Origin of the sequence: uncultured Sphingomonas sp., from assembly GCF_913062585.1 — a bacterium.
Taxonomy (GTDB): domain Bacteria; phylum Pseudomonadota; class Alphaproteobacteria; order Sphingomonadales; family Sphingomonadaceae; genus Sphingomonas.
Map to the genome: position 1 here is coordinate 227,877 of NZ_CAJXWX010000002.1, position 108,972 is coordinate 336,848.

At 67.0% G+C, this 108,972-nt stretch carries 101 protein-coding genes and 3 tRNA genes (1 of these 104 cut by a window edge); 55 read left to right on the top strand and 49 right to left on the bottom strand.

The genetic code is table 11. The features are described 5' to 3' along the window. The 5 genes from QZ546_RS02775 to QZ546_RS02795 form a co-directional block, all read right to left on the bottom strand. On the bottom strand, positions 1 to 525 hold the 5' portion of the coding sequence (locus tag QZ546_RS02775; RefSeq protein WP_294234341.1) for a glycoside hydrolase family 97 protein. It extends 1,575 nt beyond the left edge of the window; only the first 525 of its 2,100 coding nucleotides appear in the window; it begins with the start codon at positions 523 to 525; its stop codon lies off the left edge, out of view. A 17-nt stretch (positions 526 to 542) separates the two neighbouring features. Further along, positions 543 to 3,026: a TonB-dependent siderophore receptor gene (locus QZ546_RS02780; protein ID WP_294234343.1), complete on the bottom strand. Its 2,484-nt coding sequence runs from the start codon at positions 3,024 to 3,026 to the stop codon at positions 543 to 545. A gap of 197 nt (positions 3,027 to 3,223) precedes the next feature. Continuing rightward, a complete protein-coding gene (locus tag QZ546_RS02785) occupies positions 3,224 to 4,273 on the bottom strand; it encodes a LacI family DNA-binding transcriptional regulator (RefSeq protein ID WP_294234346.1) in 1,050 nt (349 codons plus the stop codon). Positions 4,274 to 4,302: 29 nt separating this feature from the next. Further along, the gene (locus QZ546_RS02790) at positions 4,303 to 5,583 is read right to left on the bottom strand and encodes an MFS transporter (RefSeq protein WP_294234348.1); all 1,281 of its coding nucleotides are present in this window, start codon (positions 5,581 to 5,583) and stop codon (positions 4,303 to 4,305) included. 230 nt (positions 5,584 to 5,813) lie between these two features. Continuing rightward, a tRNA-Arg gene (locus QZ546_RS02795) sits at positions 5,814 to 5,890 on the bottom strand. An 84-nt stretch (positions 5,891 to 5,974) separates the two neighbouring features. Here QZ546_RS02795 and QZ546_RS02800 point away from each other — a divergent pair. Beyond that, positions 5,975 to 6,709: a queuosine precursor transporter gene (locus tag QZ546_RS02800; protein ID WP_294234351.1), complete on the top strand. Its 735-nt coding sequence runs from the start codon at positions 5,975 to 5,977 to the stop codon at positions 6,707 to 6,709. Positions 6,710 to 7,016: 307 nt separating this feature from the next. On the opposite strand, the gene purQ is transcribed toward QZ546_RS02800, so the two are convergent. From purQ to purC, 3 genes are read right to left on the bottom strand one after another with little or no spacing between them, the layout of a single operon-like run. Further along, positions 7,017 to 7,685 carry a phosphoribosylformylglycinamidine synthase subunit PurQ gene (purQ, locus tag QZ546_RS02805; protein ID WP_294234354.1) on the bottom strand — a complete coding sequence of 223 codons (669 nt, stop codon included), beginning with the start codon at positions 7,683 to 7,685 and terminating at the stop codon, positions 7,017 to 7,019. Beyond that, a complete protein-coding gene (purS, locus tag QZ546_RS02810) occupies positions 7,685 to 7,915 on the bottom strand; it encodes a phosphoribosylformylglycinamidine synthase subunit PurS (RefSeq protein ID WP_042486357.1) in 231 nt (76 codons plus the stop codon). The genes purQ and purS overlap by 1 nt, the downstream gene beginning before the upstream one ends. Continuing rightward, on the bottom strand, positions 7,915 to 8,694 hold the full coding sequence (gene purC / locus QZ546_RS02815; RefSeq protein WP_007405170.1) for a phosphoribosylaminoimidazolesuccinocarboxamide synthase: 780 nt from the start codon (positions 8,692 to 8,694) through the stop codon (positions 7,915 to 7,917). Before purC ends, purS begins: the two co-directional genes overlap by 1 nt. A 278-nt stretch (positions 8,695 to 8,972) precedes the next feature. Between purC and QZ546_RS02820 the strand changes: the two genes are divergently transcribed. The 3 genes from QZ546_RS02820 (at position 8,973) to QZ546_RS02830 (ending at position 13,769) form a co-directional block, all read left to right on the top strand. Next, positions 8,973 to 9,362 carry a hypothetical protein gene (locus QZ546_RS02820; RefSeq protein WP_294234356.1) on the top strand — a complete coding sequence of 130 codons (390 nt, stop codon included), beginning with the start codon at positions 8,973 to 8,975 and terminating at the stop codon, positions 9,360 to 9,362. Between the two features lie 293 nt (positions 9,363 to 9,655). Beyond that, positions 9,656 to 11,908 carry a DNA topoisomerase IV subunit A gene (parC, locus tag QZ546_RS02825; protein ID WP_294234359.1) on the top strand — a complete coding sequence of 751 codons (2,253 nt, stop codon included), beginning with the start codon at positions 9,656 to 9,658 and terminating at the stop codon, positions 11,906 to 11,908. Between the two features lie 190 nt (positions 11,909 to 12,098). Continuing rightward, entirely contained in the window at positions 12,099 to 13,769 is a 1,671-nt protein-coding gene (locus QZ546_RS02830; RefSeq protein WP_294234362.1) for a bifunctional diguanylate cyclase/phosphodiesterase, read from the top strand. Here QZ546_RS02830 and QZ546_RS02835 read toward each other — a convergent pair. The 4 genes from QZ546_RS02835 to QZ546_RS02850 are packed head-to-tail and all read right to left on the bottom strand — an operon-like array spanning position 13,760 to position 16,637. Beyond that, positions 13,760 to 14,920: a CCA tRNA nucleotidyltransferase gene (locus QZ546_RS02835; protein ID WP_294234364.1), complete on the bottom strand. Its 1,161-nt coding sequence runs from the start codon at positions 14,918 to 14,920 to the stop codon at positions 13,760 to 13,762. The two genes, QZ546_RS02830 and QZ546_RS02835, sit on opposite strands and share 10 nt — an antisense overlap. Next, entirely contained in the window at positions 14,908 to 15,501 is a 594-nt protein-coding gene (locus QZ546_RS02840; RefSeq protein WP_294234367.1) for a CoA pyrophosphatase, read from the bottom strand. The genes QZ546_RS02835 and QZ546_RS02840 overlap by 13 nt, the downstream gene beginning before the upstream one ends. Further along, a complete protein-coding gene (locus QZ546_RS02845) occupies positions 15,498 to 16,070 on the bottom strand; it encodes a DUF1285 domain-containing protein (protein WP_294234371.1) in 573 nt (190 codons plus the stop codon). The genes QZ546_RS02840 and QZ546_RS02845 overlap by 4 nt, the downstream gene beginning before the upstream one ends. Before the next feature lie 48 nt (positions 16,071 to 16,118). After that, positions 16,119 to 16,637, bottom strand: coding sequence for a GNAT family N-acetyltransferase (locus tag QZ546_RS02850; protein WP_294234374.1), 519 nt, complete (start codon positions 16,635 to 16,637; stop codon positions 16,119 to 16,121). Positions 16,638 to 16,746: 109 nt separating this feature from the next. Between QZ546_RS02850 and QZ546_RS02855 the strand changes: the two genes are divergently transcribed. Together QZ546_RS02855 and QZ546_RS02860 are read left to right on the top strand one after the other, a co-directional pair. Next, a complete protein-coding gene (locus QZ546_RS02855) occupies positions 16,747 to 17,115 on the top strand; it encodes a dihydroneopterin aldolase (protein WP_294234377.1) in 369 nt (122 codons plus the stop codon). Beyond that, on the top strand, positions 17,115 to 17,408 hold the full coding sequence (locus QZ546_RS02860) for a Rossmann fold domain-containing protein (RefSeq protein ID WP_294234380.1): 294 nt from the start codon (positions 17,115 to 17,117) through the stop codon (positions 17,406 to 17,408). The genes QZ546_RS02855 and QZ546_RS02860 overlap by 1 nt, the downstream gene beginning before the upstream one ends. Here the strand turns inward: QZ546_RS02860 and QZ546_RS02865 are convergent. Then, positions 17,384 to 18,160, bottom strand: coding sequence for a hypothetical protein (locus QZ546_RS02865; protein WP_294234383.1), 777 nt, complete (start codon positions 18,158 to 18,160; stop codon positions 17,384 to 17,386). The genes QZ546_RS02860 and QZ546_RS02865 overlap by 25 nt on opposite strands. A 331-nt stretch (positions 18,161 to 18,491) precedes the next feature. Between QZ546_RS02865 and QZ546_RS02870 the strand changes: the two genes are divergently transcribed. The 5 genes from QZ546_RS02870 (at position 18,492) to QZ546_RS02890 (ending at position 21,840) form a co-directional block, all read left to right on the top strand. Continuing rightward, on the top strand, positions 18,492 to 19,106 hold the full coding sequence (locus tag QZ546_RS02870; RefSeq protein ID WP_294234385.1) for an energy transducer TonB: 615 nt from the start codon (positions 18,492 to 18,494) through the stop codon (positions 19,104 to 19,106). 51 nt (positions 19,107 to 19,157) lie between these two features. Next, positions 19,158 to 19,949: a MotA/TolQ/ExbB proton channel family protein gene (locus QZ546_RS02875; RefSeq protein ID WP_294234387.1), complete on the top strand. Its 792-nt coding sequence runs from the start codon at positions 19,158 to 19,160 to the stop codon at positions 19,947 to 19,949. 99 nt (positions 19,950 to 20,048) lie between these two features. Further along, positions 20,049 to 20,522: a biopolymer transporter ExbD gene (locus tag QZ546_RS02880; protein ID WP_294234390.1), complete on the top strand. Its 474-nt coding sequence runs from the start codon at positions 20,049 to 20,051 to the stop codon at positions 20,520 to 20,522. A gap of 34 nt (positions 20,523 to 20,556) precedes the next feature. Next, positions 20,557 to 20,982, top strand: a complete 426-nt coding sequence (locus QZ546_RS02885; RefSeq protein WP_294234393.1) for a biopolymer transporter ExbD — start codon at positions 20,557 to 20,559, stop codon at positions 20,980 to 20,982. Between the two features lie 498 nt (positions 20,983 to 21,480). Continuing rightward, positions 21,481 to 21,840: a tetratricopeptide repeat protein gene (locus QZ546_RS02890; protein ID WP_294234396.1), complete on the top strand. Its 360-nt coding sequence runs from the start codon at positions 21,481 to 21,483 to the stop codon at positions 21,838 to 21,840. A gap of 157 nt (positions 21,841 to 21,997) precedes the next feature. Here the strand turns inward: QZ546_RS02890 and dcd are convergent, their stop codons facing one another. Continuing rightward, positions 21,998 to 22,552 carry a dCTP deaminase gene (gene dcd, locus QZ546_RS02895; protein ID WP_175314009.1) on the bottom strand — a complete coding sequence of 185 codons (555 nt, stop codon included), beginning with the start codon at positions 22,550 to 22,552 and terminating at the stop codon, positions 21,998 to 22,000. A gap of 112 nt (positions 22,553 to 22,664) precedes the next feature. Here dcd and QZ546_RS02900 point away from each other — a divergent pair, with 112 nt between their 5' ends. Beyond that, positions 22,665 to 23,444, top strand: coding sequence for a MerR family transcriptional regulator (locus QZ546_RS02900; protein WP_294234399.1), 780 nt, complete (start codon positions 22,665 to 22,667; stop codon positions 23,442 to 23,444). Positions 23,445 to 23,644: 200 nt separating this feature from the next. On the opposite strand, the gene QZ546_RS02905 is transcribed toward QZ546_RS02900, so the two are convergent. From QZ546_RS02905 to QZ546_RS02915, 3 genes are read right to left on the bottom strand one after another with little or no spacing between them, the layout of a single operon-like run. Beyond that, positions 23,645 to 24,097, bottom strand: a complete 453-nt coding sequence (locus tag QZ546_RS02905; RefSeq protein ID WP_294234402.1) for a cytidine deaminase — start codon at positions 24,095 to 24,097, stop codon at positions 23,645 to 23,647. Continuing rightward, complete coding sequence (locus QZ546_RS02910; RefSeq protein WP_294234405.1) at positions 24,094 to 24,768, bottom strand: GH25 family lysozyme; 675 nt, start codon at positions 24,766 to 24,768, stop codon at positions 24,094 to 24,096. The genes QZ546_RS02905 and QZ546_RS02910 overlap by 4 nt, the downstream gene beginning before the upstream one ends. Beyond that, on the bottom strand, positions 24,768 to 25,250 hold the full coding sequence (locus QZ546_RS02915) for a UPF0262 family protein (RefSeq protein ID WP_294234408.1): 483 nt from the start codon (positions 25,248 to 25,250) through the stop codon (positions 24,768 to 24,770). The genes QZ546_RS02910 and QZ546_RS02915 overlap by 1 nt, the downstream gene beginning before the upstream one ends. A gap of 97 nt (positions 25,251 to 25,347) precedes the next feature. On the opposite strand from QZ546_RS02915, the gene QZ546_RS02920 reads away from it, so the two are divergent. Beyond that, positions 25,348 to 26,841, top strand: coding sequence for a replicative DNA helicase (locus tag QZ546_RS02920; protein ID WP_294234410.1), 1,494 nt, complete (start codon positions 25,348 to 25,350; stop codon positions 26,839 to 26,841). A 52-nt stretch (positions 26,842 to 26,893) separates the two neighbouring features. On the opposite strand, the gene QZ546_RS02925 is transcribed toward QZ546_RS02920, so the two are convergent. The 6 genes from QZ546_RS02925 to cobA are packed head-to-tail and all read right to left on the bottom strand — an operon-like array spanning position 26,894 to position 31,395. Beyond that, complete coding sequence (locus tag QZ546_RS02925; protein ID WP_294234413.1) at positions 26,894 to 27,472, bottom strand: dihydrofolate reductase family protein; 579 nt, start codon at positions 27,470 to 27,472, stop codon at positions 26,894 to 26,896. A 20-nt stretch (positions 27,473 to 27,492) separates the two neighbouring features. After that, positions 27,493 to 28,230: a phosphoadenylyl-sulfate reductase gene (locus QZ546_RS02930; RefSeq protein ID WP_294234417.1), complete on the bottom strand. Its 738-nt coding sequence runs from the start codon at positions 28,228 to 28,230 to the stop codon at positions 27,493 to 27,495. After that, a complete protein-coding gene (locus tag QZ546_RS02935; protein WP_294234419.1) occupies positions 28,223 to 28,681 on the bottom strand; it encodes a DUF934 domain-containing protein in 459 nt (152 codons plus the stop codon). Before QZ546_RS02935 ends, QZ546_RS02930 begins: the two co-directional genes overlap by 8 nt. Beyond that, positions 28,674 to 30,299 (bottom strand): nitrite/sulfite reductase, encoded by a 1,626-nt coding sequence (locus tag QZ546_RS02940; protein ID WP_294234422.1) that lies wholly within the window; start codon positions 30,297 to 30,299, stop codon positions 28,674 to 28,676. Before QZ546_RS02940 ends, QZ546_RS02935 begins: the two co-directional genes overlap by 8 nt. A gap of 11 nt (positions 30,300 to 30,310) precedes the next feature. Then, positions 30,311 to 30,607 (bottom strand): DUF2849 domain-containing protein, encoded by a 297-nt coding sequence (locus QZ546_RS02945; protein ID WP_294234424.1) that lies wholly within the window; start codon positions 30,605 to 30,607, stop codon positions 30,311 to 30,313. Beyond that, positions 30,604 to 31,395 (bottom strand): uroporphyrinogen-III C-methyltransferase, encoded by a 792-nt coding sequence (gene cobA, locus QZ546_RS02950; protein ID WP_294234426.1) that lies wholly within the window; start codon positions 31,393 to 31,395, stop codon positions 30,604 to 30,606. The genes QZ546_RS02945 and cobA overlap by 4 nt, the downstream gene beginning before the upstream one ends. A 186-nt stretch (positions 31,396 to 31,581) precedes the next feature. Between cobA and QZ546_RS02955 the strand changes: the two genes are divergently transcribed. Beyond that, a complete protein-coding gene (locus tag QZ546_RS02955; RefSeq protein ID WP_294234430.1) occupies positions 31,582 to 34,578 on the top strand; it encodes a TonB-dependent receptor in 2,997 nt (998 codons plus the stop codon). A gap of 41 nt (positions 34,579 to 34,619) precedes the next feature. On the opposite strand, the gene astD is transcribed toward QZ546_RS02955, so the two are convergent. Beyond that, positions 34,620 to 36,029, bottom strand: coding sequence for a succinylglutamate-semialdehyde dehydrogenase (gene astD / locus QZ546_RS02960; RefSeq protein WP_294234433.1), 1,410 nt, complete (start codon positions 36,027 to 36,029; stop codon positions 34,620 to 34,622). A gap of 11 nt (positions 36,030 to 36,040) precedes the next feature. Then, positions 36,041 to 37,417: a protein adenylyltransferase SelO family protein gene (locus QZ546_RS02965; RefSeq protein WP_294234664.1), complete on the bottom strand. Its 1,377-nt coding sequence runs from the start codon at positions 37,415 to 37,417 to the stop codon at positions 36,041 to 36,043. A 37-nt stretch (positions 37,418 to 37,454) separates the two neighbouring features. Here QZ546_RS02965 and QZ546_RS02970 point away from each other — a divergent pair, with 37 nt between their 5' ends. From QZ546_RS02970 to QZ546_RS02985, 4 genes are all read left to right on the top strand, one after another. After that, entirely contained in the window at positions 37,455 to 38,315 is an 861-nt protein-coding gene (locus QZ546_RS02970) for an alpha/beta hydrolase (protein ID WP_294234436.1), read from the top strand. Positions 38,316 to 38,512: 197 nt separating this feature from the next. Beyond that, entirely contained in the window at positions 38,513 to 39,649 is a 1,137-nt protein-coding gene (locus QZ546_RS02975) for a glycosyltransferase family 4 protein (protein WP_294234439.1), read from the top strand. A gap of 89 nt (positions 39,650 to 39,738) precedes the next feature. Further along, entirely contained in the window at positions 39,739 to 41,142 is a 1,404-nt protein-coding gene (locus tag QZ546_RS02980; RefSeq protein ID WP_294234443.1) for a nitronate monooxygenase, read from the top strand. Between the two features lie 6 nt (positions 41,143 to 41,148). Continuing rightward, positions 41,149 to 41,616 (top strand): hypothetical protein, encoded by a 468-nt coding sequence (locus tag QZ546_RS02985; protein ID WP_294234446.1) that lies wholly within the window; start codon positions 41,149 to 41,151, stop codon positions 41,614 to 41,616. A gap of 22 nt (positions 41,617 to 41,638) precedes the next feature. Here the strand turns inward: QZ546_RS02985 and QZ546_RS02990 are convergent, their stop codons facing one another. Beyond that, positions 41,639 to 41,830: a hypothetical protein gene (locus QZ546_RS02990; RefSeq protein ID WP_294234449.1), complete on the bottom strand. Its 192-nt coding sequence runs from the start codon at positions 41,828 to 41,830 to the stop codon at positions 41,639 to 41,641. 148 nt (positions 41,831 to 41,978) lie between these two features. Between QZ546_RS02990 and QZ546_RS02995 the strand changes: the two genes are divergently transcribed. After that, positions 41,979 to 42,341, top strand: a complete 363-nt coding sequence (locus QZ546_RS02995; protein WP_294234451.1) for a hypothetical protein — start codon at positions 41,979 to 41,981, stop codon at positions 42,339 to 42,341. Between the two features lie 255 nt (positions 42,342 to 42,596). Here QZ546_RS02995 and QZ546_RS03000 read toward each other — a convergent pair whose 3' ends face one another. After that, positions 42,597 to 43,595 carry a D-glycerate dehydrogenase gene (locus QZ546_RS03000; protein ID WP_294234454.1) on the bottom strand — a complete coding sequence of 333 codons (999 nt, stop codon included), beginning with the start codon at positions 43,593 to 43,595 and terminating at the stop codon, positions 42,597 to 42,599. Between the two features lie 146 nt (positions 43,596 to 43,741). On the opposite strand from QZ546_RS03000, the gene QZ546_RS03005 reads away from it, so the two are divergent. Further along, positions 43,742 to 44,242, top strand: a complete 501-nt coding sequence (locus QZ546_RS03005; protein WP_294234458.1) for an SH3 domain-containing protein — start codon at positions 43,742 to 43,744, stop codon at positions 44,240 to 44,242. 250 nt (positions 44,243 to 44,492) lie between these two features. On the opposite strand, the gene QZ546_RS03010 is transcribed toward QZ546_RS03005, so the two are convergent. After that, a complete protein-coding gene (locus QZ546_RS03010; RefSeq protein ID WP_294234461.1) occupies positions 44,493 to 45,674 on the bottom strand; it encodes an acetyl-CoA C-acyltransferase in 1,182 nt (393 codons plus the stop codon). Between the two features lie 83 nt (positions 45,675 to 45,757). Between QZ546_RS03010 and QZ546_RS03015 the strand changes: the two genes are divergently transcribed. The 8 genes from QZ546_RS03015 to QZ546_RS03050 all read left to right on the top strand — a co-directional run bounded on the left by QZ546_RS03015 (position 45,758) and on the right by QZ546_RS03050 (position 59,272). Further along, positions 45,758 to 46,519, top strand: coding sequence for an A24 family peptidase (locus QZ546_RS03015; protein ID WP_294234464.1), 762 nt, complete (start codon positions 45,758 to 45,760; stop codon positions 46,517 to 46,519). Next, positions 46,516 to 46,929 (top strand): hypothetical protein, encoded by a 414-nt coding sequence (locus QZ546_RS03020; RefSeq protein ID WP_294234466.1) that lies wholly within the window; start codon positions 46,516 to 46,518, stop codon positions 46,927 to 46,929. The genes QZ546_RS03015 and QZ546_RS03020 overlap by 4 nt, the downstream gene beginning before the upstream one ends. Before the next feature lie 100 nt (positions 46,930 to 47,029). Continuing rightward, the gene (locus QZ546_RS03025) at positions 47,030 to 49,243 is read left to right on the top strand and encodes an autotransporter assembly complex family protein (protein WP_294234468.1); all 2,214 of its coding nucleotides are present in this window, start codon (positions 47,030 to 47,032) and stop codon (positions 49,241 to 49,243) included. After that, positions 49,243 to 53,469: a translocation/assembly module TamB domain-containing protein gene (locus QZ546_RS03030; protein WP_294234471.1), complete on the top strand. Its 4,227-nt coding sequence runs from the start codon at positions 49,243 to 49,245 to the stop codon at positions 53,467 to 53,469. Before QZ546_RS03025 ends, QZ546_RS03030 begins: the two co-directional genes overlap by 1 nt. A 90-nt stretch (positions 53,470 to 53,559) precedes the next feature. Then, positions 53,560 to 54,729, top strand: coding sequence for an acetylornithine deacetylase (argE, locus tag QZ546_RS03035; RefSeq protein WP_294234474.1), 1,170 nt, complete (start codon positions 53,560 to 53,562; stop codon positions 54,727 to 54,729). A gap of 417 nt (positions 54,730 to 55,146) precedes the next feature. Continuing rightward, on the top strand, positions 55,147 to 56,409 hold the full coding sequence (locus QZ546_RS03040; protein ID WP_294234477.1) for an EAL domain-containing protein: 1,263 nt from the start codon (positions 55,147 to 55,149) through the stop codon (positions 56,407 to 56,409). After that, complete coding sequence (locus tag QZ546_RS03045) at positions 56,396 to 58,816, top strand: ATP-binding protein (protein WP_294234480.1); 2,421 nt, start codon at positions 56,396 to 56,398, stop codon at positions 58,814 to 58,816. Before QZ546_RS03040 ends, QZ546_RS03045 begins: the two co-directional genes overlap by 14 nt. A 66-nt stretch (positions 58,817 to 58,882) precedes the next feature. Next, positions 58,883 to 59,272: a response regulator gene (locus tag QZ546_RS03050; protein WP_294234483.1), complete on the top strand. Its 390-nt coding sequence runs from the start codon at positions 58,883 to 58,885 to the stop codon at positions 59,270 to 59,272. On the opposite strand, the gene QZ546_RS03055 is transcribed toward QZ546_RS03050, so the two are convergent. Then, a complete protein-coding gene (locus tag QZ546_RS03055; protein ID WP_294234486.1) occupies positions 59,273 to 60,121 on the bottom strand; it encodes a class I SAM-dependent methyltransferase in 849 nt (282 codons plus the stop codon). 124 nt (positions 60,122 to 60,245) lie between these two features. Here QZ546_RS03055 and QZ546_RS03060 point away from each other — a divergent pair, with 124 nt between their 5' ends. The 6 genes from QZ546_RS03060 (at position 60,246) to QZ546_RS03085 (ending at position 64,615) form a co-directional block, all read left to right on the top strand. Further along, positions 60,246 to 60,938, top strand: coding sequence for a double zinc ribbon domain-containing protein (locus QZ546_RS03060; protein ID WP_367113505.1), 693 nt, complete (start codon positions 60,246 to 60,248; stop codon positions 60,936 to 60,938). A 31-nt stretch (positions 60,939 to 60,969) separates the two neighbouring features. After that, entirely contained in the window at positions 60,970 to 61,227 is a 258-nt protein-coding gene (gene grxC, locus QZ546_RS03065) for a glutaredoxin 3 (RefSeq protein ID WP_294234493.1), read from the top strand. Then, positions 61,224 to 62,048 (top strand): carbon-nitrogen hydrolase family protein, encoded by an 825-nt coding sequence (locus QZ546_RS03070; protein ID WP_294234495.1) that lies wholly within the window; start codon positions 61,224 to 61,226, stop codon positions 62,046 to 62,048. Before grxC ends, QZ546_RS03070 begins: the two co-directional genes overlap by 4 nt. Then, positions 62,045 to 62,476: a DUF1178 family protein gene (locus QZ546_RS03075; protein WP_294234498.1), complete on the top strand. Its 432-nt coding sequence runs from the start codon at positions 62,045 to 62,047 to the stop codon at positions 62,474 to 62,476. Before QZ546_RS03070 ends, QZ546_RS03075 begins: the two co-directional genes overlap by 4 nt. A 56-nt stretch (positions 62,477 to 62,532) precedes the next feature. After that, positions 62,533 to 62,609: transfer RNA gene (locus QZ546_RS03080), tRNA-Arg, on the top strand. 146 nt (positions 62,610 to 62,755) lie between these two features. Continuing rightward, positions 62,756 to 64,615, top strand: a complete 1,860-nt coding sequence (locus tag QZ546_RS03085; RefSeq protein ID WP_294234502.1) for a methyl-accepting chemotaxis protein — start codon at positions 62,756 to 62,758, stop codon at positions 64,613 to 64,615. A gap of 13 nt (positions 64,616 to 64,628) precedes the next feature. Here the strand turns inward: QZ546_RS03085 and QZ546_RS03090 are convergent, their stop codons facing one another. Both QZ546_RS03090 and asd read right to left on the bottom strand, forming a co-directional pair. Beyond that, positions 64,629 to 65,075: an SRPBCC domain-containing protein gene (locus QZ546_RS03090; protein ID WP_294234504.1), complete on the bottom strand. Its 447-nt coding sequence runs from the start codon at positions 65,073 to 65,075 to the stop codon at positions 64,629 to 64,631. Between the two features lie 61 nt (positions 65,076 to 65,136). Continuing rightward, positions 65,137 to 65,997 carry an archaetidylserine decarboxylase gene (gene asd, locus QZ546_RS03095; RefSeq protein ID WP_294234506.1) on the bottom strand — a complete coding sequence of 287 codons (861 nt, stop codon included), beginning with the start codon at positions 65,995 to 65,997 and terminating at the stop codon, positions 65,137 to 65,139. Positions 65,998 to 66,035: 38 nt separating this feature from the next. On the opposite strand from asd, the gene QZ546_RS03100 reads away from it, so the two are divergent. After that, positions 66,036 to 67,712, top strand: a complete 1,677-nt coding sequence (locus QZ546_RS03100; protein WP_294234509.1) for an aminotransferase class III-fold pyridoxal phosphate-dependent enzyme — start codon at positions 66,036 to 66,038, stop codon at positions 67,710 to 67,712. A 206-nt stretch (positions 67,713 to 67,918) separates the two neighbouring features. On the opposite strand, the gene QZ546_RS03105 is transcribed toward QZ546_RS03100, so the two are convergent. Both QZ546_RS03105 and QZ546_RS03110 read right to left on the bottom strand, forming a co-directional pair. Then, complete coding sequence (locus tag QZ546_RS03105; protein ID WP_058746769.1) at positions 67,919 to 68,542, bottom strand: hypothetical protein; 624 nt, start codon at positions 68,540 to 68,542, stop codon at positions 67,919 to 67,921. After that, entirely contained in the window at positions 68,539 to 69,204 is a 666-nt protein-coding gene (locus QZ546_RS03110) for a methyltransferase domain-containing protein (protein ID WP_294234527.1), read from the bottom strand. Before QZ546_RS03110 ends, QZ546_RS03105 begins: the two co-directional genes overlap by 4 nt. 518 nt (positions 69,205 to 69,722) lie before the next feature. Here QZ546_RS03110 and QZ546_RS03115 point away from each other — a divergent pair. Beyond that, entirely contained in the window at positions 69,723 to 69,974 is a 252-nt protein-coding gene (locus tag QZ546_RS03115) for a hypothetical protein (protein WP_294234530.1), read from the top strand. 23 nt (positions 69,975 to 69,997) lie between these two features. Then, on the top strand, positions 69,998 to 70,237 hold the full coding sequence (locus tag QZ546_RS03120; protein ID WP_294234533.1) for a hypothetical protein: 240 nt from the start codon (positions 69,998 to 70,000) through the stop codon (positions 70,235 to 70,237). Between the two features lie 48 nt (positions 70,238 to 70,285). On the opposite strand, the gene QZ546_RS03125 is transcribed toward QZ546_RS03120, so the two are convergent. Continuing rightward, positions 70,286 to 71,437, bottom strand: coding sequence for an N-acetyltransferase (locus QZ546_RS03125; RefSeq protein WP_294234535.1), 1,152 nt, complete (start codon positions 71,435 to 71,437; stop codon positions 70,286 to 70,288). Between the two features lie 132 nt (positions 71,438 to 71,569). Between QZ546_RS03125 and QZ546_RS03130 the strand changes: the two genes are divergently transcribed. Next, positions 71,570 to 72,664 (top strand): fatty acid desaturase, encoded by a 1,095-nt coding sequence (locus tag QZ546_RS03130; RefSeq protein ID WP_294234539.1) that lies wholly within the window; start codon positions 71,570 to 71,572, stop codon positions 72,662 to 72,664. A 154-nt stretch (positions 72,665 to 72,818) separates the two neighbouring features. Here QZ546_RS03130 and lptG read toward each other — a convergent pair whose 3' ends face one another. The 14 genes from lptG to hspQ form a co-directional block, all read right to left on the bottom strand. After that, on the bottom strand, positions 72,819 to 73,916 hold the full coding sequence (gene lptG / locus QZ546_RS03135; protein ID WP_294234542.1) for an LPS export ABC transporter permease LptG: 1,098 nt from the start codon (positions 73,914 to 73,916) through the stop codon (positions 72,819 to 72,821). Next, on the bottom strand, positions 73,913 to 75,112 hold the full coding sequence (lptF, locus tag QZ546_RS03140; protein WP_294234545.1) for an LPS export ABC transporter permease LptF: 1,200 nt from the start codon (positions 75,110 to 75,112) through the stop codon (positions 73,913 to 73,915). The genes lptG and lptF overlap by 4 nt, the downstream gene beginning before the upstream one ends. 185 nt (positions 75,113 to 75,297) lie before the next feature. Further along, a complete protein-coding gene (locus tag QZ546_RS03145) occupies positions 75,298 to 77,229 on the bottom strand; it encodes an ATP-binding protein (protein WP_367113503.1) in 1,932 nt (643 codons plus the stop codon). 43 nt (positions 77,230 to 77,272) lie between these two features. After that, entirely contained in the window at positions 77,273 to 78,535 is a 1,263-nt protein-coding gene (locus QZ546_RS03150) for an aminotransferase class I/II-fold pyridoxal phosphate-dependent enzyme (protein ID WP_294234548.1), read from the bottom strand. Positions 78,536 to 78,564: 29 nt separating this feature from the next. Continuing rightward, positions 78,565 to 78,810, bottom strand: a complete 246-nt coding sequence (locus QZ546_RS03155) for an acyl carrier protein (protein WP_058718202.1) — start codon at positions 78,808 to 78,810, stop codon at positions 78,565 to 78,567. Between the two features lie 67 nt (positions 78,811 to 78,877). Continuing rightward, a complete protein-coding gene (locus QZ546_RS03160) occupies positions 78,878 to 79,774 on the bottom strand; it encodes an SDR family oxidoreductase (protein ID WP_294234551.1) in 897 nt (298 codons plus the stop codon). After that, complete coding sequence (gene proB / locus QZ546_RS03165) at positions 79,771 to 80,871, bottom strand: glutamate 5-kinase (protein ID WP_294234554.1); 1,101 nt, start codon at positions 80,869 to 80,871, stop codon at positions 79,771 to 79,773. Before proB ends, QZ546_RS03160 begins: the two co-directional genes overlap by 4 nt. A 178-nt stretch (positions 80,872 to 81,049) precedes the next feature. Next, the gene (gene obgE / locus QZ546_RS03170) at positions 81,050 to 82,099 is read right to left on the bottom strand and encodes a GTPase ObgE (RefSeq protein ID WP_294234558.1); all 1,050 of its coding nucleotides are present in this window, start codon (positions 82,097 to 82,099) and stop codon (positions 81,050 to 81,052) included. Positions 82,100 to 82,139: 40 nt separating this feature from the next. Next, positions 82,140 to 83,759 (bottom strand): TadG family pilus assembly protein, encoded by a 1,620-nt coding sequence (locus QZ546_RS03175; RefSeq protein WP_294234563.1) that lies wholly within the window; start codon positions 83,757 to 83,759, stop codon positions 82,140 to 82,142. Further along, positions 83,756 to 84,226 carry a TadE/TadG family type IV pilus assembly protein gene (locus tag QZ546_RS03180; RefSeq protein ID WP_294234566.1) on the bottom strand — a complete coding sequence of 157 codons (471 nt, stop codon included), beginning with the start codon at positions 84,224 to 84,226 and terminating at the stop codon, positions 83,756 to 83,758. The genes QZ546_RS03175 and QZ546_RS03180 overlap by 4 nt, the downstream gene beginning before the upstream one ends. Before the next feature lie 303 nt (positions 84,227 to 84,529). Further along, complete coding sequence (locus tag QZ546_RS03185; RefSeq protein ID WP_294234569.1) at positions 84,530 to 85,078, bottom strand: GNAT family N-acetyltransferase; 549 nt, start codon at positions 85,076 to 85,078, stop codon at positions 84,530 to 84,532. A 186-nt stretch (positions 85,079 to 85,264) separates the two neighbouring features. Next, entirely contained in the window at positions 85,265 to 85,531 is a 267-nt protein-coding gene (gene rpmA, locus QZ546_RS03190) for a 50S ribosomal protein L27 (protein ID WP_230482215.1), read from the bottom strand. 42 nt (positions 85,532 to 85,573) lie between these two features. Continuing rightward, positions 85,574 to 85,873: a 50S ribosomal protein L21 gene (rplU, locus tag QZ546_RS03195; RefSeq protein WP_007405484.1), complete on the bottom strand. Its 300-nt coding sequence runs from the start codon at positions 85,871 to 85,873 to the stop codon at positions 85,574 to 85,576. 125 nt (positions 85,874 to 85,998) lie between these two features. Continuing rightward, positions 85,999 to 86,379: a heat shock protein HspQ gene (hspQ, locus tag QZ546_RS03200; protein WP_294234583.1), complete on the bottom strand. Its 381-nt coding sequence runs from the start codon at positions 86,377 to 86,379 to the stop codon at positions 85,999 to 86,001. A gap of 129 nt (positions 86,380 to 86,508) precedes the next feature. Here hspQ and QZ546_RS03205 point away from each other — a divergent pair. After that, positions 86,509 to 86,598: transfer RNA gene (locus tag QZ546_RS03205), tRNA-Ser, on the top strand. A 54-nt stretch (positions 86,599 to 86,652) separates the two neighbouring features. Here the strand turns inward: QZ546_RS03205 and QZ546_RS03210 are convergent. After that, complete coding sequence (locus tag QZ546_RS03210) at positions 86,653 to 88,227, bottom strand: alkaline phosphatase D family protein (RefSeq protein WP_294234586.1); 1,575 nt, start codon at positions 88,225 to 88,227, stop codon at positions 86,653 to 86,655. Between the two features lie 216 nt (positions 88,228 to 88,443). Here QZ546_RS03210 and QZ546_RS03215 point away from each other — a divergent pair, with 216 nt between their 5' ends. The 16 genes from QZ546_RS03215 to gspN form a co-directional block, all read left to right on the top strand. Beyond that, complete coding sequence (locus QZ546_RS03215) at positions 88,444 to 90,897, top strand: TonB-dependent receptor (RefSeq protein ID WP_294234589.1); 2,454 nt, start codon at positions 88,444 to 88,446, stop codon at positions 90,895 to 90,897. 108 nt (positions 90,898 to 91,005) lie between these two features. After that, the gene (locus tag QZ546_RS03220) at positions 91,006 to 91,878 is read left to right on the top strand and encodes a DMT family transporter (protein WP_294234592.1); all 873 of its coding nucleotides are present in this window, start codon (positions 91,006 to 91,008) and stop codon (positions 91,876 to 91,878) included. 578 nt (positions 91,879 to 92,456) lie between these two features. Next, a complete protein-coding gene (locus tag QZ546_RS03225) occupies positions 92,457 to 94,088 on the top strand; it encodes a hypothetical protein (RefSeq protein ID WP_294234595.1) in 1,632 nt (543 codons plus the stop codon). A gap of 112 nt (positions 94,089 to 94,200) precedes the next feature. After that, positions 94,201 to 97,029, top strand: a complete 2,829-nt coding sequence (locus tag QZ546_RS03230; RefSeq protein ID WP_294234670.1) for a TonB-dependent receptor — start codon at positions 94,201 to 94,203, stop codon at positions 97,027 to 97,029. A 333-nt stretch (positions 97,030 to 97,362) separates the two neighbouring features. Beyond that, on the top strand, positions 97,363 to 98,199 hold the full coding sequence (locus QZ546_RS03235) for a type II secretion system protein N (protein ID WP_294234597.1): 837 nt from the start codon (positions 97,363 to 97,365) through the stop codon (positions 98,197 to 98,199). After that, the gene (gene gspD / locus QZ546_RS03240) at positions 98,196 to 100,415 is read left to right on the top strand and encodes a type II secretion system secretin GspD (RefSeq protein ID WP_294234600.1); all 2,220 of its coding nucleotides are present in this window, start codon (positions 98,196 to 98,198) and stop codon (positions 100,413 to 100,415) included. The genes QZ546_RS03235 and gspD overlap by 4 nt, the downstream gene beginning before the upstream one ends. A 121-nt stretch (positions 100,416 to 100,536) precedes the next feature. Next, positions 100,537 to 102,006: a type II secretion system ATPase GspE gene (gene gspE / locus QZ546_RS03245; RefSeq protein WP_294234672.1), complete on the top strand. Its 1,470-nt coding sequence runs from the start codon at positions 100,537 to 100,539 to the stop codon at positions 102,004 to 102,006. 384 nt (positions 102,007 to 102,390) lie between these two features. Beyond that, positions 102,391 to 103,614, top strand: coding sequence for a type II secretion system inner membrane protein GspF (gspF, locus tag QZ546_RS03250; protein ID WP_294234602.1), 1,224 nt, complete (start codon positions 102,391 to 102,393; stop codon positions 103,612 to 103,614). A 12-nt stretch (positions 103,615 to 103,626) separates the two neighbouring features. Then, positions 103,627 to 104,082, top strand: a complete 456-nt coding sequence (gene gspG, locus QZ546_RS03255) for a type II secretion system major pseudopilin GspG (protein ID WP_294234604.1) — start codon at positions 103,627 to 103,629, stop codon at positions 104,080 to 104,082. Next, a complete protein-coding gene (locus QZ546_RS03260) occupies positions 104,079 to 104,669 on the top strand; it encodes a GspH/FimT family pseudopilin (RefSeq protein WP_367113504.1) in 591 nt (196 codons plus the stop codon). Before gspG ends, QZ546_RS03260 begins: the two co-directional genes overlap by 4 nt. 82 nt (positions 104,670 to 104,751) lie before the next feature. Continuing rightward, positions 104,752 to 105,183 carry a type II secretion system minor pseudopilin GspI gene (gene gspI / locus QZ546_RS03265; protein WP_294234605.1) on the top strand — a complete coding sequence of 144 codons (432 nt, stop codon included), beginning with the start codon at positions 104,752 to 104,754 and terminating at the stop codon, positions 105,181 to 105,183. Between the two features lie 107 nt (positions 105,184 to 105,290). Then, complete coding sequence (gene gspJ / locus QZ546_RS03270) at positions 105,291 to 105,938, top strand: type II secretion system minor pseudopilin GspJ (RefSeq protein ID WP_294234675.1); 648 nt, start codon at positions 105,291 to 105,293, stop codon at positions 105,936 to 105,938. After that, a complete protein-coding gene (gspK, locus tag QZ546_RS03275; protein ID WP_294234609.1) occupies positions 105,931 to 106,917 on the top strand; it encodes a type II secretion system minor pseudopilin GspK in 987 nt (328 codons plus the stop codon). The genes gspJ and gspK overlap by 8 nt, the downstream gene beginning before the upstream one ends. Next, positions 106,917 to 107,999: a type II secretion system protein GspL gene (gene gspL, locus QZ546_RS03280; RefSeq protein ID WP_294234612.1), complete on the top strand. Its 1,083-nt coding sequence runs from the start codon at positions 106,917 to 106,919 to the stop codon at positions 107,997 to 107,999. Before gspK ends, gspL begins: the two co-directional genes overlap by 1 nt. After that, positions 107,996 to 108,469: a type II secretion system protein GspM gene (gspM, locus tag QZ546_RS03285; protein WP_294234617.1), complete on the top strand. Its 474-nt coding sequence runs from the start codon at positions 107,996 to 107,998 to the stop codon at positions 108,467 to 108,469. The genes gspL and gspM overlap by 4 nt, the downstream gene beginning before the upstream one ends. Beyond that, a partial coding sequence (gene gspN / locus QZ546_RS03290) for a type II secretion system protein N (protein WP_294234620.1) occupies positions 108,469 to 108,972 on the top strand: 504 nt, incomplete at its 3' end. The genes gspM and gspN, both read left to right, overlap by 1 nt.

Genomic DNA, 108,972 nt, shown 5'->3' on the forward strand with positions numbered 1-108,972 from the left:
CGCCGAGCGGCTATATTCATATTCGCTGTACTTCTCGCGATACGCCGGGATCGACCAGGCGCGGTAGTTCTGCGCGAAGTGGAACTCGGTTTCCTCGTCGGTCACGACCAGCGCCTGCTCCGCCGCGCCGGGCAGCGTGTAGCGAAAGCCGAAGCCGTCATCGAACACGCGGAACTCGACGCCCAGCTCGCGGCCATCGGTGGCGGCCAGTGTCGCGACCAGCCCGCGATAGTGCTCACGCATCCACCGCCGCTCGCCCCAGGGCTGAGTCCAGGGGCGGTCGAGCGCGGTCCGCTGACTGGCCACCAGCGTCAGGTCGTGATCGATCGGCGCGGCATCCTTGAACCGGAACCCCAGCCGCGACCGATCGAGGATCGGCTTGCCGTCATAGCGGGCGCGATACACCGCCTCGCCCTTGTCCACCGCCACATCGACCGCGATCCGCCCGTCGGGCGAGGTGATGGTCTGCCACGCCTGTCCCAAAGCGGGGGTCGCCGCGATCACCGCCGCGAGCCCGACGATCATGCCCAGCCCGTTGTGCATCAGAAGCTGTAGGTCAGGCTGGCACGGACACGGCGGCCGAAGATCGGGCGGCCCTGGAACGCGGTTTCCTGCACCCCGATGATCGAGCCCGCCCGCGGATTGCCTTCGGTCAGGCCCACCTCGTTGAACAGGTTGGTCGCGACCACCTGCGCCTGAAGTGCGTCGGTGACCTTCCAGTTGGCACCCAGCCGCACCTCGGTATAGCTTGGCAGGACGATGGTATTCGCCACATCGACATAGCGTTTGCCGGTATAGGCGGCCTCACCGAAGATGTTCACCCGGTCGCCGAGCAGATGCAGCGTCGGGCGGACCGACACCTGCACCTGCGGCTGGCGGACGATCTGGTTGCCACTGAAATTGAACGGCCCGCTCGCATCCTGCCCGGCGAAGCTGGTATAGTTGATCTTCTGATAGTTCCCACTTGCCGCCAGCTCGAAGAAATCGACCGGGCGCAACGACAGTTCGACCTCCACGCCCTTGGACTCGGCGGCCGCCGTCTGGTTGATCGTCTGCGCCTGGCCGTTCGGGCCCGCGACGATCGTCTGGAAGGCGATGTTGGGGAATTTATTGTAGAACAAGGTGACGAAAGCCGAGAAGGGCCGGGTGGCATATTTCAGCCCGCCCTCGACCAGGTCGATCTGGTTCTCGACCGGCACGCCGCCGAACCACTGGACGAACTCCGGCGTCACGCGGAAGCTGCGGCTATAGCGGGCGAAGGCCGCGACCCGCTTGTCGAACTCGTAATTCGCGCCCGCCGAAAAGGCCCATTGCCCGGTCTTGAACCGATAGGGCGTCGTCGCGCCGGTAAAGACCAGCACATTGTCGTCGGCAATGGTCGTCGCATCGCCCAGATTGGTGCGTGTGGTCTGCGCGATCGTGCCTTCCTTCGATACATGGTGATAGCGTGCGCCCAGATCGATGCGCAGCGCCTCGGTCACCTGCCACGCATCGGTCAGGTAGAAGGCGTTGATCGTCACCTCATCGTGGAAACGCTGCAAATTGCTGTGCAGGTTGAGCAGACCGTTCTTGGTCAAGGCCACCGTCTGCTGACCGGCCGCGTTCAGACCGACCACGTCGAAATAGCGGGGGCGATTGATCGCCTCGACCAGAATGTCGTTCCAGTTCCAATTCTGGGTCTGGTTGAAATGGCTGAAATAATAGCCTGCGGTCAGCGTGTGGCGACCGATGCCGGTGTCGAGCTTCTTGGTGACGCTCAGGTCGTTGATCACATTCTCGACATTGACGACCGTGTTGAAGATGCTCTGGGTCAGCGCCAGCTGATTGCCGAGCGCGGCGGCAGCGACGGTCTGGCCGTTGCTGGCGTCGCGATAGACGGCGGACACGGTGTCCGGACGGGCGGCCTGCAACCGGGTCAGCGCATTGGCCAGAAACCCTTGCGACGTGGCGATACCCGAGCTGAACAGCCCGTTGAAGTCCACCGTGCCGGTCGTATAGCGGGCACGGTCGTTGACCTCCCACCCATCGCCCAACGGCTTGTTGAAGATCGCGGTAAAGGTGTCGGTATCGGTGTGGATGCCCTGGGTCAGGTCCACCCGCTTGTCGAACGCGCCGCGGCCGTCGGGCACGGTCAGCCGGGCAAAGGCCGTGTTGACCAGCGTGCCGGTGCCGGCATCCAACCCCGGCAGGCCCTGAGACGGGCTGGCGAGCGGGATGGCGGTGTAGAAGATGTTCTTGTCGTCCAGCTTGCGATAGCTGACGAAAAGCGAGCCACTGTCGGCGAAGTCATATTGCAGGCCGACCCGGAACTGCCCCCCCTGATTGCCGGTAAAGCCGGGGTTCCGCAGGCCGTTATCCTCGCGATAGAAGCCGCCGATCGCAAAAGACAGCCGGTCGGTCAGTGGCCCGGACACATTGGCGTCCATCCGGTAATGATCCCAGTCGCCGACCTCGCCCTTCACCATGCCCTGGAGCGTACGGGTCGGACGCTTGGTCAGGACGTTGACGACGCCGCCCGGCGCATTGGACGCGGTGATCGAGGCCGAGCCGCCGCGCACGATCTGGAGCGAGTCGACAGTCGCATCGACGCGGAAGAACTCGTCGGCATTCGTAAAGGCGCCTGCGCCTTCTTCCCATACAGGCAGGCCATCCTCCAGCAGCGGGAGATAGCGATAATTGTCCGCCGGAAGGCCGCGCGAATAAACGTTGTTGCCGACCTCGCCGCCCGAGCTTTCGACATAGATGCCCGGCGTCGAGGCGATCAGGTCGGCAATGCCCAAGGGGGCCTTTTGCGCGATCGCCTGCGGGTCGATGGTGGTGATGGCGTAGGACGTCTCGAACTTGCGCGTGCCGGTGCGGGTGCCGGTGACGATGATCTCGTTGAGACCCAGGTCATCGGCCTGCGCCGCTTCGGGCGCGGGATCGGCCTTTGCTTCGGCGGCCGGTGGGGCGGATTGCGCCAGCAGGGGGGCGACGGGCACCATCCCTGCAACCGAAGCCATCAACGCCAAGCGACATCCACCCATGATAATCCCCTCCAAGACGCCTCTGACGGGCGGTCCACCTGATGAGGGAAAAATGAGGTCGCGCGCAAAATTATGCAACGAGTATTTGCAAACGATTGCAATTTACATGAAATTGCTTGGCTTCATGCGATTAAGTTGCCTGTTTTCTGTGCTTTGCTGATCCAGTTGGACATTATTTTGCACGACATCCGCGCCTCTTAACGGCCGCAGGACTCGCGAATCACAAGGTTGGTCGGCAACCGCTCCGACTTGGCGCGATGGCCGTCGATGATGCGCAGCAGCTTGGAGACCAAGAGATTGCCCGCCTTGATGACATCCTGCCGGATGGTCGTCAGCCCCGGCGTCGACAGCGCCGCCGCGTCGATATCGTCATAGCCGATCACCGCCACATCCTCGGGCACGCGCAGGCCGCGCTGGCGCAGCGTCTGGATCGCGCCGAGCCCCACCAGGTCGGAGGCCGCGACGATCGCGTCGAACGCGATGCCCCGCTCCAGCAGATTGTCGACCGCCTCCGCCCCCTCGAACCGCCCGGCGGTCGGCGTCTGAACCATAGCGGGATCGAACGCCACGCCATGTGCCGCCAGCGCCGCGCGATAGCCGTCCAGCCGGATCGCGATCTGCGAAAAGGGCGTGCGGGCCGCCGCAATCGGCGGCATCGCGCCGATAAAGGCAATGCGCCGCCGGCCCTTGCGCAGCAGATGCGCGGTCGCCTGGAATCCGCCCTCATGATTGTCACTGCCGATCGAGCAATAGCCTTGCCCCGCCACCTCGACCCCCCAGGCGACAAGAGGCTTGCCCATATCGGCATAATGGTTGAGCGCATCATGGAACTGCGATTGGCCCAGGAAAATCGTACCCGCATAGGCACTTTGGTCGAGGAACTGTGCCAGCGTCGCATCGTCATAGGGCGTCTGCCACACGATCGACACGTCGCGCCGCCGCTCGCGCAGGGCGGTGCCGACACCGCCGATCAACGCCAGCTCGAACGGATTGGCCAGCTGGCTGCCATGCGCAGTCGCGACCGGCACGACCAGGCAGATTTGCTCGGACAGCGACGGCTCGGCGCGGCGCATCTTTTGCGGGACATGGACATAGCCCAGCCGGTCCGCGGTGCTCAGCACCCGCTCGCGCGTCTCCTCGCTGATGGCGCTATGCCCGGTCAGCACCCGCGACACGGTCGCGACCGACACCCCGGTTTCCGCTGCGATCCCGCCCAGGGTCGGCCCGCCCCGTTTCACCCGCGCCATAGTCGACTCGATATTTGCATTAGATTGCACTAGATCAGGGGCGCGTCCTCGTCCATGGTCGACAGGCACAGGCTCAGCACCGCCCCCATCGCCATCAGCCCGCCCGCCAGGGGCAGTACCGGCCAAGCCATGCCGCTCAGTCCATGCGCGATGATCCAGCCCATGCTCATCCCCGCGACCAGCTGCGGAACGACGATGAAGATGTTCATGACGCCGATGAACATGCCTGCCGTCGCGCTGGAGACCGCCCGCCCGGCCAAAACGAAGGGTGCACTCAGGATCGAAGCGTAAGCGATGCCGATCAGCACAGCGCAGACGACCAGTCCGGCTGGATGAGAGACCAGCGCGATGCCCGCCAGTCCTAGCGCGCCCGCCACCAGCGCCGCCGCATGGACCCGCGTCACCCCGAACCACCGGAACAGCCCCGGCAGCAGAAAGGCGAACAGCCCAGCTACCCCGTTATAGGTCCCGAACAGGATCCCGACAAAGTCCGCCCCGCGTGCATAGGCCGCATCGAAGGGCGAGGTCGCGCCGTAAAGCTGTGCCGCGACGACCGGCGTCGCATAGACCCACAGGAGATAAAGACCGAACCAGCTGAGAAACTGGATGGCCGCCACCGGACGCAGCGTCCGCCAGAGAGCGGCAAAGCCGGTCCGGTGGCCGGGCCTCACCGACGGATCATGCTGTACTACGTGAGCTGCGACCGGTTCGCGCACCCGTGCTACCGTCCAGCCGACTGCCAGCGCCACCGCGAGCGCCGCCGCGAGGAACGCCACCCGGATCGACGGCGCGGTCTGGCCCGGCTGCGCGACGTTCGACCAGCCGCCCCAGGCGAGCAGGATCGGCGCACAGGCCCCGGCCAGCGCCCCCAGCCCGATAAAGACGGTCTGCATGGCATAGCCGCTTGCCTGATCCTCGGGCGGCAGCGTGTCGGCGACCAGCGCGCGATAGGGTGCATGGAGCGCATTCATGGCCGCCTCCAGCCCCCAGACAATTACCACCGCCACCATAAGCGACGTTGCCATCGGCAAGGCGGCCAGCGCGGCGATCACCAGCAGGGCCGATATCAGGATATAGGGCCGCCGCCGCCCGAACCGGCCGCCATGCCGATCGCTGATCGCGCCGACGACCGGCTGCACCAGCAACCCCGTCACCGGCCCCGCCAGCCACAGGATCGCAAGCTGGTCGACCGAGGCCCCCAACCCCTGGAACACGCGGCTCAGGCTGGCGCTCTGGATACCAAATGCGATCTGCAACCCGAGATAACCGACGCTAAGGTCCAGTCCCTTGATACGCTTCGATAGTCCCATGGCTCACGCCATCCACAATTTCGCCTGCACGCTCAAGCCGCTCGGCGGCCGCACCTTCTATCCACACATAGCCGAGATCAGACCAGGAGGCTCAGACCGATCCATCGGCAGCTCTATCCATCGTATTCTGGAATTGAAAACCTGACGTCCGAGGTCTTCCAGACGTCGCGTGCCCATTGCTATCCAATGCGCTACTACGGAATGCACGTAAATCTGGCGATTTTGCAAAGTGGCGCGCCCGGAGGGATTCGAACCCCCGACCGAGGAGGTAGAAGCTCCTTGCTCTATCCAACTGAGCTACGGACGCGCGGATGGCGGTGTCCCTAGCGTGGTTTGCTTGGGTTGGGAATGGCGATAAACATCGCGTCGAACGGTGCGGAGGGGCAAGGGCATGGGTGTGGAACGGGTCGTGGCGGACCGGGACATGGGGCGGGGTGCGTTCCGCTGGTTCGACTTCGTGATGGCGGCGTTCGTCACCGTCCTGCTGCTGTCCAACGTCATCGGCGCGGGCAAGGTGGCGGTGATCACCCTGCCGTTCGTCGGGCAGTGGCCGTTCGGCGCGGGCATCCTGTTCTTTCCGCTCAGCTATGTCATCGGCGACGTGCTGACCGAAGTGTACGGCTATGCCCGCGCGCGGCGCGTGATCTGGGCGGGGACGGCGGCGGTGCTGTTCATGGCGTTCATGAGCTATGTCGTGGTCGAACTGCCACCCGCGCCGACCTGGACCAACCAGGCGGCCTATGAGGTGATCTTCGGCCAGGTGCCGCGCATCGTGCTGGCCAGCGTATGCGCCTTTTGGGCTGGGGAGTTCGTCAATGCCTATGTCATGGCGCGGATGAAGCTGTGGACCGGCGGGCGGCATCTCTGGTCGCGCACGATCGGCTCGACGGTGGTGGGGCAGGGGGTGGACAGCCTGATCTTCTATCCACTCGCCTTTCTATATGCGGAGGGCTGGACCCCGCATCTGGTCGTCGTGGTGCTGTTCACGCAATGGGTGCTGAAGGTGGGTTGGGAGGTGCTGCTGACCCCGGTGACTTATCTGGTCGTCGGTTGGCTGAAGCGGACCGAAGGGGTGGATGTGTTCGACGAGGGGACCGACTTCACGCCGTTCCGGGCGCGGGTTTGAATAGGGTTTACGCGAAGACGCGAAGGGTTTGATAAGAGATTTTGTTCGCGCGGAGGCGCGGAGGCGCGTAGAACGCAGAGGTGTCGCACCCTGCGGCAGCCGTCTATCTCCGCCACCGACATGCGATAGAAGGGATGAGGTCTCCACAAGACCAGACACCTCCGCGCTCTCCGCGCCTCCGCGCGAACAAATATCTTCTTCGCGTCTTCGCGCGAACAAAAAAGGGGAAGCGAGTCGCCTCGCTCCCCCTTTTCGGATGTCATCCCGTGGCCTTCGACTTCGCTCAGGCTGAACGGATGGGCGGGGGTTAGGCGCCGACCATTTCCAGCAGGCCCTCGAACAGCCGGCGGCCATGGTCGCCGCCATGCGCGGCTTCGATGCGGCGCTCGGGGTGGGGCATCATGCCCAGCACGTTGCGCTTCTCGTTCAGCACGCCCGCGATGTCCCGGGCCGAGCCGTTGACGTCCTCGGCATAGCGGAACGCCACGCGGCCTTCGCCTTCCAGGCGGTCGAGTGTGTCGGCATCTGCGAAATAATTGCCGTCATGATGCGCGACGGGGATGCGGATCGTCTCGCCCTGTTCGTACAGGCGCGTGAAGGCGCTGTCGGTGTTCGCCACCTCCAGATTCACGTCGCGGCAGACGAAGTTGAGCGAGCGGTTGCGCATCAGCGCGCCCGGCAGCAGCCCGGTTTCGGCCAGCACCTGGAAGCCATTGCAGACGCCGAACACCGGCGTGCCCTTGTTCGCCTGCTCGATGACCGCGCGCATGATCGGCGAGCGGGCCGCGATCGCGCCGCAGCGGAGGTAATCGCCGTAGGAGAAGCCGCCCGGCACGCCGATCAGCCCCAGCCCCTCAGGGAGTTCGCTGTCGCCGTGCCAGACCATGGCGGGCTTGACGCCCGTCACCGCCTCCAGCGCGACGGCGAGGTCGCGGTCGCAGTTCGAGCCGGGAAAGACGATGACGGCGGTCTTCATCAGGCGCGCTCCACCCGGTAATTCTCGATCACGGTGTTGGCGAGCAGCTGGCGGCACATCTCGTCGATCTGCGCGTCGGTGGTCGCGTCGGCGACTTCCAGCTCGATCAGCTTGCCCGCGCGGACGTCGTTCACGCCCGCAAAGCCCAGGCTTTCCAGCGCGTGGTGGATCGCCTTGCCCTGCGGGTCGAGCACCCCGGGCTTCAGGGTGACGAAAATCTTCAGCTTCATTACTTGCCCCGGCTCTTGCGGTGTTCTTCCAGATCGAGGACGGCGGTGTCGCCCCCCTCGGGCAGCAGGCCCAGACGGCGCGCCACTTCCTGATAGGCCTCGACCTCGCCGCCGAGATCCCGGCGGAAGCGGTCCTTGTCCAGTTTCTCGTTGGTGGTCATGTCCCACAGGCGGCAGCCATCGGGGCTGATCTCGTCGGCCAGAATGATACGACCGAAGTCATTGTCCCAGATACGGCCGAATTCCAGCTTGAAGTCGACCAGGCGGATGCCGATCGCGGCGAACATGCCCGACAGGAAGTCGTTCACGCGGATCGCCAGATCGGCGATGTCGTGCATCTCTTCCTGGCTGGCCCAGCCGAAGCAAGCGATATGCTCGTCGGTGACCATCGGGTCGCCGAGCGCATCGTCCTTATAATAATATTCGATGATCGTGCGGGGCAGCTTCACGCCCTCTTCGATGCCCAGACGCTTGGACAGCGAGCCCGCCGCGACGTTGCGCACCACGACCTCGATCGGAACGATCTCGACCTGGCGGATCAGCTGCTCGCGCATGTTCAGGCGGCGGATGAAGTGGGTCGGCACGCCGATATGGTCGAGCATGGTGAAGACATGCTCGGAGATACGGTTGTTCAGCACGCCCTTGCCGTTGATCGTGCCCTTCTTCTGGGCATTGAACGCGGTGGCGTCGTCCTTGAAATACTGGATCAGCGTGCCGGGCTCGGGGCCCTCGTACAGGATCTTGGCCTTGCCTTCGTAGATTTGGCGGCGGCGAGCCATGCGGCGGTCCCCTGAAATGAGTACAGCCCCGGCGCCCCCATGCTGGAGCCCGAGGCGGGATGGCGCGGCCTATAATGGATGGGACGCGGCGGCGCAATGGAGCCGGGGCCGCAAACATGATTCCGTCGGGTCGTGGAGGGGTAAAGATTACGACGCCGTCATCATCGCGCCATGATGAACAGATTTTTGTGATGGGGTGAAAAGAATGTAAGGTGGGAAGTATAGGAAACCAATCGACCAAGTTGCTGGTTCTGTCGATGCTTGCAAAGGAGGTAGTCATGAACAAGCTGGTGATCGGTGTTGTTGGTGGGACCCTGATGTTGACGGCGGGTGCTGCCGTGGCGCGGCCGATGCACATGGCGCATCAACCGCAGATTTGGGAACAGGCACGTGTTCCGCTCGCCAATGGCATGGAGGCCATTGCGGTGGTGAAGAATGGCAACACGGAACGCACGGTCGCCTGCCGCGACACGGCGGATGTCCTCGCCACCTTCCGTCCCGAAATTGTCGCCTTCCAGCCCGTGCGCGGCCTGCATGGCAAGGTGAAGACCGACGAGGATGTCGCCGGGGTCGAGACCTTCACCCCCGTCGCCTTCCAGAACTGCACGGTGGCGGCCGGCGATCACTTCCAGCAGGATGTGACCCAGGCCCAGGCGAACCAGTCCTAAGCCGACCGGCCTCGCCGAAAACGAAGCGGGCGCGACTCCCAACGCGCCCGCTTTGTCGTTGGTTCTAGCTTTCCTCCCCTGCAAGGGGAGGGGGACCAGCGAAGCTGGTGGAGGGGTGTCGCCGGTCGCGAGACTGGTCGCGCCTTACGGCCCGGGACACCTCTCCGTCAGGGCTTTGCCCTGCCACCTCCCCTTGCAGGGGAGGAATTGGGTGGGCGCTGAACCCACCGCCGTTCCCGATTTGATCCTGCCGATTGCCCCGACCCCACGGGCTTGCTAATAGCCTGTCCTCCATGGCGATCGATCTCCGCGATAATCCTCCCGTCGGCATTCTGGACGCACCCTTCGACAGCGCGCTGTCGGAGCGGTATCTGGTCTATGCGCTGTCGACGATCACGGCACGTTCGCTGCCCGATGTGCGCGACGGCCTGAAGCCCGTGCACCGGCGGCTGCTCTGGGCGATGCGGCTGCTCAAGCTCGACCCGGCGGCGGGGTATAAGAAGTGCGCGCGCGTCGTCGGCGACGTCATCGGTAAATACCACCCGCATGGCGACCAGTCGGTCTATGACGCGATGGTCCGCCTGGCCCAGGATTTCGCGCTGCGTTACCCGCTGGTCGACGGGCAGGGGAATTTCGGCAATATCGACGGCGATAACGCCGCCGCCTATCGTTACACCGAGGCACGGCTGACCCAGGTCGCGATCGACCTGATGGACGGGCTGGACGAGGATGCCGTCGCCTATCGTCCGACCTATAATGGCGAGGAGCAGGAGCCCGAGCTGTTCCCCGGCCTGTTCCCCAATTTGCTGGCGAACGGCGCGAGCGGCATCGCGGTCGGCATGGCGACCAGCATCCCGCCGCACAATGCCGCCGAATTGCTGGAAGCCGCGATCCTGCTGGTCGACCGGCCGGACGCGGATGACGATGCGATCCTGAGCATCGTCAAGGGGCCGGACTTCCCGACCGGCGGCATGGTCGTCGATGCGCCCGCCATCCTGCGCGAAAGCTACACCACCGGGCGGGGCGGTTTCCGCGTTCGCGCCCGCTGGGAGATCGAGCGCGAGAAGGGCGGCGGCTGGCAGATCGTCATCAGCGAAATCCCGTACGGCGTCGCCAAGGGCAAGCTGATCGAACAGATCGCCACGCTGATCAACGACAAGAAGCTGCCGATCCTGGCGGACGTCCGCGATGAATCGGATGCGCAGGTCCGCATCGTGCTGGAGCCGCGCGCCCGCACCGTCGATCCGCAGGTGCTGATGGATGGGCTGTTCCGCTTCTCCGACCTGGAGACGCGGATCAGCCTGAACCTCAACGTGCTCGACAAGGACCGTACCCCGCGCGTCATGAGCTTGCGCGAGGCGCTGGCGGCCTGGGTCGAGCATCAGTTCGTGGTGCTGCGCCGCCGCTCCGAGCATCGCCTGGGCAAGATCGCCGACAGGATCGAGCTGCTCGACGGTTATCTGGTCGCCTATCTCAACCTCGACCGGGTGATCGAGATCATCCGGACCGAGGACGAGCCCAAGGCGGTGATGATGGCGGAATTCGACCTGACCGACCGGCAGGCCGAGGCGATCCTCAACATGCGCCTGCGTTCGCTCCGCCGGCTGGAGGAGTTCGAGATTCGCGGCGAGCGCGACAAGCTCGACAAGGAGCGCGAGCAGCTGACGCTGTTGCTGGGTTCCGAACAGCGCCAGCGGACGCGGATGAAGAAGGATCTGGGCAAGATCCGCGACCGCTACGGCCTCGAAACCGCGCTGGGCGCGCGCCGCACGCTGATCGAGGAAGCCGCGCCGACCCGCGACATCCCCCTGGAGGCGATGATCGAGCGCGAGCCGATCACCGTCATCCTGTCGCAGCGCGGCTGGATCCGCGCGATGAAGGGGCATGTCGACCTCGCCTCGGCCGATACCGCCAAGTTCAAGGAAGGCGATGGCCCGGCCTTCGCCTTCCATGCGCAGACGACCGACAAGCTGCTGCTGGCGGCGGCCAATGGGCGATTCTTCACGCTGGCGGCCGACAAGCTGCCCGGCGGGCGCGGTTTCGGCGAGCCGGTGCGTGCGATGATCGACCTGGACGGCTCCATCGGCATCGTCGGCTTCCTGCCCGCGAGCCGCAGCCCCAAGCTGCTGGTCGCCGCCTCGGACGGGCGCGGCTTCATCGTGCCGACCGCCGACACCATCGCCGAGACTCGCAAGGGCAAGACCGTGCTGACCCCGCGTACGGGCGCGACGCTGAAGGTCGTGCGGCCGGTCGGGGCGGAGGATGACTATGTCGCGGCGATCGGCGACAATCGCAAATTGCTGGTCTTCCCGCTGACCGAGTTCGTCGAGCTGTCGCGCGGCACCGGCGTGCAGCTCCAGCGCTACCGCGACGGCGGGCTGTCGGATGCGACCACCTTCGTCTTCAAGGACGGGCTGAGCTGGCCGATGGGCGGCGAGACCGGGCGGGTGCGGACCGAAACCGATCTGTCGGCCTGGCGGACCGCACGCGGGGCGGCGGGGCGGATGCCGCCGACCGGCTTCCCGCGCGACAACCGCTTCGGCTGAGCCGGATAGCGCTGTCCTCCCTGTCGCACGATAGGGGAGGGGCGGGGATCGCCGTCATCGGACCTCGTCCGACATGGTAGAAATCCACCCATCGCAGCGGCTGGGGCGGCTGGTCTCACAACCGTTTACGGATCAGATTTTCCGAGGAATTTTAGGCGGTCTTAACGATCGACCGCTAGACCACCGAAAGATGGCTTCGACCGCGTATCCGGCGCAACGCTCTTCGACACGGCCTGTCGGGTCGGTGACGTCGCGCGCCATCGCCATCATGGCGATCCCGGCGGCCGAGATTGTGATCCTCCAGGGCAAGCTGGAAATCACGGCGGCCAACGACGCGTTTCGACGCGCCTGCCTGAACGACAGCGGCAGCCGGGCGATGCTGCTGGCCGATCTGGCGGACCGGATCGAACCGTTCCTGGCGACCGATCGCAAGTCCATCGAGTTTTCGTTGCAGCTGGGCGACTCGATCGACGCGCGCTATTTCCAGGCGACCCTGACCCGATCGAGCGAGGACGGTGCGGAGACCTGCGTCCTGATGCTGGTCGACCAGACCGCCCAGCGCCATACCGAACGCAGCCTGCGCCGGGAGATGACGACCGACAGCCTGACCGGCCTGCCCAATCGCCAGGGGTTCGGCGACCTGATCGAGGCGGTGATGGCGACCGGGCAGCGCCATGCCGTGCTGGTCGTCGACATCCACCGTTTCGGCCGGTTGAACGCCTGTATGGGTTCGCTGGTCGGGGACGAACTGCTGATCACGGTGGCGCGGCGGTTGAAGGGCGCGCTGCGGTCGCGCGACTCGATCGGGCGAACCGGCGGCAATGAATTCGGCATCCTGATGATGATCGACGGCGGCGAGGACGAGGCGCATCTGCTCGCCGAGCGGATCGACCGCGCCTTGCGCGAGCCGTTCCGGCTGACCGATTATGAGGTGAATGTCGAAGCGTCGGTGGGCATCGCCTTCAGCGAGGGGCCGAATGGCGAGGCCGAGGAAATGATCCGCCACGCCCAGTTTGCGGTCAAGCTGGCCAAGACGGCAGGCCATGCCGAGGTCTATCATCCCCAGGCCTTCATCATCGCGCGCACGCAATTCGCCATGGAGACGGCGCTGCGTCGCGCGATCGAGCAGGACGAACTGCATCTCGCCTATCAGCCGATCTGCGACCTGTCGTCGGGCAAGACGGTCGCCTTCGAGGCGCTGGCCCGCTGGCGCGATCTCAGCGGGGTGGATCATTCCCCGGTCGATTTCATTCCCGTCGCCGAGGAATCCGGGCTGATCGTGCCGCTCGGCCGCTGGGCGGTGAACAAGGCGTTGAAGCGGCTGGCCGAATGGGACCGGGCCGCCGGTGGCGATTGCGGGGTGCGCCTGTCGGTCAACGTTTCGGCGATCCAGCTTCAGCGCGACGATATTCCGGCGATGATCGCGCAGGCGCTGGCCGGGACCGGCATGACGGGCGACCGCTTGACGCTGGAGCTGACCGAAAGCGCGATCGCGGGCGATGCCGAACGCGTGACCGCGATCATGCAGGCGATGAAGACGCTGGGCACGACCATCGCGATGGACGATTTCGGCACCGGCTATTCCAGCCTCGCCTATCTGCAGAAGCTGCCCATCGACGTGTTGAAGATCGACCGCAGCTTCGTCTCGGGCATGTTGGCCGATCGCGACAAGATCGCGATCGTCCGCGCTATCCTGGGCCTGGCGCAAGCGCTGGGCATGAAGACCACCGCCGAGGGGATCGAGACGGTCGAACTGGGCCAGACGCTGGCCGCGCTCGGCTGCACCTATGGCCAGGGTTTCTATTATTCCCGTCCGCTCGAACCCGATGCCGCCTGGGCGAAGATCGCCGCTCAGGCCTGAGCCACCGCCGCGTCGGCCAGTTCGCCGACCCGGCCCGCATCCGGAAAGCCCTCGGCGATCCACTGCGTCTCGACCTGTCGCAGCAGGCGCGCCACCTCGGGGCCCTTGCCGACCCCGCGCTCGACCAGCGCGCCGCCGGTCAGCGGCAGGGCAGGGGGCGTCCAGTCGCGAATGACGTCGATCGGCTCGCCCGCCAGCAACAGCCGGTCGATCGCGCCGCTCGTGCCGACGCGATAGGCAAGCGCACGCGGCCCCTCGTCCCCCGGACCCGCCGTCGCGGCGATCAGGCGCTTGCGATCCGTGTTGGACAGCTTCAGCCGCGCGCCGACCGGCTCGGCGGCCTCGGGCGGCAACAGCGCGGCGAGCCGCCGGATCGCATCGGGCGCGACGCCGACCGCCGTCTCGCGCTCGGCCAGCGCGGTCAGCCGTGCGACCCCGGCAGCGTCGATCTCTGGGATCACCGCGCGGAAAATGCCCTGTTCGACCATCAGCGCGACGACCGGCACCGCACGGGCCGCGACCAGCAGCTTGAGCAGTTCGGCGGCGATTCGTTCGCGCGACAAGGCCATCAGATCGTTGGCGCGCGCGGCACAGGCGGCCAGCCCCGCTTCGTCCACTGCATCGCCGAACCGGGCGTGGAAGCGGAAGAAGCGCAGGATGCGCAGGTGATCTTCCGCGATCCGCTGCAACGGATCGCCGATGAAGCGGACCCGGCCCGCCTTCAGATCGTCCAGCCCGCCGAAATAGTCGAACAGCGCGCCCGAAACGGGATCGGCATAGAGCGCGTTCATCGTGAAATCGCGCCGTGCCGCATCCTCGCGCCAGTCGTCGGTAAAGGCGACGACCGCGTGACGGCCGTCGGTCGACACGTCGCGGCGCAGCGTCGTCACCTCGACCGGCCCGTCGGGCAGGACGGCGGTGATCGTGCCGTGCGCGATACCGGTGGGGACGGGCTTGAACCCCGCCTCGCGCACCCGTCCGATCACCGTTTCGGGCGACAGGGGCGTGGCCAGGTCGATATCGGCGACCGCGATGCCGAGCAGCATGTCGCGCACCGCGCCGCCGACGAATCGCGCCTCCAGCCGCTCGGCCAGCGCGATCAGCTGGGGTCGGTTCGCCCAGGGGGGCGTGCCGGGAATCACGCCGTCCATTGCAGCCGCCGCGACAGGTTGACGATCATCGCCGCGGTCGCGCCCCAGATGCGCCGGTCGTTCCATAAAATCTCGTAGAAATGGCGGGTCGTTCCGCGCCACGGCGCGCTGACCCGGTGGTGATGGGCAGGATCGAGCAGGAAGGACAGCGGCACCTCGAACAGCGCGGCAACCTCCGCCTCGGCGGGTTTCAGGGCCAGGTCGGGAGGGATGACGCCCAGTACCGGCGTCACCTCGAATCCCGTGACGGTGCGATAGCGGTCGGCCAGGCCCACGACGTTCACGGACTGCGGTGGCAGGCCGATCTCCTCCTCCGCCTCGCGCAATGCGGTCGCCACCAGATCGGCATCGCCCGGATCGGCTCGGCCGCCGGGAAAGGCGACCTGGCCCGCATGGTTGCGTAACGTCTCGGTCCGCTGGGTCAGGACGACGCCCGGCTCGGCGCGGTCGGTCACGGGAATCAGCACGGCGGCAGAGGTGGGCGTGGCCGCGACCTCATGCGGCTCGACCCCGTCCCCGGTCAGAAGATCCTGGGTCGGGATACGCGCCATCGCCTGAGCCAGCCTTTCGGCCAGGGTCATGCGGTGGCGACCGGGGTCAGGGGAAAGAAGGTGCCGTCGCTCCACACGCCCGGAACGTCGCCATCGCCCGCCATCGCCCGCTCGGCCAGTTCATAATAGACCGGGCGCGCGATCAGCGCCTCCAGCCCGTCGCGGACGTGAAGATAGGGGCGCGGCCCGTCCTCGCCCTCGAGGAAGCGCAGGCCATGGGCGGCACCGGCCGCGACCAGCTCGCCGGTGTTGAGCTGAAACACCAGGCGCCCGTTCCGCCCTTCGCCTTCGGCCTTCAGGGCGGTGGCGACGAAGGGGGCGTCCTCCACCGCGATGTCGAGCTTTTCGACCGGCGTCACCAGAACGTGGCGGCCGTCGGGCTCGCGGCGCAGGATCGTCGCGAACAGGCGGACCATGGCGGGACGCGTGATCGGGCTGCCCTGATGAAACCAGGTGCCGTCGCGCGCGATCCGCATCTCGCTGTCGCCGCAATGGGTAGGGTGCCATTGCGAGACGGGCGGCAGCTTCTGCGCCTCCATCGCCTGGACGATTTCGGCCAGGCTGAGCGCGGACAGGTCGGGGGGCGGTGCCATCGGCATGATCGCCCCGAGTTAGGGATGCGGGAGGGTCAGGTAAAGAGCGCGCGATCAGCTCCGCGCCGGATCGGGCCCCAATATCCCGGGCATCGCGGGCACGTCGGGCCCGCGCGCCAGCAGGCGATGCCGCTCGACCGGGCCGGGCAGCCGCCAGTCGGCGGTGCGCTCGGCGGTGAAGCCGAAGAAGCGGCCATAATATTCCGGATCGCCGATCAGCATCATCGCGCGGTCCAGCCCCTGGGCGGCGGCGGCGTCCAGCATATGGCCGAGCAGGTCGCGGCCGATGCCACCCTGCTGATGCGCGGGCTCCACCGCGACCGGGCCGACCATCACCATCGAATGCCGGACGCCGTCATCGTCGGTCAGCGCGACCGGCCAGCACTGGATCGAGCCGATCAGCGTTTCGCCCTCCATCGCGGCGAAGCACAACGAATCGATCGGGCTGACGCTGCCCCGCACCTTATAAGCGGTCCGTGCGTGGCGGCCCGGCGGGAAGGCGCGGTCCAGCAGCGCCTCGACCCTGTCGGGAGCGACCGCGTCGAGCGGGGCGAGAACGGTCGTGACGGTCACGGGGCAGGGGTCCGGTGGTGGGGGAGGGGACGCGCGCCCTTAGCGCGACCGGGCCGCGATGCAAGCCCCGACCCTTTCCTTGCGCGTGGGCTCTGCTAGAGGCGCTGGCATGGAAGACCGTCTCCAGCTCGAAGTCCACGACCTCGAAGTCCAGGTGCTGACCGGCATCTATTCCGAGGAAACCCATCTGCCGCAGCCGCTGCGCATCTCGCTGACGGTCGATCTCGACTGTCCGGCGCGCTACACGCCCGACAGCCCGCTGACCGAGTCGAAAAACTATCTCGACCTGAAACATGCGGCGACCCGGCTGCCCGAAGGCGTGCATTTCACCCTGATCGAGGGGGTGGCCGATCATATCTGCGACACGCTGTTCCTTCAGGATCAGCGGGTGCGCCGGGTGCAGGTGAAGATCGTGAAGCTGGCCATCGCCGAGGACGGCGAGGCGATCGGCATCACGCTGGTGCGTCACCGCCGCTGATGCGGGTCGGCGCGCGGCGAATCAATCTGGCGCCGGATGCCGATATCGTCCGTGTCGTCGCGGATCATCCCGGCGTCGATCTGGTCCTGGTCGTCTGGCCGGGCCGTGACCCGGTGGCGCAGGCCATGACCGAGGCGGCGATCGGTCCCCTTGCCGTCGCGGCGGCGCCAGCTGCGCGAATCAATGCGGTGATCCCGGCCGCGGGAGCCGGCGAGGACAGGGTGGCGGCGGCGGTCGCCTATCTCGCCGCCGCCCATGCCGTCACCGGTCAGTTGCTGGGCGTCGGCACCTGACGCTCGCGCCCGCACGGGCCCAGCTTCTGCAGCACGAAACGATAATCCTCGCGCGCGGCCTGGGCATTTTCCGGCGATAGCGAGGCGGTGCTGTGGTCGGGCAGCGAGGCGGGCAGGGCGCAGGCCAGGCGATACCAGAGCAGCGTGTCGCGCGCCGGAGGCGCGGCCGATTCGTCGACGATCTCGCTGAGCGCGACGGCATAACGCCGCTCCTCGCCCGGACGGCGCAGCACCGATAGCGAGACGGGGCGGTTGTTCGCGGTCGTCAGGAAGATCTGGGTCTCGCCTTCGCCCGGCAGACTGCCCGGCACGTAAAAGGCGTTGCCGACGCCGGTGATGACCGGCGGGGCGTCCGGCGACAGGGCGTCGCGGGCGATCGCCCGGCTGCGCTGCTCGGTATCGGGCGTCCAGTCGAGCTGCGCATCGGGGGCGACGAGTTGCAACTGGTCGGCGGCGCCGGGGACCCGGCGGGCATAGATCAGCACACGCATCTTCTTCAGGCGCGGCGCGCGGCCGCGCGCATCGGTCGCGGCGTCGAACAGATAGCCGACCCGCGTCGGCAGGCCGCCCGCGCCACGGATCAACGCGCCGACATCCGCCTCGACATAGGAACGCTGATGCCCCGGCGCGACTCCGGCGGCCTCGGCGCCCTTGATCGCGGTCGCCGATCGAATCGTCACATCGGCGATGACCGGGGCGGACAGGGCCAGATCGGCCAGATCGGCATAGGCCGGCCCTGTTTGCGCTACCATCGAATCACCCGGGCGCGTCGACGGCGCGGTCGGGACCTGGGCGGAAACGGGATGGGTAAGGGCGGGAATCGCCAGCGTCAAAACGCAAGCGCGAATGGCGTGGGACAGCAGATTCATCGCTTCGCGCTACTCCTTTGGCCATTAACGGTACAGAAATAATTTCGTCATGGCTCGGTTGTACGTTTATTACGTCCGACAAACTGTTGCACCGCGCCACCCGTGACGATAGGGTCCAAGGCTCTGCCGCATGCCGAAAGAGCATGGCAGGAGTTTCCCACGTCCCCACGCTACGGCGAGGCGAAACTGGCAGACTGAGGAGTTTCGTTGCTGAATGGCCTATACTGACCAGAAGATGTCCGGGGGCAAGGTGGTCGCGATCGTTATCGTCGTGCTCATCCATGCTGCCTTGGGCTATGCCTTCGTCACGGGGCTGGCTTACCAGTACGTGAAGAAGGCGACCGAGAAGCTCAACACGTTCGACGTGCAAGAGCCGCCGCCGACCACGGTGGTGACGCCGCCGCCCATCGTTCCGTTGCCCAGCCAGGCACCGACGATGGCGACGACGAACGTCATCCCGCTGAGCCAGCCGACCGCACCGCCGGCTCCGCCTGCGCCGCCGGCTCCGCCTGCGCCGCCGGCACCCGTGGTGTCGAAGGCCGCCGGTCTGAAGGGTAATCCGGGTCAGTTCTTCGGTCCCGACGCCTATCCGCCCTCGGCCCAGCGCGAAGGCGCGGAAGGTCGCGTGTCGGCCAAGCTGTCGATCGGCACCGACGGGCGTGTCACCGACTGTTCGATCCTGTCGAGCAGCGGCAATCGGGCCCTGGACGACGCGACGTGCCGCATTTCGAAGGCGCGCGTTCGCTTCTCCCCGGCGCTCGATCAGGGTGGCAACCCGATCGCATCGACCTACACGCTTAACATCCGTTGGCAGCTGCCACAGGAATAACGGCTAAAAGCCGAAACAACCCAACGCTTTAGTCAGAGGACCTAACCAACCATGCTCACCACCATCCTCGCCGCGGGCGGCGCCGCGGCCGGTGCCGAAAACCCCTACGGTCTCGGCCAGGCCCTGAAGGAAGGCGGCCTCATCTCGCAGTCGGTGTTCACCATCCTCTGCTTGATGTCGATCGTGTCCTTCTACATCCTGTTCTCGAAGCTGTTCGAGCAGCAGAAGATCATCAACCAGGCGAAGCGCGTTCGTCAGGGCTTCTGGTCGTCGAACTCGCTGCGCGAAGGTTCGGCCAAGCTCGAGAAGAACTCGGCCTATAAGCAGATCGTCGACGACGGTCTGGCCGCGCAGGACCAGCATTCGAAGCTGACCGATCCGGTCGAAGCGCATGACTGGCTGCACGGTTCGCTGGCGCGGTCGGAAGCCGCGATCAACTCGAAGCTGGGTGGCGGTCTCGCCTTCCTCGCGACCGTCGGTGCGACCGCGCCGTTCATCGGTCTGTTCGGTACGGTTATCGGCATCTACCGCGCGCTCATCAAGATCGGCTCGTCGGGCCAGGCGTCGATCGACGCGGTCGCCGGTCCGGTCGGTGAAGCGCTCATCATGACCGCGCTGGGTCTCGTCGTCGCGGTTCCGGCCGTGCTCGCCTTCAACTGGCTGCAGCGTCGCAACAAGGGCATCGCCGAAGACCTGTCGTCGTTCTCGAACGACGTGCTGGGCTTCCTGGCCTCGAACGGTGCGGTCCGTCCGGCCATCGGTGCTGCCAAGCCGGCCGCCGTCAAGGCGCCTGCCGCGACCACCACGGCCGGTCAGGCCGGTGGCGTTCAGACCCGCGCCTGAGCCTAAGGGGGCGGGGACCGGTCCTTCGGGATACGGCCCCGCCATCCCCGCCGCCCCATTCAGGGCGGCGATAGAATGCATGGATAGGATAGCTCTCTCATGGCGATGAGCGTTGGCGGGGACTCCGCCGAGAAACCGATGTCGGAGATCAACACGACGCCCCTCGTGGACGTCATGCTGGTTCTCCTCATCATCTTCCTGATCGCGGTTCCGGTCGTGATTCAGACCGTTCCGCTCAAGCTGCCGAACGTCCGCTTCGATCCGACGACGACGAAGCCGGAAAACGTGTCGCTCTCGGTCACCAGCGAGAACGGCCAGTGCAAGGTCTATTGGGGCCTGAGCCCCGTGACCTCGACCGAGCTGCGCGACAAGGCGGTTCAGAAGCTGAAGGCGGAAGTCGAGCGTCTTGGCCCGAACATCACGCCCGACCAGCTTCCCGAGGCGCATATTCGCGGTGACGTGAATACGCCTTACCGGTGCATCGGCGGCACCATCTATACGATGCAGTCGGCGGGTTTCTCCCGCGTCGGCTTCATCTCCGAGCCGCCCCCCGGCGGCAACCCCCGCGCCTAATCGGCCGGGCGGACACAATAGGAGTTAGCACGCCATGGCAATGAGCGCCGGATCCGATGATGGCGAGCCGATGATGGACATGAACACGACGCCGTTGATCGACGTCATGCTCGTGCTCCTCATCATGTTCATCATCACCATCCCGATCCAGACTCACGCGGTGAAGGTCGACCTGCCGGTCAACTCGCCCAATCCTGCGCCGATTGTGAACACCGAGAAGAACAAGATCGGTATCGACGCCGCCGGTATCGTGACCTGGAACGGTGCACCGGTCGACGAGGTCACGCTGCGCCAGTATCTGGACAAGACCGCCGCGATGAACCCGGAACCGGAACTGCACTTCCAGCCGGCTCCCGACGCCAAATACGCCAAGGTCGACGAGACCCTGGCGCTTATCAAGCGCTCGGCGGTCAAGAAGCTGGGCTTCATCGGCAACGAGCAGTATCGCAACGACTTCTGATCCCAGCGATCAGGTCGATGACGACATGAGGCGGCCTCTTCGGAGGTCGCCTTTTTTTGTGCTGGCGGGATCGGGGGAGAGGGCGGCTATGTCTTCGGGCTGCGCCTGTTACGCGCGGCTATTGGGGTGTGACATAGGGATACCCGTGGCCTTCGACTTCGCTCAGGCTGAACGGCGGTTTGTCTACGATGCTCGGCCGCGCCTTCACGGCTTTGATGGGCCTATCTCCCACACCCGTTCAGCCTGAGCGAAGTCGAAGGCCACGGTGAAACACTTGCACAGCGGTCCTTCCCGGCCACTCCCGTTATATGAGCCGACTAATGATCCCGCCCCGCCCCGCCCCGCCGCGCTGACGGCGGTCGGAATCCCCTTAATCGCCCCCGCCGCCGATACACCGCCCCACTAAAAGCGGCCCGAAATCGCGCGACTTCCTGACTTGCGCCCGTTTCACAAAAGTGACACCATAAAGTCACAAAACTGAAACAAAGGAGACGGGTTATGCGTGGAGTCGTTTCGGTTATTCTTGTGGCGGCGGCGGGCATGGCGACCCCGGCCATGGCCCAGGACTCGTGGCCGCAGCGCACGGGGTTTCAGCAAATCCTGGCGGGCGATTTCGCCACCGCCGAACGAACATTGCTCGACGAGCGCCGCGCCGATCCGCGCAGTCCCGAGCTGATGCTGAATCTGGCCGCCGTCTACGCAAAGACCGGCCGCGCGGCAGATGCCCGCGCGCTCTATGATGCGGTGCTCGAGGAAAAGGCCGTCGCTCTGGACATGCCGTCGGGCGCGATCCTGTCGTCGCACACCGTCGCCCGCACCGGGCTGCGTCATCTGCCTCAGGCGATCGCCGCCCGCTGATTCGGACCGGTAGTTAGACCAGGGCAGGTCCAGGCGAATCGACGTCTGGACTTGCCCAATGGGTCCGGCGCGGCTCCCTATCGCCGCGCCAACCCATGGATTGGGATGTGCCTTCGACGCCGGGCGAACTGGCCAGGTCGACAGGTGATGTCGCGGATCAGAGCCGCGGCAAAGTGACCCCGCGCTGCCCCATATATTTGCCCGCCCGGTCGGCATAGCTGGTCTCGCAGGGCTCGTTGCCCTTCAGGAACAGGAACTGGCAGGCGCCTTCATTGGCATAGATCTTGGCGGGCAGCGGCGTGGTATTGGAAAACTCCAGCGTCACATGCCCCTCCCAGCCGGGCTCGAGCGGCGTGACGTTCACGATGATCCCGCACCGCGCGTAGGTCGACTTGCCCAGGCAGATGACCAGCACGTCGCGCGGCACCCGGAAATATTCGACCGTGCGCGCCAGCGCGAAGCTGTTGGGGGGGATGATGCAGACATCGGTCTTGCGGTCGACGAAGCTGTTCGACGCGAAATCCTTCGGGTCGACGACCGCGCTGTCGACATTGGTGAAGATCTTGAACTCGTCCGCCACCCGCGCGTCATAGCCATAGGACGACAGGCCATAGCTGATGCAGCCGTCGCGGCGCTGGCTCTCGACAAAGGGTTCGATCATCCCTTGGGTCTGCGCGGCTTCGCGAATCCAGCGGTCGGACAGGATCGACATCTTCATTCCCCTTCAGCGTGGCCGCTCATTGCCGGATCGCGGGGTCAGGGCAAGCAGGATCGTCATTTTTGGGGCTTGCGGTTGACGTTGCGTCAAGCGGTACGGAGCTCCCATGACGACCATGCTCGACATTGCGGAGATCGCCCGGGCCACGGGTCTGAGCAGCCGGGTGCTGCGCTTTTACGAGGCGCGCGGGCTGATCCGGCCGCTGCGCAGCGAGGGCGGGCGGCGCATCTTCGGCGCGGGCGAGCTGGAGCGGCTGCACGCCATCGTCGCGCTCAAGCGCGCAGGGTTCACGCTGGCGGCGATCGGGCGGATGCTCGACCGGCCGGACGCGCGGCTGGGGCCGATGGTCGCGGCACAGCTGGCGGTGGTCGAGGCGCAAGCCGTCGCGCTCGCCGATACGGCGCGCCTGCTGCATTCGATCCAGTCCCGCATCGATGCCGGCGAGCGCATCGACGTCGCGACGCTTTGCTCGCTGATTCGAAAGGGAAACACCATGACGACGACACAATGGAAGGCGGTGGTGGAGCAGCACTTCACCCCGGAGGAGCAGACGCATTGGGCCGAACGGCTGGGCGCGCTGCCCGCCGATTTCGATCAGGACGCCTATCAGGCGCAATGGGCCGATCTGGGCCAACGGATCGCGGCGGCGCTGCCGATGGACCCGGATTCGGACGGCGCGCGCGGGTTCGTGCGGGAATGGTTCGCGCTGCTGGCGCCGTTCCAGGCGGTTGCGACGCCGGAGATGTGGACGGGGGCGATGCGGTTGCACGAGAAACGGGCGGCGTGGGACGGGCAGGCCGATCCCGGCTTTTCCGCCGATGTGTGGCAGTTCATCCAGGCGGCCGGCGCGGCCATGCGGGCGCGGGGTGAAGAGCCGGGCGCGTGAGGCGGTTTGTTCACGCGAAGACGCGAAGCCGCGAAGAAGAATGATGTTCGCGCGGAGGCGCGGAGAACGCAGAGGGGGGCCTGTCCGATCGTCAGCGTCGGCCGGTCATCGTCGGGGACGGAAGACTTAAACTTCTTCTCCGCGCCTCCGCGTCTCCGCGCGAAAAACTCTTCGTGTCTTCGCGGCTTCGCGCGAAAAAATCAGCCGATCCCCAAATCCGCCGGTCCAAACGCGTCCGGCAGCAATTCCGACAGCCTATAGGTCCGCATCCCATCGCCTTGCGCCGCGCCGCAGTGCACGGGCAGGTCGCGGCCGCCCATCTGTGCGGCTTCGTTGATGACTTGGCGACAGCGGCCGCAGGGGCTGACCGGGGTCTCGCCGGTGGGCACGCCGTCCGCATCCATGGCGCCGCCGATCACGCCGATCGCGACGATCTCCCGCAGGCGACCGGCGGCCGAGGCGGTGGCGATCGCCACGGTCTCGGCGCAGAGCGACAGGCCATAGCTGGCATTTTCGAAATTGGCGCCGGTGATGATCGAGCCGTCCTCCATCAACAGCGCCGCGCCCACGGCGAAGCGGCTATAGGGCGCATGGGCGTGGCGTGCGGCCTGGCGGGCGGCCGCGATAAGGTCCTGTGGATCGGTGATATTCATGGCGTGACGACATCCCAGTTCACGGGGCCTTCCACCCCATCGACCCGGCGGAAATCGCTGGCACGCCACATGCGCCACGGGCGCGCGGCATAATCGGGCTTGAAGAGAGTGCTCAGTTCCCAGACGGGGCGATCCAGCGCGCGCGTGACCTCGTATTGGGCCTCAAACGCTTTCGACACGCGCAGCATCACCGGCTTGGCCGTATGGGTCTCGACCATCGATACGAAGCGGGTCAGATCGGCGACCAGCTGCGCCCGGTCGGGGCGCGCGGTGCAGTCGTCGTGGAAGGACAGGTCGATCGCGGCGGGCAGGGCATCGCCTGCGCGCGGCACGAAGATGTTGAAGGCATCGGCCTGGGCGGCGGCGGGCTGGCACAGCGAATAGATATGGATCGCCCCGCGCCGCATCCCCGCCTCGGGCAGGGCGTTCCAATGCCCCTCGAACGACGCATCGCGCCGATCCGCGCCGGAGGTCGCGACGATATAGGCGAAGTCCGCGCCGTTCGCGCGCAGCGTCCGCCATTCCACGGCGGGCGGATTTTCGGGCAGGTCGATGCCCTGCAGCGGATAATGATCGGTCGAGGGCTGCCAATGCGTCACCCAGTGCCGCCCACCCGCGCTGATCGCGCCCAGCGCCAGCAGCCCGGCCCCGATTTTCCAGAGAATCGCCATCAGTTGCGGATATGCAGGACGCAGAGCAGTGTGAAGAGGCGGCGTGCGGTATCGAAATCGACTTCGATCTTGCCGGTGAGCCGTTCCTTCAACATCTGCGCCGCGTCGTTGTGGATGCCCCGCCGGGCCATGTCGATCGTTTCGATCTGTTGCGGCGTCGCGGCGCGGATCGCCTGGTAATAGCTGTCGCAGATCGCGAAATAATCCCGGATCGGCCGCCGGAACCGGCCGAGTGCCAGCACCAGCGTCTCGATATGCGTGCCGTCCTCACGGTGCATATGGATGCCCAGCCGCCCTTCCTCGGACTCCAGCTTGATGCGGTAGGGCCCGGCATAGCCGTCGGGCTGGGGCCGTTGGGGCGCGAAATAATTTTCCTCGATCAGGTCGAAGATCGCGATCCGCCGTTCCTGCTCGACATCGGCCGAGCGCCAGCCCAGGCTGCGTTCGTCCAGGTCGATAGAGATGATCCGCGGATCGGCCATCCGGCAGGGATAGTCGCGAAGCGCGTGCGCCGCAAATCCCCCGCTGATCGACGCAATGCGTTTTCCTCCTGCGTCACTCCGCGCTAACGCCGGAGAAATGGCCACCCTCGCATTTCCCAATAACGCTGCCGCCGCCGAGCCGCAGCAGCTTCCCCGCAATATCGAGGCGGAGGCCGCGCTGCTGGGCGCGATGATGATCGACAACCGGCTGGCCGACGACCTGGTCGACCGGCTGGACCCCGACCATTTCTTCGAGCCCGTGCACGGCCGCGTATTCTCTGCGATCAAGAATCTGCGCGCCACCGACATGCTGGCGACCCCCGTCACCCTGCGCCCGATGTTCGAGGCGGACGAGGGGATGAAGGCGCTGGGCGGCCCGTCCTACCTCGCCCAGCTGACCGGCTCGGGCGCGGGCCTGATCGGTGCGCGGCAATTCGCCACGCAGATCTATGACCTGGCGATGCTACGCGCGCTGGTGACGGTGGGCCGGACCCTGGTCGATCGGGCGATGGACACGTCCGAGGAGGTGAATCCGCGCGCCCAGATCGAGCTGGCCGAGAATGAGCTGTTCAAGGTCGCGGCCGATGGCGGCTCCGAAAATGCGGTGAAGAGCTTCGCCCAGGCGACCACCATGGCGGTGAAGAATGCCGAGCGCGCGCTGAACTCCGGCGGCCATGTCTCGGGCATCACCACGGGTCTGGACTCGGTCAATGCCAAGATCGGCGGTATGCACCGCTCCGACTTGATGATCCTGGCGGGCCGTCCGGGCATGGGCAAGACCTCGCTCGCCACCAACATCGCGTTCAACGCGGCGCGGCGCTGGATGCGCGATATGCAGGACGGCATTCCGCCCTCCGAGTCGGTCGGCGCCAAGGTCGCCTTTTTCAGCCTGGAAATGTCCGCCGACCAGCTGGCGACGCGTATCCTGGCCGAGCAGTCGGGGATCAGCTCCGAAGCGCTGCGCATGGGCAAGATCAGCCGCAACGAATTCGCGCAGCTGGCCGCCGCCGCCGCCGAGCTGGAGCAGTTGCCGCTGTTCATCGACGATACCGGCGGCCTGACCATCTCCGCGCTGCACACGCGCGTCCGGCGGCTCCAGCGGCGGCTGAACAACGAGCTGGGGTTGGTCGTGGTCGACTATCTCCAGCTGCTTACCGGCTCGGGCAAGTCGTCGGAGGGCAACCGCGTGCAGGAAATTTCCGAGATTTCGCGCGGGCTGAAGACGCTGGCGAAGGACATGAACGTGCCGGTGCTGGCGCTGTCGCAGCTGTCCCGCGCGGTCGAGCAGCGCGAGGACAAGAGGCCGATGCTGTCCGACCTTCGCGAATCGGGCTCGATCGAGCAGGACGCCGACATGGTCTGGTTCGTGTTCCGCGAAGACTATTACATGATGCAGCGCGAGCCCAAGCGCCCGATGGAAGGCGATGACGGCAAGGTCTTCGAGGACCACGCGAAATGGGCGACCGAGGTCGAGCGGGTCTACGGCCTGGCCGAGCTGATCGTCGCCAAGCAGCGTCACGGTGCGACCGGCAAGGTGGTGATGAAGTTCGACCCGACGATCACGCGGTTTACGGATTTTGCGGGGTATTGATTGCCGGCCCCATTTGGCCCTCACGAAATCGAGGGCCAAATGGGGCGGATCGTCATGCGGGCCTGTATATCTTTGCTACGGCCCCGCCGGGAAAGGCCGTCGCCTCTATCAGCCGCAACGCTAGCGGTTGTTCCAGTTCGGAGAAGAGCGGCTCGCCGCGTCCCAGCGCCACCGGCGCGACGAGCAGTGCGAAGCGATCCACCAGCCCATGCACGATCAGGCTGCGGGCGAAGCGGACCCCGCCATGTGCGATGATCGGTCCGCCCTGCTCGGCCTTGAGTGCAGCGACCTCTTCGTCCAAGTCGCCGCTTGCGACATAGGCGTCGGCCCAGCTTTCCCCGCCCGGCGGCAGGGTTGCCGCGTCCGGTGCAATCTCATCGCCTTCACGCGAGAATACCGCCTTGGGGATCGCGTTCAGCGGTGCCGCGAAGGGATCGGTCGAGCCCGGCCAATGATCCGCCATCGCGTGGAACGTCTCGCGTCCCATGATGTGCAGCCCGGCCTGGCCGAGATAGTCGATGCTCCAGGCCCGCGCCACCGGGTCCTGTCCGAACATCCAGCGATTGTCGCCATCGCTCGCGCTGACGAAGCCGTCGAGCGACATCGTCATCTTCAGGATCAATTCGCGCATGGGACCCTCCTTGTCGGAGGTTAAACGGCGGAGACCGGCCGGTGTATCCCGCATTCGACCTTGTCGAACCCACGCCAGCGGCCCGCGCGCGGGTCTTCTCCGGGTTTGACCGCGCTGGTGCAGGGGGCACAGCCGATCGACAGATAGCCTTGTGCCTCCAGGGGATGACGCGGCAGCTCGTGCGCGGCGAAATAGCCGTCCAGCGCCGCCTTGTCCCAATCCGCCAGCGGGTTGAGCTTCAATCGGCCATCCTCGACCTCGAACCGGGGCAGGGCGCGGCGGGTGCCCGCCTGGAAACCCTTGCGGCCCGAAATCCAGGCCTCGAAGGGGGCGAGGCCGCGCACCAGCGGCTCGACCTTGCGCAGGTCGCAGCAGCCATCGGGGTCATAGCCGTGACGGATGCCCTCCGGGTCCTTGGCCGCCAGCAGCGTGGGGTCGGGCTGGATCACCCGCACGTCGAGCAGGCCCAGCCGCGCGACCAAAGTATCGCGATAGGCGAGCGTCTCGGGAAACATCTTCAGCGTGTCGGTGAAGACTACCGGCGTCGCGGGATCGGCCTGCGCGACCATATGCAGCAGCACGGCGGACTCGGTGCCGAAGGACGACACCGCCGCGATCTGCCCGTGCAATTCGCCGGCCAGCAGCGCGCGCAGCATCTCGGGCGCCGATACGCCTGCGAACCGCGCTTCATAGGCCCCAGCGTCCTCCGCCGTATAAGCGGGCCGAACGTCGATCCGGTCGAGCGCCCGCTCAGCCATGGCGCAGCTTCCACACCGGCACGCGGGTATCCGCCGCCTTCTGATAGGGTTGCGGATAGAGGTTCAGCAGCTTGGTCAGCGTGGCCGCATCGACCGGCTTTTCCGGCGCGAAGCTGTCGAATCCGCAGCGGCGCATATGCGGGATCTGGTCGACCAACACATCGCCCGCCGCGCGCAACTCGCCCTCGAATCCTGCCTCGCGCAGGATCCGTGCCGCCGAATAGCCGCGCCCGTCGCGAAAGGTCGGGAAACTGATCTCGACCAAAGCGATCTGCCCCAGATGCGGTAGCAGCGCCCGGGCATCGTCGCCCGCCTCCAGCCGGACGGCGGTGGCGTTGGTCTGGCCCAGAAATGCGTCCAGCGTCACCGCCGGTTCGTCATGCACGACATCGTCGCGAAAGCGCAGCAGCGTCTCGCCCGCATTGGTGTTCACGGTGATCGGCTCAACCATAAATGGCTTCCTTGAACGGCTGCATGCCGACGCGGCGATAGGTGTCGAGGAAGCGTTCGCCGCCCTCGCGCAGTTCGACATAACGATCGGTTACGCGCTCGATGGCATCGACCACGCCGTCCTCGTCGAAGCCAGGGCCGGTGATCTTGCCCAGCGACACATCCTCCGCGCCCGATCCGCCGAGCAGCAGCTGGTAATTTTCGGTGCCTTTCTTATCGACGCCCAAGATGCCGATATGCCCGGCATGGTGGTGGCCACAGGCGTTGATGCAGCCCGAGATCTTCAGCTTCAGCTCGCCCAGCTCGCGCTGCCGCCCGGCGAAACGCTCACCGATCTTTTGCGCCAGTGGGATGGAGCGGGCATTGGCCAGGCTGCAATAATCCAGGCCCGGACAGGCGATGATGTCCGAGATCAGGTCGAGATTCGCCTCGGCCAGCCCGGCGTCGCGAAGCGCGGTCCAGATGGCGTAGAGATCGGCCTTGCGGACATGCGGCAGGACGATGTTCTGGGCATGCGTCACGCGCAGTTCGTCATGGCCGTAACGCTCGGCGAGGTCGGCCATCAGGTCGATCTGGTCGGCCGAGGCGTCGCCGGGGATGCCGCCGATCGGCTTCAGGCTGATCGTGACGATGGCATGGCCGGGCTGCTTGTGCGCGGCGACATTCTGGTCGAGCCAGACCGCGAAATCGGGGTCGGAGCGGTCGATCGTATCGGGCGCATCGCTCGCAAAATCGGGCCCGGCAAACATCGCGGTGATCCGCGCCAGCTCGGCGACCGGCGGGTCTATGCCGAGATCGCGGATCGCGGCGAACTCCGCCTCCACCTGTTCGCGATAGGCATCCACGCCGATCTCGTGCAGCAGGATCTTGATCCGCGCCTTGTAGATATTATCGCGCCGGCCATAGCGGTTATAGACCCGCAGGCACGCCTCCAGATAGCTCATCAGATGGTCGGCGGTGATGAAGTCCTTCACCTCATGCGCGATCATCGGGGTGCGCCCCATGCCGCCGCCGACGAAGATCTTCGCGCCGAGCACGCCGTCCCGCTCCAGCAGCTGGATGCCGATATCGTGCAGCCGCATCGCCGCGCGATCCTCGTCCGCCGCGATCACCGCGATCTTGAACTTGCGCGGCAGATAGGTGAATTCCGGGTGGAAGGTCGACCATTGCCGCAGCAGCTCGGCCCAGGGGCGCGGATCGGCGACCTCGTCGGCGGCGGCACCGGCGAACTGGTCGGACGAGATGTTGCGGATGCAGTTGCCCGAGGTCTGGATGGCGTGCATCTGCACGGTCGCCAGCTCCGCCAGGATGTCGGGCGCATCGGCCAGCTTGATCCAGTTATACTGGATATTCTGGCGCGTGGTGAAATGGCCGTAGCCGCGATCGTACTTGCGCGCGATATGGCCCAACATCCGCATCTGGCGGCTGTCCAGCGTGCCATAGGGCACCGCGACGCGCAGCATATAGGCGTGCAGCTGAAGATAGAGGCCGTTCATCAGCCGGAGCGGCTTGAACTGATCCTCGGTCAGCGCGCCCGACAGGCGGCGTTCCACCTGGTCGCGAAATTCCTCGACACGGGCATCGACGATGCTCTGGTCATATTCGTCGTAGCGGTACATCGGTTACTCTCTCAGATGACCCAGGCGCCGGCATCCGCATCGGCGGGCTTCAGCGTCAGGTCGGGGCGCACCGTGGGGCCGAGTGCGCGGATACGGTCCTTGATATGGGCGGGGCGGGGGCCCTGTTCGGTCGCCTCGGCGTCGATCAGATAGGGCACGTTGACCCGGCGCGCGCCTTCCTCGGCCCGCAGGATCGCCTCGCCTTGTCCGCCGACATCGACCGCATCCTCGATATGGCGCGACCAGTCGCCACCGGTCCACCAGACGACATCGCCGGTCGCCAGATCATTGCCCGTCAACAGCTTCATGCGCTCATCCCTTCCGCCACACGGGCCCAACGCGCGAGCTTGTCCTCGGCATCCGACAGCGTCACGACTTCGCCGACGACGATGATCGCCGGGCTCTGAACCTTCTCGCGCTCGACCATCGGGCCGAGATCGGCGAGCAGGGTGCGGATCGCGCGGTGCCCCTCCAGCGTGCCGCGCTCCAGCACCGCGACCGGCATGTCGGGCGCGACGCCATCGGCCATCAGCTTGTCGGCGATGCCGTTGGCGGTCGCCACGCCCATATAGATGACGAGCGTGCGGCCCTGGCCCGCCAGCCCCGACCAGTCCTGATCGGTCAGGCCCTTGCACTGGCCCGCGACGAAGGACACGGCCGAGCTATGGTCGCGGTGGGTCAGCGGTAGCATCGCCTCCGCCGCGCAGCCGAGTGCGGCCGAGACGCCGGGGATCACCTCGACCGGCAGCCCGGCGGCGCGCACCGCCTCCACCTCTTCGCCGCCGCGGCCGAAGATGAACGGGTCGCCGCCCTTCAGCCGCACGACGATCGCGCCGGTCTTCACATGTGCGACGATCAGTGCGTTGATCGCATCCTGCGACAGCGTATGCCGCGCGCGCCGCTTGGCGACCGAGATGCGCTGTGCGTCAGGCGGGGCGAGGTCGAGCACGCGCAAGTCGATCAGCCCGTCATGCACGACGACATCGGCGGTCTTCAGCGCCTCGACCGCGCGAACGGTCAACAGCCCCGGATCGCCGGGCCCGGCACCGACAAGGATCACGCGCCCGCGCGCCGTAGGATCGAGAAGACTAGCCATGATGCTCCATGTGCGCCTGCGCTGCGGGTCCGGCAACCGAGCGATGCTTGGGGCGCGGGTAGGTTAGCTTCAAACCATGCTGCACCGCATATAGTATATAATATTTGCCTATTGCTCCGAGTTATGCTCTTCTGACCCCAGGGACATAAATCTCGGGGGGAATCGAGAATGGGGACATTTAAGTGCGTGCGGGCCGGTATCGGTGCGTCGTTGATTGCCATGGCTTGGTGCGGTGTCGCATCGGCTCAGACTGTCGAGCAGCCCGTCAAGGACGATGCCACCATTTCGGGCGTCGCTGCCTCGGCCGACAAGATCGACGCCAAGCAGGAGGCCACCGACCCGAGCGACGTCGTCGTCACCGGCACGCGCATCGTTCGCCCCAATATGGAAAGCAATGCGCCGATCACCACGATCGACGCCACCTATCTGAAGGAACGCGGCCTCGCCCGGATCGAGGACGCGCTGGCACAATTGCCGCAGGTTACGCCGATGCTGGGTCTCCAGGGGTCGACCTGGACATCGGGCGCCGCGCCGGTCGGCCTGCGCAACCTGGGTTCGGGCCGGACCCTGACGCTGCTCAACGGCCAGCGGATGGACAATGACGTCAACATCATTCCCGGCGCGCTGATCGACCGGATCGACATCATGACCGGCGGTGCGTCGGCGGTGTACGGATCGGATGCGATCGCAGGCGTCGTCAACTTCATCGTGAAGCGCAAGTTCAACGGCATCGCCTTTGACGGGGAAGTCAGTGGTTTCAATCACAACAACAACAGCGCGCTACTGGCTCAGACCGCCAAGGACGCGGGCTATACCTATCCGCGCGGTTCCTATCTGGGCGGCGGCAATTATTTCGCATCGGTTGCGGCGGGTCAGAACCTGCTGGGTGATCGACTGAACATCAGCGCCTTCGCAACGTATAAAAAAGCCGACCCGATCCAGTTCCGAAACCTGGATACGACCAATTGTCCGCTGCAGATGTTCGACCCCAACAATATCGACGCGGGCAACACGAAATGGACATGCTACGGCACGACCTACAACCCGTATAATTATTTCGGCATCAACAATCAGGACCTGAGCAACGCCCGCGACGGCTCGCGCAGCTTCCGCCCCTATGACACGGCGGACGAGGTGCGTGTTCAGCGTGTCGACAATGTTCAGCGACGGAGCGAGACGGTCAATGCGGGCGGCTTCCTGACGGCGGACTTGCCCGTCGGCATGCGGCTGACCGGCAGCTTCCTCTACAGCAAGATCGTCGAGCGCGGGTTCAACTCGGTCGACGGGGGCATGTGGACCCCGGCGGCGCCGGTCAATTGCGACAATCCGTTCCTGGGTCGGGCGCAGGCGCAGGCGATTTGCGGTGCGGCGGCCGGAACGACCGCGCTCAGCGATCCCATCTCGCTGTCGCTGTTCCGCCCCGGCATGATCCAGAATTTCCGCAATACGACGGACGATTGGCGCGGCTCGCTTGGCCTGTCGGGCAAGATCGTGGACAAGATCCGGTTCGAGCTGAGCTATCAGCAGACCCGGAACATCCAGAATGGTTCGGGCGACCATATGGGGCTGTCCGATCAGGCCGATCGCCTGGCGCGCGGGCTTCAGGTGCGCAACGTGAACGGCGTGCCGACCTGTCTGTCCAAGATCAACGGCACCGACCCGAACTGCCAGCCCGTCGATGCCTTTTCGTCCAACACGTCGGTCAGCGACGCAGTCTATAACTGGCTGACCGGCGTCGGCAGTCGCCGTCAGCAGAATGATCTTCAGGTCATTAACGGCATCGTGTCGGGGACGCTGGAGGATTATGGGCTGAAGAGCCCCTGGGCGGAGAGCGGCATCGGCTTCGCGATCACCGGCGAGTATCGCAAGTATCGGAACCAGTCGACCGGCTATGGGGCGTGGTCGAACTTCACCACCTTCGATGGCCGCACCAGCGTGAAGGAACTGGGCGGCGAAATCGACATTCCGCTGATCGAGAACAAGCCGTTCTTCAAGGAACTCAGCGTCAATGGCGGCTATCGGATTTCCGATTACGACATCTATGACAAACTGATCCACAGCTGGAAGGCGGAGGCGAGCTGGTCGCCGTTCGCTGGCATCCGGTTCCGCGGCAGCTACAACCGCGCGGTGCGCGTCGGCGTGCAACAGCGGTTGGAGGGCGAGAATCGCTATCCCAACACCCCGATGCTCGATCTGTGCGCGCCGCCGCGCGCCGCGTCGAACGGCAAGGGGGTCCAGCGCTATACGTTCGACCAATGCTCGATCGGCATGACGCGGGCGCAATATGATGCGCTGACCAGTTATACCGGCTGCGACTCGCAGGGCTTCTGTCCGACCACTCTGGTCAATGGCGGCAACTCGAATCTGCAGCCGGAGCGGTCGCGCAGCAAGACGCTGGGCGTCGTGTTGCAGCCGCGCTTCATCCCCGGACTGACGGCATCGGTCGACTGGTACGACATCAACATCCAGGGCGCGTTCGAATGGACCCGCATCGGCATGGCGTTCAACCAATGCTATGACAACAAGGTGCAGTTCTTCTGCCAGTTCTATCAGCGCGATCCGCAGACGGGGCGTTTGCTGGTGGCGGATGCGCGCTATAACAATTCGGGCTATACCGCGACGCGCGGTATCGACTTCGCCACCAACTATGCGCTCGATCCCAAGCGTCTGGGCATCGCGAGCGACATCGGTACCTTCGGCCTGAACTTCAACGGAACGCTGACGACCAAGTTCGAGCGGCAGTTCGCGCCGGGCAACACGCCCTGGTCCTGCCTGGGCTATTTCGGATTCGCCTGCGGCGATCCGATGCCGCGCTGGCGCCATGTCGCGGGCGTGAATTGGCAACTGCCCTGGATCAAGGGTGGCCTGGGCTTCACTTGGCGCTACACCGGCCCGAGCAACCTGTCGAAGCTGTCGAGCAACACGGTGCTGGCCGCCGCGCCGGGCCAGACCTATCCGCTGGTCAACCGTATCCCGGGTTACAGCTATTTCGACTTCAACACCAACGTCACGCTGGTGAAGGGGATCGATGTGCGGTTCAACGTTCAGAACCTGTTCGACAAGGACCCGCCGCTGATCGGGTACGACACCCAATATGCCATTGGTGGAGGCTTCAACACCTTCCCGACCTATTACACGGTCCGGGGACGCACGCTGCGGGTCGGCATCTCCGCCCGCTTCTGATGCAACGGGACGGTCCGGGACTTCGGTTCCGGGCCGTTTCCTTATCCGCGCAGGCCGATCGGGATGGTCGCGGCGACGCCGTCTGCCTCCGCGCTGGCGACCGGATAGGCGCAGTAATCGGCCGCATAATAGGCGCTGGGCCGGTGGTTGCCCGACCAGCCGATGCCGCCGAACGGCGCGCTCGACGCCGCGCCGTTGGTCGGGCGGTTCCAGTTGACGATCCCGGCGCGGATGCCGGTCCAGAAATTGTCGTAGCGTTCGCGCGAGGGGCTGATCAGCGAGGCCGACAGGCCGTAGCGGGTGGCATTGGCCTGTCGTAGCGCATCGGCGAAATCGGTTGCGCGGGCGACTTGCAGGACCGGGCCGAACAGCTCGTCATCGGGTCGGTCGGCGACGTCGCTCACGTCCAGGATCGCCGGGGTCAGCAGCGGTAGACCGGCTTTCAGGCGTTCAAGCGGCCGGATGATCTTTGCCCCCTTGGCGACCAGATCGCCGACTGCGGTCAGCAGATGCTCGGCCGCGTTATCGTCGATCACCGGCCCCATGAACGGCACGGGGTCGTCATGCGGCGCGCCGATGACGATCCGATCGACCAAGCCGGTCAGCGCCGCCATCAGCGGATCATAGATCCGATCCTCGACGATCAGCCGCCGCCCCGCCGTGCAGCGCTGCCCGGCGGTCGTATAGGCCGATTGTACGATCAGCGCGGCGGCGGCGTCCAGGTCGGGATCGTCCCACACGATCAGCGGGTTGTTGCCACCCATTTCCAGCGCCAGGATCTTCTCCGGCCGTTCGGCGAACTGGCGGTTGAGCGCCAGGCCGGTGCGCGCCGAGCCGGTGAAGAGCAGGCCGTCAATATCCTCATGCCCGGCCAGCGCCCGGCCCTGGTCGGGACCACCGATCAATAGCTGGACGACGCCCTCGGGCACGCCCGCCGCAAGATAGCATTCGACCAGGAAGGCGCCGCTCGCGGGCGTTTTTTCGGAGGGTTTGAACACCACCGCGTTTCCCGCCAGCAAAGCGGGCACGATATGACCGTTGGGCAGGTGCGCCGGGAAATTATACGGCCCCAGCACCGCCAGCACGCCATGGGGCCGGTGGCGCAGCGCCATGCGTCCGCCGCCCGGCTGGTCGGTGACACGGGTTCCGGCGCGCTCTTCCTGCGCCGTGATCGAAATGGCGACCTTGGCAATGACCGTGTCGACCTCGGTCTTCGCCTCCCAGAGCGGCTTGCCGGTTTCGCGTGCGATCAGGTCGGCAAAGCCGTCCGCCCGGTCGCGCACGATCTCGGCGAAACGGCGGAGCGTCGCGATCCGATCGGCCAGCGGCGTAGCGGCCCAATCGGGCCAGGCCTCACGGGCGACCGCGACCGCCCGGAAGGCGTCGCCGATCGGCAGCTCGGCAAGCAGCGCCCCGGTGGCGGGTTCGAATGTCGATAGAAATTCGGTCATGGCGCGAAAGGCTAGTCCGCCGCACCGGGGTCGGCAAGCGCGGCGCCCATGGCCCGCACCCGCGCGACCTTGTCGTACAGCGCGGTCCAGTCGTCCCGCTCGGCGATCGGCGCCCAGATCGCCTCGACCTCGTCGATCAGCATGGATTCGGGCGCGCCCTGCCAATAGGTATGGTCGCGGGCACGGCGCGGCGCATAGGGCTCGATCAGGTCGCGAAGCTCGTTCCAGACCTCGTCATACTGGTCGGGGATCTTGCCGCCAAACAGGTCAAAATAGACTCGGTCCAGGCTCGCCTGCGAGGTGCGTAGCGCCCGTTCGAAGCTCTGCACCAGTGCGCGGTCCTCGGTCCCGCCACGCGGGATCAGCCCCAGTCGCCAGAGGATCGCGGTTACGATCTCCGCCTGATAGGTGGTGGCGAACCCCTCCAGCGCGGCGATCAGCGGATCGCTCTCGGCAATCAGGCGCAGGCTGGAGGCCAGTTGCATCACGTCCCACTGGATCGCCTCGGGCTGGCGGGCCAGCGCATAAAGGCCCATCTGGTCGAAATAGGCGGCGGTGAATTCTGGGTCCCAGCTCGGCGCGAACCGCCACGGGCCATAGTCGAAGCTCTCGCCGGTCACGTTGATATTGTCGGAATTGAGCACGCCGTGGACGAACCCGGCGGCCATGTAACGCGCCGCTAGCCTCGCGGTGCGCTGTGCCACCAGGGTCAGCAGCCGGACGGGATCGTCGGAATCCTCGCCGTAAAAGTGGCGCAGGACGTAAGCGACCAGCCGCTTCATGCCCGCCTCGTCGCGCTCGAAGGCCAGGCGCTGGAAACTGCCGATGCGGATATGGCCATGGCTCATCCGCACCATCACGGCCGAGCGCGTAGGGGAGGGCTCGTCGCCCCGGTGCAGCGCCTCGCCCGTCTCGATGATCGACAGGGTGCGCGAGGTTGGGACGTTCAGCGCCTCCAGCATCTCGGTCGCCAGGATCTCGCGGACCCCGCCTTTCAGGGTCAGGCGACCGTCGCCGAACCGGCTGTATGGCGTCTGCCCCGATCCCTTGGTGCCGAGTTCGAGCAACCGGCCATCGCGCGCCACCATCTGCGCAAAGGTAAAGCCGCGCCCGTCGCCCAGGTCGGAATTATACTGGCGGAACTGGTGGCCATGATAGCGCATCGCCATCGGGCCGGGCAGCGTGCCGGGTAAAGGCGCGAAGCGGCCAAGATGCTGGGCCCATTCGTCATCGCTCAGCGTCTCCAGCCCGATCTCGGCGGCGGCGCGGTCGTTGCGGTAGCGAATGAGCGTCTGCGGAAAATCGGCTGCCTCGACCGGGTCGGTCAGGAAATCGGCGACCTCGGTCAGGGCGGCGGACGGGCGATAGGCTTGCGGGGATACGGGCATACCGCGATATGGAGGCGGCACCGGAGGACCTTCAAGCATGATCCCTCATGAGAATCGGTATTGGTGGTCGAAAGACGGCCTGCGGCTCCACGCGCGCGACTATCCGGGTGACGATGCGCTGCCGCCGATCCTCTGCCTGCCGGGGCTCACCCGCAATGCCCGCGATTTCGAGGGGATGGCCGAGGCGCTGGCGGGACGCGCGCGCATCATTGCGGTCAGCTTCCGGGGGCGGGGCGAGAGCGCCTATGCCAAGGACCCGATGAGCTATGTGCCGCTCACCTATGTCCAGGATGTCGAGGCGATGCTGGACGAGCTGGGCATCACCCGTTTCGTCGCGGTCGGCACGTCGCTGGGCGGGATCGTGACCATGATCCTGGCGGCGACCGCGCGCGGGCGGCTGGCGGGTGCGGTGCTCAACGATATTGGGCCGGAGATCGAGGCGGCGGGCCTGGCGCGCATCCGCGGCTATGTGGGCAAGGGACAGAGCTTCCCAACCTGGCTTCACGCCGCGCGCTGCGTGCAGGAGAATAACGAGGACGTCTATCCCGATTGGGGGATCGAGGACTGGCTGGCCATGGCAAAGCGCACCCACCGCCTGACCAGCGCGGGGCGGATCGTGCTCGACTATGACCTGAAGATCGCCGAGCCGTTCCGCGTGCCCAATACCGAGGCGGGGCCGGACATGTGGGCGGCGCTCGATGCGCTGAACGGCGTGCCGACGCTGGTCGTGCGCGGCGAGCGGTCGGATATCCTGAGCGCAGGCGTCGCCGAGCGGATGGTCGAGCGGCTGTCGCCGTCCGAACTGGTGACGGTGCCGGGTGTCGGCCACACGCCGCTCCTCACCGAGCCGGAGGCGCTGGCCGGGATCGGTCGTTTGCTCGACCGGGTCGCGGGATAGGACCGGCACATTCCTCCCCTGTAAGGGGAGGGGGACCAGCGAAGCTGGTGGAGGGGTGTTCCCGGTGGCGAGTATGGCCCACCCTCTCCGACCGTGACACCCCTCCGTCAGGCCTTCGGCCTGCCACCTCCCCTTGCAGGGGAGGAAGGTGGCGTTAGCGGTTTCCAACCCCGCTGCCGCTCGCTAATCCGGCGACCATGGCCCGTCCGCTGAACATCCTGCATCTCCATTCCTCCTTCTCGCTCGGCGGCAAGGAGGCGCGCGCGGTCGCGTTGATGAACGCGTTCGGCGACGCGGCGAAACATACCATCGTCTCGGGGCTTCCCGATGAACTGGGCGCGCGTGATGCGATCGCCAAGGGCATTCGCTACGAGATCGCGCAGGACGCGCCGCCGCTGACCGGCAAGCCCTCGGTCAAGCGGTATGAGGCGATCGCGGCCTATATGCGTCGCTTCGACCTGGTGCTGACCTATAATTGGGGCGCGATCGACGGGGTGATGGCGCGGCGCGTCTATCCCAGGGGCGCGCCGCCGCTGGTCCATCACGAGGACGGATTCAACGCCGACGAGGCGCGCGGCCTGAAGATCGAGCGCAACATCTATCGCCGTATCGCTTTGTCGGCGGCGAATGCGCTGGCGGTGCCCAGCCATATCCTGGAGGGCATCGCGCGCCAGACCTGGAAACAGCCCGCCGAGCGGGTGCACCGCATCCCCAACGGCATCGCCACCGAACTCTATGCGCGCGACCCCGATCCCAAGGGCATTCCCGGCTTTGTCCGCCAGCCCAAGGAGATCGTCATCGGCGTGCTGGCGGGCCTGCGTCCGGTCAAGAACCTGCCCATGCTGGTCCGCGCGATGGGCGGCATCCCGAACCGTTTCCGCCTGGTGATCGTCGGCGAGGGGCCCGAGCGCGCCAATATCCAGCAGGCCGCCGCCGCCATGGGCATCGCCGACCGGCTGGTGATGCCTGGCTTTCTGGAGCGGCCCTATAACTATATCCGTCATTTCGACATCGTCGCCTTGTCGTCGCTGTCGGAACAGGCGCCGATTTCGGTGCTGGAGGGCATGGCCGCGGGCTTGCCCATCGCCTCGCTGTCGGTCGGCGACGTGCCGATGATGGTGTCGGAGCCCAATCGCCAGTTCATCGCCGACGCCCCCAACGAGGTGCGGCTGCGCGACGTGATCCAGGCGCTGATCTCGCATCCCGAACTGCGGGCCGAGGCAGGCGCGGCCAACCAGGCCAAGGTCCGGGCCGAGTTCGACCAGGCGCAGATGGTCGCCCGTTACAAGGCGCTCTACGAACAGGTTCTGGGACGGCCGGGCGCGCTGGGCTGAGTCCGGCACGCGGCTGTGCTTTTAATTCCCCCTCGCTTAGCGTTCCTAACACGCTATATGAGGCCCTTTCGGACAGACAAGGTAAAGACGTGTTCAAAGGCTTGAGCCCCATCCTGTACAACGGCCGCGAGGTTTGGCCGCTGATCGAAGGCGGGAAGGGCGTCGCCGCCACCAACCACGCGTCGGCCGGTGCCTGGGCGGCGGCGGGCGGTGTCGGCACCGTCTCGGCGGTGAACGCGGACAGCTATGATGCCGAAGGCAAGATCATTCCCCAGATCTACCGCGCGCTGACCCGGCGCGAGCGGCATGAGGAACTGATCGAATATGCCATCGAGGGCGCGGTCCAGCAGGTGAAGCGCGCCTGGGACATTGCCGGTGGCAAGGGTGCGATCAACATCAACGTGCTGTGGGAAATGGGCGGCGCGCAGCGGGTGCTGGAAGGCGTGCTGGCGCGCACCAAGGGCCTGGTCGCGGGTGTCACCTGCGGCGCGGGCATGCCCTACAAGCTGTCCGAGATCGCTGCGCATCACCAGGTCAGCTATCTGCCGATCGTCTCCTCGGGCCGCGCCTTCCGCGCGCTGTGGAAGCGGGCCTATTCCAAGGCATCGGAATGGCTGGCGGCGGTGGTCTATGAGGATCCCTGGCTCGCCGGTGGCCATAACGGCCTGTCCAACGCCGAAGACCCGTTGCAGCCGCAGGACCCCTATCCGCGCGTGAAGGCGCTGCGCGATACGATGCGCGAGGGCGGGATTTCGGACGAGGTGCCGATCGTGATGGCGGGCGGCGTCTGGTATCTGCGCGACTGGAACGACTGGATCGACAATCCCGAGCTGGGCAAGATCGCCTTTCAGTTCGGCACGCGGCCCTTGCTGACGCAGGAAAGCCCTATCCCGGAGGAGTGGAAGCAGCGTCTGATGACGATCGAGGAGGGCGACGTCCTCCTCCATCGCTTCTCACCGACCGGTTTCTATTCCAGCGCGGTGCGCAACCCCTTCCTGCGCGGCCTGGAAGCGCGTTCGGAACGCCAGATCGCCTTCTCGACCCAGGAAGCGGGCGACCATGTCTTCCAGCTCGACGTGGGCGTGAAGGGCAAGAATTTCTGGGTGACGAAGGGCGATCTGCTCCGCGCGCGCGAGTGGTTCGGCGCGGGCTTCACCATGGCGCTGAAGACGCCGGACAACACGCTCGTCTTCGTGAGCCCCGAAGAGGCCAAGGAAATCCGCAAGGACCAGGCCGACTGCATGGGCTGCCTGTCGCAGTGCCTGTTCTCCAGCTGGGCGGACAGCGAGACCAATTCGACCGGCCGCCTGGCCGATCCGCGCAGCTTCTGCATCCAGAAGACGCTGCAGGAGATCGCCCATGGCGGCGATGTCGAGCAGAATCTGATGTTCGCGGGCCACGCGGCCTATAACTTCAAGCGCGACCCCTTCTACTCGAACGGGTTCGTGCCGAGCGTGAAGCAGCTAGTCGACCGGATCCTGACCGGCGACTGATCCGGGATGATGACGCCGGGCCTCACCGTAACGCTCCACGGCGTCGCAGAGGTGATGGCGTCATTTCCGCGTGGCTGGTGGATCATCGGCAGTGCGGCGCTGGCGCTGCACGGCGTTGACGCCGGTGCGATCCATGATGTCGACTTGCTGATCGAGCCGCATTTGGCCGATGCGGTGTTCGACCGGTTCGGCATCGCGCCGGTCGCGATGCCGCCCGATCCCCTGTTCCGCTCCTTGGCGTTTGCGCGCTGGACGGTTTCGCCCGTTCCGGTCGAAGTGATGGCGGGTTTCGCTGTCGCGGTTGCCGGGCAGTGGCAGCAGGTCGAGCCGCGCACGCGTCAGCGGATCGAGATCGCGGACGGCGCGCTGTTCGTGCCCGACCGTCAGGAATTGCTCGATCTGTTGCGTCTGTTCGGGCGGCCGAAGGATGCACCGCGTATCCAGGCTTTGGTGGCGGCGGGAGCAGGGGTCTAGCCCGCCGCTCCCGCGCGATCCCTCAATCCGCGACGGTGCCGACCACCGCGCCCGCCGTGCCGCCGACTGCCGCGCCGCGCTCGACACTGCCACCGGTCGCCGCCGCCACGCCTGCGCCGCCCGCACCACCGATGGCGGCACCCTTCAGCGTCGAACAGGCCGAGATCGACAGGGCAGCGGCGGCCAGGGTAAAGGTAATGGCCAGCTTTTTCATGATGGTAACTCCCGTTGAATGACAGGGGAGGGAATGCAGCCGTGTCGCGACGGTTCCGCGTCGCAACATTTTGAAAGAGTTCGGTGAGACTGTGCGGCACGGGGCGTCGAAGGTTGATCCGCAGCATGGGCTGTGTCAGTCGGGCGCCATGCAACCAGATATCCGCGCGATCATCGCCGCCTCGTCCCATGCGCTCGTGACCGGCAAGACGGTGGCGGGGCTCTATGACCAGACGGCGGATCGCCATCGCCGCATCGCAGCGGAGGCGCGCGGCGAGCATCTGCAGGGGCTGGATGGCGACCGGAACGTGAAGTTCGGCGGCACGCTGCCCGAATTGACCGAAACCGGAACCGGGGCCGCGATCTACATGGAAATCGCCGAGGAGGCGACCCAGGGCTTCGACCGGAGCACCTCTGGCCATTTCACCTGCCGGATCGAGGATCAGGTCGTTCAGCTATATGACCATGCAGACGGCGCGTGGTTCACATTTGTCGCTCAGGCGGCAGATTAAATACGGTCAGAAATCCTCCCTGCCCCTCGCCCCTCTATGAGGGGAGAGGGTTGCGCAGACTTGGTCTTTGCGAGAGCAAAGGCTTAGTCGGAGCTGGGTGAGGGGAGCGCGCTCGCATGTGCGAGCGCGCGAGCCTTCGGGCTCGCTCGACCCCTCACCCAAGCTGCGCTAGCCAGCAAAGCTGGCAAGCTCCGCTAACCCTCTCCTCTGTCCAGGGGAGAGGGGAGTAAGGTGGCTATCAGGCTGCCGACGCCCCTACAGCCACCCCTCCAGCACCTGATCCGGCGGGCGGTGGCCGTCGGCCCAGCTGCGGATATTGGCGATGACCTTTTCGCCCGAGGCGACGCGGCCCTCCAGCGTGGCGGAGCCCATATGCGGGGTCAGCACGACATTGGGCAGCGCGAGCAGGCGCGGGTCGATCTCGGGTTCGTGCCGCCACACGTCGAGCCCCGCGCCCGCCAGTCGTCCCGCCTCCAATGCGTCGACCAGCGCGTCCTCGTCGACGATGCCGCCCCGGCTGGCGTTGATGAGATAGACATGGGGGCGCATCAGGGCGATGCGGCGGCGGTCGATCAGGTCATGGCTGTCGGCATTCAGCGGCGTATGGATCGACACGATGTCGACCGCGCCCAGCATGGCGTCGAGATCGGCATGCCAGGTCGCGCCCAGCTCCGCCTCGATGCTGGCGGGCAGGCGGCGGCGGTTGTGGTAATGGATCGACAGGCCGAACGCCCGCGCCCGGCGCGCCACAGCCTGCCCGATACGGCCCATGCCGACCACGCCCAGCGCCTTGCCGCCGATCCGGTGGCCGAGCATCCCGCCGGGGCTCCAGCCCTTCCACGCGCCGGAGCGCACCAGCTTCTCTCCCTCGGCCAGGCGGCGCGGCACCGACAGGATCAGCGCCATCGTCATGTCGGCGGTATCCTCGGTCAGGACGCCGGGGGTGTTGGTGACGATGATCCCGCGCGCTCGCGCCGCCTTCAGGTCGATATGGTTCACGCCTGCGCCGAAATTGGCGATCAGCTTCAGCCGGGGGCCGGCGCCCGCGATCAGCGCGGCGTCGATCGTGTCGGTCACGGTCGGGACCAGCACGTCGCAGGTCGCCATGGCGGCGGCGAGATCCTTGCGGCTCAGTTTCTGGTCGGAGCGATTGAGCACCGTGTCGAACAGCGCGGCCATCCGGTCCATGATCGGATCGGGCAACTCGCGGGTGACGACCACCCTGGGGTTCAGGCAGCGGCGAGGATCGGCCATGGCCCACGGATTGGGGCATGGCCGCCGGTCCGTCAACCGGGGATCGCCGCCCCATGCGCGAACATGATTCGAGCGCGAACATGGTTGAAGCGCCGCCCCGGCTCGGCGTAGAGGCGACTTTGGGCGGGCAAATAAAAGGATAGACGATGCGCAAGTCCATCGCCGGACTGGCACTGATCGTGATGACGCCGTCGACGGGGCTGGTCGCCCCCGCCGCCATCGCCGCGCCCGACAAGCGGGCCATGCCCTATTACGGCTCGATCGGGGCCTCGCTCGCCCGGATGCGCACCGGCCCTGCGCGCGCCTATCCCGCCAGCTGGACCTATCGCCGCCCCGACCTGCCGGTGAAGGTGGTCGCGGCGTTCAAGGAATGGCGCAAGGTACAGGACCCCGACGGCACCGAGGGCTGGATGCTGGCCGTCCTGCTGCGCAACACCCGCACCGCCTTCGTCCGCAGCGCCGATCCGCTGCCGATGCGGGCCGCGCCGGACGAGAACGCCAAGACCTTGTGGCGCGCGGCGCCGGGTGTCGTCGGGCGGATCAGCCAGTGCAACGGGGCGTGGTGCCGGTTGGACGTGAAAGGGCAGGCGGGATTCGTGCCGGTGGCGGGAATCTGGGGCGTCGATTCGGGTGAGGTGTTGCCGTAAGCTGAGCTGTTGGGCGCTCGGCACGTCCAGAGGAGTGTGCATCGGGGCAAGGATCAGACCTTCTTCTCCCCTCCCGCAGGCGGGAGGGGCCGGGGGAGGGTAGGCCGCGGGCGATGGTCTCGGTGAGACTCCTTGCCCTCCCCCAACCCCTCCCGCCTGCGGGAGGGGAGCAAGAAGAGGAGCTTGTCCCGCAGGCGGGAAGGAGGCAAGAAGGACAGACCGCCGAGGATCGAAGGACCGGGAAGGCCCCTTACATCAGCTCCACCGCCATCGCCGTCGCTTCGCCGCCGCCGATGCACAGCGACGCCACGCCACGCCGTGCGCCCTTGGTTTCCAGCGCCGACAACAGGGTCGCCAGCACCCGCGCGCCGCTCGCGCCGATCGGGTGGCCCAGTGCGCAGGCACCGCCATGGACGTTCAGCCGGTCGTGCGACAGGTCCAGATCGCGCATGGCGATCATCGCCACGGCCGCGAATGCCTCGTTCACCTCGTAGAGATCCGCATCGCCGGTCGACCAGCCTGCGCGCTCCAGCACCTTGCGCATCGCGAAGACCGGCGCGGTGGTGAAGCGGGCCGGGGCATGGGCGTGCGTACCCTGCGCCACGATGCGGGCGATCGGGGTCAGGCCCAGCCGCTCGGCGACGCTGGCCCGTGTCATCACCAGCGCCGCCGCGCCGTCCGAGATGGACGAGGCATTGGCCGCCGTGATCGTCCCGTCCTTGGAAAAGGCGGGCTTCAGCGTCGGGATCTTGGTGGCATCGCCCCTGGCGGGCTGTTCGTCGAGCGTCACCTGTTCCTCGCCCTTGCGGGTCTTGACCGTGACGGGCACGATTTCCCGGTCGAACGCGCCCGAGCTTTGCGCCGCCTTGGCGCGCTCCAGCGAGGCGATGGCGAAATCGTCCTGGGCGCCCCGCGTGAACTGATATTCCTGCGCCGCTTCCTCGGCGAAATGGCCCATCAGGCGGCCGCGCTCATAGGCATCCTCCAGCCCGTCGAGGAACATATGGTCGTAGAGCGTGTCATGGCCGATGCGCGCGCCGCCGCGATGCTTGTGGCTGAGATAGGGGGTGTTCGTCATGCTCTCCATGCCGCCCGCCACGATCAGGTCGGCGGCGCCCGCCGCCAGCGCCTCGGCGGCCATGATCGCGGCCTGCATCCCCGATCCGCACATCTTGTTGACGGTCGTCGCCTCGACATGCTCGCCCAGCCCGGCAAAGATCGCCGCCTGGCGCGCGGGCGCCTGGCCGAGCCCGGCGGGCAGGACGCAGCCCATATGGATGCGCTCGATCACGGACGGATCGACACCGGCCCGCTCGACCGCGCCCTTGACGGCGGCGGCGCCCAGCTGGGTGGCGGTCAGGCCGGAAAGGCTGCCCTGGAACGACCCCATGGGGGTACGGGCATAGGACAGGATGACGACGGGGTCCGTCATGGCGGCACGCTCTCCAATCTTTTGATTTTGAAGCGGCCTTACGCCTTTTGCCTGCCCTTCGCAAAGGGGCTAGAGGCCCGGTCATGGCGTTCGGGGCGGCATCGGCGGTATGGGCCGCGATCTATGGGCTGGCGGGGGCGATCGTCGGGTCGTTCGTCGCCGCGCTGGTGCTGCGCTGGCTTGGCGACCGGTCCGTGCTGGCGGGACGGTCGGAGTGCGACCATTGCGGCAAGACGCTGCGGGCGTGGGAGCTGGTGCCGATCCTCAGCTTCGTCGCGCTGCGCGGTCGCTGCGCGCGGTGCCGCCAGCCGATCGACCCGGTGCATGTGCGGATCGAAGCGCTGGCGGTGGCGATCGGCGCTTCGGCCGGTTGGATCGACGGGCCGGACGGCTGGACCGGCGCGCTGTTCGGTTGGTCGCTGCTGGCGCTGGGGGCCTTGGACGCGCTCGCCCTGTGGTTGCCCGATCGGCTGACGGCCTGGCTCGCGGGGGCGGGGCTGCTGACCGGCTTGATGGGCCATGCGCCGCTGCTGGACGAGCGGATCGTTGGTGGACTGGTCGGTTTCGGCGGGCTCTGGGGGATCGCTGCGGGCTATCGCTGGTGGCGTGGACGCGACGGCATGGGTGCCGGCGATCCCAAGCTGATGGGGGCGATCGGCCTGTGGCTGGGTTGGCGGATGCTGCCGGGTGTGCTGCTGGCGGCCTGTATGATCGGGCTGGGCTTCGTCGTGATCCGACACCTGCTAGGCCGCCGGGCGAGCGGGCAGGACATGGTCCCGCTCGGCCTGCTCCTGGCGCTGGCGGCTTATCCGGCCTGGGTGTTGATGATAGGATGGGCGGCATGATGATCGTGTCCATCGTCGCGCTGGTGCAGGCCGCCGCAGCGCCCGTGCCGGGAACCTTGCCCAAGCAGACTTTGCCGGAGCGGGGCTGCGCCGCCTATCTGTGGGCGGTGCAGGACCAGCGGTTCGTCGCGATGGTCGAACCCGGCCGGTTGCGCGTGATGCTGGACGGCAAGCCGACCGACCTGCCCGCCGCCGAGGCCGGGGGCGTGGGGCCGCTGGGGCTGGCGAGCACGACCCGCTATGCCGGGGACGGCGTCATCGCGACGCTGGACATGACGATCACCCAGCGCGAAACGCTGCAGGACGGGGCGATCGTATCGGACGCCACACTTCGCCTAGCACGCGGAAATCAGGACGAAATCGTCGTGCCGGTCGGGGGGCTCGTCGGGTGCGCTCCGGCATCGCGTTGATCCGAAAAGGGAACCTACTCTGGCCTTGCGGCGTTGGCGGATCGTTGGGGGGTCGTTCCGAATAGCGGAAGAGCCCTGTCGGAAAGGGGCTTTTGACGGCGTGGCGGAACGGATCGGCAGACATACTTGGCTTGCGTTCGCGCTGATCGCCCCCACCCTGTTCTCGTCGCCCGTCTCGGCGCAATTGTCGAAGCCGGGCACCGCGCCCGCGCAGGGGCCCAGCGTGCCCGAGGGACAGCGCGACGGCACCACCGATCCGCAGGGCAACGCGCCCATCGTCCCCGATGCGGAGTTCAACGCCGCACTGCCGCCCTTGAGCGGCGACATCAACGCGCCGCTGGAGCCCATGTCGTCGATGGAGAAGGGGCAGCCCGCTGCCCAGACCATCCCGACCCCGCAAACGGCGCCGCCGCTGCCGGGTGCGCAGACCGCCCAGCCGCTGGCGACCGGCGACGCGATCGGTGCCATCGCGCCCGAGGACCCGCAGCTCGCCCAGCCGCTGACACCGCTCGCCGGTTTCGATTCCGCACCGCTCGACACCGCCGCCGATACGCAGGGCCAGCGCGCGCCGGAAATCCGGTACGACATGGAGGTGCGCGGCCTGGCGGAGCTGAACCTGGACGACGAGTTCAAGGGGTTGTCGGCGCTGCGCGAAGGCAAAGGCAAGGCGGCCAATGCGACCCAGGTCTCGGCCCGTGCCCATGAGGACGAGCAGTTGGCGATCCGGCTGATGAAGTCGCTCGGCTATTACGACGCCACCGCGATCTCGGCGCTTCAGCGCGAAGGGGCGGGCGAGGGCGAGGCCGGCCGTTTGAAGGTCGTGCTGACCGCGACGCCGGGGCGGCTCTATCGCCTGTCGTCGATCACCATCCAGTCCCAGCCGACCGTGCCGACCGACCTTATCCGCAAGAACCTGCCGCTCAAGGTCGGCGACCCGATCGAGGCGGCGCGGGTCGAGGGGGCCGAGGCGAATGTCAGCCTGGTCCTGCCGCAGCGCGGCTATCCCTTCGTCAAGGTCGGGCAGCGCGACATCCTGCTGGAGGATCAAGGGCCTGATCCGGTGGGCGCCTATACGCTGCCGGTCGATACGGGGCCGCGCTCGTCCTTCGGCAAGCTGACCACGACCGGAGACCAGGTGTTCGATCTCGATCACCTGAATGTCTTCCCGCGCTTCCAGGAGGGCCAGCTCTACGACTCGCGGCTGACCGACGATCTGCGCAACGCGCTGGTCGCGACGGGTCTGTTCAACGGCATCGCGGTCGAGCCGAAGCAGACCGGTCGGATGAACCCCGACGGCACCGAGCAGATCGACCTGCAGGTGACGCAGACCAAGGGGCCCAGCCGTACCCTGTCGGGCGAGGGCGGCTATTCGACCGGGCAGGGCGTGCGGCTGCAGGGCAGCTTCACCAACCGCAACGCCTTCAAGCCCGAGGGGGCGATCATCGCCTCGGTCATCGCGGGCACGCAGGAACAGGGGCTCAGCGGCACCTTCCGCCGCTCGAACGCCGGGCGGCGCGACCGGACCTTCCAGGTCATCGCCTCGGCCAGCCACCAGAATTACGACGCGTTCGACGCGTTCATCGGCATGGTCGCCTTCCGCTGGAGCTATGACTCGACGCCGATCTGGCAGAAGAAATTCACCTATGCCTTTGGCGGCGAGCTGACCGGCACCAACGAGAGCGTCTATGATTTCGCGCGCGGTGAGCGGGTGCGGCGGACCTATGGTATCGCCGCCATTCCGGGGCAGGTGGTGTTCGACCAGTCGAACGATCTGCTCAACCCGACGCGTGGTTATCGCCTGAAACTGAATCTCAGCCCCGAGACGTCGGTGGAGGGCGCGGTGCAGCCCTATGTCCGTACGATGATCGAGGGGACTTTCTATTATCCCTTCAACGACAGCCTGGTGATCGCGGGACGCGCGCGGGCGGGATCGATCTTCGGTGTCGACCGCGACGATCTGGCCCCGTCCCGGCGCTATTATGGCGGCGGCGGCGGATCGGTGCGCGGCTATGGCTATCAGCGGCTGGGGCCGTTCGATCCGCAGGGCAATCCGGTCGGCGGGCGAAGCCTGAACGAATTTTCGATCGAGGCGCGCTACCGCTTCGGCAATTTCGGCATCGTGCCGTTCGTCGATGCGGGCAACAGCTATGCCAGCACCCTGCCGACCGGCCAGGATCTGCGCTTCGGCGCCGGCATCGGCGGGCGCTTCTACACCAATTTCGGGCCGCTGCGCGTGGACGTCGCGACCCCGCTGAACCGGCGTCCGGGCGACGGCAAGATCGCCCTCTATATCTCGATCGGGCAGGCCTTCTGATGGCGGACGAACAGACCATGACGCCCGAGCCCGAGATCGTCACTGTGCGCCGCCCGCTGTGGCAGCGCGTGTTGAAGTGGATCGGGGTCACGATCCTGGGCCTGATCCTGCTGGTCGGGGCGATCCTGCTGGGCATCAACACCGATCCCGGCCGCCGTTTTGTCGCGGACGAGCTGGGCGGCTATACCACCGCCTCGGGCCTGAACATCAAGGTCGGGCGGATCGAGGGTTCGCTCTATGGCCGGATGCGCCTGGTGGACCTGCGGGTCAGCGATCCCAAGGGCGTGTTCCTGTCGAGCCCGCGCCTGGACGTCGACTGGCGCCCCTTTGCCTATACGCGCAACCATATCGACGTGCGCTCGCTGAACGCCGACCTCGTCACCCTGGCGCGGCGGCCCGAGTTGAAGCCGACGCCCAGCGACCCCAATGCGCCGCTGCTCCCCGATCTCGACATCGACGTCAACCGGCTGACCCTGAAGCGTTTCGTCATCGGCGCGCCGGTGACGGGGCAGCGCCATGTGCTGGCGATCGACGGCAAGGTGCATATCGCCGACCGCCGCGCGCAGGTGACGGCCAGCGCCGATGCACTGCGTGGACCCGGTATCGCTGGCGGCGATCGCCTGCGCCTCGTCCTCGACGCGGTGCCCGATGCCGACCGGCTGGCGGTGGACGTGAAGCTGACCGCGCCGACCGGCGGCGTGGTGGCGACCATGGCGGGGCTGAAGGCGCCGCTGACCCTGTCGGTCGACGGGCGTGGCGGATGGAAGGCCTGGAACGGGCGTGCCGTCGCGACGCTGGGCGGCGGCGAACTCGCCAATCTGACCGGCACCGCGCGCGACGGGCATATCGAGATTCGCGGCCTCACCCGGCCGGGCCTGTATCTGGAAGGCCCGGTCGAGCGGCTGACCGTGCCCGCTTTGCAGGTGGCGATCGACACGACGCTGAACGAGCGTCAGGCCGATACGCGGATGAAACTGCGCTCCTCGGCGCTGATGGTGGATGCGGGTGGTCTGCTCGATCTGGCGAACAGCCGGTTCGGCAATTTTGCGGTCGATGCCAAGCTGCTGACGCCCGGCGCCATCGCGCCGAACCTGCGCGGTCGCGACGTGCTGGCGCGTGTGGTGCTGAACGGCGCCTTCGCCACGCCGACCGTCGACTACAAGCTGCGTGCGGCGGCGCTGGGCTTTGGCGAGACCTCGGTCGAGAATCTCTATGCCGAGGGTCTGGCCAAGGTGAATGCCGACCGTATCCTGGTGCCGGTCAAGGCGCGGGCGAGGCGGATCGCCGGGCTGAACGCCGCCGTGGGTGGGCTGACCAACAATGTCGCGATCCAGGGTGATTTCGCGATCGCCATGCCCAACATCCTGTCGGACAATCTGCGTATCCGGTCGGACAATATCGACGCGACAGCCGTGGTCGTCGCGAACCTGAAGACCGGGCGCTACACCGGCGCGCTGAAGGGCCGGGTGAACAATTACCGGGTCGAAAGCATCGGCATCATCAACCTGACCACCGACGCCAATCTGGTCGCGACGCCGACCGGCTTCGGGATGAAGGGCCGGGTGGTCGCGCGGACGCAGCAGATATTCAACAGCGGCGCGCGCAATTTCCTGGGCGGCAATGCGATCGTGCGCGCCGATGTGGAATATAGCCCCGAAGGCATCGTGACCTTCAGCGGCCTGCGCCTCGCCGCGCCGCAATTCCGCGTGACGCGCGGGCGGGGGCGCTACAATCCCGCCAATGGCGCGCTGGCGGTCGAGGCGGATGCCTATTCTAACCAATATGGCCCGATCACCGCGCGGGTGAGGGGGTCGCAGACCAATCCGGTCGTCGTGTTGCGCGCGGCAAAGCCTGGCGTCGGCGTCGGCCTGAGCAACCTTCAGGCAAAGGTCGTCGGGCGGAACGGCGCCTATGCCGTCAACGCCAGCGGCGATACGAATTACGGTCCCTTCACCGCCAATGTGCTGGTCAGCACCGGGCGGCAGCTGGCGGTCGATCTGCGCAGCCTGGTGTTCGCGGGCATCAACGCGACCGGCCGTGTCGTGCAGACGGCGGCGGGACCGTTCGCGGGCGCGCTGCAGTTCGCGGGGCAGGGGATTAACGGCCGCGTCCAGCTGGCCGACCAGGGCGGCAACCAGCGGGCGGATGTCGCCGCGCGTGCCTATAATGCGCGGGTGCCGGGTTCGGTCGACTTCACCATCGGCCGCGCGATCGTCAACGCCAGCATCGTCATGCTGCCCAACGCGCCGCAGATCGTGGCCGACGCGCAGCTGGCCGACACGCGCTATGGCGAGGTCGTCATCCAGTCGTCGCGCGCCAAGGTGAATTATATGGGCGGTCGCGGCACGGCGCAGGCGGTGCTGACGGGTTCGTCGAGCATCCCGTTCAATATCGCGCTCAACGCCCAGCTGGCGCCCAATGCCTATCTTGTCGCGGCCAAGGGACAGGCCAACGGCATCCCCTTCCGCACCGCCAATCCGGCGCGAATCCAGAATGCCAAGGGCGAGTGGCAATTGTCGCCAACCCGGATCGACTTCGGTCGCGGATCGGTGCTGATGGCGGGCAGCTATGGCAATGGCCTGAAGGTGCAGACGCGGCTCGACAAGCTGCAGCTGTCGATCCTCGACGCCTTCGTCCCCAATCTGGGCATTTCGGGCCAGGCGAGCGGCGCGCTCGACTTCTCGCAGGCGCGTGATGCCAGCTTCCCGGCGGCCGAGGCGCGGCTGACCATCGCCAATTTCCGGCGGACCGGCGTGGCGGCGGTGTCGGAGACGGTGGACATCGTCTTTGCCGGGCGGCTGGTCCCCGATGGCGGCGAGGCGCGCGCACTGATCCGGCGTGGGCAGATGGTGGTCGGCCGGATGGTCGCGTCCTTGCGCCCGCTGCCGCCGGGCAATGGCGGCTGGGTCAACCGGCTGATGCAGGCGCCGCTGTCCGGTGGCCTCCGCTATAACGGCCCGTCGGCGGTGCTGTTCTCCTTCGCCGCGCTTCCCAACCAGCAGTTGAGCGGGCCGATCGCGGTCGCCGCCGATTTCGGCGGGCGGGTATCCGCACCGCAGCTGAACGGGCTGCTCCGCGCCGACAATCTGACCTATGACAATGAAAGCTATGGCACCCGCCTGAGCAACATGCAGATCGCGGGCCGGTTCAACAACGACCGGCTGGAGATCACGCGGCTTCAGGCCAAGGCGGGCGAGGGGACCGTCCAGGCGCAGGGCACGATCGGGCTGGCGGCGGACAGCGGCTATCCGATCGACATCCGCGCGCAGCTCAACAATGCGCGACTGGCCGATAGCGATGCGCTGGCCGCGACGACAAGCGGCACGATCCGCCTGACGCATAACCGCGACGGCGGGCTCATCCAGGGCGACCTGACCGTGCCCAACGCCCGCTACCAGATCATCCGTCAGGGCCAGGCGGAGGTGCCCGAGCTGACCGGCGTGCGCCGTCGCAGCGAGATCCGCACCCCGCGTCCGACCGACCGGCCCGCGCCCACGCCGCCGCCGGGGCTGTTCCGCCTGGATATGCGGGTGCGGGCACCCAATCAGCTGTTCGTCTCCGGCATGGGGCTGGAGTCCGAATGGTCGATGGACCTGCGCATCGGCGGCACCAGTGCGGCGCCGACGATCAATGGCGGGCTCGACCTGGTGCGCGGGACCTACAGCTTTGCGGGCAAGCGTTTCGACGTGAACCGCGGCACGATCCGCTTCCGGGGCGGCGCGTTGACCGATCCGGACATCAACATCCAGGCGACGACCACGACGGACGGCATCACCGCGGTCATCAACGTCACCGGGACCGGCCAGCGTCCGCAGATCAGCTTCACGTCCACGCCCACCCTGCCGCAGGACGAGGTGCTCAGCCGCCTGCTGTTCGGCACCAATCCGGAGAATCTGTCGGCGACCGAGGCGATCCAGCTGGCCGCCGCGCTCAATTCGCTACGCGGAACGGGCGGTGGCGGGCTCAACCCGCTGGGCAAGCTGCGTTCGGCGACCGGTTTCGACCGGCTGCGCGTGCTGGGCGCCGACGAGGCGACCGGCCGGGGCACCAGCCTGGCGGCGGGCAAGTACATCACCGACAATATCTATGTGGAGATCGTCACCGACGCGCGCGGCTTTACCGCCACCCAGTTGCAGATCGCACTGACCAGGACGCTCAGCCTGCTGACCCAGACGGGTTCGTTCGGCGGATCGGCGGCGTCCTTGCGCTACTCGCGGGATTTCTGATGCCTTGTCATTCCTCCCCCTTGCCGGGGAGGAATGTCTCGCCGCCGCTTCAGGGTTTCATCAAAGTGCAACATCCGGCAGGATGGCGGCATGACCCCCGACCATCTCGCCGCCGATGCGACCGCCATCCTGGCCGATCTGATCGCGATCGATACCACGTCGCGCGAATCGAACCTGGCCTTGATCGCCTATGTCGAGCGGCATCTGGGCGAGATCGGCGTGACCGGGCGGCGGGTGTTCAATGCGGAGGGGACCAAGGCCAATCTCTATGCGACGATCGGCCCCATGGCGCCGGGCGGTGTCGTCTTGTCGGGGCATAGCGATGTGGTGCCGGTCGATGGCCAGCCCTGGACGAGCGATCCGTGGCGGCTGACCCGGCGCGGCGACCGGCTGCTGGGGCGGGGCACCTGCGACATGAAGGGATTTCTGGCGCTGTCGCTGGCGCTTGCCCCGCATGTCGCGCGGACCGGCGCCGTCCGGCCGCTGCACCTCGCCTTTTCCTATGACGAGGAAGTGGGGTGCCTGGGCGCGCCGTCGATGATTGCGGAGATCGCGCGGGAATTGCCCAGCCCGGCCGCCGTCGTGGTGGGCGAGCCGACCGAGATGGTGGTGGTCAGCGGGCATAAGGGCATCGCGACCTGGATCGTGACCGTCACCGGCCATGAGGCGCATTCCAGCCTGATCCATCTGGGCGCTTCGGCCAATATGGTGGCGGTGCGGTTGATGCAGAAACTGGCCGACCTGGCGGATCGCCTGGCGGGGGAGGGCGATCCGCATGGTCCCTTCTGTCCGCATCATGCCACGTTGACGATCGGCCAGATGAACGGGGGCACCGCGGTCAACATCCTGGCGCGCGAATGTCGCTTCGCCTTTGATCTGCGCACGCTGCCAGGGCAAGAGCCGGAAGAGATTCTCGCCCCCTTCTTCGCGGCTTGTGCGGCGGCCGATGCCGATTTGCGCGCGCGTTTTCCCAATGCCGGCGTGGCAGTCGAACGGCGATCGCGCACCCCGTCCTTCGCGCCCGAGGCGGACGGCGTGGCGGAGCGGATGGCAAGGACCTGGGCGGGGGATAACGGCCCGGCGCGGGCGGTGCCCTATGCCGCAGAGGCAGGGCAGTTCCAGGGGGCGGGCTTTTCGACCGTCATTTGCGGTCCGGGATCCATCGCCCAGGCGCACCAGCCGGACGAATATATCGAGATCGCGCAGATGGAGCGCGGCGCCGCCTTCATGCTGCGGCTGGCGGACGACCTGTATCGCTAAAGGCCGTCGGGGTTCGAGCCGACTAAATCATGGGGCGATCCGGCAGGTCAGGCCTGGCCAGCCGCCCCATGATCCGACTTGGATTACCAGGGGCGGATCGACTCGCCGTAGATCAGCGCCAGAATGAACTTCAGCATGGGTTTTCTCCCTCATAAGCGCCGGTTTCGACGCGATAATATGGTTAATAGGCTATTAACCAACGTGCAATGGGCAGGTATTTCGCATACGTTAGGCCCGTTCCGATGACGGCTTCGATGCGGCCACTATCCGCACATGCTGCCCTGGCTCCTCGCTCCGACCCCGGCAAACCACTGCAACGGGACGGAAAAGGGGGTTAACACCTTGTTTAAGGCTGCCCCCTAAATTGGCAGGGTGACGAACGGCCATTCTCGAATCGCGTCCGATAGCCGGACGGCTATGGTCGCTGCGGCCGAGGTCGAGGCGCAGTGGCAGTTGCTCGTCCTGGTGGGGCTGGGCAATTTCACCGTCTTGCGGCGCCATCTGGGCCATGCGGTCTGCGCGACATTGATCAACGCGGTCGCGGGGCGGGTGGCGGTATGTATCCCCGATGCGGTCGCGCGCCCGACCACGCCGTCGCAGGTCGAGGTGATGATTCGCGCGCCCTCTCGCGAGGTGCTGGACGCGCACCTCGTCACGCTGGGCGAGGCACTGCGTTACCCCTTTCTGCTGCCCGATGGCGAATACCGGATCGAGCCGATCCTGGGCGCGGCGCTCGCCGCCGTGCCGCATGACGACGATATGCGCCTGCTCGAAGAGGCCGAACACGCCCTGGCCGACGCACAGGTCGAGGCGCGGGTGGTCGTGCGCGAACTGGCGGCGCGGTCCGACCGGCTCGACCGTATCGCGCTGTCGCACGAACTGACCCGCGCGATCGAGCGCGAGGGCCTGTTCGTCGAATATCAGCCCAAGATCCATGTCCGGCAGCAGCGGATCGCCAGTGTCGAGGCGCTGCTGCGCTGGCGGCATCCCGTGCACGGGATGATCAGCCCGATCGAGTTCATTCCCGTGGCCGAAGAATCGCGGATCATCGGTCCGCTGACGCTCTGGGTCCTGCGCCGGGTCATCGCCGACCAGCGGCAGCTGAGCGCCGCCGGCCATGACGTGCGCATCTTCATCAATATCTCCGGCATGTTGCTGGGCGACCTGAATTTCGTCCGCGACGCCTGCGCGATCGTGCGCGACAGCGGGGCCAAGATCGGCTTCGAGATCACCGAAACCTCGGTCATCCACGATCCGGAAAGCGCGATTTCGAACCTGCAGCTATTCGTCGACATGGGGATCGCGGTGGCGATCGACGATTATGGCGCCGGGCTGTCGTCGCTTTCCTATCTGAAGCAGCTGCCCGCCTGCGAGTTGAAGATCGACAAGCTGTTCATCACCCAGTTGACCAGCTCCAACCGTGATCCGCTGATCGTTCGCTCGACCATCGACCTGGCCCATGCGCTGGAGATGGAGGTCGTGGCCGAGGGGGTGGAGACGCCGGCGACCCTGGCGCTGCTCACTGTCATGGGGTGTGACATGATCCAGGGCTATCTGATCAGCCGTCCGATCGGCCTGGAGGCGCTGATCGCCTTCCTGACCGAGCAGGAGCATCAGGGTATCGCGGCGCTGGCCAAGCCGTTGCCCTTCGCCCGGCTGGTGGCACATGCGCGCGGTTAGATATGGGCTGATCGCCCTGGCCCTGGTCCTGGCCGGCGCCGAGTCCCGGGCGGCGGCGGCCGTTCCGCCTCTCGCCTATTCGCGGGCGATCGACGCGGCCAAGACGGACATGTTGCGCGATCCCGCGCTGGCGCTGCAAAGCGCACAGGCCGCCCGCGAGGCCGCAAGAGGCATTGTCGACGAACGCGAGCGGGCGCTGGCCTTCGCGACCGCCGACTGGCTGCACGGCGAGAGCGCGGTCCGGATCGGTCGTAGCGACGAAGCCAAGGGGGCGATCGCGGCGGCGCTGGCCACCGCCCGGACGCTGGCCCCACGGTCCGACCTGGTGGCCAATATCCTGTTGTCCAAGGGCGGGCTGGACCGGGCCGATGGCAGGATCGCCGATGCGCTCAACGCCTATCAGTCGGCGCACCGCGTCTTTCAGCAGCTGAACGATCCGCGCGGGCAGGCCAAGGCGCTGGTCCAGATCGCCGACCTGTATAACGACGCCAAGGACTTCGCCTCGGCCCTGCGCTATCTGGAGCAGGCGAGCGGCACCTATCGCGGGGACGACAGTTTTCGCCTGGCGATCCTGAACAACCGCGCGCTGACGCTGACCGAAATGGCGCGCACCGCCGATGCGCTGGTACAGTTTCGCGCGGCACTGCGTCTGGCCCGGACGATGGACAGCCCCGCGCTCCAGGCGGTGATCGGGCGCAACATCGCCCGCGCCCAGCTGAGCATGGGCCGGTTGAACGAGGCGGAGGCGACGATCGCCGAAGTGCGGCGCGTCGATCCCCAGGCCGGCCTTGAGGATATTCGGGCCCTGCGCAGCATCGCGGCACAGGCCATGTTCCAGCGCGGACGGCCGGCGGAGGCGGCGCGGCTGATCGACGCGAGTTTTGCCGGGGTCGATCTCGCGACGACCACCGTGTTGCAACGCGACGCGCATCGCAGCGCCTATCAGATCTACAAGGCGGTCGGCCGGGACGGCGATGCGCTGCGCCATCTGGAGGCACTGAAGCGCATCGACGACGAATCGACGCGGCTGGCGACCTCGACCGGCCTCGCGCTGATGGCTGCACGGTTCGACTTCGCCAATCAGGAACTGCGTATCGCGCGGATGAAGGCGGCCGACCTGCAGCGCAATATCGCGTTCGAGCGCGCGCAGTTGCGGACCGAGCGAATCATCCTGATCGGGTCGGTCGCCGCGATCGTCGTGGTGCTCGCGTTGCTGGGTATCTGGCTGGTCACTTTGGGGCGCAGCCGCAACCGTATCCGCGCCGCGCATGGCGAACTGGCCGTGACCAATGACCAGCTGGAAAAGGCGCTGGCGGTCAAGACCGAGTTCCTGGCGACGACCAGCCATGAAATCCGCACGCCCCTGAACGGCATTCTGGGGATGACCCAGATCATGCTGGCCGACGCGGACCTGCCCGGCGACCAGCGCGAGCGGGTCGAGGTCATGCACGGCGCGGGACTGACGATGCGCGCGCTGGTCGACGATCTGCTCGACGTCGCCAAGATCGAAAACGGTCGCCTGACGCTGGAACACGAACCCTTCGACCTGGCGGCGACCGTGCGCGACGCCTCCCGCCTGTTCGAGGATCAGGCGGCGGCCAAGGGAATCGTCTTTGCCCGCGATCTGGCCGATTGCCCGGCGATGGTCGTCGGCGATTCGGCACGCATCCGCCAGATCGTCTTCAACCTGCTGTCCAACGCGTTGAAATTCACCAGCGCGGGCGAGGTGCGGCTGGTCGCCGAGCGCCGGGCCGATGGCGTGTCGCTTAGCGTGACCGACAGCGGCATCGGCATCGCACCCGAAAAGCTGGAGGAGATTTTCGAGGCTTTCCGCCAGGCCGATACCAGCACCACCCGGCAGTTCGGCGGCACCGGCCTGGGTCTCGCCATCTGTCGGCGTCTGGCGCGGGCGATGGGCGGCGACGTGACGGTCGAGAGCGAGGCGGGACGCGGCTCGTGCTTCACGCTGAGCCTGCCGCTGGTCGAGCAGAAGGCGCCCGCGATGCCCGAACGCCCCACGGTGCTGATCCTGGAGCGCAATCCGATCCGGCGTGCCATGTGGGCCAAATTGTGTGTGGACCATGCCGCCATCCTCTTTGCGGCCGATGCAGACGAAGCCGTTGCCCGGTTGCAGGAGGGCGGTGTCGCGCAGCTGTTGATCGACGACGGCGCGATCCGGGACGCGGGCGTCGGCGCTGCCCTGCGCGCCATCACGGCGGCGGCGGGCGCTTCGGTGCCCGTCCATCTGTTGTGGCCGGAAACGGAGTCGTTGGACGGGAACGAATTACCCGCCGGCGGATTGGTTCGAATCTTCGCCAAGCCGATCTCAGGGACCGAGGTGATCCGAGAGATGTTCGACGCCTCGTCGCAAAGCGCCGCATCGTCGCTTGTAACGCAAGCGGCATGATCGTTAGGGCGGAATGATGATTCGCGCCACAGACGCCGACGCACCAGGGATGTCAGAGGGATGTTCATGAACGTCCTTTTCATCGAGGACGACCGCATGAACCGGCGGGTCGTGCGCGACATGCTGGATGTCGCGGGCGCGGCCATGGCCGAGGCGGAAACGGCGGAGATCGGTCTGGAGATGATCGACCGCGACGATTACCACATGATCCTGATCGACCTGCGGATGCCCGGCATGGACGGCATCACCGCCATCCGGCACATTCGCGCCCGCGGCGATGCCAAGGCGGAGGTGCCGATCATCGTGGTCACCGCCGACAGCGGCGTCGACCTGCGCGAACGCTGCCTGAGCGCTGGGGCCGACGACGTGATCGTCAAGCCGGTCGCCATGGATCAGCTGTTCGAATCGATGGGCCGCATCCTGGCGGGCGATCGCGGCGGCGCGATCATCAGTTGATCAGCCGCCCGTATCGGGGTTCGGACGCAGTGCCTCGGCCAGCGACGCGGTGGCGCTGCCGCGCTTGGCGGGCAACGGCTGCGACGGATCGGGCGCCCATCCGGTCAGGAAGACCAGGTTGAACTGCTCGGCCACGCGCCCGTCCGGATCGGCCATGTCGGCAAAGGCCGAGGCCGCCATCGCCAGTGCTTCGCGCGTGATCGGCCGCCGCTCGGCCAGCAGGTTGTTCGCCGCCATGCCGCGCAGATCGCCCAGCAGCCGCCCGAAGTCGCGATAGCGCACGTCCAGCGTTTCGATGTCCGCGACCGGCAGGGTGAAGCCCGCGCGCATCAGCAGGTCGCCCGCCGAGCGGACATCGACCTGCGGATGCAGGCGCGCGACCGGGCGCTCGGCCTCCGCCACGCGCAAGGCGGCGCGCAGCCGGGGCAGCGAGCCGCCGCCGACAAAGGCGCCCAGGAACAGGCCGTCGGGGCGCAGCACACGCCGGATCAGGGCCAGCGCGCCGGGCAGATCGTCGACCTGGTCCAGCACGCCGGCGCTGACCACCAGGTCGAAGCTGCGATCGGCGAAGGGCAGGCGGTCCTCGTCGCCCTGAACGCCGCCCGACGCGCGTGCGAAGGCGAAGCCGGGATCCAGCCGCGCGACCCGCGCACCGGGCGGGGGCAGGAATGCGCCATCGAAACAGCCCAGGTCGAGAATGTCGCGAAAGGGCCGCGTCACCGCATCCAGCCGCTCGGCCAGGCCATCGAGCATCGCCGCGCGCAGGAAATCATGCTCGGCATAATCGGGCTGGGCCCGGTCGCGACGCAGGCGACGGGCATGACGGTCGAAGATGGTGGGGCTGCTCACGCCCGCGCTTGTGCGCGCTCGCACGATCGGGGACAAGACAAAGCCGATGGGGGCCCGCATGAAATGGCCGGGATTTGCGGTGGGGCGGGCGAGGGCCGTTCTCGCCTGGGCGGTCCGCTGGGCCTTGCCCCCGCGCTGTCCGGGCTGTGCCGAGCCGGTCGAGGCGGATCACCGTTTTTGCGCCGCATGTTGGGGGCAGTTGCGGTTTCTGGACGATGCGGGATGCGCGAGGTGCGGGATGCCTTTGGGCGGGGACCACGTCGGACAGACATGCTGCGGCCCCTGTCTTGCCGAGCCGCCGCGTCATGCGGGTATCCATGCGGCGGTCGCTTACGGCCCGATCGCGCGGCAATTGCCGATCCGGTTGAAGCATGGCGGGCGGATCGGCGTGGCGGAGACCATGGCCGGGCCGATGACGCGCCGCCTGCCGCCGGATGCGGAGTTGCTCGTCCCGGTTCCGCTCCATCGCTGGCGCTTGTGGCGGCGTGGGTTCAACCAGTCGGTGCTGATCGGTGAGGGCATCGCCCGGCGGACCGGCGTGACGCTGGCGCGCGATGCCTTGCAACGGGTGCGCGCCACGCCGCTATTGCGTGGCCTGTCCCCGCGCCAGCGCCGCGCCGCGGTGACGCGCGCCTTTCGCGTGGCCGATCCGGCGGCGGTGAAGGGGCGGCGGGTGGTGCTGGTCGACGATGTCTATACGACCGGTGCGACGGCGGGTGCCTGTGTCCGTGCGCTGCTCGCTGCAGGGGCTATGTCGGTCGCGATCCTGTGTTGGGCGCGGGTGATCGACCATGACGGCGGCGGCCCAGACGATTGACAAGCGGCCTCACGCGCCACACCTGAGGGGCATGGCAAAGGTCGAAATCTACACCAAGGCGTTCTGCCCCTATTGCACTCGGGCCAAGGCGCTGCTCGCCTCCAAGGGCGTCGAGCCCGTGGAATATGACATCACCATGGGGGGTCCCCAGCGCGCCGAGATGATCGAGCGGGCGAGCGGGCGCACCACCGTGCCGCAGGTCTTTATCGACGGCCAGCATATCGGCGGCTCAGACGACCTGGCCGCGCTCGACAAGCGGGGAGGGCTCGACCCGCTCCTCTCGGCATGACAGCCATCGCGGTGCTGCAGATGACGGCGGGGATCGACCCCGCCGCCAATGCGGACGTGTTGGAGCAGGCCGTGGCCGACGCGGCGGCGCGGGGGGCGACGATGCTCTTCACGCCGGAGATGTCGGGCCTGATCGATCGCGACCGGACGCGCGCCGCACCGCATCTGGTGGCCGAGGACCAAGACCCCGTGCTGGCGCGTGTCCGGGCGGCGGCGGCAAGCCATGGCCTTTGGGTCCATCTCGGCTCGCTGGCGGTGCGGGCGGCGGACGGGCGGCTCGCCAATCGCGGCTATGTGATCGACGATCGCGGCGAGGTCCGCGCACGCTACGACAAGATGCACCTGTTCGACGTCGACCTGCCCAGCGGCGAAAGCTGGCGCGAATCCGCCTCCTATGCGTGCGGAGAGCAGGCGGTGGTGGTCGATACGCCGGTCGGGCGGCTGGGCCTGGCCATCTGCTACGACCTGCGCTTCCCCGCGCTGTTCGCGGCGCTGACCGAGGCGGGGGCAACGCTTTTGTCGGTCCCTGCCGCCTTCACCCGGCCGACGGGGGCGGCGCATTGGCACATCCTGCTGCGCGCCCGCGCGATCGAGGCGGGCGTGCATCTGGTCGCCGCGGCGCAGACCGGCGAGCATCAGGACAGCCGGGCCACCTATGGCCATTCGCTGGTCGTGGGACCTTGGGGCGAAGTACTGCTCGACATGGGCGAGGCGGCCGGGCTGGGCCTCGCCACCATCGACCCGGCCGAGGTGGCGGCGGTGCGGGCGCGCCTGCCCGCGATTCGCCACCGCCGGGCGATCCCGCCCGTGGTGATCGCATGATCGTCTTCGACCTGCGCTGCGCCACCGGCCATGTGTTCGAGGCCTGGTTCGCCTCGTCCGCCGCCTATGCCGAACAGCGCGAGGGCGGGCAGGTCGAATGCCCGCTCTGCGGCGACCGGCAGATTGAAAAGGCGGTGATGGCCCCGCAGATCGCGGCCAAGGGCAACAGCAAGCCCGATGGACCCAGCCCCCAGGCCATGAAGGCCGCGCTGGAACATCTGGCCCAGGCGCAGGCGAAGATGCTGGAAAAATCGACCTGGGTCGGCACCGCCTTTGCCGACAAGGCCCGCGCCATGCACGAAGGCGACGCACCGCCCGCGCCGATCCATGGCCAGGCCAGCCTGGCCGAGGCCAAGGCGCTGGTCGAGGAGGGCGTGCCCGTCGCGCCGCTGCCATTCCCGGTGGTGCCGCCCAAGCTGACCAACTGAGCCGCCATCCGCTCTGGACCCCATGCCGCGTCCCGAGTATCACCGCCCGCGCATGGGGCCCCGTAGCTCAGCAGGATAGAGCATCAGATTCCTAATCTGAGGGCCACTGGTTCGAATCCAGTCGGGGTCACCATGCAGAGGGCTGGCGACGTAAAAGTCCTCTGCGGCGATCGGGGCGCTCCCCAAACTACGCCTCGATAATTCAAATTATAATCTCTTCAGGAAATGCGATCTTAAGACGTCGCTGTCACAACACCCTTACTCTCGGGGTGTTCGACGATGAAAAATCTGAAGATCAGCAATAAACTGTTCGTGGCGTTCGGCGTCCTGACCGCAGCGCTTATCGTGACGATGATGCTCTCGATCATGAGTCAGCAGCACCTCAATAGCGTGGCGGAAAATCTTGGGCGGACCCGCCGGGACAAGCTGGTCGCGATTTCGCTGATCAACACCGCGACATCGGATTATCGCGTCTATGAGGCGTCGATCATTCTGTTCGCCGAGCCCGATCAGATCAATATGGCCCTCCGCGACCTGGACGAACGGTCGAAAACGATCGCCAAAACCGAAGCGTTTCTCGATCGCAGCCTGACCGCGCCCAAGGCGATCGCGCAGTTTCGTACGTTTCGCGAACATTGGGCCATGTACGAACAAATGTCCCGCAAGACGGTCGATCTTGGCAGCCGGAACCTGAACGCCGAGGCCACGGCCAATTTTCGGGCAAGCAAGCGCATCTTTGATACGGCGAACAAGGACGCTGCCATCATGAGCGACATTCAGGTCGCCCTGATGGACAAGGAGATGAACGAGGCGACCCAGAATTATATCTGGTCGCGCAATGCCTCGATCGCGATTGCGGTGCTCGTGCTCGCCCTCACCGGCTATCTGCTGATGGCGCTGGTCCGGGCTATCGCCAATCCGCTGGCGGCGATGACCAACGCGATGCGGCGGTTGGCGGCGGGCGATCTGAATGCCCAGCTGGCGGTCGATCCGCGTCGTGACGAGGTCGGGCAGCTGGCCGAGGCGATGGTCGCCTTTCGCGACCAGCTGGCAGCCGCAGAACAGGCCAAGGCCGAGCAGACGCAGCTGATCGTCAGCAGCATCGGCAGCGGCCTGGATGCGCTGGCGCAGGGCGACCTGACCGCGCGGATCGAGACGGAACTGACCGGACCGTTCGAGAAGCTCAAGCACGACTTCAACCAAGCCATGGAGGCGGTGTCCGCCACCCTGGTCGCGGTGAATGCCAGCGCGCACGGGATCAGCCACGGGACCAGCGACATCCGCGAGGCGTCGGACGATCTGGCGCGCCGGACCGAGCAGCAGGCCGCGAGCCTGGAGGAAACCGCCGCAGCGATGCATGAGATCACCGAGACGGTCCGCGCGACGGCCGAAAATGCCAAGCGTGCCAACGACGTGGTCACCGAGACGCGCAGCGATGCGGACCGTTCCGCCGATGTGGTGCGCGATGCGGTTGCGGCGATGCATGGCATCGAACGCTCGTCGAGCGAGATCAGCGAGATCATCGGCGTGATCGATGGTATCGCCTTCCAGACCAACCTCCTGGCGCTGAATGCCGGCGTCGAGGCGGCGCGGGCGGGCGATGCGGGCAAGGGGTTCGCGGTCGTCGCCTCCGAAGTGCGCGCGCTCGCCCAGCGCTCGGCCGATGCGGCCAAGGACGTCAAGGAACGGATCACGGCATCGACCCAGCAGGTGGATGCCGGGGTGCAGCTGGTCGAACAGGCGGGCCAGGCGCTCAATCGCATCACCGGGCGGATCGGCGAGATCAACACCATCGTGTCGGGCATCGCCGCGACGGCGGCGCAACAGGCGAACGGGCTGCAGCAGGTGAACATCGCCGTCTCCGAGATGGACGGGGTGACCCAGCAGAATGCGGCCATGGTCGAACAGGCGACGGCGGCGGCGCGCAGCCTGTCCCAGGAGACCGCGACGATGACCCAGCAGGTCAGCCGCTTCCGCCTGCCCGATGACGGCATGGCCAGCCGGGCGGTACCGGATCGCGCCGGTCCCGCGCCCGTCCACCAGTTGCAGGCCCGCGTCGCGCGTGCCGCGCCGCGTGTCGTCGCCCGTTCGTCGCAGGCGGCCGTGGCGGTCGACCATGGGGACTGGTCGGAATTCTGATCCCGTCCGCCGGCTAGGCCTCCGCCAGCGCCTTCAACTGATCCGCCGCCGCGCCCCAGCCGCCCTCGAAGCCCATCGCGCGGTGCTGCTCCATCGCCTCGCGGGTCCAATGGCGGGCGGTGCCGCGATAGAGGGTGGCATCGCCGTCCGCAGCGACCTCGAACAGGCCGACCATGAAGGGGCCTGCCGGGCACCAGTCGCCGGTAAAGGCGTCGGTCATCACGAAGCGGCGGTTCGGCTCGAAGGCGAGGATCATGCCCTCATTCGGCATCGCCTCGCCATTCGGGCCGTGCATCACGATCAGGCTGCGGCCCCCGGCACGCCATTCCAGCGTCCGGGCCTCGGCGCGCCAGGGGGCGGGGCAGAACCACTGCTCGAACCGCTCGGTCATCACGCGCCACACCTGCTCGACCGGCGCGTCGATGCGTCGTTCGATGCTGAGTTCGAAGCCTCCTGCCATGTCGCTCTCCTGCGGGTCCGGGGCGAAGGTTAACCCTGTAAGTCCCCGGGGTATAGCGACTTTAGGAAAGGCGTCCGATCACGTCGCCCGCGCGGATCGCCTGCCCCTCGACCAGCGTGTCGGCCAGCCGCATGTCCGGCGTCAGGAACAGGATGATGGTCGAGCCATGTTCGAACCACCCCATTTCCTCGCCCTTGCCGATCCGCGCCGAACATTCGGTGCGGCCGGGGCCATGGTCCCGCAGGTTCTGGACGGTATCGAGGCAGTGGAGGCGGATGCTGGCGACCAGGATCGCGGCGACCGGCACGATCAGCAGCGGCTGACCCGACATCAGGGTCCGCGCCTCGATCACCGCGCGCTCGTTGCGGCAGAAGAGCCGCTCGACTCGCTTCAGCGCGATCGGGTTCACATTCCAGCAGTCGCCCGAGAGATAGGTCACGCTCTGAACGACGATATCGGTCGGCGCGTGGAAACGGTGATACATGCCCGCCGTCAGCCGCAGGGTGACGAAGGACCCGTTGCGATAGCGCTCGACCAGATCGGGATCGGGGATCAGGTCGCCCAGGCGATAGGGAAAGCCCTTTATCTGATAGAGCCGGTCGTCCTCGATCCGGCCATGCGCGCCGACCAGCGCGTCGCAAGGGCTGGCGATCGTTTCGGGATCGCTGTCGAACTCGCGCGCGCCGTCGCGGAGCGCGCGGATGAAGCCGTCGCGCAGGGATTTGAAGCGCGTGGTGCGCGCGTCCGACAGGTCGACGCCCGCGAAGAATTTCCACAAGCCCAGGCTGGGCCTGGCGATCAGCGGATGTTCGATCCGGGCGATCCGGCCCACCAGTTGCGTGGCAAACCGGCGCGGCAAGCGGTTGGTGACGAGGAAATTAATGTCCTCGTTCAGGAAGAACCGCATGATGGGTCCACGCATTGTCATGCCTCCGTCATGGGCACGCGGTCAAAGGCCGCATGAACCCGATTCTCACTGGCCTGCTGGCCGTTTCCGCCGGTGCGGTCGCCCTGACGAAGGGCCATCGCCGCCTGACCCTGTCGCGCGCCAAGCATCCGGGACTGGGCGGCCATGTCCGCATGGCCAAGCGCATCGCCGGGCAGATTCCGTTCTACACCTATGGCGAGGATCGCTTCTTTCGTGTCGACGATGCGCCGGACGCCGTCGCCGCCCAGCGCCGCGCGGGGTTCGAGCGACTGGGCGCGCTCTTCGCCGAGCGATATGCCAAGACGCTGGCGCTGACCCGCGAGACGCGATCCGGCCTGTCCGACCTGCAATTCACCGGCGCCTATCGCGTGCCGTTCCAGTTCCGCGAGAAGGTGCGCACGACGCTGGCGACCGGCGCCTTTTACGAGCGGTCGGAGGGGCCGATCCTGGTCGACCTGGACGGCAACCGCCTGATCGACCTCACCGGCTCCTACGGCGTCAACCTGTTCGGCAACGACTTCTACAAACAGACCATGGCCGAGGGGGCGGCGATGGTCGCCGATCTGGGCGGGGTGCTGGGCTCCTTCCACCCGGTCGTCGCCGATAACGTCCGCCGCCTGACTGCGCTGTCGGGCATGGACGAGGTGTCCTTCCACATGTCGGGTACCGAGGCGGTGATGCAGGCGGTGCGTCTCGCCCGCTATCACACCAAGCGGCCCCGGCTGGTGCGTTTCGCGGGCGCCTATCATGGCTGGTGGGGCGATGTGCAGCCGGGCATCGGCAACCCCGTGCCCGCCGACCGGACGCTGACCCTGGCCGACATGTCGGAAAGGACGCTGAAGGTGCTGGCGACGCGCAAGGATATTGCCTGCGTGCTGGTCAACCCGCTCCAGGCGATGCACCCCAATGGTTCGGCGCCGTCGGACGGCCAGCTGGTCGATGGCGGGCGCAAGGCGGGGGCCGATCTGGCCGCCTATCGCGACTGGCTGCACCGCTTGGCCGAGACCTGCCGCGCGAACGGCATCGTCCTGATCTTCGACGAGGTGTTCATGGGCTTCCGCCTCGCCAAGGGCGGGATGCCGGAATATTTCGGGGTGACGCCCGACCTCATCACCTATGGCAAGACGCTGGGCGGCGGCCTGCCGGTCGGCGTGCTGTGCGGCCCGGCGCATCTGATGAAGCGCTGGCGCGAGGATCGGCCCGTCGACATCTGCTTCGCGCGCGGTACGTTCAATTCGCATCCCATGGTGATGGGCGCGATGAACGCCTTCCTGCGACGGCTGGAGACGCCCGAGGTGGCGGCGCTTTACGACGGATTGGACGAACGCTGGAATGCCCGCGCCGCGATGTTCAATGCGCGGATGGCGGAGGCGGGGCTGCCGCTCTCGGTCGCGCACGTCCAGACGATCTGGACCATCCTCTATTCGGTCGCCTCGCCCTATAACTGGATGCTGCAATATTATCTCCGGGCGGAAGGTCTGGCGTTGAGCTGGGTCGGGACCGGGCGACTGATCTTCAGCCTCGACATCGACGACACCCTGTTCGCCGATATTTGCGACCGCTTCGTTGCAGCGGGACAACAGATGCGTGACGATGGCTGGTGGTGGACCTCGCCGGATGCGCCGAGCGACCTGAAGGCGGCGAACAAGGCGATCCGGCGGCGGATATTGAAGGAGTCGCTGGCGGTGCGGCTGGGGCGGGGGAAGTAAGCCCCTCTCGCTCCTTCTCAAGCCCCTCCCGCAGGCGGGAGGGGTGTGGGGAGGGCATGGCGTCTCACCGAGAGACCGTAGCTCGTGGCATGCCCTCCCCCATCCCCTCCCGCCTGCGCGAGGGGAACGGCCAGACGAGAGGGCTGAATATAAAACAGGGCGGCGGTTCCGTTAGGAACCACCGCCCTGCTTAAAAGCGACGACGATTACGCCGCCTTCAAATCCTCGAAGTCATCGACGTCATGATGATCCATCCGCTCGCCCTTCATCAGGCGGCGGGGTGCGCTCTTGTACATCTTGAAGTCGTTGAACGGGTCGGTGACGATCTTGGTCGCCCAGACCAGGCCGGTTTCCAGATCGCGCGCGACCCAGAGCTGCATCACGCGCACGAAGATCGCACTGACGCCCAGGCCCAGCCAGCCGATGCCGACATGGCGCAGATAGCCCATGAAGCCGTCCGGATATTCCAGCGTGCCGAACAGCGTCGGCTGGACCAGCAGCACGAGCGGGATCGCGCCCCAGATGCCCATCAGCACATATTTGCGTGCCAAGTTGTAGCCGACCTTGATCTCTTCCTTATGCTCATGCGTCGCCTTGTTCACATGGTCATAGCCCTTGGGCTCGAAGAAGAAATGCCCGGCCTGGCGGCTGGTCATCGCGACGCCCCAGGCGAGCAGGCTGGCGACCGCCGGGTCGATGAACAGCAGCACATAGGCGGTCAGGAAGGTGCAGGCGCTGACGAAGTGCAGGCTCTGGTTAACCAGGCTGTGGTGGTAATAGCGATGATCGTCCCACCGCTGTTCGGCGAGCTGTGCGCGGAAACCAGTCATTGCACATGTCCTTGGAGGGAAGGCTGACGCTTGGCGAAGCGGACCAGCGAGAAATGGCCGAGCGGGGGCAGGGGGCGGCTTTCGACCAGCTCCACATCGCCGCGCGTCGCCGCCCAGTCGGTGTAGCGTTCGAACGGGAAGTCGGTTCGGAAGCCTAAGCGGCTGGTGATCGGCATCAGCGTCTTTTCGATCGTGCCGCGAAGTCCGTCGCCAGCGCCGACGCGCGTGGTGATGACGATCTCGCCACCCGGGCGACAGATGCGCGCGAATTCGTCGAGCGCCTTTTCCGGGTTGGGCACGGCGGTGATGACGTACTGCGCGACCACCACATCGAAGCTGTTGTCAGCGAATTGCAGCGCCTCGGCATCGCCATAGGCGATCTGCTCGACATGGGTCAGCTTGCCGCTCCGCACCCGCTCGCGCGCCTTGTCGAGCATCGGCTCGGACAGGTCGACGCCGACGATCCGGTTCTCGCGCGAATATTGGGGCAGCGAGATGCCGGTGCCGACACCCACCTCGATGATCCGGCCGCCGATGCGTTCGGCGGCGACGATGGCGGCGGAGCGCCCCTTCTTGAAGACGGGGCCGAAGACCAGGTCATAGACAGGCGACCAGCGATCATAGGCCTTGGTGACGCTGGCGGTACTCATCTGCGTTGCCATCGAAAGGGCATCCCGTTGAACGACGATGCGATCCCTGTTCGCAGCAGGCAGTGACAATTTGACGACAAAGCCGGCGTTCGTTGGACGAATTTCGCAATAGGGTAATCAATATGTCATCGTGTGTGCATGAATATGTCGTATTCTGTGTTTAGGCATTGAAATGGGAAGACGACACCGATCGTCTTTTGTTGCGCGGCTATGCTTTGGCTGCTTGCAGCATCGGCAGCTTTTACTTTTGGTTTTTGGAAATATCCGGGCAGGCGCGATCCACCGCGCATGGCTCTGACCCGCGCGTTCCCCTTGTTCGCGAGGCGGGAAGCGGTTGGCCCGTCGCAAGGGTGATAGCTCCGAGCAGATGGTGGAAAATCCGTCGTTCGATGGCGTATATTGCCAAGGGTTGGTGATTGTTGCGGCGGCGTTTCGGCCTAAGCCATTGAAAAACAGTCATTCTAGTGTGTGGCATGACTAATGCAGTAACTCACATGCCGGGGTGATCCGGCACAAAGGGAGTTACCACGATGTTCATTTCGCTGCTGATCGCTTCGACCGTCGCCATCGCCAATCCGGCTCGCGAAACCGCGATCGCCCCTGCGCCGACCCCGACCCCTGCGGCCACTGCAACCGTCGCCGCCGGTCCGTCGCCCACGACCCGCTACTGTGTCATCGATACGCTGACCGGCACGCGCATCCGGACCAAGAAGTGCCTCACCGCCGCCCAGTGGATCGCCCGCGACGGCGAGGTGCCCGGTGCGGACACCAAGCGCCGCTGACCCTTCCGGCCGGGAGATTTTCGATGATGATGGCCACCATGCTCGCCGCTGCGCTGGCGTCGGCGGCGGCACCTGGCGAGGATATGCTCAAGCCCGTCGACGTGCCGGTCCCGCCGGTGGCGGCGGCGCCCGCCAGGCCCGTGCGCTACTGCTTCCTGACCCTGGAAGAGGATGGCCGGATGCCGGGCAAGATCTGCAAGACCCGGGTCGAGTGGCGCTGGCGGGGTATCGACCCGCTCGCCTATCTCGGCCGGGGCCGATGAGGGCATGGGGCGGGGCCGCCCGGACAGGACCGCCCCGCCCATCGCCTGTCAGAGCAGATCGCGCGAATAGACGTTATAGGTCTTGTTGACGTCGCTCTTGATGGTCTCGGCGATCGAGCGCATCCCCTGATTGTCGTCGAGGATCCAGCCGATCTCGCCGCGCGAGGCGCCGTATTTGGTCACGGACGCCCGGCGGATATATTCGATCATCATGAAGGCCAGCTGGCTGGCCATGCGCGACGCCTGAAGCTCCTTGACCACGCCCATCAGCGGCACGCGCATCGTCCGCACCTTCGGCGCACGCAGCCACAGCAGCAGCTTGGCCCAACCGAAGGGGAGCAGGCTGCCCTTCAGCGGCTTGATCGCCTCGTTGAGGTCGGGGAGCGTAATCATGAAGGCGACCGGTTTGCCGTCCAGCTCGGCGATGCGGATCAGGTCGTTGAACACGATCGGCTTCAGCTTGACGCCGACATCCTTGATCTCGGGCGGGGTGAGGGGGATGAAGCCCCAGTTGTCGGACCACGCATCGTTAAGGATGCTCAGGATGATCGCGGCCTCTTCCTCGAACTTCGCCTTGTTCACCTCGCGCACGCGGATGCGCTCGTTCTTCTCGCCCGACTTGATGATGCGCTGGACGATCGGCGGAAATTCCTGCGTGATGTCCAGCTCGTAAGTGAAGAGCTGCTTGATGACGCTATAGCCCGCGCCTTCGATCCAGCCCTGATATTCGGGGCGCGCATGGCCCATCATGATCGTCGGGTCCTGGTCGAAACCCTGGACCAGCAGGCCGGGCTCTTCCCACACCGATTGCGACACCGGGCCGATCGCGCGGGTCATGCCCTGATCGCGCAGCCAGCCCTCGGCGGCGGCGAGCAGCGCCTTGAACACGTCCTGATCCACCGCATCCATCAGGCCCCAGAATCCGACGCCAGGCCCGAACCCCTTGGACGGATCCATCTCCAGCGCCAGCGTGTCCAGATGCGCCGAGATGCGCCCGACGACCTTGCCATTGTCCTCGGCCAGGAACAGCTGCGCCTTGGCGTGGCTGTACCAGCCATTCTTCTCCGGCGTGATCAGGCCCAGTGCCTCGCCCTTCAGCGGCGGAACCCAGTGCGGATCGTTCGCGTAGAGGGTGAAGGGGAAGTCGACAAAGGCCTTACGGTCCGATTTCGACGCAATGGGGCGGATGGAAACGGTCATAAATGCGGTCCGGGCAATGATTTCGTCATCGTATCTAACCGTCTGCGTCGATCATAGCGAGTGAGGATTCCGTCATGGCGGGCCGTGGGAATGCCACCGTGTCGCCACTATGTGGTGACAAAGGATAGAGTTATGGAAACGACGCTTTCTTTCGAACGGAGTGGGAAGGCCGCCGCGGCGGCTCCCGTCGTGCGTGTCCCGATCGCGGACGACAAGGCGATGCTGCGCGCCGCCGCCGAGCTGACCCGCGACCTGATCGCGCCGCGCCCGGGCCTCTATTGGGGCGACATGCTGGGCAGCGCGCTGGTCGGTTACGCGGCGCTGGCCGTGGCGGTGACGGCATCGTCGACCGGCGTGATCGTCGTCGCATCCGTGGTGGCGGTGTTGGCGCTGTACCGCGCCCTGCTGTTCATCCACGAAGTCAGCCATATGAAGCATTCGGCGCTGCCGCGTTTCCGCGAAGGCTGGAATGCGCTGGTCGGCGTGCCGCTGCTGACGCCCGCCTTCATGTATGAGGGGGTGCACAACCTGCACCATGCCAAGACTCGGTACGGCACGGCGGACGATCCCGAATATCTGCCGCTGGCGCTGATGAAGCCCTGGACGCTGCCGGTCTTCATCCTCGTGTCGGCGCTGGCGCCGCTGGGGTTGCTGATCCGCTTTGCGATCCTGTCGCCGCTCTCCTGGGTGGTGCCGGGGCTGCGCAAGATGGTCGTCGAGCGTTACTCGGCGCTGGCGATCAACCCGCAATTCCGCCGCCGCATGCCCGAGGGCGAGGCGCTGGTCCGCTTCAACCGCACCGATACGGCCGCCTCGATCTGGGCCATCGCGCTGGTGGCGATGGTCGTGACGGGCGTGATCCCGCTGCGTGGCTTTGCGATCGGGTTCGCGATCGGCTCGGCGGTGGCGGTCCTCAACCAGGTGCGCACGCTGGTTGCGCATCTTTGGGAGAATGAGGGCGAACAGATGACGGTGACCGCCCAGTATCTGGACTCCGTCAACGTGCCTCCGCCCGCACTGCTGCCGGGGCTCTGGGCGCCGGTGGGCCTGCGCTATCACGCGCTGCACCACTTGCTGCCGTCACTGCCCTATCATGCGCTGGGCGAGGCGCATCGCCGGATCAGCGCGGCGCTGACCCCGGACTCGCCGTATCACAAGGCAAGCTACAAGGGCCTGCCGGGGCTGGTGGCGAAGATTGGCCTGAGTACCCTTCGTCGGGGGAAGTGATCCCTCGGCTGGGCAGGGACGAAGCGTCCCCACCTTCGCTCAGCCTGAGCGAAGGCGAAGGCCAAGGGAAATGCGCGGCCCAGCCGCCATGTTCGCCCGTGCACTTCGACTTCGCTCAATGCAAACGGGGGGTGGGGGGTGCCTAACCGCCCCCTTATTCCTCCGTACGGAATAGCACCGCCTCGCCGATCAGGAAGAACAGCAGGATCGGCGCCCAGGCCGCCAGGAATGGCGGGTAGGCGCCCAGGTCGCCCATCGCCATCGAGAAATTGTCCGCCACGAAATAGGCGAAGCCCAGCGCCATGCCGATCACGGCGCGGACGAACAGCTTGCCTGATCGGGCGATGCCGAAGGCGGCGACCGCGCCCAGCAGCGGCATCAGCATCGCCGACATCGGCGCGGACAGCTTGTGCCAGAGCGAGCCCTCCAGCGACTTGGTCGGGCGCCCCGCCTCGCGCAGGTCGGTGATCGCGCTGGACAGCGCGTCGAAGGACAGGGAGTCGGCGTTGACGCTGGCCAGGGTCAGTTGCTCGGGCGTCACGCCGCGGCCGATGATCAGCGAGGGATATTGGGTCAGCTTGCCCGATGCGACCTCGAACCGCGTGGCCGGGCCGATCCGCCAGCCATCGCCGGCGCGGACGCCGCGCGGGGCCCGCACGATCGCTTCCAGGCTGCCGCCCGCGCGGTCATACAGTGTCACGCCGCCCAACTGCGTCTTGGCACCGCGCCCCTGGATCAGGTCGACCGAGATCAGGTCGTCGCCGTCGCGCACCCACACATTGGCGCGGTCGCCGCTGTCGATGGGCAGGGGGCCATATTGCACCTTCTGCCAGGCCGACAGCGTGGCGCTGGCGCGCGGCACGATCCGGTCGTTGAAGGCGAAACTGAACGCCGCCACGCCTGCGCTGGCGATCAGCAGCGGGGCCAGCACCTGATGCGCCGACATGCCCGCCGCCTTCAGCGCGATGACCTCCGAATTCTGGTTCATCGTGAAGAAGGTGAGGATCGTGCCGAGCAGCACCGAGAAGGGCAGCAGGAACGAGATGATCTGCGGCGCGCGCAGCGAGACGTACCGCCACACCTGCGCCTGTCCGTTGCCCGGCGCGGCCAGCACCGCGCCTGACTCGCTCAGCACATCCAGCGTCTGGAGCACCAGCGCCACCGCGAACAGGATGGCGAAGGTGCGGACCAGGAACATCTTCGCCATGTAGATGGCGATCGTCCTGGACGGGAAAATGTTGGACAGGCTCATGCCGTAAAGGCCTTTTTGCGGCGGCGGCCGGGCAGCCAGCGGCCGATCGCCTTGGCGACCTTGGCCACGCCGCGCTCCAGTGCGCCGATAGGCTGGCCGCCGGGCACATAGGCGGTGACGTAATACATCCAGAAGACCAGTCCCGCGAAGATCGTGAACGGGCCCCATAGCGCCAGGATCGGGTTCACCCGCCCCAGCGCGCCGATATCGGCGGCATATTGGTTCACCTTGAAATAGGTGACGAGCATCACGATCGACAGGAACACGCCCAGCGCCGAGGTCGATCGCTTCGGGGGGATGCCCAGCGACACCGCGAGCAGCGGCAACAGGAACATCGTCACCACCTCGACCACCCGGAAATGGAATTCGGACCGGCTGCCCGCCCTGGCCTGCGGACTCGGTGCGTCCTGGCCCAGCTTGGCGAGTTCGGGCAGGGTGAATTCCAGGTCGCGACCGCCGCGCTGGCGGAAATTGTCGAACTTGGGCAGGTCGATCGGCAGGTCGTGGCTGGAGAAGGTCAGCACGCGCGGTGCCTTGAATTCCGGCCGGTTGTGGATCAGCGTGCCGTTGGTCAGGCGGAAGATGATGACGTTGGGATCATCGGTCGCCAGGAAGCGCCCACGCTCCGCCGTCACGCCGATCCAGTCGCCCTTGGATGTCTGGGCATGGACGAAGATGCCCGACAGGTCGCGACCGCCGTCCCGGCTCTCCTCGATGCGCAGGGTCATGCGGTCGCCCAGATGGGTGAACTCGCCCACCTTGATCGACGCACCCAGCGCCCCGGTGCGCAATTCGTAGCGCAGGCCCTCATAATAATAGCGCGCGACGGGCTGGATATAGCCGACGATCGCCAGATTCAGCGCCGCCAGCACGATCGCGTACATGTACGGCACGCGCAGCAGCCGGGTATAGCTCATGCCCACGCCGCGCATCACGTCCAGCTCGGACGAGGTCGCCAGGCGCCGGAACGCGAGCAGGATGCCCAGCATCAGCCCGATCGGAATGCCCAGCCCCAGATATTCGGGCAGCAGATTGGCGAGCATCCGCCACACCACGCTGATCGGTCCGCCCTCCGTCGCGACGAACTCGAACAGGCGGCGGATGCGGTCGAGCACCAGCAGCATCGCCGAGATGATCAGCGTCGCGAACAGCGGCAACGCGATCAGCCGGGCCATGTAGCGGTCGATGGACTTCATGCGGGGAACATCACTCGCGCGATAAAACGGCCATGGCTATACGGGGGCGGAAAGGGTCCGTCACCCCTTGTTTGTGGGGGATTCCCTTGGCCTTCGACTTCGCTCAGGCTGAACGGAGTTGGTGATCGTGGCTAGATACAAAAAGCCGTTCAGCCTGAGCGAAGTCGAAGGCCACGCGCAAAGCTTCACGCCGCCGCGCAAACCGGCCCATCCGCCCGCTTCAGCGCCGCCGCGACCCCGCGTTCCAGCCCGGCGAGCGTGAAGGGCTTGCGCAGCACCTCATGCCCCTCGAACCCTGCCGCCTGCGCCTCGCCCGCAAAGCCGGTGACGAACAGCACCGCGACATCGGGATGGCGCGGGCGCAGCGCGGCGATCAGTTCGGGGCCGGTGATATGCGGCATCAGCACGTCCGACACGATCAGGCGGATGCCCGGATGCCGGGCCAGCAACCCTTCGGCCTCGCGCGGGTCGCCGCACGCGATCGGGTCATGGCCCAGCTCGCGCAAGGCCTCCATCGTAGCCGCCAGCACGCGGGGATCGTCCTCGACCAGCAGGATGCGCAGGGTGCCGGGCTCGTCGCTCTGGTCGGGGGCGGGCGTGTCCGCTTCGACCGGGGCGACGACCGGCTTGGCGATATGGCGCGGGAAAAAGAGATGAACGGTCGTGCCCTCGCCCGGTGCGGTGCGGATCGTCACGTCGCCGCCCATCTGGCCGACCAGCCCGAAAATCTGGCTAAGGCCCAGGCCCGTGCCCTTGCCCGCAGGCTTGGTGGTGAAGAAGGGCTCGAACACCCGCTCGACCACCTCGGGGGTCATGCCGCTGCCCGTGTCGGTGACCGACAGCAGGACATAATCCCCAGCCGCCGCGCGGGGCAGGGCGTCCGCACCGACGCGCGCCTCGGCGGTGCGAATGGTCAGCTCGCCGCGCCCTTCCATCGCGTCGCGCGCGTTGACCGCCAGGTTCAGTATGGCGTTCTCCATCTGAGTCCGGTCGCCGAATAGCTGCCAGTCGGTGGTCGCATCCTCCACCGTCACCTTCACCCCGTCGCCCAGCGTCCGGTCGAGCAGGTCGCGCATATCGGCGACCAGCTTGCGCGGGGTCAGGCATTCGGGGGTCAGCGCCTCTTCGCGGCTGAACATCAGCAACCGGCGGGTCAGCGCGGCGGCGCGGTGTGCGCCCTCGGTCGCGCTGTCGAGATGGCGGCGGACATCCGCCTCGGCCTCTGCGCGTTTCGCGAGTTCCAGCCCGCCCAGCACCACCGCCAGCATATTGTTGAAATCATGCGCGATCCCGCCGGTCAGCTGGCCCAGCGCGTCCATCTTCTGCGCCTGGCGCAGCTTGGCTTCCTGAACCTTCAGCTCCTGGGTCGCGGCCTCCACTGCGCTGGCCAGTTCCTCGGCACGGGCGCGTTCGGCTCGCGCCTCTGCATGGGCCTCCGCCCGTTCGCCGACCGCGCGAAGGATCAGCCAGCCCAGCACCACGCCACCGATCGCCAGCGCGATGACGAACAGCGCCAGGCCGCCCGCGATACGGTTGGAATGGACGACCGTGTCATGGGCGACCGCGCTGCGCTGTTCGAGCAGCACCCGCTCGCCGTCGATCAGCGCATCCAGGGTCCGCCCGATCTGCGTCAGCGCGCGGGCCTGCCCCGCCTGGTAATAGAGCGCATAGGCCTGGCGATTGCGATGATAGGTGGTCGACAGCGCGATGGCCGACAATTCCTGGCCGCGCGTGCCATAGGCAGCGCGCAGCCGGTCGATCAGCCGCTGTTGCGCCCGGTCCTCGACCAACAGGTCCAGCCGATCGAGCTGTGCCCCCGCCAGCGTCCATTCGTCGGCATAGATCTGGCCCAGCTTGCTGTCACCAGAGATGACGTAGCGGCCGAGCGACGCCTCCGACCGTGCGATCGTGCCGGCCAGCGTACGGGCCAGGATCATCACGTCATAGCTGCGCCGTTGCAGCTCCAACGCACGATCCCGTTCGCGATTGGCATGGCCCAGCGTCAGGATCAGCATGGCCAGCGTGATCGCACCGGCCAGCGCGACCGCGATCAGGGCAAAGGTCTGCCACCGGCTCGCTTGCTGCTGGTCGTCGTGCTGCTCGATCACGGTCGCCACGCTTACGCCCCCGCCCCGGATTTTGCAAAGCGGGCGGGGTGGATCAGCCGATGATGCCCACCGCCTGGCCTGCCGCGCGGAACATACCCAGGACCGTCTCGATCTGCTGCGGCGTATGCTCGGCGCAGATCGAGCAGCGCAGCAGGAAGGTGCCCGCCGGGGTCGCGGGCGGCCGCGCCATGTTCACATAGAGCCCGCCGTCGAGCAGCGCCTGCCACATGATGACCGCCTGTTCCTGGTCGTCCAGGATCACGGCGACGATCGCGCTGTCGCAATTCTCGGTGCCCAGGCGGAAACCCATCGCCTTCAGCCCGCCATGCAGCGCGCGGGCGTTCGACCACAGCCGCTCGCGCTTCTCATGCGCGGTCATCAGCTTGCGGATCGAGGTCGTCGCGGTCGCCACTACCGAGGGGGGCAGCGAGGCGGTGAAGATGTACGGGCGGCAGGCCAAGCGCACCGCCTCGAACTTCGGATGGTTGGATACGACGAAGCCGCCGACCGTGCCGACCGACTTGGAGAAGGTACCGACGACGAAATCGACCTGGCCTTCCAGCCCCTGCGCTTCGTACACGCCGCGCCCGTTGGGGCCGAAAAAACCCATCGAATGCGCTTCGTCGACCAGCACCATCGCGCCATGCTTCTTGGCGACCGCGACCATCTCCTTCAGCGGGGCGATGTCGCCCAGCATCGAATAGACGCCCTCGAGGACGACCAGCTTGGCGGGTTCCTTGGGCAGGCGGCCGAGCCGCTTGTCGAGATCCTCGACCGAATTGTGGCGGAAGCGGACGATCTCGGCATTGCCCTGCTGGCAGCCGTCATAGATCGACGCATGGCTGTCGGCGTCGAGGATGACATATTCCCCCTTGCCCGCCAGCGTCGAGATGATGCCGAGATTCGCCATATAGCCGGTCGAAAAGACGATCGCGCCGGTCGTGCCGTAGAAATCGCGCAGCGCCTGTTCGACTTCCATATGGTCGTGGAAGGTGCCGTTGAGCATCCGGCTGCCGTTCGTGCCCGATCCGAACTGTTCGAGCGCCGTCTTGCCCGCCGCGATCACGTCCGCGTCGAAGGTCATGCCCATATAATTATAGGTGCCGAGCAGGATCGTGTCCTTGCCGCGGATCACCGCTTCCGTGGGCGACTTCACCTGTTCCATCACGATCGCGAAGGGATCGGTGACGCCGGAGTCGAGCAGCTTCTGCCGCTCGGCGATCAGGCCGTCGAACTTGGAGAGCAGATCGCGTTCGGGCGCGATGTCCTGAACATCGGCGGGCAGGGCGTGGGGCTGGGCGGCGGCTTCGGTCATGGGAGTGTCCGTCTCGGGCGCTAGGAAGGTCAGGCTTGCTTCAGCTTTTCGACCGCGTCGACCAGCTGGCCGACATTCTCGATCTCGGCCTGCATGTTCATCGTGATGATGATGTCGAATTCGTCCTCGATCGCGGCGACGAAATCCATCACGGTCAGGCTGTCCCACTCCAGGTCGCCCTGGAAGGTCGTCGCCTCGGTCAGTGCCACACCCTTTTTGTTGAAGGGCGCGATCTGGGCCGCGACGGTGTCGAAAATGGCTTGGCGGTCGCTCATGATGATCCTTTCGAGGGGGCCAGTGGCACCCAAATGCGGCGGCTTTTCGACCGCGTGATGGCGTTCGCTATAGCAAGCCGTTGGCGCGATACCACCGTGCCGTATCCGCCAGCCCCTTGGAAAGCACGATGGCCGGTTCCCAAAGCGCGGGGTCGGGGCGGCGCGCGGGGTCGGCGGTCCAGTCGGGATGGCAGAGATAGCCGACCCGGTCGGGGGTCAGCTTGGCACCATTGCCGCGGAAGCTGCGGTCGATCTTCGCGCCCAGGCTCAGCAGCGCCTTGGGCAGGTGGAGCGTCATCACGCGCTGCCCCACCGCCGCTCCGATCGCGGCGGCCAGATCGGCATGGGTCAGGACCTGTCCGTCATCCACCTCCAGCACGGCGCGCGGGCCGTCGGTGGCGACCAGCGTGGTCAACAGCCGCGCGAAATCCTCGACCGCGATCAGCGACAGCTTGCCCGGCGGCGGCATGAAGGCAAGGCCGAGCCTGGCGGTGCGAAACATGTCCAGCCATTCGGTGTCGTGCGGGCCGTAAATGCCGCTCGGCCGGACGATGGTCCAGTCGAGACCACTATTCTGCACGACGATCTCGGCCTGACGCTTGGACCAGCCATAGACCGACAGCTCCGGCTCGCGCGCCGACAGCGAGGAGACATGGACGAAGCGTTTGATGCCCGCCGCCTTCGCCGCCTCGACCATGGCGCGGGTGCCGTCGATATTGCCCGCGACAAAGCCCTCGCGGTCGGGCGCGCTCACCACGCCCGCGATATGCAGCACCGCGTCGGCGCCCTCGACCAGCGTGGCGAGGCTCTCCGGCTTGTCGAGCGCACCCGCGATCCAGGTCAGCCCGGCTCGCGAAGGCTGGGCCCGGCGGGTCAGCGCGCGCAGCGAGAGCCCCGACCCGGCGGCACGGTCCACCACCGCGCGACCGACGAATCCGGTCGCTCCCGTGACGGCGACGATCATAGCAGCGCGAGATGGTTGCGGTGGATCAGCGCGGCGCGGGGTGCGTGGCCCAATATCCCGGCCTGCTGGTCCGATCGCGTGCCGATCAGCGCGCGCGCCTCGGTCGAGTCATATTCGCTGAGGCCACGGGCGATGGTGCCGTTCGGCCCCTCGACCGTGACGAGGTCGCCCCGCGCGAAATGGCCCTGCACGGCGGTCGCCCCGGCGGCGAGCAGGCTGTTGCCCTCGGCCAGCGCCTTGGCCGCGCCCGCATCCACGGTGATCGCCCCGCGTGCGGTCAGTCCGCCAGCCAGCCAGGCCTTACGCGCGGGCGCGCTTTTTTCGGCGACGAAGATCGTGTGGCGCGCCGGGGTCGACAGCGGATGGTCGATCCGGCCAGACGCGATGGTGAGATGCGCGCCCGCACTCACCGCAATGCGCGCGGCGGCAATTTTCGACACCATGCCGCCCGATCCCATGCCCGAGGCGGAGCCGCCATCGGCCATGCCGGACACAGCGTCGATCCGCTCGACCCGTTCGATATGACGCGCTGTCGGGTTGGTATGCGGGTTGCTGTCGTACAGCCCATCCACGTCGGACAGCAGCAGCACGCCGTTCGCGCCTGCCGCCTGACCCACCCGCGCGGCCAGCCGGTCATTGTCGCCGAAACGGATTTCCTCGGTCGCGACGCTGTCATTCTCGTTGATGACCGGCACCACGCCCAGCCCCAGCAGCCGCCCCAGCGTCGCCGCGGCGTTCAGATAGCGTCGGCGATCCTCCAGATCGTCGAGCGTCACCAGCATCTGTGCGGCGGTCAGGCCTTGCGCGTGCAGCAGCTCCGCCCAGGCCTGGCTCAGCGCGATCTGGCCGGTTGCGGCGGCGGCCTGTGCGTCCTCGAGGCTTGCGCGGCCGCCCTTAGGCAGGCCCAGGCGGCGCGCGCCGAGCGCGATCGCGCCCGAGGATACGATGGCGATCTGCTGGCCTTCGCGGACGCGCGTGGCGATGTCGGCGACCAGGCCGGTCAGCCAGTCGCGACGGACCTCGCCCTCGGGCGTGACCAGGAGGGCGGAGCCTACCTTTACGATCAGGCGATGGCAGGTGGTGGGGGGGAAGATCATTGTCAGGTGGAGCGCCACGATTGTCGGTCTCTGTGAGACGTCTTTCCCTCCCCCGGCCCCTCCCGCTTGCGGGAGGGGAGAAGAAGGCGCGGAAGGTTTGCCAAGAATCGCTCCCCTCCCGCAAGCGGGAGGGGATGGGGGAGGGCAGGGTGTCTCACCGAGCCCGCCGCCAGACGCATCAACCCAAAGGCGACCACGTAATCTCGTCCTCGCCCTCGTCATTCTCCGGCACCGAATCCGGCCCCGGCCCGATCGCCTCGAGCAGCTTGTCGAGCACCCAGTCGACGCCGATCCCGGCCGCACCCGACAGCGGGATGACGTCCGCGCCGCTCGCCTCGGCCAGTTCGGCGGACAGCGCCTCGATCAGTTCGTCGTCCAGCGTGTCGATCTTGTTGAGCGCGATGATGTGCGGCTTGTCGATCAGCCCGGCGCCATAGGCCTCCAGCTCGTCACGGACGATGCGGTAGCTTTCGGCGACATCCGCGTCATTGGCGTCGACCAGATGCAGCAGCACGCGGCACCGCTCGATATGGCCCAGGAAGCGGTCGCCGATCCCGGCCCCGTCCGCCGCGCCTTCGATCAGGCCGGGGATGTCGGCCACGACGAACTCGCGCTGGTGATGCCGCACCACGCCCAGCTGCGGCCGGGTGGTGGTGAAGGCATAGGCGCCGACCTTGGCCTGCGCATTGGTGACGGCGTTGATGAAGGTCGACTTGCCCGCATTGGGCAGGCCCACCAGCCCCGCATCGGCGAGCAGCTTCAGGCGCAGCCAGACCCAGGCCTCTTCATGCGGCCAGCCGGTGCCATGCTGGCGCGGCGTGCGGTTGGTCGAGGTCTTGTAGCTGGCATTGCCGCGCCCGCCATCGCCGCCGCGCAGGAACACCTCGCGCTGGCCGACCTTGGTGAAGTCGAGCAGCACCTCTTCCTTGTCCTCGGACAGCACCTGTGTGCCGACCGGCACCTTGATGACCAGATCGTCGCCGCCGCCGCCGGTGCGGTTCGACCCCGACCCGCCATGCCCGCGCGGCGCCCGGAAATGCTGGGTATAGCGGAAGTCGATCAGGGTGTTCAGCCCCGCCACCGCCTCGAAGATGATGTCGCCGCCCTTGCCGCCATTGCCGCCGTCGGGACCGCCATATTCAATATATTTTTCACGCCGGAAGGACACGGCGCCGGGGCCGCCCGCGCCGGAGCGGACGAAGATCTTGGCCTGATCGAGAAAATGCATGACGCCGCCTTTACCGCTGACCGCGCTGGCTGACCAGCCTTCAGGCGACGAGCATGGCGTTGCCGCAGCGCACGCCGTTGACCGTCACGTCCGCCTGGCCGACATGCAGGCCCAGCAGATCGGTCAGATTGCCGATCAGCAGGTCGAGCGCGGGCGCGACCGGGGTCAGCGCCGCGCCCACCGTCCCGGTCAGCCCCGACAGCCCGAGACCCAGGCCGAGCACCTCCAGCCGCAGATTGACCTGGCCGATCAGCGAGCTGGCGATGCCCCGTACCGCCGAATTGGCGGTGACGGTCCGGGAGGTCAGATTGGCGATGTCGCTCTGGCTGAAGCTCACCCGCTGCCACGCGCTGTCGCTGGCCAGCTCGACCTTGGCATAACCTTGTACGCGGGCGAGCGGGACCTGGAGCAATGGCACTTCGCCGGCGATGGGTGACTGGCTCATGTCGTTGAAGCGGCTCCGGTCCACCTGGGCGATGGCGATCGTCCCCGGCGAGGGCAGGACGTTCAGCGTCACCGACTGCGCCCCGGCGGTGCAGCCGATCCCGCTTAACTGCGCTTGCGCCGCCGCCGTCTCGACGAAGATCGGCAGCTGGATATTGGCGAGCAGCGGCACCCCGATCTGGGTATCGACCAACAGCCTTTGCTGCGCGGTGCGCACGATCGTCGATCCGTCCTGCGCCACCGACAGCCAGGGGGCCGTCACCGGCCGCTGGCCGATCGTCAGCAGGACCTTGGTCGAAAGCAGGCCCGGCACCGAGGCGCCGAGATCGAGCGCGACCTGGCGCTGGCCATTGGCGGCGGTCAACGACTCGCGGAGCATCGAATAGGCGTCCATTGCGATCACGTTGCGCGAGGTCGCCTTGGTCATGGTGCCCAGCGGCCCCAGGTCGATCAGCCGGCTGAGCGGCACCTTCGATCCCGGCACGCGCAGCGACAGGTTGCGGAGCAGTGTGGCGGTCCCCGGATTGCCGGTGGCATCCGCCATCGCATTGAGCAGGGTCGGCAACGCGACGTCGGTTGCCAGGATAGTGTCGAAACTGGCCCCCGTCAGGCCGATCCGCGTGCCCAGCGCCTGCGACATGCGCAACAGGTCGATCTGGCTGCTCACCAGCGCCTGGTAATCGACCAGCGACAGCGACAGGTCGCTGCCCGCCAGTCCGTTGAGCAGCGCGCCGGGCAGGCCGCCCGATATGTTGACCAGCCGCGTGCCCATCGAAAAGGCCGCCATGTCGATCCGCCGCGCGGTCGCGCTGGCGGCGACCGGCGACGTGTTCCGGCCAGTCAGCACGCGTCCGAAGAATAGCGGCACCGGACGGCGCAGCGTCACCCGCAGGGCGCCGGCGTCCGTGCCGGGGGTGAAGCGATTCGCCGGAGGAATGGCGGGATCGGCCTGATACCGACCCGGCGTGATGGTGGTGCTCACATCGCCCAGGCCGTTGGCGGTCAGCAACCGTCCGATCGCCTCGGCCCGCCGATCGGGGGTGGAGGCGGCGGCGGCGAGCGCCGCTTCGTCGGCAATGCCCTGCAGGCGGCGCTGCGACAGGGTGAGTATACCGATATCGATGCCCATCGCGGCGGACCCGACGATCACCAGCGCCGTGATCCCGGTCAGGACGCTGACACCGCCGCGCCGGTCTCGCCACAGCGTTCGCATCATAACCCCCCGATCATCGCGACGCCCTTGGCGGTCAGCGTCCGGCCGGGGGAGGGTACGAAGGGCAAGTTGAGCAGTGGGTCGGCCGATGCGTCGTAGCGGACCGAGACGGTGATCATGTTGTCGACCTCCACCGCATCGACCTGCGCCCGGTCGCGCCGCAGCACGCCGGACGCATCGAGCATCCGTCTGGCGCTATCGGCGGCGATGCTCTTGCGCTCGTTCGCGTCGATCCCTCCCAGCGATGCACGGGCGGCGTCGTTGGCGGCCTGCTGCACCAGATGCGCGGTCAGGAAGTAATCGCCATAGCTGACGATCCCCATCAGCAGCGCGAGCAGGAAGGGCAGAAGCAGTGCGAATTCGACCGCGGCGACACCGCGTCGATCGCGGAGTACGCGTCCAAGACATGGGGCGCCGCCGCCATGGCGAAAGGCGCGTGCGATACTGGTTTCCGTAGCGAAATGGGTCACCGGAAAACCCTCTGCGGCGTGTTGTCGTGGGACTAAAAAGCGCCGCAGAGTCTTATCAACTGCCTAACGTTCCGTTCGCGGAGATGTTTTTACGGCAGGGCCATAAAAGAGTGGCCAAAATGAACTTGTGCCATGAGAAATGGCACCTGGGTACTGTCCAAAGTGGCGAATATCCCAAGCGTCGACTGATGATGCTAGTCCAGAGCCGGTGCAATTTTCATGGCGCATGCGGCCGAATCGCTCCGATCCCTATCGAGTCGACATGGTGCGACCCGCGCCCGGAGCGTTACTCCGGGCGCAAGGTCAGGCGGCCAGCGGCATCATCTTGTTTCGCTCGTCATCCAGGTCGAGCGCATAATGGATGCTGGGCGACGGGCCCGCGCGCCCGGCCGAGGCGCGCGCCATGCGCTGCCCCGTCGTACGAAAGCCGAGCTTGGTCAGGACATGGCCCGATGCGGGGTTGTCGGCAAAGTGCCAGGCGCCCAGCCGCGCGATGGGCAGGGCGTGGCGCGCCATGGCGATGACCGCGCGACCCGCCTCGGTCGCATAGCCGCGCCCCCAGGTCGATGGGGTCAGCCAATAGCCGAGTTCATGCCCCGTATCGCCATGGATGATCGCGATGCCGCCGATCAACTCGGGCGCACCGCCGCGATCGAGCGCGGTGATCAGGAAGCGGGGCTCGGTCGGGCCGCAGGGCTGGGCCAGCCACTGCTCGGCATCGGCCAGGGCATAGGGGTGGGGAACGCGGGCGACCATGCGGGCGATCGCTTCGTGCCCGATGGCCCGGGTCAGGGGAACGGCATCTTCCGGCCAGGCTGGCCGCAACAATAATCTTGGGGTCCGCGCGAACATCACTCGACAACTCCTCGTCGCGTCGACCGCGACCGTGACACATCCGCATGACGGGATGGAGACAGGCCGACCGAAGCGGTGGAGGGAGCATGAAAAAAGGGAGCCGGGGCGACCCGTCTCCCTTTTTTGCTGGTTCCTGCGCGGAACCCGGGTCACCCTGGTGGGCAACCCGGCGCGGTTGCCCGATTATTCGGCCGCTGCGGCCAGTTCGACCGAGCAGAATTTACGGCCGAGCTTGCCTTCGTGGAACGCGACGCGGCCATCGACGAGCGCGAACAGGGTATGGTCCTTGCCCATGCCCACGTTGCGACCCGGATAGAACTTGGTCCCGCGCTGACGCACGAGGATGTTGCCGGCGACGGCTTCCTGGCCGCCGAACTTCTTCACGCCAAGGCGACGGCCGGCCGAATCACGACCGTTGCGCGACGAACCGCCTGCTTTCTTATGTGCCATTGCGAACTACTCCTGATTTCGTTGGGGTGGCGCGGCTGAAATTCAGGCGCCGACCGACACGATCTTCAGGATCGTGTGCTGCTGACGATGACCGTTGCGACGACGATAGTTGTGGCGACGGCGCTTCTTGAAGACGATGACCTTGTCGGCCTTCGCCTGAGCAATGATCTCGGCGGCGACCGTGATGCCGTCGACCGCCTTCAGCTCCGAGCCTTCGCCCGCCAGCAGAACGTCACCCAGCGTCACCGACGCGCCGGCTTCGCCCTCGATCTTCTCGACGACGATCTTATCTCCGGCGGCGACGCGATACTGCTTGCCGCCCGTGCGCACGACTGCGAACATGGCTGTTATCACTTCCCAAATGCATGGCTCCCGCGCGGGAATGCCCGTCGGGAAAGAAAGGTCAGCTAGGCAAAGGGACGGCGATTGTCAACCGAGAATCCGGTTTTGGGGTCTTCCGTCGGCTATCAATGCCGGTGTTCGCGCCGCAACAGGTAGCGTCCGTCGGCAAAGCCGGTGAACAGGCCGGGAATCGCCGGATGCTCGATCGGCTCGTCGCTGTCGTCATGCAGCAGATTCTGCTGGCTGACATAGGCGACATAGCTCGATTCGGCGTTTTCGGCGAGCAGATGGTAGAAGGGCTGGTCCTTGGCGGGCCGAATGTCCTCGGGAATCGCGTCATACCATTCGTCGCTATTGGCGAAGACGGGGTCGACGTCGAAGATGACGCCGCGAATATCCAGCATCCGGTGGCGCACGACGTCCCCGATCGCGAACCGCGCGGTCGCGACGATGGGCGCCTGTACGTCCAGGCGCGAGGTGAGGGGGAGGGTGCCGGTACGATCCATGGTGCTGATTTAATATCTTTGTCGCGTCGCACAAGTTTAGGCGCTTGCAATGCCGAAAAAGCTGATCTAGGAGCGCGCCTCCAATTGACCAGCCCCTAGCGGACCAGCGCCGCTACGGATCGTCCTCGCGGAGAGGTGGCAGAGTGGTCGAATGCACCGCACTCGAAATGCGGCGTACCGGCAACGGTACCGAGGGTTCGAATCCCTCCCTCTCCGCCACTTACCTGACAAGCTGCTGATAAGCCTCGGGCGCGCCCCTTCGGCCATGCCGCCCTATGCCATGGTCAGGCCCGGATGGCCCGCCTCGATGGTGAAGCGTGCCAGGTCGCGGGCTGCGGACCTTGCGTCGCGCGCGTCGGCCAGGCCTCTGAAGGTCACATCGCATTGCGCCGGGGTCAGGTCGACCCGGCCGTAACCGCGCACGAAATTCTCTGCGAAGTGAAAGCCTGTCGTCTGCGCGGCGGTGGATTTGAACAGCGGATCCTCGTTCAGCGAGGTGATCGAGCCGCCGACGAACTCCGATGCGATCGGCGGCCCGTCCGGCCGGTCGGGATCGCGCAGATCGGTGGCGGCGAAGGCGTGGATGTCGCCGCTCAGCACGATCGGATTCGGCGTGCCTGCCTGGACCCAGCGATGGAAGATGCGATCGCGCGCCGCCGGGAATCCTTCCCAGCGGTCGACCGAATGGAACACCGCGCCCTTGTCGGGCTGTTTGGGGTCGATCGTCGGAAAGGGCGTCATCAGCGTCTGTTGCGCCAGCAGGTTCCAGCGCGCGTGCCGTCCCGCCAGTTCGCCGTCCAGCCAATGTTCCTGCCGCGTGCCCAACATGCTGAGCCTGGGATCATGGCGGGCGGCACAGTCGGCGACCAGATAATCATAGGCCCGCTTGCCGTTCGCGTCCGGCGCGGGCTGGCAAGGGCGGTCGTCGCGATATTGCCGGTCGTCCAGAAAGGCGATCCGCGCCAGCCGCCCCCAGTCGAGGCGACGATAGAGCCGTGCCCAGGGGCCCCGCGGGTGGGAGGCGCGGCGCAGCGGCATATTCTCCCAATAGGCCTGATAGGCCGCCGCCCGGCGGGCGAGGAAGCGGGTCGGATCGCCATAATGCTCGTCCCAGCGCCCGGCATAGTCGTTGGAGACCTCGTGATCGTCCCAGATCGTCATCCAGGGCGCGGCGGCATGCGCGGCCTGGAGCATCGGGTCCATCTTGTAGCTGGCATAGCGCACCCGGTAGCCGGGCAGGTCGAACGGCTCGGGGTTGAGGTGCGGGCGCAACGCCTTGGGGTTGGGCGCGCCCTCATAGATATAGTCGCCCAGGAACAGGATCAGGTCGGGATCGTCCGCCACCGCATGGGTCCAGGCGGCATAATGGCCGACCTCATATTTCTGGCACGAGCCGAAGCAGATTCGCATCCGCTCGACGGCGGCGTCGGGCGCGGGGGCGGTGCGGGTGCGGCCGACTGCGCTGACCTGGCCCAGCGCCTGGAAGCGATAATGATAGTCGCGGCCGGGGCGCAGGCCGCCGACCTCGACATGGAGGCTGTGGCCATCCTCTGGCCCGCTGCGGACCTCGCCCGCACGCACGATGCGGTGGAACCTGTCATCCTCGGCGACTTCCCAGCGCACCGGCACCCGCGCGCGGCCCATGCCGCCCAGCGGATCGAGCGGTTCCGGCGCGAGGCGCGTCCACAGCACGATGCCGTCGGGCAGCGGCTCGCCCGAGGCGACGCCCAGCGAGAAGATCGCCTCAGCGGGCCCGCGCATCAGGGCCATGCTGCCCGAGGCGATGACGAACGGCGCGGCGAGAAGGGGCGCACCGACAATCTGTCGACGCGTGAAGCGAGAGGCCATCGATCCGCAACTCCCGAACAGAGAATTACGGCCGCATAAGCCCGATTTCTCCACGCCGCCAGAGCTTCGCGGCGAACGGCACATCCTGCGATGGAAAATCGCCAGCCTCTGACGCGCCTGTCATGGATTTGACGGTAAAACTGTCACGAAAGTGACTTCGCGCCTGCTTATCCGCCCCGGAAACACAGGCGGATCATCTGCTGGGGGGCATAGAATATGGTATCGAACACTTCGCGCGGCCGCCGCCGCACGGGCCGGACGGTTGCGTCCATGCTGCTGGCCGGCGGAGCACTGTGGGCCGTGCCGCTTCATGCCCAGGTCGCGGCCTCCACCGATACCGCGGCGCCTGCCGCCGCTCAGGCGGATGCCCAGTCGAGCGACGGCGACCAGGGCGATCTCGTCGTCGTCGCGCGTCGCCGCGACGAGCATGTCCAGTCGGTGCCGATTCCCGTGACCATCATCACGCCGCAGGAGCTGGCGCGGCAGAATCTGGTCAACTTCACCAATTTCCAGACCAAATTCCCGTCCTTCTCGGTCTATCTGACCAACCCGAAGCAGCTGAACCTGGGCATTCGCGGCATCGGCAATAACGGCTTCAATACCGACGGCATCGATGCCTCGGTCGGCGTGTTCGTCGACGGCGTCTACAATGCCCGGCTTGGCATGGTGTCCAACGACTTCAACGACATCGCCGATGTCGAGCTGCTGCGCGGGCCGCAGGGCACCCTGTTCGGCAAGAACACCACGGCGGGTGCGGTCCTGATCAACACGCTCAAGCCCAGCTATCAGTTCGGCGCCGCGACCGAGTTCACCATCGGCAACCAGGGTTTCCGCCAGGTCAAGGGCACCGTGACCGGCCCCCTGATCGACGGGAAGCTGGCGCTGCGCCTCTCGGCCTTTTCCAGCGAGACCGACGGCTATTACCGCAACATCTATAATGGCCGCTGGCAGAATGCCCGGCAGGGTGAGGGCGTGCGTGCGCAGCTGCTCGCCAACCCGACCGAGGACTGGACGATCCGCCTGATCGGCACCCACGCGACGCAGGATTTCGCCTCGATGGGGCCGATCACGCTCGGCATCTTCAACCCCGCCGCCTTGCAGGCACGAATGGCGGCGGCGGGCTATACCCTGCTCGTCAGCTCCAAGGAAAAGCGGGAGATGAATATCGACTCGCCGCTCAACGCCCGGACCAAGACCGACGCGCTTAGCCTGCAACAGGATCTGGACCTGCACGCGCTGGGCACGATCACCGCGATCGGCGCGTGGAGCCGCTGGTCCTGCTTCACCAACAACGACAACGACTTCACCCAGCTGGACGCGATTCGGGATTACGGCTCGTGCAACCGGGTGCAGCAATGGTCGCAGGAGGTCCGCTGGGCCTCGACCACCGGCCATCCGCTGGAAGGGCTGGTCGGCGCCTTCTTCTCGCGCCAGCAACTGGATGTGGATTCGCGCATCCGCTACGGCTCGCAATATCATATCTGGGCGGCGAACCCCTCGACGACCCTGTTCGGCACCAACCCCGCCAACGGCCTGGCCTGGGGCAAGGGCGGCTGGGCCACGGCGCTGACCGGCGCGGGGTTCGACAGCCATGCGGTCTTCAATACCAAGACGAGCGCGGTGTTCGGCCATGCGACCTGGCACCCGGACGAGGCGCGGCGCCTGGCCTTCGACCTGGGTCTGCGCCAGACCTGGGAAGAAAAGCGGATGCGCTATGACGGCGTCATCGCCAATCGCGGCGGCCTGAGCACCGCGCAGCTTCTCGCTTTGTCGCCCAGCGGCGCGAACGCGCAGCTCGGCTCGGCGGCGGATGCCGTGACCGACAATTCGCTGTCGGGCGAGGTCGGCGTCAATTTCAAGCCGGTGCCGAGCGTCATGCTCTATGTCACCGGCGCGCGCGGTTACAAGTCCAAGGGGTTCAATCTGCTCCCCTATAACGCCACCAATCCGGACAAGGGCATCGCCACCGCGATCGCGCTGGGCGCGGCGCAGCATATCAATGGCGAACAGGCCGACAATATCGAGGCGGGCATCAAGACCGAGTGGTTCGACCGCCGGCTGATCTTCAACCTGACCGCCTTCCACACCTATGTGAAGAATTACCAGGCGAACCAGTCGATCGGCGTCGGCAACACCGCGACCAAGTTCCTGGCCAATGTCGGCGCGCTGGTATCCGAGGGCGTCGAGAGCGAGGGCGAGGCGTTTCTCGGCCCGCTGCACCTGAAGGGGTTCCTGGCCTATAACCGCGCGGTCTATGCCTCCTTCGCCAATTCGGTCTGCCCGGCGCAGTCGAGCGCGACGACCTGCGACCTGACCGGGCGTCAGGTGGCCTGGGCACCCAAATGGACCGCCGACCTGACCGCCGACTATACCCATGCGGTATCGGACCGCACCGCCGTCTATGGCCTGGTCGACGTCAACTGGCGGACGCGGCAGAACACGACGATCACGCTGGACCCGGCGGCGGAGATTCCGGCCTATGCGCTGACCTCCGCCCGGATCGGCCTGTTGCTGGACGACAAGCGGCTGGACCTTCAGCTCTGGGTCGAGAATCTGCTCGACAAGGCCTATTATGTGAACCTGCTGGGCGTGACCAAGTCGACCGGCATTTCGCAGGGCTATCCGGGCGCGCCGCGGACCTTCGGCGTGACGATCCGCGGCCGGCTCTGATCGCTTGTCGCGCCGGCGGCGGTCGGGCGGGCGTTCGGATCGACGGTCCGCCCCGGCTTGATCGCCGACCTCGCTTCGCGGTAGCGGGCCTTCGCGAAATGGGGGTTCATGGCGTTTTCGTCGCTGATGCTGATCGTCTGCGCGTCGCTGATCCATGCGACGTGGAATCTGCTTGCCAAGCGTGCGGCGGCGGTCGGGCCGGTCTTCGTCTTCGCCTATAATCTGGTCGCGGTTGTCGGCTACGCACCCTGGGTGCTGTATCTGCTGTCGAAGGGCGCGATCGGCTGGACCGCGTCCGGTGTCGGCTTCGTGCTGCTGAGCGGGCTGATCCATCTCTGCTACAGCCTGTGCCTCCAGCGTGGCTATCAGGTCGCCGACATGTCGATCGTCTATCCGGTGGCGCGCGGCACCGGGCCGATGCTGTCGACGATCGGCGCGCTGGTGATCCTGGGCGAGGTGCCGAGCGTCCGGGGGCTGATCGGCCTGGTGCTGGTCGTGGTCGGGATCGCCCTGATCGCGACGCGGGGCGACCTGACCGCCTTTCGCAGGCCCGGCGGCTGGGCGGGTGTGCGCTGGGGCACGACGACGGGCGGGCTGATCGCCTGCTATACCGTGGCCGATGCCTATACGGTGAAGACGCTGGGGATCACCCCGGTCGTGCTCGACTGGTTCGCCAACATCCTTCGCTTTGTCCTGCTCGCGCCCGTCGTCGCGGTGAACCCGAAGCGCGCCCGGGACGCGATGCGGGGGCATTGGGGGCTGGCGATCGGCGTCGGGCTGTTGTCGCCGCTCTCCTATATCCTGGTGCTGGCGGCGTTGCGGAGCGGCGCACCGCTGAGCCTGGTCGCGCCGATGCGGGAGATGTCGATGATGGTCGGCGCGCTGCTGGCCATGCTGGTCCTGCGCGAGGCGGTCGGCGGCTGGCGGCTCGTCGGCTGCGTCGTCCTGATCGCAGGGGTTGTCGCCCTGGCAGGCGCGTGAGCGATCCTGACCGGGAACGCGCCCGTCCCTTATCCTGTTCTTTCAGTGGCATAGCCCAAGGAGAGCGATCATGGACGATCCCGCCAAGCCGACCATCGAAACCCGCGAAGCCAATCTGTCGACGGAGCATCAGCGTGAGGGAGACGCCCGCCGCCCCAGCGACACGCTCGACAAGGGACAGAAGAGCACGATGCGCCGAAGCGAAAGTCCTCGCTCACCTGACCATGCGCCGGGGGTTCAGGGACGCCCCGCCCAATCCGTAGTGACACAAGCCTTGAGCGGGGCGTCGAGGACGTGCGGAAGCTCGACCTCGTGGGCTCCGTAACGTGCTTTGCGGCAAAAGGCTTCGTTTATCTGATGCGCTGCACAAGATTCGGCTCGAATCGCGACGAACGGATAGATGTCTGTCACAAAAGTGACTCGCAAATGTCACTGAAGTTTCTTTCAAAATGCATCTTGGCGTCATGAGACGCGCCTAACGCCCGGTCCGGGATCGACAGGGGGACCCTTAGGGTCGGTCGATCATCGGGTGGCTCTTCACCCGATATGGCAACGACAAGATCGGGAGTTTTTCGGCGATGGCGAGCATCAAGCGCTTCGGCCTCATTCTGATGACCAGCTCGGCCTGTGCGGCCCTCAGCGCTTGCGGGGGCGCCGACAGCGTCGCCTCGCCGGGTGCGGGCAGCGTCGTGATCGTTCAGCCGCAGCCGTCGCCCAGCCCGACGGCGACCTCGGCCCCGGTCACCAACATCACCGCCGCGCAGTTCGCCGCCGTCACCACCGTCAACGGCGTGTCGATCACCGCCGACGAGCAGCTGGCGATCGTCAACGCCGGCACGAACAACAACGTCAACGGCACCGGCGCCGCGCTGAACGGCGTCTATCCGACCAGCAGCACCTCGCTGACCACGGCGTCGGACCCGTCGACGCTGAACAGCTTCTTCACCTCGACCAACTATGTCGGCGCGCTGAACGGTTCGACGGACACCGCCTTCCAGGGCTGGACCTGCAGCTCGACCTCGGCGGAATTCGGTGGATCGGGCGCGCGCTGCACCGCGGTGCCTTCGATCGGCACCTATGCCGCCGCCACCTCGGTCTGCCCGACCGGCACCACCGATGACGGCACCAACAGCTCCTCCTCGCCGACGCTTCGCTTCTGCCGCCTGCCGCAGAACATCACCGCCGACCTGACGCTGCCGAAGATCGCCGGCGTCGTGTACCGCCTGCGCGGCCAGACCGAAGTCGGCACCGACCAGGGCTCGACCGGCGGCACCGGCCCGACCCTGACCATCGCGGCGGGCGTGGTGATCGCGGCCGACTCGACCGAGGCGACCAACGACCTGCTGCTCGTAAACCGTGGGTCGAAGATCTCGGCCATCGGCACGCGCGACGCGCCGATCGTCTTCACCTCGCAGCAGAATCTGGCGAATAACGGCGTGTCCGACGCGACCCAGGGCCAGTGGGGCGGCATCATCCTGCTCGGCCGCGCGCCGACCGCCGTCTGCGCGACCGGCACCGGCCCGAATAACGCCGCCGGTTCGTCGACCACCTGCCAGCAGGCGATCGAGGGCGTGACCGGCCGCTTCTATGGCGGCGCGAACCAGTCGGACTCGTCCGGCCAGATGTCGTACGTTCAGATCCGCTATTCGGGCATCGCCATCTCGGACGGTAACGAGCTGCAGGGCCTGACCCTGGGCGGCACCGGTTCGGGCACGGTTCTGGATCATATCCAGAGCCACAATTCGGCCGATGACGGCATCGAGATCTTCGGCGGCACGTCGAACCTGAAGTACATCGCGATCACCGGCGCCGACGATGACGGCTTCGACATCGACAATGGCTATCGCGGCTTCATGCAGTTCATGATCGCGGCGCAGCGCACGCTGGGCGCGACGGCGGACAGCTTCTCGACCGAGATCGACTCGAACAATGCCGAGGATCTGCTGCCCCGCACCTTCGGCCGCTATGCCAACTTCACCTTCATCCAGACCGCGAACGCGCCCGCCGCGATCCGTCTGCGTGGCGGTGCGGACATGACCTTCATCAACGGCATCGTGAAGTCGACGCAGAGCGGCGTGGCCTGCATCAACCTGATCGCGGGCGAAGGCTCGGGCTCGGGTCGCACCACGATCCGCGCCGCCGACAGCACGCTGCAGGATCAGGGGCCGCCGGTCTTCACCTCGGTCTATTTCAGCTGCAACGGCCGCTAAGGCCCCGCTGACCATGCGCCCCGGACAGGACCAGGGCGCGCTCGGCAAGCCGGGGTGGCGGATCATCGCCGCCCCGGCTTTCCTCCATAATCTGATACGGGAAGACCCGGCCATGCAGCGACGCCTCGCTTATGCCTCCCTCCTTCTGCTGACCTCGCAGCTCGTCGCGCCCGCTTTGCTCGCGCAGACGGCGGGCGCGCCCGCGCCGACCAGCACCACCGCGACCAGCCCCGACGGGCAGGCCACGCCGCAGAGCCAGACCCCGACCGGGCAGGACGGCCAGGCGGCGGAAGAGCCGGTCGAAATCTCGGCCCCCGGTGTCGACAGCTCGGCCAGCAGCGAGATCGTCGTCGTCGGCCGCAACATCCCTAACACGATCCGCGCCACGCCGCAGATCGTCTCGGTCCTGTCCGCCGCCGATATCGCGCGCACGGGCGAGGGCGACATCGCGGGCGCGCTCACCCGCGTCACCGGCCTGTCGGTGGTGGGCGGCGGCTTCGTCTATGTCCGGGGTCTGGGCGACCGTTATTCCTCGTCGCTGCTCAACGGCTCGCCGCTGCCCAGCCCCGAGCCGCTGCGCCGCTCGGTCCCGCTCGACATCTTTCCGACCACCATCGTCGGCTCGGCGCTGGTCCAGAAGACCTATTCGGTCAATTATCCGGGCGAGTTCGGCGGTGGCGTCATCAACCTGACGACCAAGGCGATCCCGAACAAGAGCTTCATCTCGGGCGGCGCGACCATCTCGGCCGACGACGCGACGACCAGCGAGCTGGGCTATACCTATGCGGGCGGCGATGCCGACTGGATCGGCTTCGACGACGGCACGCGCGGTGTACCGCAGTTCGTGCGCGACGTGCAGGCGGGCAAGGGTTCGGGCATCGTTCCCGCCGCGCAGGTGGCGCAGCTGTCCAATGCCTCGACCACCTTGCTCCAGCGCAACAACCAGCTTCCCGCGAACTGGTCGGGCGAGTTGTCGGGCGGTTCGGTGTTCGACATCGGCAGCGACCGTCTGGGCGTGATCTCGTCGCTCAGCCTGTCCAACACCTTCCGCACCCGCTCGGCGATCCAGCAGGATTCGGTCTCGGCGGACGGCACGCTGCGCAACGATTACCGCACGCTGCTGACCGACAATCGCGTCGTCGCCAATGCGCTGGTCGGCCTGGGTTACGAGTTCGGCGACAATACGGTGCGCTGGACCAACGTCTATATCCACGACACGTTGAAGCAGGGCCGCGGGTCGGCGGCGGAAGTCTATAACAACGCCAGCGGCCTGCGCTTCCAGCAGAACACCAACTGGTTCGAGCGCCAGCTGATCGAAAGCCAGCTGGTCGGCGAGTTCAAGCTGACCGACGCATTGAAGTTCGACGCGCGCGGCGCCTTCGCCAACTCCAAGCGCAATGCGCCCTATGAGCGCCAGTTCGACTATCTCTGCTCGGCGCGGACCACCAACGGCCTGCCCGTCAGCTATGACGGCGGCAACGGCGCGGGCGGGTTCCAGTGCAACGGCGCCTATCAGGTGACGCAGCGCTTCACCCCCTTCGCCTCGATCATCTTCTCGGAACTCAACGAGAATCTGTGGACCGGGCAGGCCGATCTTTCCTACAAGATCGACAGCGATCGTCCGATCACGCTGAGCACCGGTTATTTCTATCAGGGCACGGACCGCTATTCGAGCCGTATCCAGTTCAACTACCAGACCAGCGACGGTGCGGGCACCGCGCCGGGCTTCCCCTATAATCTCTATCGCCCCGATTATCTGCTGAGCCCGGACGTCATCAACAATGCCTGTCCGTTGCGCGGGCAGGGGGCGTGTACGCTCCAGCTGCAATTCTCGACCCAGGCGGGTGCCTATGCATACGACGCCAAGCTGAACGTCCATGCCGGGTACGTCCAGGCGGAGTCCGAGGTCATGGACGGCCTGCGCGCCGTGGCGGGTGTGCGTTATGAGACGGCGGTCGAGACGGTGACGCCGGTGCAGAGCGCCACCACGCGGCTGAAGAATAATTACTTCCTGCCCGCCGGGACCCTGACCTGGAACTTCGCCGCCGACATGCAGCTGCGCGCGAGCGGCGCGAAGACCATCTCGCGCCCGCAGTTCCGCGAATTGGCGCCGCAGCAGTTCCGCGACCCGGACTCGGACCGCCTGTTCTTCGGCAACCCGAACCTGCGCGACAGCGAGCTGTGGAACCTGGAGGCGCGCTACGAATGGTTCTACGCGCGCGACCAGCGCTTCACGCTGGCGGGCTTCTACAAGCGGATCAAGAACCCGATCGAGCAGGTCGGCTTCTATACCGGCGCGGACGACCGGTTGCAGACGGGCTTCACCTATCTGCCCTCCGCCAAGCTCTATGGCGCGGAAGTCGAGTTGCAGAAATATGTGCCGCTGGCGGGCCTGGGCGGGGATTTCTTCGCCACCCGCCGCCTCGTCGCGATTGCGAACTACACCTACACCAAGTCGCAGATCACAGCCGATGCGTCCTGCGTGCCCAACCCGGCGGCGGCGCAAGGCTCGCCGGGGCTGGCGGGCTGTGCCTCGGGCTTCGGCCCGGCGCGGCTGCTGTTCCGCGACGGCGCGTCGCTGACCGGCCAGTCGGACCATCTGGTCAACCTGCAAATGGGTGTCGAGGATACCGCCGCGCTGTCGCAGGTGACGGTGCTGTTCAACTATGCCAGCAACCGCGTGACCAATCGCGGTCCGTCCAACCTGTCGGGCAACGGGTTCCAGCCCGACATCGTCGAAGTGCCGGGCATCCGCCTGGACGTCGTCGCGCGCCAGGGCTTCGAGCTGGCGGGCGGCAAGTTCGAGCTGAAGGCCGAGGCCCGCAACCTGACCCGCACGCGCTACAACGAACGGCAGGACTTTGGGAATGGGCGGTTCGTGTATCTGAACCGGTATAATCTGGGTCGGGTCTTCTCGCTGGGGCTCAGCACGACCTTCTGATCCATGCGGGGGCCGCCGTCCCGGAAAGTCCGGGCGGCGGCCTTTGCGTGCGTGGTGAGGGCAGGGCGTGGGCTTCGACCTTGGCGCAAAGCGCCAAGGTTTATCCAGAGCGGCTGGCTTGCCAGCCAGTCGAAGGGCTCAGCCTGAACGGGGGACGGGAAATGCCGCTACCTCCGTTCAGCCTGAGCGTAGTCGAAGGCCAAGGGACTCGCATTGTCGCGCTACCCCCGCACCACCCCGGTGAAATGCATATGACACGCATGTTTCGGGGCTTTGACGTCGGGCTGTAACATGCCATGCCTAGGGCCTTGAGATGCGGACGGGGTTAGTTTCATGCGGTTGAGACTCGACGCGCGCGGACGCCGCTGGTTGCGGCGCCTGCCCGTCGTGAATGTCTATTCGGTGGCCGAGCTGGCGCTGATGGCGGTTCTCGCCGTCCAGGGCGCGCGTCTGCTGTGGGTGATCGTCACCCCGGTCTCGCCGCTGGGCGAGTGGCGGCCGCTGGCGCCCGCCATCGCCGGGTCGCCGTCCGCGATCCTGGAGGGCTTCGATCCCTTTTTCCGCCTGCAGGGACAGCAGGGCGCGCCCGCCGCCGTGACGAATCTGCAACTGACCCTGTTCGGCACGCGGCTGGACGAGGCATCGGGGCGCGGATCGGCGATCCTGGCGGGGGCGGATGGCGTCCAGCGTTCGGTGTCGGTCGGTGAGGAGATCCAGCCGGGCGTCACGCTGAAGGCGGTGGCGTTCGACCATATCACCATTGATCGCGGCGGTCGCTCCGAGGATCTGTATCTCGACCAGTCCGATGCTCCGCCCGCTACCCCGGCGGCCCAGGGCGCGGCACCCGTTCCGGCCCCCGGTTCGGTCCCGCCGCAGGGCGGTGTCGCCCTCGCGCAGCTGCGCAGCGATATCGGTTTCATCCCCCGCCTCGACGGCGGACGCGTCTCGGGCCTCGTCGTCCGGCCCCAGGGGTCGGGCGTGGCGTTCCGGGCGGCGGGTCTGCGCGAGGGCGACATCGTCACCGCGCTCGGCGGACGGCCCGTGACCGGGCCGGGCGACCTCGACCGTCTGGCGAGCGATTTCGCCCAGGGCGGTTCTCTTTCCATCACGGTCGAGCGGGGCGATCAGACGCTGCCGCTCGCCCTTCAGATTGCGGCACCTCGGCCATGAAGAAGCTCGTTCTCGGTTCGGTTCTGGCGCTGGCCCTGGCGGCCGGCGCGCAGGCGCAGACCACGCTCAACGTCCGCGATGCCGATATCCGCGCCTTCATCGCCGATGCCGCCAAGGTGACGGGGCGGACCTTCATCATCGACAGCCGGGTCAACGGCAAGGTGACGGTGGTGACCGACCGGCCGCTGTCCAGGTCCGAATATTTCGAGATTTTCCTGTCGACCCTGCGCTCGAACGGGCTGGTCGCGGTGCCGACCTCGGGCGGGGCGTTCCGGGTGCAGCCGGTGGACAACGCCGCGTCGCAGCCCAGCCGGATCGGCTCGGCGGGCGCGAACCGCAACGCCTATGTGACCGAGATCATCCGCCTGCGCGCGATCGACGCGAACAGCGCGCTCGAAACGGTGCGCCCGCTGGTCAGCGCGCAAGGATCGGTGACAGCGAACCGCGCGGGTAACAGCCTGGTCGTGGTCGACTTCGCCGACAATATCCGCCGCATCCGCGAGGTGGTGCGCCGGATCGACGCGGACAATGCCTCGACCCGCGTCATCGCGCTCAGGAATGCGGGCGCGCGCGAGATCGCGACCGCGCTCCAGACGCTGGCGGGCAATGGCGGCGGCGGGCAGGGTGGTCCTGCGCAGGGTTCGACCGGGGTGTCGGTCGTGGCCATCGACAGCTCCAACTCGATCGCGCTGCGCGGTGATCCGTCGAGCGTGGCACGCTTCGCACAGATCGCCATCGACCTGGACAACAAGGCGAAGAGCGGCACCGAAATCCGCGTCGTCTTCCTCGAAAATGCCGATGCCGAGCAGCTTCTGCCCGTACTCCAGCAACTGGTCGGCCAGACGCCCGATCCGGTGCAGGAAACCACCCTGTCGCGTGGCAGCTTCACCCAGACCAACAGCCAGTCCGGATCGCCCGCGGGCACTTCGATCGCGCAGCGTATCCAGCCCGTGGCCCAGCCCCAGGCGGCGAGCGCCCCCGGTGCCGGCGGCCAGAACGGCCAGCCGCCCGCGATCAGCACGCAAGGCGGTCGCACGGCGGCGGTCGTCACCCGCTTCGTCGGCGCCAATGCCATCGTGATCGCCGGTCCCGCCGACATCCAGCGCCAGATCGGCGAGGTCATCCGCCAGCTCGACGTGCGCCGCGAACAGGTGCTGATCGAGGCGATCGTTGCCGAAGTCTCCGACCAGACCGCACGGCGGCTGGGCGCGCAGTTCCTGCTGGGCAGCCTGTCGGGCGGGGCCTTTGCAGCGTCGACCTATGGCAACACGGCACCCAACATCCTCCAGATCGCGGGCGCGGTCGGTGCGAACACGATCGGCGGCACCACCACGACCGTTGTCGCCCCCGATGGCACGCGCACGACGACCAACGTCCCTAACCAGGCCTATAGCCAGCTGACCCAGTCGGCGGTGCAGTCGATCCTGGGCACCACCGGCGGCTTTGCGGGCTGGGGCGGACGGGTCGGCGACACGGTGTTCGGCGCGATCATCAACGCGGTGAAGAGCGACACCACATCCAACCTGCTCCAGGTGCCGCACATCATCACGCTCGACAACCAACAGGCGCACAGCCTGGTGGGCCAGGAAATCCCGGTGACGACCGGCCAGGCGCTGTCGAACAATTTCGACAATGCCTTCCGCACCGTACAGCGCCAGAATGTCGGCATCCAGCTGGACGTGAAGCCGCAGGTGAATGCGGGCGGCTCGCTGAAACTCTATGTCCGCCTCGAGGTCAGCTCGATCGCCGGGCCGGTGTCGAGCAACAATAGCGAGCTGATCCTCAACAAGCGCGCGTTCGAGAATGTCTTCACGCCCGATGACGGCCAGATCACGGTGATCGGCGGTCTGCTCGACGACAATGAGCGGCGGACGATCGAGAAGATTCCGCTGCTCGGCGACATTCCGGGCCTTGGCGCGCTGTTCCGGTCTAAGGCGCGTAGCCGATCGAAAACGAACCTGATGGTCTTCATCCGCCCGACGATCCTGCGCACGCCCGAGGACAGCCGCCGCGTCACCGAGCAGCGTTACGGCTATCTTCGCCAGCTTCAGGGCTATGCCCAGCCCGGCGTCGAGCCGTCGATCGACGAGCTGGTCCGCGACTATATGAACGCCGCGCCGCCGATCCCGCACGCGCCGATGCCCGGTAATATCGAGGACCCGCGCATCGCCGTTCCCGTCGCCAAGCCGATCGAACCGATCAAGCGCCGTGACTGACGAATCCCAGCCTACCGGTGACACCGTCCCCCTGCCGCTGGGCACGCCCCTCCCGCAGGCGGGAGGGGATGGGGGAGGGCCCGCCGCTCTCCCGCTTCCCACGCCCGACGAAGCGCTGGAACTGGTCGCCCCGCTCACCATCCCCTATGCCTTCGCCCGCAAGTTCGGCACGGTCGTCCAGGCCGCCGATCCGCTGACCATCGCGCTTCGCGAAGGCGCCGACCCGCGCGCGCTGATCGAACTGCGCCGCCATATCGGTCGCCCCTTCGCCATTGCCCGCGTCGAGGCACCCGCTTTCGACCGGCTGCTTTCCGACGCCTATGCGATGGACGGACAGGCCACTGCGATCGCAGCGGTCGGCATGGGCGACGAACTGGACATGCTGGCCGACGGCATCCCGACCGCCGAGGATCTGCTCGACACCGCCGACGATGCGCCCGCCATCCGCCTGATCAACGGCATCATCGCCGATGCCGCGCGCAACGGCGTGTCGGATATCCATATCGAGCCGTACGAGACCGGCCTCGTCGTCAGGATGCGCATCGACGGCGTGCTGCGCGAGACCTTGCGGATGCCGCCGCATGTCGCGCCGGTGGTGGTCAGCCGTATCAAGGTCATGGCGCGGCTCGATATCGCCGAGCGGCGCGTGCCGCAGGATGGGCGCATGGCGCTGACCCTGGGTGGCAAGCTGCTCGATGTCCGTGTCTCGACCCTGCCCAGCCGGGCGGGGGAGCGGGTGGTGCTGCGTATCCTCGACAAGGAGAATGCGGGCATCGACCTCGACGCGCTGGGCATGAACCCGGCGATGTACGCGCTGCTGCGCGAGGCGTTGAGCGAACCCAACGGCATCATCCTCGTCACCGGGCCGACCGGCTCGGGCAAGACGACCAGCCTCTATGCGGCGCTGCGCCTGCTGAACGATGGCAGCCGCAACATCCTGACCGTCGAGGATCCGGTCGAATATGCGGTCGAGGGCGTGGGGCAGACCCAGGTCAACGCCAAGGTCGGGCTGACCTTTGCGGCGGGCCTGCGCGCGATCCTGCGCCAGGACCCGGATGTGGTGATGGTCGGCGAAATCCGCGACCGCGAAACCGCCGAGATCGCGGTGCAGGCCTCGCTGACCGGGCATCTCGTCCTGTCGACGGTCCACACCAACGACGCGGTCGGTGCGATCACCCGGATGCGGGACATGAAGGTCGAGCCGTTCCTGCTCGCCTCTACCTTGCGTGCGGTGATCGCGCAGCGGCTGGTGCGCAGGCTGTGCCCGGCGTGCAAGCGCCCCGTAAAGGCCAAGCACACCGTTGCGCCCTTGCTCGGCATCGAGAATAAGGCGATCGTGTACGAGGCGGTCGGGTGCCCGCAGTGCAACGGCACCGGCTATAAGGGCCGGACCGGCGTGTACGAAGCGGTGCGGGTCGACGACACGATCCGGCGGCTGATCAACGAAGGCGGCGACGAACAGGCGATCGCCGCGCACGCCTTCGCCAAGCAGCAACCGCTGGCGGCGGCGGCGCGGACGCTGGTGCTGGACGGCGTGACGACGGCGGAGGAAGCCATCCGCGTATCCCGCCGCGACTCCGAAGCGGGGTGAGGGGGGTGGCATCTCTTGCATCATACCGTGCCACCCCGGCGAAGGCCGGGGTCCAGTTGCCGTGCACTTTGAAGTCGAGTTCACGCGAAGCCGCGAAGCCGCGAAGAGAAAATGGGTTCGCGCAGAGGCGCAGAGGACGCAGAGATGGCGTCCTCGCCGCGCCAGCGGCCCTCCTATTTCGGCTGATGGGAATGGCTGCGCGCTGCCGCGCGCGAGACACCTCTGCGTCCTCCGCGCCTCCGCGCGAACATTCTTTTCTTCTTCGCGGCTTCGCGGCTTCGCGTGAGATAGGATCTCCAACCTGCACCGCGCTTCTGGGCCGTCATCGCAACTGGACCCCGGCCTTCGCCGGGGTGGTGCGCGTTGATGGGGTAAAGGACTGACATGGCCGGGTTCGACTATGTCGCCATCGACACGCGTGGGGCCGAGAAGCGCGGCTTCATCCCCGCCGAAACCAGCGACGCCGCCCGCGCCGCACTGGAGAAGCAGCGGCTCTATGTCGTTTCGATCAAGCCGGGCAGCGGCGACACCGCCGAGCGTCGTCCGCTCTTCGGGCTGAAGCTCGGCCGCGCGCGCATGTCGGTCAAGCAACTGACGCTGTTCACCCGCCAGCTCGCCACGCTCAACCGCGTCTCGCCGCTGGAGGAGTCCTTGCGCACCATCACCCGCCAGACCGAGCAGGAACGGGTGCGCGCCATCGTCGCGACGGTGCATCAGGGCGTCACCGAAGGCCGCCGCCTCGCCGACGCCATGGCGCGTGAGCCCAAGAGTTTCCCGCCGCTCTACCGCGCGATGGTCGCCGCGGGCGAGAGCTCGGGAACGCTGCCGACGATCCTCGAACGCCTCGCCGCGCTGCTGGAACGGCAGGCGGAGATTCGCGGCAAGCTGATCACCGCGCTCGCCTATCCGACGATCCTGGCGGTGGTGGCGATGGGCGTCGTCACCGCGCTCATGATGTTCGTCGTGCCGCAGGTGGTCGAACAATTCGATACGGTCGGGCAGGAACTGCCCTTTCTGACGCGGCTGGTGATCGGGGTATCGGACCTGCTGGTCGGCTGGTGGTGGCTGATGGCGGGTGTTGCCGTCGTCGCGGGGGTCGGTTTCTGGCGCGCGCTGAAGGTGCCGTCGATCCGGCTGTCCTTCGATACCTGGCTGCTGAAGCTGCCGCTGCTCGGCCGGTTGCTGCGCGATCTGCACGCGGCGCGGATGGCGCGGACGCTGGGGACGATGGTAGCCAGCCGCTTGCCGTTGCTGGAGGGGCTGACGCTCACGGCGGGGACGATCCACAATCGCCGGTTGCGCGTGGCGTCCGACGCCATCGTCGATTCAATCCGGGGCGGCGGCAGCCTCTCGGCCGCCATGCGGCGGGCGGGCGTGTTCCCGCCCTTGCTCACCTATCTGGCCGCCAGCGGCGAGGCGGCAGGGCGGCTGGACGAGATGCTGGAGCGCGCCGCCGATTATCTGGAGCGGGAATTCGACCGCTTCACCGCGACCGCTTTGTCGCTGCTGGAGCCCGCGATCATCGTCGTGATGGGCGGCGTGGTCGCCACCATCGTGCTATCCATCCTGCTGCCGATCCTGCAGCTCAACACGCTGGCAGGGCAATGAGAGGACTTGTTGATGCGTAACCCCCACCCCCGACCGATCCGTCGCAAGCGGCCCGCCAACGGCTTTACGCTCGTCGAACTGATGGTCGTCATCGTCATCATCGGCCTGCTCGCGACGATCGTGGCGCTGAACGTGTTGCCCTCGGGCGATACCGCGAAGGTGCAGAAGGCCAAGGCCGATATTTCGAACATCGAGACGGGGCTGGAACTGTACAAGCTCCAGAACCTGACCTTCCCGACCACGTCGCAGGGGCTTCCGGCGCTGGTGTCGATGCCCGCCGGGCTGGCCGATCCGTCGCGCTACCAAAAGGGCGGCTATCTGAAGAAGCTGCCCAATGACCCCTGGGGCCGCGCGTATCTCTATGCGTCCCCCGGCCAGCATGGCGAGGCGGACGTGTGGACCTATGGCGCCGATGGCAAGGAAGGCGGCGAGGGGATCAACGCCGATATCGGCAATTGGGATAAGTGACCGATCGGGCGCGCCTGGATGCCGGGGACGGCGGCAGGCGTGGCCTGCTTGGCGAGGGTGGAGCGTGGCCTTCGACTTCGCTCAGGCTGAACGGGGCTGGGGAACCGTCCCCAACCTCCGTTCGCACTGAGCGAAGTCGAAGTGCATGGGCAAACGGCTTCACACTGGTCGAACTGATGATCGTCATCACGGTCATCGGCCTGGCCTCGGCGATCGCGGTCCTCTCGCTGCCCGATCGGCGGGGGCGCGTGACCGACGAGGCGCTCCGCTTTGCCGCGCGCGTGCGCGCCGCGCATGACGTGGCGGTGGTCGAGGCGTCGCCGGTCAGCATCTGGGTGACGCGCGGCGGGTACGGTTTCGACCGGCGGGCCGATGGCGCCTGGAGCCCGATGACCGCCAAACCCTTGCGTGTCGCGCAATGGGAGGACGGCACGCAGGCGCAAATCCCCGATGCCAGCGGCCGGGTGCGGATCACCTTCGACGTGACGGGCCTGGCGGATCGCCCGGTCGAACTCCGCCTGACCCGCGAGCGGGTGAGCAGCATCGTCCGGATCGGCGCAGACGGCACGGTACGTGTCGATGGGTGAGATTTCCCCCATTCCTCCCCGGCACGGGGAGGGGGACCATGCGCAGCATGGTGGAGGGGGCTGGCCGCAAGGTGCATCCTTTGTGGAAGCCCCCCTCCGTCAGCGCTGCGCGCTGCCACCTCCCCGTGCCCGGGAGGGAGGCTTTACCCTGATCGAGATCATGGTCGCACTGGCGGTGTTCAGCCTGGCGGCGATGGCGCTCGTCCGACTGGAGAGCGCGACGATCCGAGGGGTGGCGATCCTGGACGAGACGGTCGTGGCGCAGATGGTCGCGCGCAATGTCGCTATCGCCGCCGTCACCGACCCGCAGGCCCCTGCGCTCGGTCGCAGTTCGGGGGCCGAGGTGAATGGCGGTCGCAGCTGGAAATGGACCAGGATCGTCAGCGGGACCGGCGATGCGCGGGTCGTGCGGATCGACGTGGCGGTGGCCAATGCCGGGGGAACGATCGTCGGCCGGATGACGATGGTGCGCCCGCCCATGGCCGCGCCGCCGGTCGGGGTAGTGGCGTCGTGAGCCCGCCCGTGTTTCCCCGCGCAGGCGGGGGCCCAGTTTCTGCGAAGTTAGGGCGTGGGGGTAAGCCCCGTCATCCACCACCGGCCAAGAAAGAACTGGGCCCCCGCCTGCGCGGGGGAACCGGGGACAACGGCTTCACCCTGGTCGAGGTCATGGTGGCGCTGCTGATCTTCTCGCTGCTCGCCGCCGCCGCCGTGGCGATCCTGTCGCTGAGCGTCCGCGCCCAGGCCGTCACGGGTCAGAAGCTGGACGCCGTGTCGGCGGTCAGCCGCACGACCGCGATCCTGTCCGCCGATCTGGCCCAGGCGGTCGACCGCCCGACCCGTGACGAGGGCGGGGTGCAGACCCCCGCCATGGTCGCGGGACCCGATGCGATGCGGCTGGTCCGGGGCGGCTGGAGCAATCTCGATCAGGCGCAGCGCCCCTCGCTGCAGAAGGTCGCGTACCGCCTGAACGGCGACGTGCTGGAGCGCATCGCCTCGCCACTGCTCGACGGGGCCGCGCCGATGGAGCCCGCCGCGCTGATGGACCATGTGCGCGAGTTGCATCTGCGCTACCGCTTCAACGGCGCATGGCTCGACCAGTGGCAGGGGCAACCGGGCGTTGCCCTACCCCAGGCCGCCGAGGTGACGATCGTGCGCGACGATGGCATGATCTTTCGCCAGCTGTTCCTCGTCGGCACCGGCTATGTCCGCGACGCCGTGCCGCCGCAGCCCGGACCCACGCCCAGCCCGACCCCGACCCCCAATGGCTAGGCCGGTCCGCCGATCGGAGCGCGGTGCGGCACTCCTCACCGTCCTGATCCTGGTTGCGGTCATCGCGGTGCTGGCCGCGACCGCGCTGGAAAAGCTGCGCCTGTCCACCCGGCTGGGTGGCAATGCGACGGCGATCGAGCAGGCGCGGGGCTATGCCTATGCCGCCGAGGCGCTGGCGATCATCCGCATCGGCGACTTGCTGGAGCGGAGCCAGGGGAAGGTGTCGCTGCTCGGCGGGTGGAGCGACCGGCCCTTCGCGCTGCCGCTGGGCGACGGGGCGGGCGGCGGCAGTGCGGTGGCGCGCGTCACCGATGGCGGCAATTGCTTCAACCTCAACGGCCTGGCCCAGGCTCTGCCGGGCCAGGCCGGCGTGCTGATCGGCAATGCGGTCGAGGTCGCGCATTTCGCCAAGCTGATGCGGCTGCTGGGCATTCCCGGCCAGGTCGCCGATCAGGTCGCGACCGCCACCTCCGACTGGATCGACAGCGACCAGAATCCGCAAGGCGGCGGGGCGGAGGATGCCGTCTATCTGGCCCGCGATCCCGCCTATCGGACCGGCGGCGCGATGATGGCGGATGTCAGCGAGCTGCGCATGGTGAACGGCGTGACGCCCGAACTCTACGCCCAGCTTCGCCCCTGGGTCTGTACCCTGCCCGAGGCCAAGCCGACGACCGTCAATATCAATACGCTGGCCCCCGAACAGGCGCCGCTGGTCGCCATGGCGCAGGTCGATACGATTTCGCCGGGCGCCATTTCGCAGGCCCTTTTGCGCCGCCCGCCGCGAGGCTATGCGGATGTCGGCGCGTTCTGGGCCCAGATAGCGGGGGCGAGCGGGGGCGGGAACGTGGCGACGACGACCCGCTGGTTCGACTTGCGGATCGAAGTGAGCCTGGGCAGCGTCGGGGTTCGCGAGCGCGCGCTGGTCGATGCGACACGGATGCCGCCGCGACTCGTTTCGCGGATATGGGGGGAAGAGTGATGAGTGCGACCAACCTCCTGTTCCTGCCGCCGGGCGAGGGCGGCGACTATCGCTGGATGCGGATCGAGGACGAGCGTGTCGCTGCGGCGGGCGAGGGCCTGCCGCAAGGGGACGGCGACATCATCGCGGTCGCACCCGCCGATGCGGTGTCGCTGCACTGGGCCGAGATTCCGGCGCGCTCGACGGCGCAGGCGGCGGCGGCGGCGCGCCTCCTCGCCGCCGAGGTCAGCGCCGCGCCGATGGACGAGCTGCATGTCGCGGTCGGCGCGGAGGAAGGCGGCAGCCGCCCGATCGGCATCGTCAATCGGGGCGCGGTGGCGGGCTGGCTGGCGCGGCTGGGCGCGGCCGGGGTCGATCCGGTCGCGCTGGTGCCCGCGCCGCTGCTGCTGCCGCGCCCTGACGAGGGCTATGTCCGCGGCGATCTGGCGGGCCAGGGCGTGGTGCGCGGGCGCGCCTCGGGCTTCGCCGACGAGCCGGGCTTTACCGAGATCGTTGCCGGTGACGCGCCGCTTGCCGATCTGGATGCCGACGGGATCGAGGCAGCGCTGGGCGCGGCGGCGGCGAGCCCGGCGCTCGACCTGCGCCAGGGCGTGTTCGCGCGGCGGCGGGGCTTCGTCATCGATTGGCGGTTGGTGCGGCGGCTCGCCTGGCTGGGACTCGCCATCGTCGTGGCGACGCTGGCGATCGACTTCGTGCGATGGACCAAATACAGCTTTGCCGCCGACGCGACCGAGGCCAGGATCGAGCAGATCGCCCGCACCGCCCTGCCGCGCGGCGAGACGCTGGTCGATGCCGACCGCCAGCTGACCGAGCGGCTCTCGGCGGTGCGCGGACCGGGCCAGGGGTTTAGCCGGACGGCGGCGGCGGTCTTCGCCGCCGTGCGCGCGGTGCCGGGCACCGAGCTGACCGCGATGGACTTCCAGCCGAGCGGCGACATCCGGCTGGGCGTGGCGGTCGACCGCGCGGCGCTGGCCACCGACCTGAAGACGGCGATCGAGGCGGAGGGCTTTTCCGTCCAGGCCAGCACCTTCGTCGCGGCGAATGGCCGGATCACGGGAGAATTCACGGTGCGCGCACGATGAAAGCGCTGAAACGCTGGTTCGATGGCCGCAGCCTGCGTGAGAAGCGGTTGTTGCTGGTCATGGGCGCGCTGTTGATCGTGACCATCCTCTGGGGCGGCCTGTTACGACCCCTGGGCGACGGCCTGTCGGACGCGCGGGAGCGTCACGCCGATGCAGTGATCCGGCTGGGCGAGGCGCAAGCCGTGGCTGCCGAGCTCAGCCAGCGCCGCCGCCGTCCGCCCGCTTTGTCGGGAACGCTCGCCGATACGGTACGATTGTCGGCCGAGCAGGCGGGCTTCACCCTGTCCGCGCTGACCGAGGATGGCCCCGGCCGGGTGCGGGCGCAGATCGCCTCGGCCCGGCCCGCTGCGCTGACCCCGTGGCTCGCCCGGCTGGAGCGGGGCGGGGTGCTGGTCGAGCAGGCGACGTTGACCGACAATGGCGACCGGACGGTGGGCGTCGCACTCCTCTTGCGGACGCGGGTGTCGTGATGCGGGTGCGATTGGCCACCCGCCCGCCGGTCCTGTTTGCGGCGATGCTGATCGTGGCGCTGATCGTCTTCCTGCCCATGCGCCTGGCGCTGGGGATGACCGGGCTGGTCGATGAAGGGCTGAGCGCGCGAAGGGTCGGCGGCACCATCTGGGGCGGCAGCATGATCGAGGCGCGGTTCGGGGCGGTGGCGCTGGGCGATCTGCGCGTTTCGCTGTCGCCCCTGGCCCTGCTGGTCGGGCGGGCGACGCTGGCGTTCGAGGGGGCGGGCGTCGATGGGCGCCCGGTCACGGGCTCCGCATCGGTCAGTCGCCATGCGATGGGCATCGATGGCGTTACCGCCAGCCTGCCTGCGGCCACGCTCTTCGCGCCGCTGCCCGTCACCACGCTGGCGCTGGAGGACGTGACCGTCCGCTTCCGCGACGGCGTGTGCGAGGAAGCGGACGGTCACGTCCTCCAGCGCCAGCGTGGTGACGGGCAGCGGCGCGAAGAGCGTGGCCGCAGG

Bases quoted from the DNA above. Each gene is read 5' to 3' on its own strand.
- QZ546_RS03225 (WP_294234595.1), top strand. From the start codon at position 92,457: ATGGCGAGCATCAAGCGCTTCGGCCTCATTCTGATGACCAGCTCGGCC.
- QZ546_RS02845 (WP_294234371.1), bottom strand. From the start codon at position 16,070: ATGCCGATGGCACCGCCCCCCGACCTGTCCGCGCTCAGCCTGGCCGAA.
- QZ546_RS03115 (WP_294234530.1), top strand. From the start codon at position 69,723: ATGTTCATTTCGCTGCTGATCGCTTCGACCGTCGCCATCGCCAATCCG.
- QZ546_RS02965 (WP_294234664.1), bottom strand. From the start codon at position 37,417: ATGCCCGTATCCCCGCAAGCCTATCGCCCGTCCGCCGCCCTGACCGAG.
- QZ546_RS02975 (WP_294234439.1), top strand. From the start codon at position 38,513: ATGGCCCGTCCGCTGAACATCCTGCATCTCCATTCCTCCTTCTCGCTC.
- QZ546_RS03105 (WP_058746769.1), bottom strand. From the start codon at position 68,542: ATGACTGGTTTCCGCGCACAGCTCGCCGAACAGCGGTGGGACGATCAT.
- QZ546_RS03030 (WP_294234471.1), top strand. From the start codon at position 49,243: ATGGCGGACGAACAGACCATGACGCCCGAGCCCGAGATCGTCACTGTG.
- QZ546_RS03125 (WP_294234535.1), bottom strand. From the start codon at position 71,437: ATGACCGTTTCCATCCGCCCCATTGCGTCGAAATCGGACCGTAAGGCC.
- QZ546_RS02930 (WP_294234417.1), bottom strand. From the start codon at position 28,230: ATGGCTGAGCGGGCGCTCGACCGGATCGACGTTCGGCCCGCTTATACG.
- obgE (WP_294234558.1), bottom strand. From the start codon at position 82,099: ATGCATTTTCTCGATCAGGCCAAGATCTTCGTCCGCTCCGGCGCGGGC.
- QZ546_RS02830 (WP_294234362.1), top strand. From the start codon at position 12,099: ATGGCTTCGACCGCGTATCCGGCGCAACGCTCTTCGACACGGCCTGTC.
- QZ546_RS02870 (WP_294234385.1), top strand. From the start codon at position 18,492: ATGGCCTATACTGACCAGAAGATGTCCGGGGGCAAGGTGGTCGCGATC.
- QZ546_RS02985 (WP_294234446.1), top strand. From the start codon at position 41,149: ATGATGACGCCGGGCCTCACCGTAACGCTCCACGGCGTCGCAGAGGTG.
- QZ546_RS03005 (WP_294234458.1), top strand. From the start codon at position 43,742: ATGCGCAAGTCCATCGCCGGACTGGCACTGATCGTGATGACGCCGTCG.
- QZ546_RS02990 (WP_294234449.1), bottom strand. From the start codon at position 41,830: ATGAAAAAGCTGGCCATTACCTTTACCCTGGCCGCCGCTGCCCTGTCG.
- QZ546_RS02935 (WP_294234419.1), bottom strand. From the start codon at position 28,681: ATGGTTGAGCCGATCACCGTGAACACCAATGCGGGCGAGACGCTGCTG.
- purS (WP_042486357.1), bottom strand. From the start codon at position 7,915: ATGAAGCTGAAGATTTTCGTCACCCTGAAGCCCGGGGTGCTCGACCCG.
- QZ546_RS03015 (WP_294234464.1), top strand. From the start codon at position 45,758: ATGGCGTTCGGGGCGGCATCGGCGGTATGGGCCGCGATCTATGGGCTG.
- gspK (WP_294234609.1), top strand. From the start codon at position 105,931: ATGGCTAGGCCGGTCCGCCGATCGGAGCGCGGTGCGGCACTCCTCACC.
- QZ546_RS03175 (WP_294234563.1), bottom strand. From the start codon at position 83,759: ATGATGCGAACGCTGTGGCGAGACCGGCGCGGCGGTGTCAGCGTCCTG.
- QZ546_RS02940 (WP_294234422.1), bottom strand. From the start codon at position 30,299: ATGTACCGCTACGACGAATATGACCAGAGCATCGTCGATGCCCGTGTC.
- QZ546_RS02800 (WP_294234351.1), top strand. From the start codon at position 5,975: ATGGGTGTGGAACGGGTCGTGGCGGACCGGGACATGGGGCGGGGTGCG.
- gspM (WP_294234617.1), top strand. From the start codon at position 107,996: ATGAAAGCGCTGAAACGCTGGTTCGATGGCCGCAGCCTGCGTGAGAAG.
- QZ546_RS03235 (WP_294234597.1), top strand. From the start codon at position 97,363: ATGCGGTTGAGACTCGACGCGCGCGGACGCCGCTGGTTGCGGCGCCTG.
- hspQ (WP_294234583.1), bottom strand. From the start codon at position 86,379: ATGGATCGTACCGGCACCCTCCCCCTCACCTCGCGCCTGGACGTACAG.
- QZ546_RS03100 (WP_294234509.1), top strand. From the start codon at position 66,036: ATGAACCCGATTCTCACTGGCCTGCTGGCCGTTTCCGCCGGTGCGGTC.
- QZ546_RS03040 (WP_294234477.1), top strand. From the start codon at position 55,147: ATGGTCGCTGCGGCCGAGGTCGAGGCGCAGTGGCAGTTGCTCGTCCTG.
- QZ546_RS03230 (WP_294234670.1), top strand. From the start codon at position 94,201: ATGCAGCGACGCCTCGCTTATGCCTCCCTCCTTCTGCTGACCTCGCAG.
- QZ546_RS03150 (WP_294234548.1), bottom strand. From the start codon at position 78,535: ATGACCGAAGCCGCCGCCCAGCCCCACGCCCTGCCCGCCGATGTTCAG.
- QZ546_RS03120 (WP_294234533.1), top strand. From the start codon at position 69,998: ATGATGATGGCCACCATGCTCGCCGCTGCGCTGGCGTCGGCGGCGGCA.
- QZ546_RS02880 (WP_294234390.1), top strand. From the start codon at position 20,049: ATGGCGATGAGCGTTGGCGGGGACTCCGCCGAGAAACCGATGTCGGAG.
- QZ546_RS02920 (WP_294234410.1), top strand. From the start codon at position 25,348: ATGGCCACCCTCGCATTTCCCAATAACGCTGCCGCCGCCGAGCCGCAG.
- gspL (WP_294234612.1), top strand. From the start codon at position 106,917: ATGAGTGCGACCAACCTCCTGTTCCTGCCGCCGGGCGAGGGCGGCGAC.
- QZ546_RS03075 (WP_294234498.1), top strand. From the start codon at position 62,045: ATGATCGTCTTCGACCTGCGCTGCGCCACCGGCCATGTGTTCGAGGCC.
- gspF (WP_294234602.1), top strand. From the start codon at position 102,391: ATGGCCGGGTTCGACTATGTCGCCATCGACACGCGTGGGGCCGAGAAG.
- QZ546_RS03110 (WP_294234527.1), bottom strand. From the start codon at position 69,204: ATGGCAACGCAGATGAGTACCGCCAGCGTCACCAAGGCCTATGATCGC.
- argE (WP_294234474.1), top strand. From the start codon at position 53,560: ATGACCCCCGACCATCTCGCCGCCGATGCGACCGCCATCCTGGCCGAT.
- QZ546_RS02875 (WP_294234387.1), top strand. From the start codon at position 19,158: ATGCTCACCACCATCCTCGCCGCGGGCGGCGCCGCGGCCGGTGCCGAA.
- QZ546_RS02910 (WP_294234405.1), bottom strand. From the start codon at position 24,768: ATGGCGATTCTCTGGAAAATCGGGGCCGGGCTGCTGGCGCTGGGCGCG.
- QZ546_RS02820 (WP_294234356.1), top strand. From the start codon at position 8,973: ATGAACAAGCTGGTGATCGGTGTTGTTGGTGGGACCCTGATGTTGACG.
- QZ546_RS02900 (WP_294234399.1), top strand. From the start codon at position 22,665: ATGACGACCATGCTCGACATTGCGGAGATCGCCCGGGCCACGGGTCTG.
- QZ546_RS02835 (WP_294234364.1), bottom strand. From the start codon at position 14,920: ATGGACGGCGTGATTCCCGGCACGCCCCCCTGGGCGAACCGACCCCAG.
- QZ546_RS03085 (WP_294234502.1), top strand. From the start codon at position 62,756: ATGAAAAATCTGAAGATCAGCAATAAACTGTTCGTGGCGTTCGGCGTC.
- QZ546_RS02890 (WP_294234396.1), top strand. From the start codon at position 21,481: ATGCGTGGAGTCGTTTCGGTTATTCTTGTGGCGGCGGCGGGCATGGCG.
- proB (WP_294234554.1), bottom strand. From the start codon at position 80,871: ATGATCTTCCCCCCCACCACCTGCCATCGCCTGATCGTAAAGGTAGGC.
- cobA (WP_294234426.1), bottom strand. From the start codon at position 31,395: ATGGCTAGTCTTCTCGATCCTACGGCGCGCGGGCGCGTGATCCTTGTC.
- QZ546_RS03210 (WP_294234586.1), bottom strand. From the start codon at position 88,227: ATGGCCTCTCGCTTCACGCGTCGACAGATTGTCGGTGCGCCCCTTCTC.
- asd (WP_294234506.1), bottom strand. From the start codon at position 65,997: ATGCGTGGACCCATCATGCGGTTCTTCCTGAACGAGGACATTAATTTC.
- purC (WP_007405170.1), bottom strand. From the start codon at position 8,694: ATGGCTCGCCGCCGCCAAATCTACGAAGGCAAGGCCAAGATCCTGTAC.
- QZ546_RS02905 (WP_294234402.1), bottom strand. From the start codon at position 24,097: ATGAATATCACCGATCCACAGGACCTTATCGCGGCCGCCCGCCAGGCC.
- grxC (WP_294234493.1), top strand. From the start codon at position 60,970: ATGGCAAAGGTCGAAATCTACACCAAGGCGTTCTGCCCCTATTGCACT.
- QZ546_RS03020 (WP_294234466.1), top strand. From the start codon at position 46,516: ATGATGATCGTGTCCATCGTCGCGCTGGTGCAGGCCGCCGCAGCGCCC.
- QZ546_RS02785 (WP_294234346.1), bottom strand. From the start codon at position 4,273: ATGGCGCGGGTGAAACGGGGCGGGCCGACCCTGGGCGGGATCGCAGCG.
- QZ546_RS02925 (WP_294234413.1), bottom strand. From the start codon at position 27,472: ATGCGCGAATTGATCCTGAAGATGACGATGTCGCTCGACGGCTTCGTC.
- QZ546_RS03220 (WP_294234592.1), top strand. From the start codon at position 91,006: ATGGCGTTTTCGTCGCTGATGCTGATCGTCTGCGCGTCGCTGATCCAT.
- QZ546_RS03045 (WP_294234480.1), top strand. From the start codon at position 56,396: ATGCGCGCGGTTAGATATGGGCTGATCGCCCTGGCCCTGGTCCTGGCC.
- gspD (WP_294234600.1), top strand. From the start codon at position 98,196: ATGAAGAAGCTCGTTCTCGGTTCGGTTCTGGCGCTGGCCCTGGCGGCC.
- lptG (WP_294234542.1), bottom strand. From the start codon at position 73,916: ATGAGCCTGTCCAACATTTTCCCGTCCAGGACGATCGCCATCTACATG.
- QZ546_RS03000 (WP_294234454.1), bottom strand. From the start codon at position 43,595: ATGGCCGATCCTCGCCGCTGCCTGAACCCCAGGGTGGTCGTCACCCGC.
- rplU (WP_007405484.1), bottom strand. From the start codon at position 85,873: ATGTTCGCAGTCGTGCGCACGGGCGGCAAGCAGTATCGCGTCGCCGCC.
- QZ546_RS03010 (WP_294234461.1), bottom strand. From the start codon at position 45,674: ATGACGGACCCCGTCGTCATCCTGTCCTATGCCCGTACCCCCATGGGG.
- QZ546_RS03160 (WP_294234551.1), bottom strand. From the start codon at position 79,774: ATGATCGTCGCCGTCACGGGAGCGACCGGATTCGTCGGTCGCGCGGTG.
- QZ546_RS03155 (WP_058718202.1), bottom strand. From the start codon at position 78,810: ATGAGCGACCGCCAAGCCATTTTCGACACCGTCGCGGCCCAGATCGCG.
- QZ546_RS03130 (WP_294234539.1), top strand. From the start codon at position 71,570: ATGGAAACGACGCTTTCTTTCGAACGGAGTGGGAAGGCCGCCGCGGCG.
- QZ546_RS03070 (WP_294234495.1), top strand. From the start codon at position 61,224: ATGACAGCCATCGCGGTGCTGCAGATGACGGCGGGGATCGACCCCGCC.
- QZ546_RS02970 (WP_294234436.1), top strand. From the start codon at position 37,455: ATGATCCCTCATGAGAATCGGTATTGGTGGTCGAAAGACGGCCTGCGG.
- dcd (WP_175314009.1), bottom strand. From the start codon at position 22,552: ATGTCGATCCTGTCCGACCGCTGGATTCGCGAAGCCGCGCAGACCCAA.
- QZ546_RS03050 (WP_294234483.1), top strand. From the start codon at position 58,883: ATGAACGTCCTTTTCATCGAGGACGACCGCATGAACCGGCGGGTCGTG.
- QZ546_RS02860 (WP_294234380.1), top strand. From the start codon at position 17,115: ATGCGGGTCGGCGCGCGGCGAATCAATCTGGCGCCGGATGCCGATATC.
- lptF (WP_294234545.1), bottom strand. From the start codon at position 75,112: ATGAAGTCCATCGACCGCTACATGGCCCGGCTGATCGCGTTGCCGCTG.
- purQ (WP_294234354.1), bottom strand. From the start codon at position 7,685: ATGAAGACCGCCGTCATCGTCTTTCCCGGCTCGAACTGCGACCGCGAC.
- QZ546_RS02995 (WP_294234451.1), top strand. From the start codon at position 41,979: ATGCAACCAGATATCCGCGCGATCATCGCCGCCTCGTCCCATGCGCTC.
- QZ546_RS02840 (WP_294234367.1), bottom strand. From the start codon at position 15,501: ATGACCCTGGCCGAAAGGCTGGCTCAGGCGATGGCGCGTATCCCGACC.
- QZ546_RS03185 (WP_294234569.1), bottom strand. From the start codon at position 85,078: ATGTTCGCGCGGACCCCAAGATTATTGTTGCGGCCAGCCTGGCCGGAA.
- QZ546_RS02855 (WP_294234377.1), top strand. From the start codon at position 16,747: ATGGAAGACCGTCTCCAGCTCGAAGTCCACGACCTCGAAGTCCAGGTG.
- QZ546_RS02885 (WP_294234393.1), top strand. From the start codon at position 20,557: ATGGCAATGAGCGCCGGATCCGATGATGGCGAGCCGATGATGGACATG.
- QZ546_RS02915 (WP_294234408.1), bottom strand. From the start codon at position 25,250: ATGGCCGATCCGCGGATCATCTCTATCGACCTGGACGAACGCAGCCTG.
- QZ546_RS02780 (WP_294234343.1), bottom strand. From the start codon at position 3,026: ATGGGTGGATGTCGCTTGGCGTTGATGGCTTCGGTTGCAGGGATGGTG.
- QZ546_RS02865 (WP_294234383.1), bottom strand. From the start codon at position 18,160: ATGGTAGCGCAAACAGGGCCGGCCTATGCCGATCTGGCCGATCTGGCC.
- QZ546_RS03215 (WP_294234589.1), top strand. From the start codon at position 88,444: ATGGTATCGAACACTTCGCGCGGCCGCCGCCGCACGGGCCGGACGGTT.
- QZ546_RS02945 (WP_294234424.1), bottom strand. From the start codon at position 30,607: ATGAAGCTGTTGACGGGCAATGATCTGGCGACCGGCGATGTCGTCTGG.
- rpmA (WP_230482215.1), bottom strand. From the start codon at position 85,531: ATGGCACATAAGAAAGCAGGCGGTTCGTCGCGCAACGGTCGTGATTCG.
- parC (WP_294234359.1), top strand. From the start codon at position 9,656: ATGGCGATCGATCTCCGCGATAATCCTCCCGTCGGCATTCTGGACGCA.
- gspG (WP_294234604.1), top strand. From the start codon at position 103,627: ATGCGTAACCCCCACCCCCGACCGATCCGTCGCAAGCGGCCCGCCAAC.
- astD (WP_294234433.1), bottom strand. From the start codon at position 36,029: ATGACCGAATTTCTATCGACATTCGAACCCGCCACCGGGGCGCTGCTT.
- QZ546_RS02790 (WP_294234348.1), bottom strand. From the start codon at position 5,583: ATGGGACTATCGAAGCGTATCAAGGGACTGGACCTTAGCGTCGGTTAT.
- QZ546_RS03090 (WP_294234504.1), bottom strand. From the start codon at position 65,075: ATGGCAGGAGGCTTCGAACTCAGCATCGAACGACGCATCGACGCGCCG.